At 42.1% G+C, this 93,863-nt stretch carries 87 protein-coding genes, 1 tRNA gene and 1 pseudogene (1 of these 89 only partly in view); 31 read left to right on the forward strand and 58 right to left on the reverse strand.

Features of this window, described 5'->3' with window-relative positions:
* The 9 genes from G563_RS0107150 to G563_RS0107190 all read right to left on the reverse strand — a co-directional run.
* Nucleotides 1–671, reverse strand: partial view of a 3-keto-disaccharide hydrolase gene (locus G563_RS0107150; protein ID WP_028664718.1) — the 5' portion only. 25 nt of this gene lie to the left of the window's left edge; only the first 671 of its 696 coding nucleotides appear in the window; its start codon is at nt 669–671; the stop codon falls past the left edge of the window.
* Between the two features lie 135 nt (nt 672–806).
* A complete protein-coding gene (locus G563_RS0107155; RefSeq protein WP_028664719.1) occupies nt 807–1,367 on the reverse strand; it encodes a YceI family protein in 561 nt (186 codons plus the stop codon).
* 13 nt (nt 1,368–1,380) lie between these two features.
* Entirely contained in the window at nt 1,381–2,295 is a 915-nt protein-coding gene (locus tag G563_RS0107160) for a DUF5777 family beta-barrel protein (protein WP_028664720.1), read from the reverse strand.
* A gap of 58 nt (nt 2,296–2,353) precedes the next feature.
* Nucleotides 2,354–2,854 (reverse strand): QcrA and Rieske domain-containing protein, encoded by a 501-nt coding sequence (locus G563_RS0107165; RefSeq protein WP_028664721.1) that lies wholly within the window; start codon nt 2,852–2,854, stop codon nt 2,354–2,356.
* Nucleotides 2,855–3,028: 174 nt separating this feature from the next.
* Nucleotides 3,029–3,940: a DUF72 domain-containing protein gene (locus tag G563_RS0107170; RefSeq protein ID WP_028664722.1), complete on the reverse strand. Its 912-nt coding sequence runs from the start codon at nt 3,938–3,940 to the stop codon at nt 3,029–3,031.
* A gap of 36 nt (nt 3,941–3,976) precedes the next feature.
* Nucleotides 3,977–5,089: a hypothetical protein gene (locus tag G563_RS0107175; RefSeq protein WP_028664723.1), complete on the reverse strand. Its 1,113-nt coding sequence runs from the start codon at nt 5,087–5,089 to the stop codon at nt 3,977–3,979.
* A gap of 144 nt (nt 5,090–5,233) precedes the next feature.
* Complete coding sequence (locus tag G563_RS0107180) at nt 5,234–5,848, reverse strand: YceI family protein (protein ID WP_028664724.1); 615 nt, start codon at nt 5,846–5,848, stop codon at nt 5,234–5,236.
* Nucleotides 5,849–5,946: 98 nt separating this feature from the next.
* Nucleotides 5,947–6,414, reverse strand: a complete 468-nt coding sequence (locus G563_RS0107185; RefSeq protein WP_028664725.1) for a MarR family winged helix-turn-helix transcriptional regulator — start codon at nt 6,412–6,414, stop codon at nt 5,947–5,949.
* 72 nt (nt 6,415–6,486) lie between these two features.
* The gene (locus tag G563_RS0107190; RefSeq protein WP_169579733.1) at nt 6,487–8,409 is read right to left on the reverse strand and encodes a hypothetical protein; all 1,923 of its coding nucleotides are present in this window, start codon (nt 8,407–8,409) and stop codon (nt 6,487–6,489) included.
* 104 nt (nt 8,410–8,513) lie between these two features.
* Between G563_RS0107190 and G563_RS0107195 the strand changes: the two genes are divergently transcribed.
* From G563_RS0107195 to G563_RS0107205, 3 genes are all read left to right on the forward strand, one after another.
* Nucleotides 8,514–9,302, forward strand: a complete 789-nt coding sequence (locus G563_RS0107195; protein ID WP_169579734.1) for an alpha/beta fold hydrolase — start codon at nt 8,514–8,516, stop codon at nt 9,300–9,302.
* Between the two features lie 70 nt (nt 9,303–9,372).
* Complete coding sequence (gene nuoL, locus G563_RS0107200; protein ID WP_037326095.1) at nt 9,373–11,367, forward strand: NADH-quinone oxidoreductase subunit L; 1,995 nt, start codon at nt 9,373–9,375, stop codon at nt 11,365–11,367.
* Nucleotides 11,368–11,491: 124 nt separating this feature from the next.
* Nucleotides 11,492–13,075, forward strand: coding sequence for a complex I subunit 4 family protein (locus tag G563_RS0107205; protein WP_028664729.1), 1,584 nt, complete (start codon nt 11,492–11,494; stop codon nt 13,073–13,075).
* Between the two features lie 279 nt (nt 13,076–13,354).
* On the opposite strand, the gene G563_RS0107210 is transcribed toward G563_RS0107205, so the two are convergent.
* The 5 genes from G563_RS0107210 to G563_RS0107230 all read right to left on the reverse strand — a co-directional run bounded on the left by G563_RS0107210 (nt 13,355) and on the right by G563_RS0107230 (nt 17,588).
* A complete protein-coding gene (locus tag G563_RS0107210) occupies nt 13,355–14,479 on the reverse strand; it encodes a LysM peptidoglycan-binding domain-containing protein (protein WP_084650789.1) in 1,125 nt (374 codons plus the stop codon).
* Nucleotides 14,476–15,276: a DUF4905 domain-containing protein gene (locus G563_RS0107215; protein WP_028664731.1), complete on the reverse strand. Its 801-nt coding sequence runs from the start codon at nt 15,274–15,276 to the stop codon at nt 14,476–14,478. Before G563_RS0107215 ends, G563_RS0107210 begins: the two co-directional genes overlap by 4 nt.
* A 74-nt stretch (nt 15,277–15,350) precedes the next feature.
* The gene (locus tag G563_RS0107220) at nt 15,351–16,508 is read right to left on the reverse strand and encodes an MFS transporter (protein ID WP_028664732.1); all 1,158 of its coding nucleotides are present in this window, start codon (nt 16,506–16,508) and stop codon (nt 15,351–15,353) included.
* Nucleotides 16,505–16,894, reverse strand: coding sequence for a VOC family protein (locus tag G563_RS0107225; RefSeq protein ID WP_028664733.1), 390 nt, complete (start codon nt 16,892–16,894; stop codon nt 16,505–16,507). The genes G563_RS0107220 and G563_RS0107225 overlap by 4 nt, the downstream gene beginning before the upstream one ends.
* Nucleotides 16,895–16,898: 4 nt before the next feature.
* Entirely contained in the window at nt 16,899–17,588 is a 690-nt protein-coding gene (locus G563_RS0107230) for an HAD family hydrolase (RefSeq protein WP_310586556.1), read from the reverse strand.
* Between the two features lie 126 nt (nt 17,589–17,714).
* On the opposite strand from G563_RS0107230, the gene G563_RS33920 reads away from it, so the two are divergent.
* Entirely contained in the window at nt 17,715–18,584 is an 870-nt protein-coding gene (locus G563_RS33920) for an AraC family transcriptional regulator (RefSeq protein WP_037326098.1), read from the forward strand.
* Between the two features lie 73 nt (nt 18,585–18,657).
* On the forward strand, nt 18,658–20,532 hold the full coding sequence (locus G563_RS0107240) for a glycoside hydrolase family 13 protein (protein WP_028664735.1): 1,875 nt from the start codon (nt 18,658–18,660) through the stop codon (nt 20,530–20,532).
* Nucleotides 20,533–20,577: 45 nt separating this feature from the next.
* Here the strand turns inward: G563_RS0107240 and G563_RS0107245 are convergent, their stop codons facing one another.
* From G563_RS0107245 to G563_RS0107255, 3 genes are all read right to left on the reverse strand, one after another.
* Nucleotides 20,578–21,984, reverse strand: coding sequence for a tetratricopeptide repeat protein (locus G563_RS0107245; protein WP_028664736.1), 1,407 nt, complete (start codon nt 21,982–21,984; stop codon nt 20,578–20,580).
* A gap of 139 nt (nt 21,985–22,123) precedes the next feature.
* Nucleotides 22,124–23,752, reverse strand: a complete 1,629-nt coding sequence (gene pafA / locus G563_RS0107250) for an alkaline phosphatase PafA (RefSeq protein ID WP_028664737.1) — start codon at nt 23,750–23,752, stop codon at nt 22,124–22,126.
* Between the two features lie 86 nt (nt 23,753–23,838).
* A complete protein-coding gene (locus tag G563_RS0107255; protein ID WP_028664738.1) occupies nt 23,839–24,786 on the reverse strand; it encodes a LytTR family DNA-binding domain-containing protein in 948 nt (315 codons plus the stop codon).
* Nucleotides 24,787–24,863: 77 nt separating this feature from the next.
* Between G563_RS0107255 and elbB the strand changes: the two genes are divergently transcribed.
* The 3 genes from elbB to G563_RS0107270 all read left to right on the forward strand — a co-directional run bounded on the left by elbB (nt 24,864) and on the right by G563_RS0107270 (nt 28,166).
* Nucleotides 24,864–25,592 carry an isoprenoid biosynthesis glyoxalase ElbB gene (elbB, locus tag G563_RS0107260; protein ID WP_229598452.1) on the forward strand — a complete coding sequence of 243 codons (729 nt, stop codon included), beginning with the start codon at nt 24,864–24,866 and terminating at the stop codon, nt 25,590–25,592.
* Nucleotides 25,593–25,647: 55 nt separating this feature from the next.
* Nucleotides 25,648–25,731 (forward strand) — tRNA-Leu (locus tag G563_RS0107265).
* Between the two features lie 668 nt (nt 25,732–26,399).
* Nucleotides 26,400–28,166 carry an LIC_10190 family membrane protein gene (locus tag G563_RS0107270; protein ID WP_028664740.1) on the forward strand — a complete coding sequence of 589 codons (1,767 nt, stop codon included), beginning with the start codon at nt 26,400–26,402 and terminating at the stop codon, nt 28,164–28,166.
* Here the strand turns inward: G563_RS0107270 and G563_RS0107275 are convergent.
* Nucleotides 28,163–28,669: a hypothetical protein gene (locus G563_RS0107275; protein ID WP_157585129.1), complete on the reverse strand. Its 507-nt coding sequence runs from the start codon at nt 28,667–28,669 to the stop codon at nt 28,163–28,165. The two genes, G563_RS0107270 and G563_RS0107275, sit on opposite strands and share 4 nt — an antisense overlap.
* Before the next feature lie 35 nt (nt 28,670–28,704).
* Here G563_RS0107275 and G563_RS0107280 point away from each other — a divergent pair, with 35 nt between their 5' ends.
* From G563_RS0107280 to G563_RS0107300, 5 genes are all read left to right on the forward strand, one after another.
* Nucleotides 28,705–29,070: a hypothetical protein gene (locus G563_RS0107280; protein ID WP_028664742.1), complete on the forward strand. Its 366-nt coding sequence runs from the start codon at nt 28,705–28,707 to the stop codon at nt 29,068–29,070.
* A gap of 505 nt (nt 29,071–29,575) precedes the next feature.
* The gene (locus G563_RS0107285) at nt 29,576–31,162 is read left to right on the forward strand and encodes an McrB family protein (RefSeq protein WP_028664743.1); all 1,587 of its coding nucleotides are present in this window, start codon (nt 29,576–29,578) and stop codon (nt 31,160–31,162) included.
* Nucleotides 31,163–31,209: 47 nt separating this feature from the next.
* A complete protein-coding gene (locus tag G563_RS0107290) occupies nt 31,210–32,358 on the forward strand; it encodes a vWA domain-containing protein (protein WP_028664744.1) in 1,149 nt (382 codons plus the stop codon).
* Nucleotides 32,359–32,409: 51 nt separating this feature from the next.
* Nucleotides 32,410–32,652, forward strand: a complete 243-nt coding sequence (locus G563_RS0107295; RefSeq protein WP_028664745.1) for a MoaD/ThiS family protein — start codon at nt 32,410–32,412, stop codon at nt 32,650–32,652.
* 41 nt (nt 32,653–32,693) lie between these two features.
* Nucleotides 32,694–33,539, forward strand: coding sequence for a hydroxymethylglutaryl-CoA lyase-like TIM-barrel protein (locus G563_RS0107300; protein ID WP_028664746.1), 846 nt, complete (start codon nt 32,694–32,696; stop codon nt 33,537–33,539).
* Between the two features lie 76 nt (nt 33,540–33,615).
* Here G563_RS0107300 and G563_RS0107305 read toward each other — a convergent pair whose 3' ends face one another.
* Nucleotides 33,616–34,140, reverse strand: a complete 525-nt coding sequence (locus tag G563_RS0107305) for a DUF2480 family protein (RefSeq protein ID WP_028664747.1) — start codon at nt 34,138–34,140, stop codon at nt 33,616–33,618.
* 218 nt (nt 34,141–34,358) lie between these two features.
* Here G563_RS0107305 and G563_RS0107310 point away from each other — a divergent pair, with 218 nt between their 5' ends.
* Entirely contained in the window at nt 34,359–35,777 is a 1,419-nt protein-coding gene (locus G563_RS0107310) for a CCA tRNA nucleotidyltransferase (RefSeq protein WP_028664748.1), read from the forward strand.
* Between the two features lie 38 nt (nt 35,778–35,815).
* Here the strand turns inward: G563_RS0107310 and G563_RS0107315 are convergent, their stop codons facing one another.
* Complete coding sequence (locus G563_RS0107315) at nt 35,816–36,139, reverse strand: hypothetical protein (RefSeq protein ID WP_028664749.1); 324 nt, start codon at nt 36,137–36,139, stop codon at nt 35,816–35,818.
* Between the two features lie 646 nt (nt 36,140–36,785).
* Here G563_RS0107315 and G563_RS0107320 point away from each other — a divergent pair.
* From G563_RS0107320 to G563_RS0107340, 5 genes are all read left to right on the forward strand, one after another.
* Nucleotides 36,786–37,523 (forward strand): hypothetical protein, encoded by a 738-nt coding sequence (locus tag G563_RS0107320; RefSeq protein WP_028664750.1) that lies wholly within the window; start codon nt 36,786–36,788, stop codon nt 37,521–37,523.
* Between the two features lie 274 nt (nt 37,524–37,797).
* Nucleotides 37,798–38,277 (forward strand): hypothetical protein, encoded by a 480-nt coding sequence (locus G563_RS0107325; RefSeq protein WP_028664751.1) that lies wholly within the window; start codon nt 37,798–37,800, stop codon nt 38,275–38,277.
* Nucleotides 38,278–38,307: 30 nt separating this feature from the next.
* Nucleotides 38,308–39,702 carry a SulP family inorganic anion transporter gene (locus tag G563_RS33925; protein WP_084650790.1) on the forward strand — a complete coding sequence of 465 codons (1,395 nt, stop codon included), beginning with the start codon at nt 38,308–38,310 and terminating at the stop codon, nt 39,700–39,702.
* Between the two features lie 262 nt (nt 39,703–39,964).
* Nucleotides 39,965–40,663: a response regulator transcription factor gene (locus G563_RS0107335; protein ID WP_028664752.1), complete on the forward strand. Its 699-nt coding sequence runs from the start codon at nt 39,965–39,967 to the stop codon at nt 40,661–40,663.
* 30 nt (nt 40,664–40,693) lie between these two features.
* On the forward strand, nt 40,694–42,073 hold the full coding sequence (locus G563_RS0107340; protein ID WP_028664753.1) for a HAMP domain-containing sensor histidine kinase: 1,380 nt from the start codon (nt 40,694–40,696) through the stop codon (nt 42,071–42,073).
* A gap of 9 nt (nt 42,074–42,082) precedes the next feature.
* Here the strand turns inward: G563_RS0107340 and G563_RS0107345 are convergent, their stop codons facing one another.
* From G563_RS0107345 to G563_RS0107435, 20 genes are all read right to left on the reverse strand, one after another.
* Complete coding sequence (locus G563_RS0107345) at nt 42,083–43,171, reverse strand: Kelch repeat-containing protein (protein ID WP_028664754.1); 1,089 nt, start codon at nt 43,169–43,171, stop codon at nt 42,083–42,085.
* Between the two features lie 11 nt (nt 43,172–43,182).
* Nucleotides 43,183–44,115 (reverse strand): dihydrodipicolinate synthase family protein, encoded by a 933-nt coding sequence (locus G563_RS0107350; protein WP_028664755.1) that lies wholly within the window; start codon nt 44,113–44,115, stop codon nt 43,183–43,185.
* A 97-nt stretch (nt 44,116–44,212) separates the two neighbouring features.
* On the reverse strand, nt 44,213–45,313 hold the full coding sequence (locus G563_RS0107355; RefSeq protein WP_211235258.1) for a sialidase family protein: 1,101 nt from the start codon (nt 45,311–45,313) through the stop codon (nt 44,213–44,215).
* Nucleotides 45,310–46,971, reverse strand: a complete 1,662-nt coding sequence (locus G563_RS0107360) for a sialidase family protein (protein ID WP_028664757.1) — start codon at nt 46,969–46,971, stop codon at nt 45,310–45,312. The genes G563_RS0107355 and G563_RS0107360 overlap by 4 nt, the downstream gene beginning before the upstream one ends.
* Nucleotides 46,972–47,054: 83 nt before the next feature.
* Nucleotides 47,055–48,521: a RagB/SusD family nutrient uptake outer membrane protein gene (locus G563_RS0107365; protein WP_028664758.1), complete on the reverse strand. Its 1,467-nt coding sequence runs from the start codon at nt 48,519–48,521 to the stop codon at nt 47,055–47,057.
* 26 nt (nt 48,522–48,547) lie between these two features.
* Nucleotides 48,548–51,898, reverse strand: a complete 3,351-nt coding sequence (locus G563_RS0107370; RefSeq protein ID WP_051210810.1) for a SusC/RagA family TonB-linked outer membrane protein — start codon at nt 51,896–51,898, stop codon at nt 48,548–48,550.
* Nucleotides 51,899–52,033: 135 nt separating this feature from the next.
* Nucleotides 52,034–52,225, reverse strand: a complete 192-nt coding sequence (locus G563_RS0107375) for a hypothetical protein (RefSeq protein WP_028664760.1) — start codon at nt 52,223–52,225, stop codon at nt 52,034–52,036.
* Nucleotides 52,226–52,598: 373 nt separating this feature from the next.
* A complete protein-coding gene (locus G563_RS0107380) occupies nt 52,599–53,021 on the reverse strand; it encodes a hypothetical protein (protein ID WP_157585131.1) in 423 nt (140 codons plus the stop codon).
* A 39-nt stretch (nt 53,022–53,060) separates the two neighbouring features.
* Entirely contained in the window at nt 53,061–53,519 is a 459-nt protein-coding gene (locus tag G563_RS0107385; protein ID WP_028664762.1) for an SMI1/KNR4 family protein, read from the reverse strand.
* Nucleotides 53,520–53,569: 50 nt separating this feature from the next.
* Nucleotides 53,570–55,507: a hypothetical protein gene (locus G563_RS0107390; protein ID WP_028664763.1), complete on the reverse strand. Its 1,938-nt coding sequence runs from the start codon at nt 55,505–55,507 to the stop codon at nt 53,570–53,572.
* Nucleotides 55,508–55,922: 415 nt separating this feature from the next.
* The gene (locus G563_RS0107395) at nt 55,923–56,168 is read right to left on the reverse strand and encodes a hypothetical protein (RefSeq protein ID WP_028664764.1); all 246 of its coding nucleotides are present in this window, start codon (nt 56,166–56,168) and stop codon (nt 55,923–55,925) included.
* A complete protein-coding gene (locus G563_RS37925) occupies nt 56,155–60,024 on the reverse strand; it encodes a deaminase domain-containing protein (RefSeq protein ID WP_028664765.1) in 3,870 nt (1,289 codons plus the stop codon). Before G563_RS37925 ends, G563_RS0107395 begins: the two co-directional genes overlap by 14 nt.
* Nucleotides 60,025–60,176: 152 nt before the next feature.
* Nucleotides 60,177–60,362, reverse strand: coding sequence for a hypothetical protein (locus G563_RS33930; RefSeq protein ID WP_037326104.1), 186 nt, complete (start codon nt 60,360–60,362; stop codon nt 60,177–60,179).
* Between the two features lie 269 nt (nt 60,363–60,631).
* Nucleotides 60,632–60,964: a hypothetical protein gene (locus G563_RS0107405; protein WP_028664766.1), complete on the reverse strand. Its 333-nt coding sequence runs from the start codon at nt 60,962–60,964 to the stop codon at nt 60,632–60,634.
* A 172-nt stretch (nt 60,965–61,136) separates the two neighbouring features.
* Entirely contained in the window at nt 61,137–61,352 is a 216-nt protein-coding gene (locus G563_RS37615) for a DNA/RNA non-specific endonuclease (RefSeq protein ID WP_028664767.1), read from the reverse strand.
* A gap of 78 nt (nt 61,353–61,430) precedes the next feature.
* Nucleotides 61,431–61,850, reverse strand: coding sequence for a hypothetical protein (locus tag G563_RS0107415; RefSeq protein ID WP_028664768.1), 420 nt, complete (start codon nt 61,848–61,850; stop codon nt 61,431–61,433).
* A gap of 250 nt (nt 61,851–62,100) precedes the next feature.
* Complete coding sequence (locus G563_RS0107420) at nt 62,101–62,868, reverse strand: hypothetical protein (protein ID WP_028664769.1); 768 nt, start codon at nt 62,866–62,868, stop codon at nt 62,101–62,103.
* Nucleotides 62,869–62,870: 2 nt separating this feature from the next.
* Nucleotides 62,871–63,308, reverse strand: coding sequence for a hypothetical protein (locus G563_RS0107425; protein WP_028664770.1), 438 nt, complete (start codon nt 63,306–63,308; stop codon nt 62,871–62,873).
* A gap of 342 nt (nt 63,309–63,650) precedes the next feature.
* Nucleotides 63,651–64,352 carry a FadR/GntR family transcriptional regulator gene (locus G563_RS0107430; RefSeq protein WP_028664771.1) on the reverse strand — a complete coding sequence of 234 codons (702 nt, stop codon included), beginning with the start codon at nt 64,350–64,352 and terminating at the stop codon, nt 63,651–63,653.
* Between the two features lie 146 nt (nt 64,353–64,498).
* Nucleotides 64,499–66,043 carry a S8 family serine peptidase gene (locus G563_RS0107435; RefSeq protein ID WP_051210811.1) on the reverse strand — a complete coding sequence of 515 codons (1,545 nt, stop codon included), beginning with the start codon at nt 66,041–66,043 and terminating at the stop codon, nt 64,499–64,501.
* A 123-nt stretch (nt 66,044–66,166) separates the two neighbouring features.
* On the opposite strand from G563_RS0107435, the gene G563_RS0107445 reads away from it, so the two are divergent.
* From G563_RS0107445 to G563_RS0107495, 10 genes are all read left to right on the forward strand, one after another.
* Nucleotides 66,167–68,950 carry a 7TM diverse intracellular signaling domain-containing protein gene (locus tag G563_RS0107445; RefSeq protein WP_028664773.1) on the forward strand — a complete coding sequence of 928 codons (2,784 nt, stop codon included), beginning with the start codon at nt 66,167–66,169 and terminating at the stop codon, nt 68,948–68,950.
* 95 nt (nt 68,951–69,045) lie between these two features.
* Nucleotides 69,046–72,054, forward strand: a complete 3,009-nt coding sequence (locus G563_RS0107450) for a ligand-binding sensor domain-containing protein (protein ID WP_028664774.1) — start codon at nt 69,046–69,048, stop codon at nt 72,052–72,054.
* On the forward strand, nt 72,051–72,692 hold the full coding sequence (locus G563_RS0107455) for a response regulator transcription factor (protein ID WP_028664775.1): 642 nt from the start codon (nt 72,051–72,053) through the stop codon (nt 72,690–72,692). Before G563_RS0107450 ends, G563_RS0107455 begins: the two co-directional genes overlap by 4 nt.
* Before the next feature lie 109 nt (nt 72,693–72,801).
* Nucleotides 72,802–73,305, forward strand: coding sequence for a hypothetical protein (locus G563_RS0107460; RefSeq protein ID WP_157585133.1), 504 nt, complete (start codon nt 72,802–72,804; stop codon nt 73,303–73,305).
* Nucleotides 73,306–73,505: 200 nt separating this feature from the next.
* Nucleotides 73,506–74,630 carry a hypothetical protein gene (locus G563_RS0107465; RefSeq protein ID WP_028664777.1) on the forward strand — a complete coding sequence of 375 codons (1,125 nt, stop codon included), beginning with the start codon at nt 73,506–73,508 and terminating at the stop codon, nt 74,628–74,630.
* A 100-nt stretch (nt 74,631–74,730) separates the two neighbouring features.
* A complete protein-coding gene (locus G563_RS0107470; protein WP_028664778.1) occupies nt 74,731–75,090 on the forward strand; it encodes a hypothetical protein in 360 nt (119 codons plus the stop codon).
* A gap of 54 nt (nt 75,091–75,144) precedes the next feature.
* Nucleotides 75,145–76,068, forward strand: a complete 924-nt coding sequence (locus G563_RS0107475; protein WP_028664779.1) for an HTTM domain-containing protein — start codon at nt 75,145–75,147, stop codon at nt 76,066–76,068.
* 199 nt (nt 76,069–76,267) lie between these two features.
* Nucleotides 76,268–76,573 (forward strand): hypothetical protein, encoded by a 306-nt coding sequence (locus tag G563_RS0107480; protein ID WP_211235259.1) that lies wholly within the window; start codon nt 76,268–76,270, stop codon nt 76,571–76,573.
* 296 nt (nt 76,574–76,869) lie between these two features.
* The gene (locus G563_RS0107490) at nt 76,870–78,042 is read left to right on the forward strand and encodes a hypothetical protein (RefSeq protein ID WP_028664781.1); all 1,173 of its coding nucleotides are present in this window, start codon (nt 76,870–76,872) and stop codon (nt 78,040–78,042) included.
* Nucleotides 78,043–78,155: 113 nt separating this feature from the next.
* The gene (locus G563_RS0107495) at nt 78,156–79,859 is read left to right on the forward strand and encodes a GMC oxidoreductase (protein WP_028664782.1); all 1,704 of its coding nucleotides are present in this window, start codon (nt 78,156–78,158) and stop codon (nt 79,857–79,859) included.
* Between the two features lie 52 nt (nt 79,860–79,911).
* Here the strand turns inward: G563_RS0107495 and G563_RS0107500 are convergent, their stop codons facing one another.
* The 3 genes from G563_RS0107500 to G563_RS0107510 all read right to left on the reverse strand — a co-directional run bounded on the left by G563_RS0107500 (nt 79,912) and on the right by G563_RS0107510 (nt 81,488).
* On the reverse strand, nt 79,912–80,313 hold the full coding sequence (locus G563_RS0107500; protein ID WP_028664783.1) for a DUF983 domain-containing protein: 402 nt from the start codon (nt 80,311–80,313) through the stop codon (nt 79,912–79,914).
* Between the two features lie 70 nt (nt 80,314–80,383).
* Entirely contained in the window at nt 80,384–80,884 is a 501-nt protein-coding gene (locus G563_RS0107505) for a DUF6691 family protein (RefSeq protein WP_028664784.1), read from the reverse strand.
* Nucleotides 80,885–80,915: 31 nt separating this feature from the next.
* Entirely contained in the window at nt 80,916–81,488 is a 573-nt protein-coding gene (locus G563_RS0107510; RefSeq protein ID WP_028664785.1) for a YeeE/YedE family protein, read from the reverse strand.
* A 371-nt stretch (nt 81,489–81,859) separates the two neighbouring features.
* Between G563_RS0107510 and G563_RS0107520 the strand changes: the two genes are divergently transcribed.
* Complete coding sequence (locus tag G563_RS0107520) at nt 81,860–82,594, forward strand: DUF6503 family protein (protein ID WP_028664786.1); 735 nt, start codon at nt 81,860–81,862, stop codon at nt 82,592–82,594.
* A gap of 60 nt (nt 82,595–82,654) precedes the next feature.
* Here G563_RS0107520 and G563_RS37930 read toward each other — a convergent pair whose 3' ends face one another.
* Both G563_RS37930 and G563_RS37935 read right to left on the reverse strand, forming a co-directional pair.
* Nucleotides 82,655–82,882, reverse strand: coding sequence for a hypothetical protein (locus tag G563_RS37930; RefSeq protein WP_157585137.1), 228 nt, complete (start codon nt 82,880–82,882; stop codon nt 82,655–82,657).
* Nucleotides 82,883–82,901: 19 nt separating this feature from the next.
* Nucleotides 82,902–83,132, reverse strand: coding sequence for a hypothetical protein (locus G563_RS37935; RefSeq protein WP_157585139.1), 231 nt, complete (start codon nt 83,130–83,132; stop codon nt 82,902–82,904).
* Between the two features lie 810 nt (nt 83,133–83,942).
* Here G563_RS37935 and G563_RS33935 point away from each other — a divergent pair.
* Nucleotides 83,943–84,809, forward strand: coding sequence for a DUF2911 domain-containing protein (locus tag G563_RS33935; protein ID WP_037326107.1), 867 nt, complete (start codon nt 83,943–83,945; stop codon nt 84,807–84,809).
* Between the two features lie 273 nt (nt 84,810–85,082).
* On the opposite strand, the gene G563_RS0107535 is transcribed toward G563_RS33935, so the two are convergent.
* The 13 genes and pseudogenes from G563_RS0107535 to G563_RS0107600 all read right to left on the reverse strand — a co-directional run.
* Entirely contained in the window at nt 85,083–85,640 is a 558-nt protein-coding gene (locus G563_RS0107535) for a Tll0287-like domain-containing protein (RefSeq protein ID WP_028664788.1), read from the reverse strand.
* A 198-nt stretch (nt 85,641–85,838) separates the two neighbouring features.
* Nucleotides 85,839–86,465, reverse strand: a complete 627-nt coding sequence (locus tag G563_RS0107545) for an arsenate-mycothiol transferase ArsC (protein ID WP_028664789.1) — start codon at nt 86,463–86,465, stop codon at nt 85,839–85,841.
* A complete protein-coding gene (gene arsB, locus G563_RS0107550) occupies nt 86,462–87,496 on the reverse strand; it encodes an ACR3 family arsenite efflux transporter (protein WP_028664790.1) in 1,035 nt (344 codons plus the stop codon). Before arsB ends, G563_RS0107545 begins: the two co-directional genes overlap by 4 nt.
* Before the next feature lie 30 nt (nt 87,497–87,526).
* A complete protein-coding gene (locus tag G563_RS0107555) occupies nt 87,527–87,868 on the reverse strand; it encodes an ArsR/SmtB family transcription factor (protein ID WP_028664791.1) in 342 nt (113 codons plus the stop codon).
* Between the two features lie 121 nt (nt 87,869–87,989).
* The gene (locus G563_RS0107560) at nt 87,990–88,196 is read right to left on the reverse strand and encodes a YgaP family membrane protein (RefSeq protein ID WP_028664792.1); all 207 of its coding nucleotides are present in this window, start codon (nt 88,194–88,196) and stop codon (nt 87,990–87,992) included.
* A gap of 153 nt (nt 88,197–88,349) precedes the next feature.
* Nucleotides 88,350–88,967: a Crp/Fnr family transcriptional regulator gene (locus G563_RS0107565; protein WP_028664793.1), complete on the reverse strand. Its 618-nt coding sequence runs from the start codon at nt 88,965–88,967 to the stop codon at nt 88,350–88,352.
* A 70-nt stretch (nt 88,968–89,037) separates the two neighbouring features.
* Nucleotides 89,038–89,355 carry a thioredoxin gene (trxA, locus tag G563_RS0107570; RefSeq protein ID WP_028664794.1) on the reverse strand — a complete coding sequence of 106 codons (318 nt, stop codon included), beginning with the start codon at nt 89,353–89,355 and terminating at the stop codon, nt 89,038–89,040.
* 29 nt (nt 89,356–89,384) lie between these two features.
* Nucleotides 89,385–89,594, reverse strand: a complete 210-nt coding sequence (locus G563_RS0107575; RefSeq protein WP_028664795.1) for a hypothetical protein — start codon at nt 89,592–89,594, stop codon at nt 89,385–89,387.
* On the reverse strand, nt 89,578–89,814 hold the full coding sequence (locus tag G563_RS0107580) for a hypothetical protein (RefSeq protein WP_028664796.1): 237 nt from the start codon (nt 89,812–89,814) through the stop codon (nt 89,578–89,580). The genes G563_RS0107575 and G563_RS0107580 overlap by 17 nt, the downstream gene beginning before the upstream one ends.
* Before the next feature lie 19 nt (nt 89,815–89,833).
* Complete coding sequence (locus G563_RS0107585) at nt 89,834–90,160, reverse strand: rhodanese-like domain-containing protein (protein ID WP_028664797.1); 327 nt, start codon at nt 90,158–90,160, stop codon at nt 89,834–89,836.
* A gap of 149 nt (nt 90,161–90,309) precedes the next feature.
* Nucleotides 90,310–90,588: a heavy-metal-associated domain-containing protein gene (locus G563_RS0107590; RefSeq protein WP_028664798.1), complete on the reverse strand. Its 279-nt coding sequence runs from the start codon at nt 90,586–90,588 to the stop codon at nt 90,310–90,312.
* Between the two features lie 73 nt (nt 90,589–90,661).
* Nucleotides 90,662–92,086: an MBL fold metallo-hydrolase gene (locus G563_RS0107595; protein WP_028664799.1), complete on the reverse strand. Its 1,425-nt coding sequence runs from the start codon at nt 92,084–92,086 to the stop codon at nt 90,662–90,664.
* A gap of 281 nt (nt 92,087–92,367) precedes the next feature.
* A pseudogene (locus tag G563_RS0107600) lies at nt 92,368–93,759 on the reverse strand (IS4 family transposase); the annotation flags it as partial.
* Nucleotides 93,760–93,863: the final 104 nt, after the last annotated feature.

A 93,863-nucleotide genomic window follows, 5' to 3' on the forward strand; every position in this document is an offset into this window, starting at 1 on the left:
CGATACCATACTTTATCACCGTGGTCTTGGAGGGCGATTTTTCCTTTTGGAAACTTCCCAAAACCTTCCCAAGTTTTGAATTTGCTGTTGGCTACCAATGCATCCCAGCCAGGGCCACTAGTAGGAAAGGTTACCATTTGCTTTCCGTTAAGCCAAAAAGTGCCTTGGCCTTTGTATATTTTCATTTTGGCTTTGTTCCATTCACCCGCAGGTTTAACAGCCGTGAGGTCTGCTGGCGGTATCATATCATAAAGCGAGCCTGCTTTGTGGTTGCCATTTTTTCCCGCAAATGAGTCTGGGTGTTTGGCATCGTCAAGCACTTGCATCTCAGGGCCTGTGCTGTAAGGGCAGCAATATTTTTTGTCTTCTACCACTCCCCACATCACACCGCTATTGCCTTTTTCAGAGATTTTCCATTCAAGTTCAAGCTCAAAATTTTCGAACTCATTGTCGGTGACGAGGTCGCCACCTCCTCTACCTGTTAGTACCATTGCGCCGTCTTCGACTTGCCACTTATCCGAAATCGGCTGTCCTTGCTTGTTGAAAGTATGCCATCCTGTATAGTCTTTGCCGTTAAAAAGCTTTTGCCATTTGCCTTTTTTTTGTACAAAACCACAAGTCAAAATCAAGGTAACAGCCGCCAAAACCAAAGTTAGTTTTACTTTTTGCATAATAAATGTTAATGAAATTGAGAAAAACAAAATGAGTGATAAGACCTTAAAAACGTCTTATCACTCATGAAAGTATTTATATTGTCAACTATACTGTATGAATATTTGTCAAAAAAGTTTCCTTTTTTCTGCTTCTTATTTTTTTGCTACATAAGGCGTAAGGGTATAGTTGTTTTTAACCTTTATCACTTGTGCAATCTTCATAAAAACCACTTTGGGAACCTCTATGTTGTGGTCAGTAAGGGCCACGTCAAATTCAGTAACAAGATTTAATTTGCCTCCCCCCACAGTAAGTTTGCCTTTGAAAGTGCGAGGTTTCGTAACTCCATGAATGGTAAAATCGCCCGTTGCCGAAACTTCGTAAGAGCCATTTTGCGAAAAATCAATTTTCTCGTTGATTTTTCCTTTAAAAATAGCTTTTGGGTATTTATCAGACTCTATATAGTTTTCGTTGAAGTGTTCTTGCATCAATTTGTTAGGAAAGTCAAATTGTTTCATATTCATCTGCACCACGATATCGTTGTTGGTGATGTTGATGATTGCTTGACTCAACTTATTGACTGCTGAAATATTTTCAACGGGAGTTTCAGAGAAAAAATTTGTCTCGCCGTTGTTGGTAGCGTAGAGATTTTGTGCTTTGATACCAATACTCAAACAAGTTGATAATAAGAGGATTAACGCGATTTCTTTTTTCATGGCTATTAAGTTTTTATTTGTCAGAGACTTTGTTGATGCCTTTGGCGCGTTTGTCAAAACTAAAAGTACGAGAGATATTAAAGCCATAACGGATATCTCCATTTCCCCAACTACCTGCAGTATCTCCAATAAACTGCTTTTCTACCATACCGGCGGAGTTGGTAAAGTGAAGCTGGAAGACGTGCCCACCAGTCTCAATATCGAAACCAATAGCCAAAGAATTTCCGTATTTTTCCCCAAGTTGATTTTGTAAATTTTGGTCTCGGAAGGCCCAGTAATATTCAGCATTGAGAGAAAGACGTTTGGTTACTTTCATTCTGCCTCCTACTCCCAATGCCATAAGCATACGGTCTTGGGCAACAGTGGCGACACGATTGCGATACAAGAGCGTAGGCATGAGTTGCAAAGAGAGCCTTTCGTTAAATTTACGAGCAATCAACAATTGCGTAGTGTAAGAAATCTTGTCTTGGAAGGTGAGTTCTTTGTCGATTGTTTCGACTACGGCACTTGCAAAAGCAGTTACGGTAAAAGGCATATTGCGGGCTCCTGATGATTGGCGTAGGAGTTTGCCTTTGGCCAAAAAATCATAGGTTTTTTGGATACTACTGCGCCCGATTCCTACCATGAGGTTGTCGGTGATACCATATTCAAATCCCAATCGAATAGTGGAGTAATCTAACCCAAAAAGATTATAAGCTCCCGAATTGAGACGGTCGAAACGGTGATGAATCAAAAAATCAAGGTGATTTTTTTTCACAGTTTCGACCGAATGCCCATTGATGATACGCGTCCCCTTGAAAGTTGCAGTGGTATAATCGACAGATTTAGTCTCGTTTTCGTCGAGCATTTTTGTTAAATCGTCTTGTGCAATAGCTGCCAACGGGCTTACTAGTAAGCATATCCATAAATACTGGGCAATTTTTCTCATTTTATAAGGGAGTTTTATTTAAAACATCTACGCATTAAATACTAAAAAAGATTGACTATTAAGCTTTGACGGTTAGGGTATTGCCGTCTGTACTCAATTGAGCTTGGTATACCGCCAAGCTCCGGGTGGCGGGTCCTACTTCTACCGCGCCTGTAGTACTAAACTCAGAGCCATGATTACTACAATATAAATCGTTTTGGGAGGAGCGATACGTCAATGTGGTTCCTTCATGGGTACAGGTTTTAGACAGAGCCACGATGGTACCTCTAGCGTTAGCTATAATCAAGCTACCTACTACTACAAATCCTCCTGCGGTTTTAAGTCCTGAGTAGGTAGAATTTGTTAAATCAAGGGTAAAACTAATTGTTCCTTTGCTTGTATCGGCATTGCCGGTAAGACCAGTAGAGCTTCCCGTACCTCCGCTGCTGGGAGTGGGGTCATCGCTGCTAGTTGAACAAGCCGTAAGCGTAGTACCCATGCAATAGAATGCCATTAAGGCACTGCCACTTAGACCTAATTCACGCAAAAATTGACCTCTTTTCATGGTTGTTTCTTTCATGTCAATGGAAGTTTGAGTTGCTAAAAAATATGTTTGTACACACATTTACGAGAATAATGGGGTTTCGGTTGCGTGTACCGGACATTTTTTCCAATGTTTGCGGTGAATCATACAAAAAATGAGGTAAAACTCAGCGGAAAGAGGGAGTAGCTCTAGTCTACTTGAGAATATAATTTAGAAAAGTGACCCTTGAATCACTTTGGGCTGAATACGAGGAGGGGTAAGAGAGAGATTACAATGAAGGTTGAGTTGTTGTATCCAGTATTTAGTAAGCTCCGGGGCTTGATTGTTTTCGCCGCAGTGTACAAAAATGTAAGCTGTTTTTAGACCCTTTAAAAACCATTCTTTGAAGCGTTGGACCCATGCATCTACGCGTGTAAAGTCAGTAGGGTGCAATTCATTACCTACAAAACGTAAGGTCGCTACCGACGAGCTAAGACTCATATGAAGTACATCGCGGCGTCCTGCTACGTCAGAAATTACAGTACCCATGCCTAAGTCATGCAAAAGATGAAGCGTTTTTTGCCAAATGGCAGGATTGGAAAACCAATCAGGATGCCGAAACTCAACGGATATGGGAAAAGAAGAAGGAAGTTGCTTAAGAAAATTTTCTAATGCTCCTAGCTGGCGAGGGTCAAAATGAGGACCGAGCTGTAAAAATGTAGTACCGAGATGCTCTTCTAAACCTAATACTGCGTTTGTAAAAGCGTGGCTAAGTTCTTCACATTCCCTAAGCTGGCGCTCATGACTGATGATTTGAGGCCATTTAGGACAAAATTTAAACCCTTGGGCGGCAGCTTCCTTCCACCGTTTTATGGTGGCTTCGCTGGGGATTTGATAATGAGTAACGTTCAACTCAATAGTATTGAACTGACGAGTATAGTGGTACAAAAAATCTTTTTCTTTGGCCGTAGTTGGATATATTTTGCCTACCCATTCTTTATTAGACCAAATGGGTGGCCCTATATAGCATTGGGGTGAAGCTTGCGGGGTTATGGAAGGAAAAGCAGTTTTGGAAACAAATTCATTGTCAGGTGGAAGGCTAAAGTCTACGCCTGAAATATCTTCAAGTTTTCCAAAATCCATTTTTTATTAGTTGGTTGAGTTTTCTTTATTAAGAAATTACTTGACTCGGCTATCACCCGCATAGATACCTGACTCACGCCGTCCATCTTTGCGGTAAAAAGTACCTTGACCGTTTCGTTTACCATTTTCATAAATCCCCACAAACCTGTCTCCGTCGGCATAATAATAAGTGCCTTTGCCATTGGGGAGGTTGTTGAGAAACAAACCTACGTATTTGTCGCCATTCGGAAAATAATAAGCCCCGTAACCTGTACGCGAATCGGCCCTAAAATCTCCTTTGTATTTCATAGCTCCGCTTGGATAGTATTGAACTCCCGTACCATGACGCTTTCCGTATCGGAAATCGCCTTCGTAGCGTTCGCCGCTCTCGTGCACATAAATACCCAAACCGTTTTCACAATTGCCTGCCATACATCCTACGTTTTCGTTTTCTTCCTCCTCCGTAGTAGGTAGAGGTTTCATCAATGGGGGAGAAGAATTAACGGTAGACTGGGGGCTTTTGTTAGTTGCGGATGATGCTTTAGCGATAGTGTTGTTTTTGTTAAGACCTGCCGCATCTCTCCATCCTTGTGTTATAGCTTCTATACGAGAGGCTTTGGCAGGGTGTGAATAGCTTGGTTTGTCGTCGCCCAGTGTTTTGATGGCAATCAGTGCTTCATCGAGCGAGGCTCCTAAACGCTGCATTACAAAACCCGAAAATCGGTCGGCTTCTAATTCTTTTTTGGGGCGGCTACCGGTGGCATTGATGGTGTGTCCTTGTAGATGATGGCCGATTTCGTGGGCTACAATGCTAATCGCCGACCAGTCGGTATTAGTCATGTTTTCGACTCTTTTCATAAAAGCACCATCATAGACGATATATCGCTGACCGTCGACGACGGTGGCAAAGCAGTTTTCGGTATTGGGGCATTCTACCACCACAAAATTACGAACCAAGCCTACTTGCCTCAGAATTTGGTCTACTACCTCTTCGGCGTGTTGGTTGGAACGGAATCCCAAAAAGTTACAAATATCTTTGGGGGTTTGGAGTTGTTTGTACCCAAAATAGTGGCATACAAATTCTTCTTCTTCTTCCCCCTGAGTGGGGGAAGAAGTTTGGGCAAAACTACAAGTGGAAAGGGCTGTTAATAGGAAGATGAGTCTTTTCATAGTTTGTCCACAAGGTGGGGGTTTTGATGCTATGATTCCAATTGATAACGTAACTTTTTAGAAAAAATTACGTATCCTCTAAAAACAAAAACCTGTTCTGAAAGGAACAGGTTTTTAGACAAAAAGTGAAAAGCAAAGTAGGGCTTATTTGGTAGCCGCTAGTGCTAAATCAATTTCAAAATCATCATTGATCATTTTATCGCCGATATTAGGGAAGAAGGTTTTAGAACCATAGCGAATATCCCATTTTGAGCGGTCAAGTACGATTTTAGCGGTGGCGTTTAGGCCCTTAGCATCGGTTTTGACAGTAGCTGGGAAAGTGATAGAATTGGTGATGCCTTTGATAGTCAAATCACCTGTGATGTTGTAACTATCGCCTTTACCTTCTACTTTTTTAATCACAAACTTAGCTTTTGGATTTTTTTCTACCGAAAAGAAATCATCAGATTTGAGGTGACCTACCAATTTGGCATTATAACCAGCGTCAGTAATGTCAGTACATTTAATACTATTCATATCAATTTCGAAGGTACCACCCGTGATTTTGTTACCATCTACGTTCAAAGAGCCATTTGAAATATTAATAGTACCGAAGTGCTCGCCAGTTACTTTTTTAGCATGCCATTTTGTGTTGCTTTTTGCTAGGTCTACTTTGTAAGCTACGGGTTTCTTCGCCGTGGTTTTTTCGGTAGCACCAGCGATGTTGAAAGTCATTAAAGCAGCTACTAATACGCTAGAGAACATTTTGATTGTTTTCATTGTGATTGTGAGAATTTAAAAGTTAAAAAAGAAAGATTTGTTTTATGGATTTAATAGTTTTTAAAAGTATTATAAATTATAAGCCTTTGAGGCTTGTATTAACAAGAGGTTTCGGAGGTACTCCTAAGTTTGTCGAGCAAATCACTCAGTAGGGTAGCTTCTTCGCTGCTTAGTTGCTGGAGCTTGTTTTCCCAATGATCCTGTAAGTTGTCGAGCTCGGCTAAAAGGTTCAAACCTGCCTCTGATATTACTACATCTACTGCACGGCGGTCATGAAGGCATTCTGTTCGTTGAGCTAGGCCTTTGAGCAATAGCTTATCTACAAGCCGAGAAGCGTTCGACATTCTATCGAGCATTCTTTCGATGATGTCATTGACCCGAATCGGATTGGGGTACTGGCCTCGTAATATCCTAAGTACGTTGTATTGCTGAGGCGTGAGGTCATAAGGCTTCAGAAGGCAAGCTTGACTATTGCTGAGCCAATTGGCAGTAAACAATAAGTTGAGAGCCGCTTTATGGTGCGGGTTTCTGAACTTACTTTGTTTGATGTCAGTTTCAATAGACATGATACATATTAATTTTGATGATGCAAATATAATATGTATTTACATTATATGTCAATACATTTAATAGAAAAATTATCTGAACGGAACAATCTCAGGGGCAGAGATGTCGAAATCTCGGAAGCGTAGGGGGGGGATTCCGTCAAAACCTACCCTTAAAGGGTTGGTTAGCTGAGGGATTCCAGAGTATAGACTTAGACGTATTTGGAATGTATCAAAAGTGAGGTTTTCGTTTCTGAATCTAAACCCAATTCCATATCCTTGAAAAGGGCGCTGATGAAAGAACGATTGCTTGGAGAAGGAAGTCCAGCCTATATTAGAAAACAGAAAAGGGGCCATTCGAAAGCCCAAAAAATTGATAGGACTAAAAAACACCGTCTCTACCCCAAGTACAAGTTTGCGAGTGCCGCGCATTTCGTCGCTGTAAATCCCCTGAATCCCCTCATTGCCGCTAATATTGAAGTATTCATTCTGAAAACGATTGAATCCTAGCCCAAACTTTACATTCAGAAAATGCCGTGCATACCATCGCCTTCCTAACGGATGCAAAGGGGTGAAGTAGTTGTTTTCGGTACTAAATATACCCTGCTCGGTTCGAATATCTTTGAAATAGCTGCCTACATTGACTAAGCTATATAGATAGCCAGCATTGGGGATGTATCGAGCCCTAGAAAATTTTAAGCCAAGGTATTTGCGTTTACCCAATTCGGCAGGGTCATTCCCATAGATAAAGGCGATTAAATCACCCACAGGGACGTCTTCGGTGCGACCAAACCCATAAATCAATAAATCGCGTTTGTAACTTCGATTAGAATAACCTAAACTAAACAATGTAGGGCGAGTATTCTGAAAAAGTTGGTTGGTAGAGTCGGTTACTGTTCGGTCGCGTCCGTAGAATGTTTGTCTGGTATGACGAAGAGCAACTACAAATCTGGCTCGTTCGCGGAGTGTGTTGTCCCCAAAAAAAATGCGGAAGGAGCGTCCAATCCAAGCATCAAACAATGAGTACTGAGACCAAAAGTAATTGCGAACAGAGCGGCCGGTGGTAGGGTCGGTAACGAATTCAAACAACCTGAGATTGTTATAGCTTACTTCAAAAGAGCCAGCATATTTCATTTGAGGAGTCAAAAATGGTCGAAAAACCTTGAGTCCTAATTGTTTTTGGTCACGCTGAACGTTTAGGATACCTTGTCCCGAAATAAATGTTTTACCAAAAGAAGGAATAAAGTATCGGCTTGCGTACTCAAACCGTTGACGTGGATCTTTGCCATTGTAAGCGATGGTATTTTTGAATGTATGTCCTAATCCTTGAAAGTTTCGCTGATCAAAGCCAACCGTAAAATTGTCTAAGCCCGAAGCAGAACCATCGGGCAATAGCGACCACACATCTTGCGTGTACACATGCACATCTACGGCATCTTTAGCATTTGGGTAGGGTACGATTACAATCCGTACATCATGAAAAATACCTTGTTGGCGCAGGTAGCGCTCATTGTCTTTTATTTTTTCGGGATCTATTTCATCCCCTTCTTCAAAAAATAAAAAATTTCGTTGAATTACTCTTTCTCGGGTGCTTCTATGAAATTGGTTACCTACTTTGTCTAGCCAATTTGTAGGTGTACGTAGTGTATCATAAACGCTATATCCAAACACATCCGAGCTGTGGACGAATACTTTCCTAATCCAGCGCCCCTCATATACTTTGTGTGGATTTTGCTCTATTTCGCTGATTTGATCGCCTTGCTTTGTACTGTTGTAGATATCTCTGAAAAGAAAGTTATAAAGGGTCTTAGGAACCACTTTTTTTGCTTTTTTTCCAAAGGCGGTGTCTTTAGCGGTGGGGGCTCCAATGTTGACTTTAAGTACGCTATCAATGGGAGTGTTTTGGCTAAAGCAAACACATACCCCAACTACCAACATGGCGCAAAAAAAAGATAATATGTGTTTTCCTTTACAAACCATCGAAATATCTACGAGGTTTTTGTTACTTTTCTTCAATTTTAAGTAAAAAATCGAAAAAATAACTTATTCATCAGTAGGATTTGGCAATGAAACGGAAAAAAATAGTATTAGTTGTAGGTGTGTTATACATTTTTTTGGTCATGGTTTCTGCATGTTTTAGTTCGCGGATGAGCGATGCTGAGATGAAAAAGTATTTTGCTCAGAGCGCTTATCCTCCCCAGCGTCACTACTACGAAGCACTCGGCCGGCAGCTTCATTATGTTGAGGCGGGGGCGTCTTCAAAGCAGCCAGTACTTTTTGTCCATGGGTCACCAGGTTCGTGGGATAATTTCAAAAGTTTTTTGAAAGATACCTTTTTGTTGGCTCATTACCGATTGATGTCGGTAGATAGGCCTGGCTTTGGCGATTCGAAAGAAGAAGGGGCCGAAGATGAACTCAAAAACCAAGCAGCAGCTTTATTGCCTATTTTGAAGCAGCAAAAGCAGCCGGTGGTGCTAGTAGGGCATTCGTATGGAGGGCCAGTGATTGTACAGGCAGCCATTAACTATCCAGAATATATCAGAGCGCTAGTGATTGTAGCAGGTTCAGTATCACCTACATTGGAGCCAGCCAATTGGTATCGTTATCCTCTTAAATATACACCTTTACGTTGGGCCATTCCTTCATTTTTTAGAAGTAGCAATGACGAATTATTGCCTCTGAAAAAAGAACTTGAGAAGATGTTGCCATATTGGAATAAAGTAAAATGCCCTGTAGTCGTAGTACAAGGAGGAAAAGATGTATTGGTGGCTCCCGAAAATGCCCAGTTTGTAAAACAACAGCTCCCACATGTGAAAGTGACAACCATCTGGAAAAACAACATGAATCATTTTGTGCCTTGGAGTGACCCTGATTTGATTATTGAAGGAATCAAAATGTCGTTAGAGTAAAAGGTTTCACTTCTTTTTTGTAAAAACACCCGATTTGCCTGATATTTGCCGAAAAGGTTTATACCCCCTGATGTCTTCATATCTATTTTTTATTCTTTTATTGCCTTTAATAGGTTTTATTGGTTTGTTTTCTTTTGCCAATAAAGCAAATAAATTGGCTGGTTGGATAGGCACCATTTTCACTCTGATAGGATTATGTGTGTCTATTTTTGTTTTTATGCATTCGCTTCATCAATCTGAAGTTTTTGAATGGGAATGGCTTGTACTTCGGCAAAAATCCATAAACCTATCCATTTTGCTGAACAATCAAACCATCATTATGTTGCTTGTTGTGCATTTTATTGCATTGCTTGTTCAAGTTTTTTCGATTAGTTATCTTCATCATGAGCCTCATTTATGGAGGTATTTTGCCTATTTGCAGTTGTTTGTGTTTTCGATGTTAGGAATTGTGGTAGCGGGCAATTTGCTGTTAATGTATATTTTCTGGGAGTTGGTGGGTTTGTCGTCGTATCTTCTTATTGGGTTTTGGTATCAAAAGCCACGCGCCGTATGGGCAGCAAAAAAAGCTTTTTTGCTCAATAGAATCGGAGATGCTGGTTTTTTGATTGGGATTTTGCTACTTTTTTTTGAAGCCAATTCTACTGATTTTGTGAGTTTAAGTACGGGTCAATTGCCTCACCTCAACGAAGGTCTAATGACTGCGATTGGGTTGTTTTTGTTTTGTGGAGTGATGGGTAAGTCTGCACAGTTTCCATTGTCGGCATGGCTGCCCGATGCTATGGAAGGGCCTACGCCTGTTTCGGCGTTGATACACGCAGCTACAATGGTGGCAGCGGGTATATTTCTTTTAGGGCGAATCCATTTTTTGCTTACTCCAGATGCTCTTTATGTGATTACGATTATTGGTACTATCACGATGGTAATGGGGGCATACCGGGCTATTTCCCAAACCGATATAAAGAAAATGTTGGCGTATTCGACGGTATCGCAGTTGGGGTTGATGGTAATGGGTATGGGTGTAGGAGCAAAAGAAGCGGCCTTGTTTCATCTTTTGACACATGCTTTTTTTAAAGCGGGATTGTTTTTGTGTGCAGGAGCCGTTATTCATTTTTTGACGCCTCATGATGAGAATCATGCTCAAGGCATTGACCCTCAGGATATGCGGCAAATGGGTGGTTTGTATAAGTACATGCCTACCACATTTAGGGCATACACTCTATGCGCCGCTGCTTTGGCGGGGTTGCCGTTGTTTTCGGGGTTTTTGTCAAAAGATGCAATTTTGATTGAAGCGTTTCATTGGGGAAGTCAGCAAGGAGGAGTCGCGTTTTTGGTTCCGATGCTAGGGCTATTTTCGGCAGGGCTTACGGCATTTTATACCATGAAACAATGGAAAATGGTATTTTTGGGTGAATTTAAAGGGGATAAACATACTATATCACAAACCCACGAGGCTGATATATTAATGAAAGCCCCTTTGGTGATTTTGGCTAGTTTATCGGTATTTATTTGGTTTTCGTTCAATCCTTTGGATGCAGGCGATGCTTGGTTTTTTGAGTTATTTAAGACGAAGCCTGCTGAAGGTTCACATTTGGTGATAGCCGTGTTGTCGGTTTTGGTGGCTATGTTAGGGCTTTCAATGAGTTATTTTGATACGTTGTCTCCTTCAAAGGTAGGATTAATCCCTTCTTTATCTTTAGGAATGGAAGACGTAGGAAATCTAATAAAATCATTTTTACAAAGATTAAAATGGCTTAGAGAACATTCGCATGATTCAGATAAGCACCTTTTTTTGATTGCACCTTTACAAAAAATAGCGCAATGGTGTTATTGGCTTGACCAAAAAATTGTTGATAAAATCGTAGACTGGGTTGGTTACTTGACGGTGATTTTGGCACACATCGTAGGGCGTTTTGATCGGATGGTGGTAGATGGAGTGGTGAATGGAATGGCCTGGACGGCGGGCTTTGTGGGCAATCGTACTCGTAGCATACAAAACGGTAAAGCACAATCTTACTTGGTCGCGATGCTCGTAGGGGTATTGATTATTATCTTTTTTGTATTGTAAAAAAAATCAATGGTTTTTGGGGAGGATAAGATCATAAGATTTTGAAATTAAGATTGTTGACTGAAGTAGACAACGAAAAAATAAAAAGCAAATACGATTGATGCTATCATAGAAAAATTCAAACATGGTTCCTTATATACTTTCTTTCTTAACGTTTCATCCGCTAGTTGGTACACTACTTATTGCCTTACTTCCCGAATCTCGCAAAGCTGCCTTTAAGTGGATAGCTCTTTTTTTCTGCGCTTGCCAAATTCCAGTTTCGGGCGTGATTTGGTATTTTTTTTCGGCCAATGCCCCCGGGTTCCAAATGGTCGAAAAATTAGATTGGATTACTTTTTCATTGGGGCGCATTGGGACAGTCTCTATTGATTATGTATTAGGGGTGGATGGTATCAACCTGCCGCTGTTGCTACTGACATCGGTGGTGATGCTAATAGGAGTAGTGTCGTCGTGGGGGATTAAGAAAAAAGAAAAAGCTTACTTCTCTTTATATTTGTTGCTCACTACCAGCATCACAGGCTGTTTTGTGGCTTTAGATTTCTTTTTGTTTTTCTTGTTTTTTGAATTCATGCTGCTACCCATGTATTTCCTAATAGGACTGTGGGGAGGACCACGTCGGGAGTACGCATCTATCAAATTTTTCTTGTATACATTGGTGGGTTCTATTCTGATACTAATAGTGATGATTGGGCTCTATATATCGGTAGTTGACCCGGTAGATTCTCAACTCACGCAGACTTATGTGCATACCTTTGATTTGCGCTACATGGCTGATTTCAAAAATTACCTTTCCAATAGTATACTTTCGCCCGATGGTGGAGTGCTTATTTTTGGGATACCCGCTAGGGCTATTGCATTTTGGCTTTTGTTTATTGGATTTGCTATCAAACTTCCGATTGTGCCTTTACATACGTGGCTTCCTGATGCACACGTAGAAGCGCCTACACCTGTATCGGTGGTGCTGGCAGGAGTTTTGTTGAAAATAGGTGGGTATGGTCTGCTACGCATCGCGTATCCCATTTTTCCAGATGCCGCTCAAGAATATGTTTTTGTATTGGCACTGCTGGGAGTTGTTTCAATCATTTATGGTGGTTTCAACGCACTCGCCCAAAATGATCTCAAAAAGATGATTGCTTATTCTTCGGTATCACACATGGGTTTTGTGGTATTAGGAATCGCCTCCCTTACTGCTGAAGGTATCAATGGGGCTATTTATCAGATGGTGAGTCACGGGGTGCTTTCTGCCATGTTGTTTTTGTTGGTAGGAGTACTTTACGACCGCACGCACAATCGCCTCATCGACAGTTACCGTGGCTTGATAGGGCCTATGCCTTTTTATACAATCATCACCGGTATTGCCTTTTTTGCTTCTTTAGGAATGCCCGGATTTTCGGGATTTGTGGGTGAGTTATTTAGTTTGATGGGAGGATTTCAATCACAATGGTTACCTACTTGGGTAGCTGCCTTAGGAACTTTAGGGATAATTTTAGCCGCTGCTTACTTCTTGTGGACATTACAACGAATGTTTTTAGGAAAACTGTGGGCCAAAAACAAAGCTGATTTGACCCAGCTTACCGATCTAAATTTACAAGAAAAGTTGATGTTGATTCCGTTAGCTATTCTTACCTTTTTGCTGGGTATATTTCCTCATACCTTGTTTAGTATTTCCGATAAAGCCGTTGAAAATTTGTTGAAACTCTTCCCGTAAGTTTAACAGACTAACACATAAGTCTTAGCATAGCATAACGGATTTAGGGGTAAAAGCGCTTGGATTTGACTGATGCGAAGCTACTTCCAAAAAGATATTTGTGTATCAGAAAGGCACAAAGATTGTTGCTAACAATTTTGCAAAAAAACACAGCTTCGAAGAAGTCAAACCACATACTATCTTAATGACCTCTTTCGCAGAACATCAAATCATATAGGTAAAAAAATACCTGCCTATTGTTATGGATAGGAAAGTACTTTTTTGTATGAATGAGGAGTTTTATTGAGACAAGTAGCTGAGTTCGGCAATAAACTGCTTACCGCCTGGCGAAAGTTTTTCTTGAGCGCGGGCTGAGAGCTTGATAATGATACGATTATTGGCGCTGATATCAGGGAGCTTTCCGATTACTTTTACCCATACACTTTGGCTATTGTTCATGTTTTTGACCTGAATCAGCGAACCTACCGGAGCTGTACGGTGCAGAGCCAAATATTTATTGCTGTTTTCTAAGCCTTCTAATACCTCCGCTACGCCAGTTTCGAGGATTCGCTTACCAGTGTTAGCGATTTTTGGTTCGGGCAAGTTCGAATTTGTAGGGTCTTCGCCTCGCACAGGTACTGGTACAGGAGCAACCGGCTTTTCGGTATTGGCTTTTCGGGCATCGGCTAGTTTTACTGAATCTAGCTTATTTTTTTTGAGATACTCTTGATAAGCTTGGTCTGATACAATCAACTCTTGCCCCGAACGTAACTGATCTGAGGTGAGTCCATTCCAGCGACGGATATCGGCCATCAAAACCCCATGTTTGACCGCAATACCGTAAAGAGATTGGCCGCCTTCTACGCGGTGAATCCCCGATTTTGGAGCAACGGGTGGTGTAGTAGGTTTGGTATCGGTTGCTGTCGTGCTGGTAGTCTCAGGCTCTTTGGTAGTAGCGGGCGCCTCTGTTACTTTGGGCGTTTCTTCTACTTTGGTATTTTCGATCTTAAAAGTCTCGCTCTTCTCACCTTCGGTTTTGGGAGGTGTTTCGGATTTTGGTTTGATTTCATAATCCAAAACCAACTTATCTTTTTCTGCCGAAGGGTCGGGTTCTTTGGTGGCTACCTTTTGCGGAGGCGCACTCGTGGCTCGACTTTGGGAAGGCACGCGTACGACTTGGCCTACTATCAAATTATCTTTCATACCCGGATTGGCAGCCTTGAGAGCCTGAATCGAGGTTTTATATTTGCGCATTACGGCATAGAGCGTCTGTCCAGGTTCTACTTTGTGTAAAACGTAAGTTTGCCCATTTTTGGTTTCGGTGCCAGTGGAGTCGGAAGAGAAAGGAGAAAAAGATAGGGCGTGAGCAGTTTTTCCTCCCCATAATCCTACAACAACTATCAGAAATGCAGCTCGCTTCATCATGATCTTGGTAATTTTAATACGACTAATTCGTCTAAATTTTCTAAATAAACAATATGGTGGTCATTATAAATACAATTGTCGAAGGCGATACTTCCCACGTCCGAACGAATCGTCTCGTGCAATAGTATTGTCTTCTTTGAATTCACAACCAAGATAGAGCGGGATAAAGTATCAGCGTTAGGGTGGTAAAAATAGTAAAAAAATAGTACATGTCCAGAGTTTTCTCCATAATTTATCGTTTTTTGAGGGATACGATTGGTAGTTTTTTGGATAAATTGTTTAATAAAACCATAGTATGAACTATCTTCACCGTAGGTGGTAGGTGTTTTCCAAAAAGTTGATATACTTGGTATGTCAAACAATACCTCCGAAAAAAGAGTACCGTCTCTTAAATTCCAACTTTCGTAGGTGGTTTCTAAGGTAGGCGAGAGCTTAGAGGTGCGAATAAGATGACCATTTGTTGCTTCAAATTTACGCCCATCCAAAGTCCACAACAAAGCCCCCGTCGAAGCGTCCAATGCCACGATTTGCTGCGGAGATGGTTGCTCGCTACCGGCGTAATTGTGTAAAAGAATCACACCAGCGTATACGCCTACAGTACTCGTCCACCAATGCGTCAAAGGGGGTGTTTTTTGCCACAAAATTTGTTGATTTTCGAGCTGAAGGGCGCACCATTCTACTTGTGTTTTGTTTCGCAACTCTAGTATTAGAAGCTGTTCGGAAAGCGAAATCGGTAGAGCGTCGTGTAGAATACGCCAAATTGGAAGCGAAAAACGATGTCGATAATAATTTAACAAGAGGTTGAGGTAAGGATGACTTTACAAAATTAGCTAAAGCGATTAGGTTTATCAAACCCTATCGCTTTAGAATTTTAATAAAGACGGGCTCGATTGGATAATAAAGCCCAAATCAGCGCTAAAACCGCTACTGTACCTATGGCAAAAGAAAGATTGACTTCGTGAGAAAGTACCCCTATCAAGGCGGGGCCAGCCAAAAAACCCGCCAAACTGAAGGTGTTCATAGTAGCTAAACCTGCACCTTTGGCCATGCCAGGAACGCGGGCCGCACTACCATACAAGATGGGGGCGCCGCAAGATACACCCGCTCCCACCAAACCAAACCCGATAATAGCCGTAATGGTATAAGGTAAAAAAACGGCTATAAAAATTCCAAACGAAGCTAATAATCCACCTCCTACCAAAATTTTTCGGCTGCCGTACTGAGGAATGAGGGCATCACCAACAAAACGACCAGAAGCCATGAAAAACGCATAACTAGCAAAGGCCCAACCCATAAAAAAATCATTTGATTTGACTACATCGCGCATGTATACAGCGGTCCAATCTGCCATGGTTCCTTCGGTGATATTGGTACAAAGCGAAATAGCAATCATTCCCATAAGAACTTTATTCGGCCATGCAAACTTGGCTCCTCCCTCTGATTGCATTTTTTCTTCATGTATACTCATAATAACTGGGCGAACAAGCATTGCTAACGTCAATACAAATATTGATATGGCGGCAATGTGCAATGTAGGCGGTATTTTAAAGCCCATCAGGATACTTGCTAAAGCCGAACCCACCATTCCGCCCGCACTAAACATGCCGTGAGAGGTCGACATGATATGGATGCCGTCTTGCCGCTCAATCGTGGTAACGCAGGTATTCATGGCTACATTGGTAAAAGCAATACCTATACCCATGAGGCCGAGTGCGACTGAGGTCATCCACAGATAGGGTACATTGACAGGAAGTGAAAAAACGGCCGCCATGCCCATCAGTCCCACTATCGTAGTATTGCGAATTCCGAAACGATTGATAACTAAAGTCGAAAGGGGATTGCTGAGGGTAGAAGCAAAAGGCAGACTCAATAAAAGTAAACCTAGCTGTGCATCGTCTAAATTGTATTTTTCCTTGACATACGGAATCCAAGTGACCCAGTTACCAAACAAAAATCCCACCGAAGCAAATACTGCACCTATGGCGAGGCTTCGGCTATGGGTAAAATAGGTTTTGAGGTGTGTTGTCATGCTGTGATTTCGATTCGGTTTTGTTCAGGATCCAATACCACACTTTCATAATAACCATCGCCCGTGCGGCGAGGTTCTCCGACTATTTCGTAGCCGTCGCTTCGTAGCTGTTCGGTAAGCAGATTGACTTGGGTTTCGTCACCTACCCAAATAGCCATATGAATCAAACCCAAAAACTGTGAATATACGTTGTTTTGATGAGGTGGGATATTGGGCATTTGCATCAGTTCGAGACGTGCACCTTTTTGGAACGATAAAAAGTAAGACTCAAAATTTTTTTGAACATTGGTATATTTTGAGTTTGATGTAGCCCCAAAATATTGCTCATAAAAAGCCCGCATACGTTCCAAATCTTGGCACCATATAGCGATGTGTTCGATGTGCATAGAACTAGGAAGTCATTAGATTTTGGATAAATGCAAAATCAAGCGAGAGATAATCTGCCACATAAGCACTGCAAGGCGGCAATTCGTGTGAGCTATGGGTGGTAGTGACACCGACTACTTTCATTCCAGCCGCCAAACCTGCTTTTACGCCCGAGACCGAATCTTCAAATACGATACATTGTGCTGGATCGATGCCTAGATTTTGGGCACTTTTAAGGTATACTTCTGGGTCGGGTTTGTGCTTGCTAACGTCTTGTTCTGATAACAACGACTCCATGACTTCTTTCAGGTAGGGAACTTGCTCAAGCATCATGTCGAGGTTTTCGACGGGAGCAGAGGTGGCAATTCCCGTTTTGACCCCATTTTTTTTAAGTTCTTCCAAAAATGTCAACAATCCCGGCAAAGGCTGGGCAATAGAAGCGTACAATTCCCTGAAAAGTGCTTCTTTTTCAAATTGCAAACGGGCAATTTCTTCAAAGCTTAGGCTTTTTTTGAGAAAATACGATAGAATATAGCTGTTGTGCTTTCCGTACATGTGGTCATGTAGTTCTTGCTCAGTGGGTTCTATTTGATACTTTTCGAGAAATTTACGCCAAGCGATGTTGTGGGTGGGGTTGGTATCGGCAATGACGCCGTCCATGTCAAAAATTACTGCAAAACCAGACATATCAAAATATTGTGAGAAATCTGCCAAATACTCAGCAGGGGTTATTTATGGTTACAAAATTAGTAGTTAAGAAGGATGTCTTTCTACGATTTTGTTTGCCATTTCTGACACTGTATTGATTTTTATTCGTAAATATGTGTTAAAATATGTAAAATGGCTCGTTTAGAATTTGAAAAAATCCAGCCCAGTCAAGGGAGTTCGTTTCGGTTGTATCATGCTACAGAAGCAGAAAGCTGCCGGGTATATTGGCATCATCACCCTGAATACGAAATAGTATATATTCCGCAGGGAAATGGTCGTCGTCAAGTGGGGCAGCATTTGTCTCGTTATGAAGAAGGAGAGTTGGTATTTATCGGTCCTAATATCCCTCATCTAAATTTTGCCTATGGACAAATGGGCGATTTTGAGGAATATGTAATTCAAATGAGGGGTGATTTTTTGGGGAAAGAGTTTCTAAAAAACGTAGAATTGGAGGCAGTATCCCAGCTTTTCGAAAAATCAAAACGAGGGTTAGCCTTCGGGAAAGCTACGAAGCGATTGGTAGGAGAGAAAATCAAAAATATGGTATATCAGGGCAACTTTGAGCGGATGATGTCGCTGCTTTGGGTGCTGCAAGAAATGGCCTTAGCTGATGATGTCAAACTGCTACACGTCGAAGGACAGCAGCCCGATGTACCCCCCAAAGAGACTGAGCGGCTACGCCAAATCTATGGTTTTGTAGAGCAGCATTTCCAGACCGATATAGACCCTAGTCAGGTAGCAGAAGTGATAAATCTGAGTTTGCCAGCTTTTTGTCGCTATTTTAAGAAAATGACCAATCAAACTTTTACTGAGTTTGTGAATGAGTACCGCATCAATCATGCGAAAGTCAGGTTGTTGGAAAACGTGAGCATCGCACAGATTGCCTATGACTGTGGTTTCAATAATCTTTCTCATTTCAACCGTATGTTTCGCAAAATTACCCAGCAAAACCCCACAGAATACCGCCAACAGTTTTCGACGATGGTATACCCGTTGGCGTAGCCAATTGGGTGACTGAAATAAGACTGTAATAGAAAGATTTTTGTTTATTTTTGGGAATTATTAAACTTTTCCTATGATGAACATATTGAAGAAATTACTACTGAGCTTGTTGGGAGCTTGCTTGACTTGCTACGCGATTGCCCAAAACCCCCAAATTCAATACTTACATCCTACCAATTGGTGGGTAGGTATGAAAAATCCTAACCTCCAATTGCTGGTTTATGGTCAGAATATCAGTAAAGCAAAGGTCTCGCTCAATTATCCAGGAGTAAAAATCAAGAAAACGCAAACGACTTCTAATCCTAATTATCTTTTTGTGGATTTGGAAATTGCAAAAACAGCCAAAGCAGGTAAGATGCAGCTGATTTTTAGTAATGGGAATGCCAAAAATACACAGTCTTTTACTTTATCTCCCAAGCGACATAAGCCTCTGACAATCAATACTTCAGATTTTGTGTATTTGCTTATGCCTGATCGCTTTGCCAATGGTGACGAATCCAACGATAAAATGGACGGAATGCTTGATACTCAAGCAGACAAAAATGTACCGTTTTTAAGACATGGCGGCGATTTTCAGGGGATTATTGAGCATTTAGATTATTTGCAAGAACTGGGTGTGACGGCTCTGTGGAATACACCCGTCATCGAAAACAATACCAGTCTTAAAAAAGAATTACACGGCAATATGCAAGCTGCTTATCACGGCTATCATTTTAGTAATCATTATCAGATTGAACGCCGTTTGGGAGGAAATGAAGGTTATAAAAAGCTGTCGGGGGCACTTCATCAAAGAGGGATGAAACTCATTCAGGATGCGGTCTATAACCATGTTTCGGAAGATCATTGGATGTTTCAGGACCCTCCCACCCAAGACTGGTTTAACAAATGGCCGACTTACACCAACACAAGCCACAAAGAGGTGTCTCTCTTAGATCCAGCGGGGACGGAGACTGATCGTAAGTATTTGACCGACGGGTGGTTTATGCCTTTTTTGCCGGATGTAAATCAGCGTAATCCTCTTTTTGCTACCTATCTTATTCAACATGCCATTTGGTGCACAGAGGAGTTTGGGCTTGATGGCTGGCGCATCGATACCTACAAATACAACGATATGCCTTTTATGAATCGTTGCAATCAGGCATTACTAGAGGAATATCCCAATCTTATTATTTTTGGAGAAACATGGGTTACTAATCCCGCGATTTTGTCTTATTTCGTAAAGAGTAATGTTAAGTTTCCTTTTCAGTGTAACTTACCCGGAACTTGTGACTTCCCAAGTTTTGCCGCCATCAACGAGGGCTTGAAAGAGCAATTTAGTTGGGATGGGGGTATCAACCGAGTTTATCAAGCTTTGGCACAAGATTTTTTGTATGCTGACCCTTACAAGATGGTTACTTTTTTGGAAAACCATGATACTGATCGCTTTTTTTCGGTGATTGGAGAAGACTTTAATAAGTACAAACTAGGCGTGACATGGCTACTCACAACACGCGGCATCCCTCAGTTTTATTACGGCACGGAGGTATTGATGAAAAACATGAAAAACCCTACCGATGCCGAGGTGAGGCGTGATTTTGTGGGTGGCTGGAAAGGCGATCAACAAAGTAAGTTTACCGCCGCAGGCCGTACTCCTCGCGAGAATGAAGCTTTTGAATTAGTAAAAACCTTGGCCAATTATCGAAAAAATACGCCTACTCTGCACAGTGGACAATTTATGCAATACCTGCCCCAAAATGGTGTCTATGTTTATTTTCGTTATGATGTATCTAAGACGATTATGGTAGTGATGAACACCAATACAGATGAAGCGGTGGTAGATACCGAGCGGTTTTTGGAGCGAACAAAAGGATTTAAAGCCGCAAAAAATGTCTTGACGCAGGCATCTATTGTTGATATAAAAAACTTAAAAATACCAGCAATGACTGCTTGGGTACTTGAATTGAAGTGATGAAATAGGTAGGCTTAAGGCGGAGGATATTCCTCTGCCTTAAGCCTATTTTCTATATTGTTCGATGAGTTTAAAAAGGGCTTTTTGTTTTTCGAGCTCTGGAAAAAAAACATAAAGCTGCTCATGTGCGCTATAGTCAAGAGTGAGCGCAATTTCGAGATTGAGTAAAGCTTCTTTGTAGTCACCCCCGTGAAACAAATAAGCCGCAGCTCGATAATACAAAGTAGCATTGTCGGGCAATTCATTCAGCCCGTCTTGGATGATTTCGTAGGCTTTATCAAATTGCCCTTGGTCAAACATAATCAGTGACCATTTAAGCCAAATATCTTCGTATTCAGGGTCCAATTCAACCGCTTTTTCAAATGCTTCAACTGCCGAGAATAGATTACCAATTTTGTATTCCAACTCTCCTAAAGTAAGCCAATAATCAGCCACATGTTCGTTGAGTTTAATGGCTTTCCGAACGCAATTGAGAGATTCAATCCATTTTTCTTCTACTGCTAGACAAACAGCCACTCCATACCACGCTTCGTCCCATTGGTTGTCGAGTTTGAGGGCTTCTCGATAGTACTCAAGAGCCTTTCCAAAGTCTTTCAACTTTTCATAACTACCCGCTAGATGACAGTAAAGATCTGCCGTGGGAGTTTCGTTGCGCATGGTAAGCAGATAACTCTCATTGGCTTCTTTGTATCTTTCGAGGTTCATGTAGGCATTGGCCATGTTGAAATAGGCCGATGCAAAATCTTCCTTGATTACAGTAGCGTAGTCGTAAGCTTGGAGTGCTTCTTGGTATTGGCCTAGTTTGCTGTACACAATCCCTAGATTATACCAAGCATTGTGCGAATAAGGGTCACGGTCAATGAGTTCATTGTAAAAGTCAATGCTAGATTCTAACTGACCAGTGATTTCGAGGCAAAATGCTAGTTCGTAGAGGGCATTTTCGTTGTCTAAATTATACTGAAGGGCTTTTTTGTACTGCTCTATAGCCTCTTCATATTTGCCTCCATTTTGATAAGCTTGCCCCATCTGAAACAAGATGTCATCTTTTTCTTCTTCTTCAATATAAAGAAGCATTTGCTCATATACTTCTACCGATTGGTCATATTCACCCATCATACTATAGACTCCTCCTTGCATAAAAAGTACATCCAAATCGTGAGGATTGAATAAAGCGGCTCGATCTAAGATTTCGAGTGATTCGTCGAAGCGTTGGTTTTGGGCTAATAAGTGGGCTTTGTCGAGCATGAGTTCGAGAGAATAAGGAAAGTGCTCCAGCCCAAAATCGCAGGCTTGTAGAGCACGTTCCCAGTTGCCTTCGCCTATATAATGTTCGACGATGTGTTCATAAGTATCTAAATCAAAAAATTGACGTTCTTGGTTTTTGAGCATTACCTCAAAACGTTGGACTGAATCCCGCCAGTCTGGTTGTCTTTCCTCGAATTCTGGGTGCATATCCTGAATATATGGGGTAAGTGTCTATATCGAAAGATAAAAGAAAAATTTTTGTTATCAAATTTTTAACACAATATCCTTCAACTAAATTCAGTACTAAACTCGATAGGAAAATAATCTTGTTGATAATCAGAAACTTTTATTTTTTCATCACATCTTCAATCACGATGCCGATGTTACCACTTGGTTCCAAGATTTTGAGCAAAGCCGCAACGGTGGGCGCAGTATCCGCTACAGCGGTGCGTTTGAAGGTTTCGCCTGGTTTGATTCCCCATCCCATAAACAACAGCGGAATGTGAGTATCATAATTGTAAGGTGCGCCGTGCGTAGCAGTGCTGCTGCCTGATACCCAGCCGGGCTCAATCACAAACTGAATGTCGCCGCTACGCTTGGCGTGGTTGCCGTTTTTGTATAAAGTGAGCAAATAGTCGTTGATATTTGCTTTGCCCAAATCGTGCAGGTTGAGGACATCCGCGATTCCGTCAAAATCAATACCTATCTTGCGTACTACTTTATAGACGTCTTCAACCTCTATTTTCTTGTCAGCCAAGGTTTTGTGGTTAAGATAGAGCTGATAGTTTTCGGAGGCTGTGATATAGTCTCCTTCTCCAAACTTAGCAATAAGGGCCTCTTTGATGGCAGTATTGATTTTGCCAATGTTGAGTCTACCCGCAGGAAGGCGATTTTGTTTCCAAAGTTCGGCTACATCCATAACAGCGTGGTCGGCAGAAATGAAAAACAGATAGTTGCCTTTGCCCACTTGCTTGTCGAGTGCCGCAAAAATCTCCGCAAAGTCACGGTCGAGGCGTAGATAAATATCCTCTTCTTCTACGGAGTTGGGCCCAAAGGCGTGGCCTACGTAGTCGGGCGTAGAGAAACTAATAGCTAGAAAGTCGGTAGCGGGACCTTTGCCTAGATTTTCGTGTTTAAGAGCTTCAAGAGCAATCTCCTTGGTGAGGGTGTTGCCGTGAGGCGTACTCGCCAAAATACCAAAAGCATCACCCGCAATACCTGCCAAATCATAAGGAAAGGTAGATTTCTTAGCTCCGGCGATTTTAGCTTCGTAGGGTTGGTCGTCGGTAGTACTTTCTGAATATTGCTCAATGGGCAAAAGCGTGTTCCAATTTTGTTTCATCAATTCAGACGGGCGCTTGCGGGCGTTGTAGTCCTTGACCCACTGAGGTAGGTCGTTCATATAAAAAGTACTGGTTATCCAGTTGCCAGTTTTGCTATCAAACCAGTATGCGCCATTGGCAGTATGGCCTGCGGGCAATATCGCCCCTCTATCTTTGATGGCTACTCCGATGGTTTTGCCTTGGTAATTGTTTGCAATACGAAGCTGGTCTGTGATAGTACTAGTAAGCAGATTTTTAGGTGACATTTTACCAGCGGAGTTGGCCGTACCTACCGACTGCACGGTGCTATCTGCCACACAATACATGCCTTTGCCGAGTTTTCGGTCGTACCAATCATTGCCCACAATCCCGTGAATAGCGGGCGCTGAACCCGTATACACAGACGCATGTCCTGCGGCTGTTACGGTGAGGGAATAGTGATAATGATGATTTCGACAATTGAAGCCTTCGCGGAGCATTCTTTTGAAGCCTCCTTCCGAATATTTGTCGTAATAACGGTACCAATAATCGTATCGCATTTGGTCTACTACTACGCCGACTACTAGTTTAGGGCGGGCTAGAGGCCCTGGTTTGGTTTGGGCAAATAGGGCAGTTGTACAAAATAATGCCAAGGCTAGGTGAATGTACTTCATGGATTGGGTGTCTTTGAATACTATAAAATAAACATTGCGAAGTTACATGAACTTTTTAGAACTCTATACGTAATACACTTTACAAATCATTTTGGGCTATTTGAGGTGGTCTTTGAAGAAGAGGTTTCGTCTTTCTGAGCAAGTATTTTTTTTAGCACCTTCACGCGCGTTCGCTGCATCACAAACTCCGCCTTATCTTCTTTAAGACGTACTTTGTATTTATCATTTTCCCAATAAGTAAAGCTTTTTAGAAAGTGAAGATTAAGAATAATGGAGCGATTGATTCTAAAGAAATGTTGGGGATTGAGTTCTGCTTCAAGTTCAGCTAGCTTTTTTCGGATATGGAAAGTCCGTCCTTTGGTGTAGGCAAAATAAGTTTTATGTTGTACTTCAAAGTAAATCACGTCCAATACGGGCAGTATTGTGTGGCGTTGATTATACCAAGCCTCGATTGTATTGGCATACATGAGGGTAGCTTCTTCGGTAGGTGGGGGGAGGGGAGGTTTTGTTTCCATTTCTGTATAACTCAGAAATAGATTGGTGTTTAGATAAGTATATCCCAAAAGCAAAGAAGGTAACAAATAGCTAACGTACATTTTGGATTGGAGAAAATAATGCGGGAAGTACGTATTCCAATCATAATCGGGATAAGCTACTACCAAATACCGTAAGCCATTGGTAATGGGCGCAAACAGGACAATAGAACCTAAAATACAAGGTAGAAAAGTTAGTTCATACAGCAGTATACCTTTGATAGTAGGGGTGATGTGTTTGATTTTTAATAGCTTAGCATAATACCGAGCTGCCCACATAAAAAGCATTATAGAAATAAATTCAAATAAGAAACAGTAAATTAAGATTGTTTTGAGGAAATATTTGGCGTCATTTCTTCCAAGAGCCGAAAATTCATAAAACTGACCTTGGTCTAAAACTAGCCAAGAAACTAAAAGTACGCCTATGAGTATAACGATAAAAATGAACCCCCAATTGCTAGGAATCCGGAGAGTGACAGGGATTAGAGGAGTGTTTTTCATGGGTCAAAGATAGTGACTGACTGATATTCTAATCAATGACAAAGATGTTGATTTTGTAAGTTACAAAATTTCAATTCTTGTCCTATCTTTGGGAAAGAATCAAAGAATCATCATTGGTAGATATGAAAAAAATAGGTGTTTTATTACACGGAAATGGCGTTTTTGACGGTTCCGAAATCCACGAATCAGTATTTACACTCTTGGCGATTGCCGAATCTGGAGCAGAGGCGGTGTGTTTTGCACCCAATGTAGCGCAGTATCATGTCCTCAATCATATCACAGGAGAAGCTATGCCCGAAACCCGAAATGTGTTGGTAGAGTCGGCACGGATTGCGCGAGGAAATATTAAGGATATTGTGGATATAAAAGTGGAAGAACTAGATGGACTTGTAATGCCCGGGGGTTTTGGGACGGCCAAAAACATTACTAAATGGGCATTTGAAGGGCCACAAGGAGAGATTTTGGCTTCAGTCAAAGCTCTCATTATTGATTTAATAAAATCAGGTAAGCCCATAGCGGGTTTGTGCATGAGTCCTACCACGATAGCCAAGGCATTGGAAGGAACGGAGTTTCATGCGAAACTGACAGTAGGAACTACTTCCGAAGACTCTCCTTATGATATAGCAGCGATTTCGGCAGGGATAGAAGCCGTAGGGCAAGTAGCAGAAATGGCTTCAGTAAGGGAAATCGTGACCGACGAAACCCTCAAAATCGTCACGGCACCCTGTTATATGATGGAGGCGAGTATTGTAGAAGTGCGAGAAAATATCAAGCAAGCGGTAGAAAAATTAATTTCTTTAGCTTAAAAGCTTGCGAATATAATTTTAGTCTACTACTTTTGCATCCCCAAACAAGGACAACGGCGAAGTGGTGGAATTGGTAGACACGCTACTTTGAGGGGGTAGTGGGCGTTAGCCTGTAAGAGTTCGAGTCTCTTCTTCGTCACAAAACGCGCTTTACGGCAACGTAAAGCGCGTTTTTGCGTTTACTGACACACCAATTGCCACAAATGACAGTTAGAACTAATCTCCTATTCTGAAGAAATTAAAGTAATGTATTGATAATGAGTTGTTTAAATGGAGGGTATTCTGTGAAATTCTAAGCCAAGTTGATTCCTTAAAACAACTGATGAAGGTCTGCATATGTCGAATATTCTGACAAGAAGCCCAATAGCAAAAATTTTTAAAACTGCGGGGATAAAGATCATTCTTTTGTTGTTTTGAATGGTTTAAAAAATAGGCAGCAACAGAGGCTGCCTCTAAAGAATAAGTAGGCCAAATCACTACTTTAAACGACGGAAATCCATTAAAGTTACATTTTATCTACTATTAATTGTTTATTTTTTTAAAAGCATTATATTTCACTCTATCTTTAGGTCGAATAAGTTTTAGCGTTTTCTTAGGAAATTGCAATTCCTAAGATTGTCTTCAATTTAGTGTATTTTTTTTGTAAATGGCTTATGGTGTGATAATTATTCTGTATTTTTGGATGAAAAATATTTGATTTTATCGAAAAAATATGTCTATTAAGAAGCCTTAATCGGTAGGTGTTTTCTGATAAAAATTTTTATTTTTCTGAGAAAAATTATACCCTACTTCATAAATAATTACTTTATGTTACTCCTTGTCTTGTGGGTGCTGCTTGCGCTTACTTGTTATTATTATGGCCTTTTTTTCTACAAAAAACTCAGCTCTTTAGCTCTTATTACGCCTTCGTTCTCAGTTGATAATACCGAATTAGTATTAGCTGGTTTTGGATTATTGGTTTTAGTCTCACAGCTTCTTTCGCTTTTTTTGCCTATCAACTATTACATTGGGATAGGGTGGCTTCTAGGAGGAGGCGCTATTGCGATGGCCTATCCAAAAGCGGTAGGAGCGTTTTTTAAGTTGTCAGCACTTGATATAAACACCAAAATCATCTGGAGTGTTATGACAACAATCGTGTTTTTTTATTCAACCCTCAGTCCCGACCATACCGACAGCAGTATTTATCATTTGCCGTCTATTCGATGGAGTGAGGAGTATAGTGTGGTGCCGGGGCTTGGCAACCTTCATGGAAGATTGGCATTTAACTCCAGTTTTTTTGTTGTCTCATCGGCTTTAGGTATGACCGCACTGCTAGGGCAAACTTTGTTTCCAATCAATGGTTTTCTATTCTTGTTGGTAAGTTTGATATTGCTCAAACGAATCAAATCTACGCATTTCACTAGCTCAGTATTGGCAGTCGGATGTTTAGTGATTATCCTTTTTTATTTATTACGTTTTGTTTTTTCTCCTACTCCCGATATTGCCGCTACGTTGTTACCATTGGTGATATTTTTTCTGTGGATAGAAAACAAACCTACTTTTTCGTTCCAAACAGTGCTTATCGTGCTGCTTGTTTTTGTGTCGATTACTATCAAACTAGCCAATATTCCACTACTGCTGGGACTGTTGTTTATAGCGTGGCCTATTCGCGCTCAGCTTACGCTTCCAAAGGTAAGCTTGGTATTGGTTATTGGACTATTGCTGATGATTCCTTGGGTGGTTCGTAACATCATTTTGTCGGGCTATTTATTATATCCTTTTCCAGGGATCGATTGGTTTAGTGTGGACTGGAAAGTGCCTTTAGAACGAGTCATTCATGAGCGCGACTATATAGCGTTTTGGGCGAAGTTTCGAGTTCATGAGTCTTTCATGAATACAGCGCTTTTGGAGCAGCCTTTCACCGAATGGTTTCCTGTATGGTGGGAGCGCCAAGGCTATTTCTTCAACAAGCCTATTTGGGTTTTAGCCGTAATTTCACCTTTGGTCGTAGTAAGTCATTGGTTTGATACAGACCGAAGAAAGCGTCTTTCGCCACTGTTGGGGCCCTATTTAGTGGCTTTTGGAGGATTTGTGTTTTGGTTTTTGTCGGCACCAGATTTTCGATTTGGTTATCCTTTTATATGGTTTTCAGCTTTGGCTCCTTGGGCGATTTTTTTGCCCGAATTCCAGAATCGGGTAAGTCTTAACAGGTTGAAAATCGGGGCTGTAGTGAGTGTTATGGTAGCTGCTAGTGGGTATTTTATAGGTTTTCATTTGATTAAAAATGAGTTTCCTATTCACCAGTATTTGCTTATTCCTAAACCCTTAACTTACAAAAGCGTGGGGTCTTATGAGCAAGTCTTCAAACCAAATCGTACGAGTAGTGGATTGACGATTTTTACGCCAGTAGGTGCTCCTATGAATCAAAATTGCTATGAAGTACTGATGTGTTCTCCATTTTTTTATCCAGATCTAAAACTCCGAAATCGTGAAATATCGGAAGGTTTTAGGAGCACACTTACTTCCGAAAAATCGTATTTGTCACAGCAATTACTCAAAACTCACAAAGGAGAAAAAGACCGAGAAAAGCTTTAGTGGGTGATACTGAAAATGCTGATAAATCCCTCGTCTAATGCCTGTATTCGCGCTGGAAATAGGGGGACAAAACTGCCGTCTTTTTGGAGCAGTACATCAGAGAGAGGGATTTGCCGATGTTGTATTTTTTCGATGATGTCGCTTACTGTCACGATATAGCTCTCGTACAGTACATCTATCCGAAAGGCGGCTTTTGTGATGGTCGTATTGGGGGGCGAAATGAGTTTGCCTGTTATTACACCTTGTACCTGAAGACTATCTAATTGTACATATTGTTTGGCTCTTAATACATCGAGGAGCGTTTCGACGATGACGGGCGTATCCATGTCTTTTATCTCCACCGTTTCTGACCAAAGCAAGTTATGATTGTTTGAAATAAAACGGTCTTTAGTAAAAACTTGAGCGTACACAAAGCCGGGAAACAATAAAATAAGCAAAATACGGGAGGCCATTTTACAAATATCCTTTTGGAAAAAAGTAAACCACTTACTACGATTACTCATAAAATATAAATTTATTGAGCCAGACACTGTTCATAATGCGACATATTCTAAATCTTATAGCGCCGCCTTTGGTAGATAAAGCCTTGATTGTTCAGAACCTAAACGAACTACTGCCTCACTATGAGCTATTGGCTATCGAGGAGTTTCGTAAAAAACAAAAGCGAAATGCCGACGAGGTAGAAACAAACGCTTGGCGTGAGCTTTGGCTAGCTGCTTTGCAGACCGAGTACGCCATCATCGTGACCGAGGGGGATTCTGTTCATCTGGAAATGATGCTTGAACGGCTGTGGCGGGCGCCAGGTACTCACATTTTTACGCTCACCTTAGAGCCTTCTTCGCTTGCGCCTCAGCAAGTAGCAGCCAGAATTGTCCAAAACTTGCCAGAAGATTTTAAAGAATAGTTTTTTGGGGGTTTTATAACAGAAAATCCCGCCGGTTAGAAGAACCAGCGGGATAGTAACTAATTGTACATAGAACAAATGTTCGCTTACCTAACGGATTGGGTTTGTCATTTATTTCGAGATTTAAGGATTATAAGTGACAGTCCGTTAATAGTCAATCGTTGTCTGTCAACTGTAAATTTCAGATTATCAGTCGATTAATTCTGTTTTCAGGGTAAAAAATAATATATACTAATTTTGAGAAAGTATATACTATATTTTATGAAGGAATATGAATTGATTAATTGGTGGATAAACGTTTGTTTTAATATATCAAAATGACTCAGGATGAGTGGGGATGCTGTGATAAACTTATGCACTAAGCTTTAAGCTGTAGACATTAGGCAATTTTAATCAAAAGCTTATGGCTTACAGCCTAAAGCGTAACTGGAAGTTTCGTTACAAAATTGAGAGAGTTTTGTAATTTGCGGAGGGAAGGTAGTTTTAAAAGAAGATTTGAAAAGGAATGCAATATACAGAAGTAGAAAGGGATATTTTGGTTAAGCAAGTACGTCGTATCAATCAGCACGATGTGTTGCGGCGTTTTTTGGCACTGTTGAAAGAAATGATTGATAGTTTAGATATTCCGCCAAATTCTGCCCAAATCTCCTTTACAATTAGTGATAAACACCCTCGGATTACAATCAATCTCAACAATCATACCGTCTTACAGATTTCGGGGCGCAAAGAAAATGTGAAAGTGGCAATGTTGTTTAAGAAAGAGGCATTGGCCAAGACTCCCTTAAAAAATATCAAATTTGAAGAAAAAGGAATGTCGGAATATCGATTGGGATGGATTGGATACGCTGACAAACATCTGCTCCAAAACGACAATATCGTGCAGTACTGGATTGATTCTCTTCAAGAACTGAAGCAATTGGCTGCTTCGACCAATCACCGAGAACTACACAATCATGCAGTGTATGTGGCAGCAGAAGAGGATGCTTTTAAAGCAGAGATATTTCGACTGGTAGATAAGCAATATCAAGAGAGAGTTGAAACCACTGCTGAGGTCAAAGAACAAGAAAACAGTTATAAAAAAAATCAGGAACGTCCCGCGATTCCACTCAACTATATCTTGTATGGCCCTCCCGGAACGGGTAAAACCTACGAACTCCAACAACTCTGTCAGGGGTATAACTATAAATTTGTGACATTTCACCAATCCTTTAGTTATGAGGAGTTTGTGGAAGGGATTCGCCCCGAAACCCTCGGCGACAAAATCAGCTATCGAGTCCGTAAAGGAGTTTTTTATGAGGCTTGTTTAGAGGCAATCCGACAGGCGGATTATCATTCTTTTGAGGGGTGTATTGGGGATACAGCCGAAAATCGACAACAAAAAATGGCGCAAGCTGCTCCTGTATTGATTGTGATTGATGAAATCAATCGGGGCAACATCGCCAAAGTATTTGGAGAGTTGATTACGTTGTTGGAGCCTTCTAAGCGGCTTGGCGCCGACCACGAACTGTGGCTTACACTCCCTTACTCGCAGGAGCGTTTTGGGGTTCCTTCAAATTTGTACGTAGTAGGAACCATGAACTCCGCCGACCGCTCCATTGCCTTGTTGGATACGGCACTACGTCGTCGATTTCATTTTGCCGAACGTCCTCCCAAAGAGTCACTTCTTGACGATGTAACCATTGAAAATACCAACTTGGGTAAGCTCCTGAAAACCATCAATGAGCGTATTGAGTTTTTGTACGACCGCGACCACGTCATTGGTCATGCGTACTTTTGGGGAATAGATACTTTCGAAAAACTCTGTAAAGTAATGAGAGACCAAATCTTGCCTTTGCTTCAGGAGTATTTCTACGACGATTGGCGAAAAATTCAGTTGGTACTAGGCGATAATGAGCGCTGGGAAAAGCCGCTGGATTGTCAATTGGTACAGGTGAAAAAGCAATATACTTCATCGCTCGAACGAGAGCTTTTTGGGGAACACCTCGACTACGCCGAAAATCGAATTACCTTTCAGCTCAATGAGGCGCTTGTAGAAGGGCGTTTTGAAGATTTGTCCAAGGATATGTTTAAGTGGGTTTATGAGAAAAAATAGATATTTTGTTAGAAACTTAATCTCCTGAATAAAAGCTCTCCGTATAGTTGTCAAATCTCATCACTCGCCAAACCGAACTTTCGGCTCATGTAGTCGCTTTTAGCCGTTTTTTAAGGGCTAAGGGCATTCCTGTAGGCCCCGATAGAGAAGCCGATGCGCTCAAAGCCTTGGCCGAAATCAATATGGGAGATGAACTTCAATTTTATTTGGCTTTGCGTAGTATCTTTCCACAAAACAGAAAACAGCTTCGGGAGTTTGATGAATTGTATGCAAAATATTGGAAAGAACTTGCCAAAGCCGTGGATGCCAAAATCAAAGACGATGCCCAAGAAACCAAAACTAAAAAGAAAAAAAATAAACAAAATGGCGAGGCCTCTTTTGAAGCACTAAAAAACTGGCTACATGGCAATCGACAACCCGAGGTAGAAGAATTGGCATCTTATAGTTTAGGGGAATCGCTTTCTCAAAAAGATTTTGGCTCGTATACCGACGAAGACTTACACGAAGCGCGCCAAATCATCAGACTGCTGGTGCAACGGATGGCCAAAACCAAGAGTCGTCGCTATACGGCGGCGCGGAGTGGAGGGCATTTGGATTTGCGAAGGGTATTGCGCAACAACTTCCGTAAAGGAGAAGAAATCATAGATTTGTTTTATCGCAAGCCCGCCCGCAACAAAATACGGCTTGTGCTTTTGTGTGACGTGAGCAAGTCAATGGAGCTTTATAGCCGATTTTGGGTGCAGTTTATGTATGCTTTCCAAACCTTATATCAATCTATCGAAACCTTTGTTTTTAGTACGCGTTTGTGTCGAATTACGGAAGATTTGAAAGAAATGGATTATACCAAAGCCCTTGAAAATCTTTCCGAAAAAGTTCCAAACTGGTCGGGTGGGACAGATATAGGAGCGGCTATCAGTGAATTTGTGAAAGAATATGCCATGCGAAAACTTAACACTCGCACTATTGTGCTGATTGTGAGTGATGGCATGGATGTAGGCGAGGGTGATGATTTAGCCCAAAATATGGAGCGGATTCGTCGGAAAGCTCGAAGGGTGATTTGGCTCAATCCGCTGGCAGGCTCACCCAACTATCGTCCCGAAGTAAAAGCCCTAAAGACGGTTTTGCCGTACTTAGATTTACATGCTCCCGCTCATAATCTCGAAAGCCTCAAAAAAGTAGTAGAACAGTTGCGGTGAATGTTTTTGAAATAAGAAATGTTCTAACGACTATAGATATTTTGGTATCGCATGAACTTAAAAATTATCGCTTTTGGCATTGCCAAAGAAATCATCGGACAGCTGGAGCATTCAGTAGAGCTGCCAGATACAGCTACGGTAGCTGATTTGAAATTAGTTTTGATTCAACAATTCCCTGATTTTCAAAAATTAGCTTCTCTTCGCGTAGCGATCAATACCGAATACGCCAACGACGATGCAGTGCTACGCGTCAATGATGAAATTGTGCTGATTCCGCCCGTAAGTGGAGGCTAAAAATGTGTTAATTGTCTAATTCTTCTAAACATAACTATTCCTTGAAACTCATCGAATGCCCACGGGATGCCATGCAAGGTCTTCCTAATTTTGTGCCGACAGATGTCAAAATCAACTATTTGAATAGCCTGCTGCAAGTGGGTTTTGATACGCTTGATTTTGGGAGTTTTGTTTCTCCCAAAGCCATTCCGCAAATGCGTGATACTGCTGAGGTGGTAAGCCAACTTGATATGTCGACTACCAAAACCAAATTGCTTGCAATCATTGCTAATCTCCGAGGCGCAGAAGAAGCCGCTCATTTTGACGAAATTAGTTATTTGGGTTTTCCTTTGTCGGTCTCCGAAACCTTCCAACTCAAAAATACCAATAAGACTATCGAAGCGGCCTTTGGGGAAGTGGGCGAAATTCAGAATGTTTGTGTAAAATCAAACAAACAACTGGTCGTGTATCTGTCAATGGGCTTTGGTAATCCTTACGGCGAAGCCTATAGCCCAGAGCTTGTGGAGCAGTTTGCGGAGCGATTGGTAGGAATGGGGATTCACATTATAGCCCCTTCGGATACCATAGGGAGTAGCACTACCGACGCAATCAAGACTTTGTTTGGGCATCTTATCAAACGTTTTCCTGAGGTAGAGTTTGGAGCTCATTTACATGCTAAGTCAAGCCATGTACCCAAAAAAGTAAAAGCTGCTTTCAAAGCAGGCGTCAAAAGGATGGATTGTGCGGTGAGGGGATTTGGAGGATGTCCACTTGCCGAAAATGAGCTTGTCGGGAATATGGCTACTGAATTGGTAGTGGGGGAGTTGCGTCAGCTGGGGGCTAAGGTCGAGATTGACGAAATAAAATTGGCACAGGCTATGTTGTCTTCTCAATATGTGTTTGGGTAGTAAGCAAAGTGAGACGTTCCAAGTTTTCAAAACTTGGAACGTCTATTTATCTCTAAAGCTAACCCATTGGCATCTTTTAAGTGGTAGTGGCCAATGCTTTGGGTCTTTTGTAAAGTGGAACTGTGCTGCAAGGCTCGCCAAACATCAAAGTCTGAACCACGGGTTGAAGTTTGCGGGTGATTTCTACATAAGCCGCCGTCGGAACGGGATGCTTGCTGCACCCTTTCACTACCACGCGTGCATCTCTGTATTCTTCAGGGTTGATGCTGGTGATGGCATCAAAAAAGAGCTTTTCTTCCAAATCATTGAGGTCTCCAAAAACCACCGTATGGGCATAAGGACTTAGGTGTAAGGTCAATAACATGTAAGCCCAAGTAGGAATAATGGCGTCTTCACTACAGCCCACTGCCACATTTTTGCCTGTGTATTGGGCCCAATCATGATTTTTTAAGAATTCCCTAAAATCCTTCTCTTTCAGAATCATTCCCATAAACAGGTTGTCTTTGAGGTCATAAACCACTCGCTCCCCTTGATGATAATAGTCTTCTAGGTCTAAAGTAATAAGGCCGCTTTTAGCTACGCGATTGATGATTTCTTCCATTTTCTATATCGTTGTGGATGATTGGTCCGCCACAAACCAAATATCCCTATCTGTTTTTTTTAAAAATAAGGCTAAACTATACTTGTATTCTAACAAAGATTGACAATTGAAAGTTTGACCTAAAAAAGATTCCTTCCTTTTTTAGACGCTTTTGTAGGTTTTATCAATACTTACAGCGTGACAAATGCTACCTTTGTAGATTGTAAAGTTAGTTAAAAATGAATTTTCACGAAGTTTTAGAAAAACATCCCATATTTGAAGTAATTGCTCAATGTGCCACTGACCTAGGCGTAGACGCTTATGTGATAGGTGGTTATGTGCGAGATTTGATATTAAAGCGTCCCTCCAAAGACATCGATGTAGTGAGTGTAGGCAGTGGCATCGCCTTAGCCGAAAGCGTGGCCCACAAGCTTGGCGTACAAGTCAATGTCTTTAAAAACTTTGGAACGGCTCAGTTGAAGGTTGAAGATTTAGAAGTGGAGTTTGTAGGGGCGCGTCGTGAATCGTATCGTACCGAATCCCGAAAACCTATTGTAGAAGATGGTACACTCCAAGACGACCAAAATCGCCGTGATTTTACCATCAATGCCATGGGGATAAGCCTGCATTCCAAAACTTTTGGGGAATTGGTCGACCCTTTCAATGGCATGGGGGATTTACGAAAAAAAATAATACGAACCCCCCTCAATCCCGAAATTACCTTCTCCGACGATCCGCTGCGTATGATGCGAGCGGTGCGTTTTGCGTCTCAGTTGAACTTTGACATAGATGCCGATACCTTTGACGGGCTGATTAAAACCGCTGAGCGAATTGATATTATTTCAAAAGAACGTATCAATGACGAACTCAATAAAATCATTCTATCGCCCGTACCATCGTATGGATTCAAGTTGCTACACCAAGCGGGTATCTTGAAAAGAATTTTTCCGGAGTTTGTAGAGCTGCTAGGTGCTCAATATCAAGATGGCAAAGGGCATAAAGATAATTTCTACCATACTTTACAAGTCTTAGACAATATTTCCAAAAATACGGATAACCTTTGGCTTCGATGGGCAGCTATCATGCACGACATAGCCAAGCCTGCTACCAAGCGTTTTGACCCTAAAGTAGGGTGGACTTTTCATGGGCACGAAGACCTTGGCGCGCGCCTTACACCACGGATTTTTCGTCAGATGAAGCTCCCTATGAACGAAAATATGAAATTTGTTCAGAAGCTGGTGCGGTTGCATTTGAGACCTATTGCCCTCACCAAGGAAGAAGTCACTGACTCGGCACTGCGGCGGCTCCTCTTTGATGCGGGAGATGATTTAGAGGCTCTCATGACGCTTTGTAGGGCCGATATTACTTCCAAAAATCCTGACAAAGTCAAGAAGCATTTGACCAATTTTGATAAAGTTGAGCAAAAACTTTATGATTTAGAAGAAAGAGACCAAATCCGAAATTTCCAGCCCGTGATTTCGGGTGAAGTCATCATGAAAACATTTGGTATTTCGCCTTCTGCCGAAGTCGGTATCATCAAAACCGCCGTTCGTGAGGCTATTTTGGACGGTATCATTCCTAATATCTATGAACCTGCCTTCGCTTTTATGGTTGAAGAAGGAAAAAAACTAGGGCTTACTCCCCAAACCGCTTCTTAAACTTGTCAGTAGCATTTAGGGGTGAGTTAAGTAAAATTTTATTTGGGCTTCGGCACGGGCATTTCATCAATGCCTAAAGTACTCAAGGTAGGATTGAGAATTTGGGGGGTAATGGTGATTTTGAATACTTTGTAGCCTGCCACATCAAAATCACAACTATACTTTCCTTTGGCGTGTAGGCTTCGGTACACTGCCGAATAATTGAGCTTAAGAGGCCACCCGTTGAGGGCAAGTTGAGCGGAGATATTTTCGATGGTCTTCTTCAAATTTGAAAAATAACTCACAAACGGCTCTCTCTCTCGAAGGTTGTTGAGGGCACCTATATAGGTGACTTTTACTTCGTATATCGTTTGTTGCAACATCGCTTAGGGGTTGGGATAAGTGTAGTTTAAACTACTTTTTGCAATAATAATCCGTTTTTTTGAAAAATTATTACATTATTTTCTGGCCAATCTTGATTGGCTTAATGTGACGAAAGCCTTTTAGTGCTTTTTATAATGACTGTTTTTCAGCGTCCCAAATGCAAGGAGATAACAGCACGAGGTAGTTTAAACTACATTTTATGAAATTTCTTCATATTTCTGAAAAATTATGATTCTATTTTTCATTCCATAAACTATTTAGTAGCCTTCGGCGTTTTATATACATCTGCGTCACTCCGCAACAAAAGCCGCTTCCTCAAAAGCGGCTTTTGCTATTTTTAATCATCTGCTTTGGGCAATTGTATTCCAACCTAGCGTACTAATGTTACGCTTTTGAAGAGGTTGGTCTGTTTTCTTTCTGCTCGTTTTTGTAGGCTGTCGTAGCTGTAGTGGTGGTAATAGCTGCTCTGAAATCAGACAAACTGCTTATGTTTCTTTTTCGTTGATTTTTATTGGAAAATGGTTTGAAATAAAAAATAATATTTTGGCGAGTTAATTTCTTGTAGAGCTATTAGTTCGTGTGTAAATTGCGTTTGTCAAAAATTACTTTTGCACCCATTCATTTAAAAGTGCCCTTTTTTCATATATGAAGAAACTTTACCTGCTACCTTTGTTTTTTTTTGCTTCTTTTTCAAATTCTTTTGCACTCGAAAAAAACGCTTGGAACGATTTTGAGGGAAAAATTGGCACCTCAGAAATGAGAATTTCTCTTTTTCTTTTTGACGATGGCGTCATCAAAGGAAATTATCTCTATAAAAGGTATCAGACCAAAATTGAAATTACGGGACATCTGAAAGGCGATGAAATCGAACTGACCGAAACCTTCAACGAAAAAGAAACGGGTTTTTTCAAAGGAAAAGTGATTAGCGGTGATTTGGAAATGCTTGAAGGAGATTGGAACAATCCCTCTGGTACCAAAAGAGTAAAGTTCAAAATGACCCTAGCGACTATTTGTAGTGGAAGCTATGAGCGCCGTTACAGTGATTTGTACGGTACAACCGTCGAGGTGGAAGAGTTTGTGAAGCGGCTTAAGTCGGCGATATTGATGAATGATAGAAGATGGGTGTCAAATCATGTTTGTTATCCTATTTCGGTGGTTGTGGGTAAAAAACAACTGGAAATAGTAGACCCCAAAAGTTTTTCGAGGATGTTTAATGTGATATTTCATCCAAAATTTAAAGCTGATTTGCCATTTTATTACTGGGCCAATCTTTTCACCGATGGCCAAGTGGCGGTATTTGGATCAGGGCAAATCTGGATTAACAATAAGCCCGATGACGGCGTCACTCCTTTGGATTATTGTATCGTAGCTATCCACAACTGATTCACTTCAATGCCTTTTTTGGGGCAATCACGCCAGAACTTTTCTTAGCCTTTTTGTTGAAAAAGGCTTTGTTTTGGTATATTCTAATCCGTTTTTAATCTCTCCCTCTATATTCTAATTGCATTCTAATTCAGGTCTTAGGCGTCTTTAATGTGGCTGTTGTAGCTTTGTAGATGTAGAGACAAAGCTTCAAACGATTGGTCAAATTGTATACAGAATTTTGCTTAAAAAAATCTTAAACAAAATTCGCTCAATTAGACTCCCTAAGAAACGTATGAAAAAAACGATACTCATTCCGACCGATTTTTCTATTGAATCTTTGATGTTGTTGAAGCGAGCTATCGTGAATGTGGAAGCGGATGAACTTGATATTATTTTAATGTTTTCGGCTTATTCGCCAGATTCTATTACGGAGTTGCTGTTTTACTCTCCCAAAGAAATGGTGGATAAACTAATAACGGATGATTTTAAGGAAGCATGTAGTATTCTCCAAAACAAATACTCTTCCAAAATAGCGAGTATAACCATAGAAGTATTTCATGGTGAAAGCAGAAGTGTGTTTAATCATTTGGTCGAAAGTCGGCAGATTCAGGAGGCATTTATTCCTAAGAAATATAGTTTTAGACATCATAAAAATAGCTTTGATCCACTGCCTTTTATTCGCCAAAGCTCACTCCAAATCACAGAAATAGAGTGGGAGACTAACAAGAAAAAGCCCGAAAAAGACAGTATTGCGGAGTTGTTTTTGGATTGAGACAGAATCGAATCGTAACCAAATACAACAATGAATCACGCAAAAACCCCTACCACTATCAGTGGACGTCTCAAACTCTTCTTTACTTTTTTTGATAGTAGATGGGAAGATCTACAACCTCACAATTGGAAAACAACGGTATACCGAGATTTTAGTGCGGGGCTGATTGTGGCAATGACGGCTATTCCGATGGCAATGGGCTTTGCAATGGCCATGGGAATGAGACCCGAGCATGGTATCATTGCGGGGGCGTTGGCGTGTGTGATAGGGCGGACTTTCGGAGGGTCTAAATATCAAGTATATGGCCCTACGGCGGCTTTTATTCCGATTGTAGCGGCTTTGATTGCAAAATACCAGACCAATGGCGGAAGTTTTGAACAGGCGCATGGATTCCTTATTTTTTGTTCGATTTTGGCCGGAATTACCTTGGTGATCTTTGGCATTTTTGGGTTGGGAAAATACGCCAAATTGGTCCCTAATTCAATCATCGTAGGATTTACAGTGGGTATTGCTACCGCGATTGCGCTTACCAATTTTGAAGATATTTTGGGAATAGAAAGTTTTAAAGATTTGCTAGGGCAGGACGAAGATATCAAAGGCGGAATTTTTAAGAACCTTGCCACTGCCCTCAACAATCTCGACAAAATCAACTTATGGTCGGTCTTTTTGGGAGTGCTTACCTTTGCATTGACCAAAACCCTGCTTCGGATTTCGATTTTTATTCCTGGGCCAGTGATAGCGATGGGAGTAGCTACTTTGTTGTCTGCTACGGTACTATCCGACAAGGGTATCATTTTAGTGAAAGATATTTATGGCTCTATTCCCAACAACTTCTTTGTGTTTACGGCGCCTTCATTACCTGCCATGACTCCAGCCGTGTTTTTAGACATTATTTATTTTGTGGGAGCGATCGTATTTGTGTCTGGGGTAGAGAGTATTTTGTGCTCATCGATGGCCGATAAACTAGCGGGCAACAAAGGCACCCCTTTCAATCCTGATAAAGAATTTTTTGGGCAAGGTATGGTTCAAATCATCACCCCTTTGGTACAAGGCTTTCCTTGTACAGGTGCCTTAGCTCGAACTGCCACAAGCATCAAAGCTGGTGCACAGACTCCTTTGGCGGGTTATTTCAAAGCTGTTTTGAAGCTTAGTATGGCTTTTTACTTGGCACCCTATCTGGAATTAATTCCTATGGCGTGTATTGGCGGGATTTTGGTATGGGTAGCTAGCAACATGATTAAACCTGCCGAAATCAGAGAAATAAAGGCTTTAGGAAAGTTTGAGTTTGCAATGATGGTATACACTGCTGTAATGGTACCTGTTACGGACTTTCTTACGGGAGTACTCTCAGCGATGGTGCTTTATTTTGTGGTGCACAAATTTTATACAAGAAAAAGAAAACCAAAATTACCAATACCTGCCTAAGAGCTATCATGGGTGTAAAATGCTTTGAATGCCAATGAGCGGTTATGAACTATATGCTTTTGAGGTTTTTTTGACGAATTTAGTTTAGATTATTAGAACAAATGATTCATAACCTGTACCTACGCTTGTGGGTACAGGTTTTTTTTAAGGAATTGAAATGTATAGTTTTGGTTTTTCTTCGAAATCAAGTCAACATTTCGGTGAAAAGTAGTGTTTTCAATGTTTGAAAGCGTTTGTTAAAACCAATTTGTATTGCTATTCCATGAAAAAAATATTGCTGGTAGAAGATGAGGTGCATGTGGTCTCGTTTATTAAAAAAGGACTTACCGAAGAAGGTTTTGAAGTAAGTGTGGTGTTTGATGGTAAAACTGGAGTGCAGATTTTCAACGACCGCTCTTTTGATTTGGTGATTTTGGATATTATGCTGCCCGAAATGAATGGGCTGGAGGTGTGTAAAGAGATTCGGAAAGTAAACACTTCCGTTCCTATTTTATTTTTGACTGCCTTAGGAACCTCCGAAAATATTGTGTTGGGGCTAGAAACAGGGGCCGACGATTATCTAGTCAAGCCTTTTAAATTTATTGAGTTGGTGGCGCGTATCAAAACCCTGCTACGGCGTACTGAGCACGTTAGTGCCCAACAGCCTGATCCACAGGGGGATTTTATTTTTAGAGTGGGTGATTTGGAACTCAACGATTATACCAAAACCGTATCGCGTGCGGATAGGGTGATTTCGCTTACCACTACCGAATATCGTCTACTTTTGTTTTTTATGAAAAACAAAAGTAAAGTAGTGTCAAGGGTTGATATTTTGGAAGAAGTATGGGGCGTCAACTTTGATTTGGGAACCAATGTGGTGGATGTGTACGTAAATTATCTGCGAAAGAAAGTAGATTTTGTTCCTGAAAATAAGTTGATTCATACAGTGATAGGCATGGGCTATGTCTTGAAGGAGCATTGAAATAACAAATGATAAGAAAAGTAAGGATTGATGAAAACCCAAACTAAAACCAGCTTATTGCTACTGAGTGCTTTTTTGGTGATTGTGATGATATTTAGTGGGTTTGTATATTTTTCGGTGGCCAATTATTCCTACAAAGATTTTTATAAACTACTAGAAATTAGGGCGTTTACAACGGCGCGTGTAGAGCTGCATCGGGGTTTTGACACCGAAGTGACCGAAATCAATGCGCTGCACAATGAGTTTTTTGATAAGCTTCCGCAGGAACATGATTACTTTTTTCCGTTGACTCCCGCCAAAACTTTTGAAGAGGAAGCTAAAAAACTTAAACTTCCTATTACTTTTTTTGAGACGATTCAAAAAGAAGGCAAAACCGAATACAGCGACAATGGTCTTTTTTATGTAGGTATCAAATACAATAGCCCCAAAGGAGAGTACATCGTAGTGGCTTCGGCCGAAAATTATTTTGAGCTTCATCATTTTGTGTATTTGCGCAAAACCTTGTTTTTGGCGATAGCAACGGCATTTTTGTTTTCACTTTTTATTTCGGTATATTTTTCAAAATATGTTTTTAATCCTCTCACTAAAATTACCGAACGGGTTAAACAAATTAGTTCCGAAAATCTGCATTTACGCCTCGACTTCGCCAATACCCACGACGAACTCAATGACTTGGCGAAGACGTTCAATGATATGCTCAATCGTATTGAAACTTCTTTTGAGACTCAAAACAATTTTATTAGTAATGCTTCTCACGAATTGCGAACGCCTCTGACGGCGATTATCGGAGAAGCGGATGTAGCCTTGGCAAAAGTCCGAAAACCCGAAGAATATATCGAAACCATCAGGATTATATTAGTAGAAGCCGAAAAATTGGAAAAGAAAACCCAAGCTCTTTTGTTTTTGGCTCAAACGGGCTTTGACGGCAAAATCCAAAAATTTGACAAAGTACGGGTTGACCAGTTGCTGTGGGATGTGAAAGAAACCGTTGAGAAAATAAACCCGAAAAGCTCAATTCGGATAGACATGAGCCTGCTGCCCGAAAACCCCTCTAAACTAAAAGTAAAAGGCAATGAGCAACTTCTTCATTTGGCCCTGAGCAATATCATCAGTAATGCTTGCAAATACTCTGATTATCAGACGGTCAATGTGTCGATTGGGTCGTCTGATAAAAAGGTTTTTATCGTGGTAAAAGATGCGGGTATTGGTATTCCCGAAAACGAGCTTAAATATATTTATGTACCTTTTTTTAGGGCATCCAACACCAAAAATTACGAAGGGTATGGGATAGGTCTGCCTCTTACCAAAAACATTATACGTATGCACGAAGGAGAGATTCTGGTGTCGTCGATTCTCAATAGTGGCACTACTGTACAGATAAATCTGCCGATTGGGAATTATGAACTATAAGGTATATTGCTACTTTGATAAAGAAACTCCTACTTTGATTTGGGGAGAGCGAATGCCGGGGCTAATTTCGCCCGTCGGAATTACCACCTTATGGTGCCATATTACTAATGGAGTAGTAACCGCCGCTTCACTTTTGGGGTTTGAATCAGCAGACGGGATGGTGTCTACGATGCGCCATGTGTTGGTATTGGTGTGGTAAGCAAGCACTTCTTTTCTAAAGCCCGGATGTTTTTCTTTGAGTTCGAGTACGCGATGAGCATTCACACCGTCGTCGCCCCCAAAAATCATTAATTCGGAATTTGGGCCTGAAAAGGCGGGCGAAGGCGCTGCCGCTACAGCATGAGGTAAGGAGGTAAGCGATTTCCATTGGTGGGTCTTAGGCTCAAAACGCCAGGCATCATTTAAGTAAGTGCGGGTGGGCTGTGAAGTAGCTGGATTGTTACTTAATTTGACCCCACTAAACAAAAAAAACGTCCCTTTTTGAGCACCTGCTACGGCAAGCATTCGTCCATGATTAGGGAGAGAAGGAAGCGCATTCCATTGTTTTTTTTGAAGGTCAAATTCCCAAAATTGCTGCGTCGTAATCGTATCCGAAGGCGCGTGTGTACCCCCTGCTACATATACTTTGTTGTCAATAAGTGCCCCAGAAGCATAAGCAAGCGGAGATGGAAGCGGGGGTAACGGAGTAAAGCGTAGTTGGCCGTGCGTCCATTCTATATAAAAAGCCTCTTTAAAATGCTGTTTGGCATTGGCACCCCCTACGCAAAATATCCCGTTTGGGGTAGTGATGGATAGCCCGTATCCCATCGCTTGAGGGAGCTTGCCCGCTTTTTTCCAAGTGCTTGTGGGAGATTCTAATACATAAATATCATCGTACCAAGTTTTGGGAGCTTTCCCCCACGGGCCTGCATTGTGGGGGAAATTGGCTCCCCCCGCTACGATAAGTGCGCCATTGCTGACACCACTGTAAGCCCCCGCAAACCCTACGGCGTCGGGCAAAGGGGGGAGGTATTCCCACTCAAAAGCGCGGGAGGAAGGTTGACTCATCATTTTAAGGCTCACAATGCTCAATAAAAAAAATAGAATCGGGCGAATCATGCAGGTATGCTTTATTTCTGGGGTGCAAGGCTGAGGTTCAGATGATCAAAAAACTGAATAGACGACAGTTGTTCAAACAGTTGATGCGAGTCTTCATCAGACAAAGCTTGAAGCGGCAAACGACAAGGCCCTAAATCAAAACCTATCATTTTCATAATGGCTTTTTGAGCCGGAATGGGCGGATATTTAATAAAAATTCGGACCATTTCTACCAACAGAAGCATGAGTTCTTGGGCTTTGTCGAGCTGCCCGTTTTCAAAATACTGACGTACTTTAAGGTACAAAGGTGCGGCAAAATTGAAGGTACTTCCAATCGCCCCTTTGGCTCCTACAACGAGAGCCGAAAGGTAGTTTTCGTCAAAACCATAGAGTACATCGTATTTTTTTTGTTTGTAATTGAGGCACGATTGGTACTCCCAAATAGTAAAAGCGGTGTATTTGATACCTACAAAATTGGGGATTTGTTGTTCGGCCAACTCCATAAATGCCACCGTATCAATCGAGATACCCGTCAGCATAGGAATATGATAATAATAAAAAGGTAAAGTAGGCGCGGCGGATGCAATCGCCGTCATACAATCGGCTAGGTTTTGGACAGAGGTAGGTTTAAAATAAAAAGCGGCTACCGACGAAATAGCATGGGCGCCTGCTTGCGCTGCGTGACGGGCTAATTTCTGCGCTTCGGCAATGCTGGCGTGTCCTACGTGGCTAATGATGTACAATTGACCTTTGGCAGATTGAATCACCACTTCCAAAATCTGCATCCGCTCTTCGAGGGTAAGATTGGGGCCTTCGCCGTTGCTACCACACACAAAAATACCTTTGACGCCGCTGTCAATCAAGTGTTGTACTAAATCAGGAATCAATTCATAATGGACACTCCCGTCGGGGTGAAGGGGAGTAAAAAGAGCGGCAATGAGGCCATCGAAGTGCTGTGTTGTCATAAATATATTGAGTGCTAAGCACCGTTAATTGTTATCTGTTAATTGTGAATTACCGATACGGTTTTTGGGTTGATAATCAGTGTGTTAATGTGGTTTGCTAAAACATTTTATCAAATTCCTCTACCTTAAACCGAACTGCTACTACCGAATGCTTTTTGGTACCGGGTTGGTATTTGATATAAGTAGTAGCTACAAAAGTACCGTCAGACAGCAATTCCAAACCGGGATAGCCGCAGTCGGGCCCCGCAAAACTGTGAAGAAGTTTGACGCGATACTGTCCCGAAAGACCATTTTTGATGTCGTTGTAAGTACCTACCCAAGCCACAAAATGCCCTTTGGTGGGGCTATTGGGAGCCATGTCTCTAAACACCGAAACGATTCGTCCGTCGGAGGTGTAGCGTATCATGTGGCGGTCGCCGGTGAGTCCCCAAGGGGTTTCGGTAGGCACCGACCATGTTTGCCCTTCATCGGTAGAGACCATCATCAGAGAGTGATTTTTGCGTTGGTTTTCTCGCATGATGCAGAGGAGTTCTTTGCCGTTGGGAGAGCGAAATACCGCCGGCTCGCAAGGAGAGCGGCCTTCCATTTCGCAGACCATCACAGACTCCCCCCAAGTGACACCACCATCTTTGGAGATAGATTGCCAAATTTTGAGAGGAGCTTTGTCTTTGTCGTCAGGGCCACGATGGTAGAGTCCTAGATAGTCGCCGTTGTTGAGTTTGATAATACTCGAAAAGGCCATGATGCAAGGTTTCCCCAAACTTCTGACCGGCGTCCAGGTTTTGCCGCCGTCTTCGCTCCACGTTTGCGACATGGCAGGGCGAGCCGCAAAAACCATGAGTCGTTCTTTTCCCGCAGGGTCTTTGAGCCAATAAATACTGGGACAGTTGAAGGTAGTTCCCCAATCGGCTGGGGTCGGAATCATCTGCCATTGTTTGCCGCCGTCGGTGCTCTTGGCCAAAGGCCCTGCTTTTCCGCCATGATTGTAAGACCAAGCGGCATAGATGGTTTGGCCGTCGGGCATCAAGACAGTGGTGGGATGCCCTTGGTAAATGTCGTCGGTACCTTGAGCAATCACGATTTGGCGATTTTTTTCGGCCGATACGTCCAAAATTGGAAGATTTGCCCCTGATTTTTGCGCCCAAGAAGTGGCACAAGATGCTAATAGTACAAGCGAGAATAAGCGATGTTTCATCATTTTTTCAATATTTCGGAGAGGTCAATTTGTTGAAATACCAAATCGGCTTGACTACTTTCATAGATAATACCAATGGTGTTTTCGTTGAGTGAAGTCAAACAAGAATAGCCGCGTCCTTTCAATTCGTCTAGCAAAAGCCACTTATCCGACGGCCACGTCAGTCCGTCATCCAAGCTGGTTTTGAGCGTAATATGGGTACGGTCTACTTTTGAATTAGGATTTGAGAAAAGCAAAATACTCTTTTTCTTTTTGTTTTGTACAAAATCATGTCGGTGTAGTGAACCCATGCAGGTCGGTTCGGGCAATGCGCCATCAGAAGAAGGATGACGAGTCCAAGTTTTTCCCAAATCGCGGGTAGTAGCTACTTCTCGGCCATTGCGCGCAGAGGTATCGTTACGGTTTTTGTTGGCTCTCATGTTGAGCATGATGCTTCCGTCGGAGAGTTGGGTGGCCATATTTTCGGTGGTGCTTTCGATGCTTGCTTTTGGGCTAGTTTGCCACGTTTTACCTCCGTCTTGGCTGTAAGTGATGTTAGAAAAAGCCTCGCCTGTATGGTCGCGCCCTTGAGTAGGAAAAACCAGCGTGCCATCTTCAAGCGTAATTCCGTGCCCCGGTGCGGGCGCCCACAGCCACCACTCTTCCTTTTTACACATTTTGGTAATATTGACGGGTTCGCTCCAGGTTTTGCCGTCGTCGGTACTTTTTACAATCAAAAACTGGGACGTTTGTTTTACATCAAATCCAGGCTGAGAGCCTTTGGTACGCCATTGATGATTCCACTCTTTGCTATTTTCGTTGAGCCCTTCGAGCCATTTCCCTTGGTCATTGATGACTCCGTACATCCACAAACCAGCCAAGTAAATGGTATTGGAGTTTTTATCGACCAAAATACACGCATCCGATACTCCATTGAATTTTTGGGGCAATCCTCCCCAAGTACCCATATCCATCGCGACGCGCATTGGTTCCCAAGTTTTGCCACCGTCGGTACTGCGGCTAAGTCCAATGTCGATGTCGCCTTGTAAATCGCGAGAGCTATTGCGACGAGCATCGTACACGGCCAAGAGGGTGCCTTGATGGGTAGTCACAAGCCCCGGAATACGAAAGGTATGGACATTGTCATCGCCATGCTGACGTACTGCTACGCCGATGCGTTGTTTTGTAGGAATGGGAGAAGTTTTGGGACTGATGTTTTGTTGATTGACGGTGATATTGGTGCAATTAACATCCACAAAATGCTTTAAGTCAGCCTTTTCGCTGAGTTCTAACGAAAGCCAAAAATAATGATTGCCAGGGCCTAATGTTTGAGTGGCCGAGAGTGAAAAAGTACCTTTTGTAATCTCCTTTTGGGTAACTAGCTTGGCAGGGGCAGCTTTGAAAGCTGAGTCTGTACCGCTAAAGTACAACTTGATATTTTTGAGGTCTTTGAGGGAAGTAGTTCCGGTAGTATTAAAATCAAAACTTGATACCGACACTGAAGATTGAGAAGGTGAAACCCATACTTGAAGGCGAATGACAGGATTGTCGGATTTGCCTTTAAGTACGGGTGTCACAAACTGCTTTTCGGTCACCGTGATATTTTGCGCAAAAGCGGTCTTATGGGCTAGCTGCCATCCTAAAATGGTGTGGATAAAAATTGACAAAAATGAAATTCTCATAAAAATCAAAAGAAATAAGGGATGACAGTAAATAAGTGTTTGTGCACAGTTAATTATGCTTAATAATCAATACAACAACGGCACTAATACCCTTCCGTTTGTTTCAATAAATTATTGTTTCCTAAAACAGTGGTATTGAGTGGCCAAAACAGGGGTGTTTTTTTACCTACTAAGTTAGGCACAAGTGTATAAACATCAATAGTGCCGCCTTTATGAAATCTAACAAGGTCGTACCAACGTTTGTTTTCAAAAAACAATTCGCGTCCGCGTTCGTCCAAAATCTCTTTTTCGAGGGCTTTTCCACTTCCGTTATACTCGCTAAGACCAGCCCGCGCTTTTACTTTGTTAAGATTGGTAAGTGCTTGTGCCGTATTTCCTAAAGCGGCATAGGCTTCGGCTTTCATGAGCAATAAATCGGCCAAACGGAAAATGATGATTTCATTGTCAGAAACGCGGTCGTCGGTATATTTGGTGCCCGAATATTTCGTAATCCACGCTACTTTTGGCCCCGTGCTTTGTCTTTCTACAATCCAAGTAAAGGGGATGCGCTTGTCTTTGGGATTGGCGGCAAACAAAGCCCTTGACAGCGGACTAATCTGGTAAGCTCCTTGACCCGTAGCAGCAGTTTGGGTAAAAGGAATGCTGTCGAGGTTGAGTGCGCCTTGAATGATAGCCAAAAAAGGAAGCGCATTGACGCCGTAATTACCGCCTGTTTCGTCGCGACTAAAAAAGGCCGAAAGAATGATTTCGGGATTGGAAGTAGCCCGAAGCGCCGTTACGTTTTTGAAGTCGGCATTGAGCGATACGCCCGTAGCTTCTACTTCTGTGATAGCCGCAATCGCATCGTTGAAATCCTGTGCGCCACCGCCGAGTACCTTTCCGCTCCAAAGCTTGGCCTCTGCTTTGAGTGCTTGCACTGCTCCGTAAGAAAAACGATACTTGCTTGGGTAAGACGTGGTCGAAAAGCCACTAATACCTTTGTACTGCTGAATTGCCATGTCCAAATCGGCTTGGATTTGTTTCATCACATCAGCTGATGAGGCACGGGGCAGCAAGGGTACATTTTCGTCTACTACGGCTTGGAGCATTAGAGGCGTATCACCAATAATACGGGTCAGGTGAAAATAAAAATAGGCTCTTAGGGCATAGGTTTCGGCCAAAATCCTCTTTTTGAGGTCGGGATTATTGGCAAAAGGAAAACTTTCGATTTTTAGCAAAAGTAAGTTACAATGCCCAATAGCACGGTACCAATCGTTGTAATTGACGGCTCCCGAAGTAGCAGTGATATTTTGTGACCAAGCTACTCCAAAACGAGAGTTGGAGGCGGCAACCAATTCTTCGCCTCTCTCCATGCCATAGGTGACGTTGTTGGAGAAAGTGCGCATAAAGGTATAAATACCCGTGAGATAAGGTTCAAAGTCACCTTCATTCTGGAAATATACTTCTTCGGTAATGCTCGATTGGGGCTTGACATTCAACAAGCTATCACAACTTGTGAGGCTCGATGCCGCTATCAAGAAGGGAACGATGTATAGGATTGTCTTTTTCATTTTTTTGAAATCAAGGTTTTGATTGTCTAAAATCTTATGGTCGTGCCCAAAGAAAATTGTCTTGGGCGCGGATAACCGATGGCGTCAAAACCCGTATAAGTTTCGGGATTGATACCTTTGTACTTGGTCAGGTAGCCAAGATTAAAAACACTAGCAAATACATTTACGCTTTGGAGGTGAATTTTTTGGAGCCAAATCCGTGGAAGATCATAACTGAGCGAAACCTCACGAAAAGCCAAAAAGTCGCCTTTTTCAATCATGGTTGATACGTCCGAGGCATAGCTGTTGTTGTTGCCGAGCGTCGCTGAGCGCAAGTAGTTACGTTGACCAAAATCAAAATCAGCAAATGAAAAACGAGCGTATGTTTTGCCTACGTCACCGGGTTTTTGCCAAATATCAGGGCCAATCGCCTGCATAGGAGCACCTTCGTTGAAAGCCCGACCTTGACCCAACGAACGAGCCAACGCGCCATTGCTGATGATGTGACCCAGGGCATAATCGACCGCGATTTTGAGAGACAAAGATTTGTAAGACAGCATATTTTGCATCCCGCCGATTTTGTCGGGGTTGCGGTAGCCCATGAATACTTGGTCTTTGGTGTCAATCACGCCGTCGTTGTTGATGTCGGCAAAAATGAAATCTCCCGCGTGTTTTTTAGTGGCAATTCCCGAGGGTGAAGCAAGGTTGTCTTTCTTCGTGGCATTCCAAGCATTGGCTTCTTCTTCGGTGGCAAATACCCCCAAGACTTGATACGCGTACAAACCATAGGGGCGTTCGCCTTCGGCCAAGCCACCTGCGTCGATTTCTTGCTGAGTAGCAGGGTCATATACGCGGTCTCCACCTTGGCGGTTTTTGAGGCGGCCATTGTCAGGCAGTTTGATGACGGTGGTGCGGTTGAGAGCAAAAGAAAAATTAGTACGCCACGAGAAGTCACCTTTTTTCAAAATAGTAGCCCCAATTTCGACTTCTACACCTCGGTTTCTTAGAGTTCCGTTGTTGTAAACAATCGACGGGAAAGGCGCTTCTGAAGGTAGGGGTTTGGAAGCAAGTCGGTTTTTGGTCATTTTGTTATAAAAATCGACCGTTAGCGTTACACGGTCGTTAAACAAGCCTGCATCAAGGGCCAAATCGGTGGTTTCGGTCGATTCCCATCTGAGGTTAGGATTGGAGAGATTGCTCCGCAAAATCCCCGAACCCAGCGCGTAGGTTTGGGCCGAATAGCCGCCGTACGTATCGGTAATGCTCAAATCGCTCGAACCTGCTTGCCCCCAGCTTGCCCGTAATTTAAGCATACTAACAGGGCTGAAACGCCAGAAGTTTTCTTTATGGATATTCCAACCTACGGATGCAGAAGGAAATAAAGCGTACTTGTTTTGGGGGGCAAAGTTGGAAAACCCATCATAGCGAAGTGCGCCACTGAGGAGGTATTTGCTATTGTAATCGTAAATAAATTGACCAAAATAACTAGCCGAGCGCGATTCTCCTAGCGTAGTACGGAAGTCGGTGACATTGGTATTCACTACCCCATTGATGACCGTCGTGGTAGGTTCGTTGATGGTATAAATATAATCGTTGGTTGCCCGTTGCGAACCGATATTGATGACATTGTTGGTAGACCTTGTGAAGTTAAAACCTGCCAAAAGGGTGAAGTTGTGCCTATCTTTCACACTAAAGTCATACTGCAAGATTTGGTCAATCATGAGTTGACGAGAATTGTCGATATTTTCGTTTTTCTGGCGTTGGGTAGGGGGCTGAATCTCCGCCGCAGGTGTGCCTTTGCGCATAAACATATACCGATAATCCTGAATCAGGTACGAAAACGAGGGTTTAAAATGCAGTCCTTTGATGAGCTCCCAATCTCCCGCCACGCGCGAGACAATCCGCTCAGTAGATACCCGAAGGTCGTCGTATTGGAGGGTGTGAAAGCGATTACGGGTGGAGTAGTTTTCGCCCGGCATGGGGTTACCATCGTCTTTAAACAAGCGAATCAAAGGCGTGATGCGCGTGGCGCGGGTAAGGTCATTTTGAAAAGCTTCGACGTAGTTGGGCAATACATTTTGATAATTGAGCATGGCGTCGAGTCTAAAACGGTCGCTCACTTTGAAGCCAAAGTTTCCTAAGGCATCGTATCTTTTGTAATTCGTACCCACAAAAGTTCCTGCTTGGTCGGTGTAGCCAAACGATACGTTGTAATTGGCCTTTTCGCTACCGCCGTCGATTGAGGCATTATGGTTTTGGGTTACGCCCGTGTTCCAAAGCAAATCTTGGTAATTGTTGTCGGCATACAGGAGTTTTGTGCCGGGATTGATGGGGTCGTCCATGGTTTTCCAGCCTTTTGCCAATAGATTGTTGACGTACTCTTGGCCTTCCACGGCCACGATGTTGTCGTAAAGGGCTGTTAAGTTGATATTGGTGCCGTATTGACCTTTAGCGGTATAAACGCGCGTCCCTGCCGAAAATCCACCATTGTTCAACAGGTTGTTTTTGTCGAGTGGGTCAAAGGTATTTTTGACCGTTGTACGTGCCAAAGTGAGATACTCGCTGGCACTGAGGTATTTATAATCGCGCGACATGGTTTCCCAAGTAGTGCGGTGATTGATAGTAACATTGGGACGAGAGTTGAATTTGCCGCCTTTGGTTTTGATTACAATCACCCCATTGGCACCCCGCGCGCCGTAGATAGCAGTGGCGGCGGCGTCTTTCATGACTTGAAACGACTCTATGTTGTCGGGATTGATGTCATTCAAAGACCTAAACACGCCATCTACAATCACCAACGGACTGCTACCGTCGGAAGCACCCACAGCGTTGCCGCCGCTATTGCCCAGCCCTGAGCCATATACGTTGAGTTTAGTACCACCCCTGATGATGATGTTGGTGGCACCCGCGCCCGGTTGTCCCGACGAAATAGGAACCGAAACCCCCGCTATTTTGCCTTGCATGGCTTGAACAGGGTTGGGGTTGGTGGTGTTTTTGAGTTCGTCTGGATTGAGTTTCGAAACCGCCGCCGAAGTTTTAGCCCTTGACTGTTGGGTGTAGCCTACTACCACTACTTCCCCCAGCGCTTTTACATCTCCTGAGAGCTTTACATCAATGATACTGCGGTCGTTGACGGGAATTTCTTGGGCTTCAAATCCAACCGAAGAAAAGACAAGGCGACCATTGCGAGGTACACTAAGGCTAAAAGCGCCGTTGACATCGGTCGTAGTTCCGGTGGTAGTACCACGGAGGGCAATGCTCACGCCGGGCAGGTTTTCGCCGGTATCTGCCGACTTGACCGTTCCTTTGACGGTAATGTTGGCTACTTGGGCAAAGAGTGGTGCCGTAATCCATAGGCAACAGCAAGCCCATAACCCAAACAAGTAGTTTAGTTTCATTTTTGGAAAAGGGTTTAGTCGAGTTATAATTAGTATAGTAGTTATGTACTACATAATTGCAAATGTAAACTACCTTTTACTTTATTTCCAAATAATTTTTAAGAAAAAAGTACAAAAACTGTGATTGTGTGGGTATTAGGGGGCTACGGCCAGCACCGCAGGCCAATGGGGAGAGGCGGCTGCGGGCAGCATTTTGGGCAAAGCCACCGCTGCTGCCGCTGGAAGTGTGGCAGGGGTTGGGTGGTCGTTTGGCGTGGTATGGGCAAAGCTCAGCCCGCCCACCCATAGCCCCCAAAACAGGAGCAGGTGCGTAAAATAGCGTTTCATATATACGGCGTTATTCTTTCTTTTCTACAGACTTTATCAAACTTGGAAAGTCTTGTTGACTGCGATTAGTGGACTTTCCAAGTTGAAACCAACCAAACTTGGAAAGTCTTGTTGACTGCGATTAGCGGACTTTCCAAGTTGAAATCAACCAAACTTGGAAAGTCTTGCTGACTGCGATTAATGGACTTTCCAAGTTGAAATCAACCAAACTTGGAAAGTCTTGTTGACTGCGATTAGTGGACTTTCCAAGTTGAAACCAACCAAACTTGGAAAGTCTTGTTGACTGCGATTAGCGGACTTTCCAAGTTGAAATCAACCAAACTTGGAAAGTCTTGATGACTGCGATTAATGGACTTTCCAAGTTTTCAGAAAGCTACAATACACCTCTTACTGCTTTCAAATAGACACCTCGTCCCGTGCGTGTTTGGCCCGGTGCTACCGTCAACGATTGAGGACGACCTTCGGGGAGCGTGCGACCCACGTACAAAAACTCTCCCGAAGCTACATTCACAAACAACGACGGCCGCTGAGGAATACTGTAAGCCCCCAAATACATCAAATTGTAAGGCTGTAACTGCTCTTTTTGTACATCTATCACATACACCGCTGGGGCAAGGTTGGGCAAGTTCCCCTCGGGCGTGCGACGGTCTTTGGGGATTTCTCCCGCCACCAACGCATTGGCGATTTTTGCTAATTTCTTCTCCTGACGCTCCCCGTCGGTGACGGTATTGAACAACACATTTTTCCCACCCTTTTTCCATAGCCCTTTGGTGGTATAGAAAAGGCTATGCTCCAACACTTGCAAAGTATCATAAACCTACTATGGGAGAAACACTTATTCAAGCATATCTAAAAATTCTAAAAATGAATTAGCAATTAATCGAACGGGGATAAAATTCCTTTCCTCATCTTTTTCTTCTGAAATGTAAATCTTCCCAAGGTTCTCGCCAGTATGAGAAATGTATATCTTCCATGGACATGTAGTAAAACCGAAAGGGAATAAATATTCTCCATATTCTAATTGCTCTCCAAAAAAATCATAGTTTCCTTCAATAGATTTAAACTCTACAATTATACTACCATCATCCAAAGGCCTAATATCCATAACATCACAATTAAGAGGGTACTCTAAATTGATTTGAGTTTTAACTAAATCAGCTCCGTTAGCAAATAAATAAAAACTTCTTAATTGAAAAGGTAATTGTACCCCTAACTCCTGTTCGATTTTTGCAATTTCTGCCTCCATCAAAGGCGGATTACAATTTTTGAAATAGGGCTGAAATAAGGTTTCCATAATTAGTTACAAGGTTTGTTTATTAATGGACTTTCCAAGTTTTCAGAAAGCTACAATACTCCTCTTACTGCTTTCAAATAGACACCTCGTCCCGTGCGTGTTTGGCCCGGTGCTACCGTCAACGATTGAGGACGACCTTCGGGGAGCGTACGACCCACGTACAAAAACTCTCCCGAAGCTACATTCACAAACAACGACGGCCGCTGAGGAATACTGTAAGCCCCCAAATACATCAAATTGTAAGGCTGTAACTGCTCTTTTTGTACATCTATCACATACACCGCTGGGGCAAGGTTGGGTAGGTTTCCCTCGGGCGTGCGACGGTCTTTGGGGATTTCTCCCGCCACCAACGCATTGGCGATTTTTGCTAATTTCTTTTCCTGACGCTCCCCGTCGGTGACGGTATTGAACAACACATTGCTTTCTCCCGCTTTCCATAACCCTTTGGTGGTGCTCGGAAACTCTCCCGCTAGTTCATAATCAATCACTTGAAAAGGCCGTAAACCCGCCGTGGGGGTCGGCGTAGGTTCATTGATGACAATCGCCACGCGACCATTGGGCAAGGGGACACATTTGGGTAGGTGCTTGGTGACAGCTGCCCCCGCAAAATGCCGAGTGCGATACACTTTCTTGACGCTGCCGTCGGCTAGTAGGTGCATGGCTGTGTAAGACTTCCATTCGCCACTTAGGGTGGTCTCCCCTACGATGATGTTTTCTTGGTTGGGCAGCGAAAACAAATACCAATCTTGCTCGCAATCATCATTGCCCAGCATTCCACTAAAACCAAACACTACCGGCTTTTTGGTGTCTTCATCGCGGGTCCAGTAGCGTGTGTAGACAATGCCCGTGGCGTTGATTTTGACGTTGGCAATGGTGTATTTGAAGAGACCTTTGCCGAGCATGATACGCACAATGCTCTCTTGCTCGTTGGACGAAATCGTGAGCCGACCCGCAGGAGCATACTCATGCTCCAAATGAAAAGCGTGTTTAAAGATTAGCTGACCGTCGTTGGCTATTCTGACCAGCAGGAAGTTGGCATCTTTGTAGCCTTTCTCGCCCACGGGCAAGCCAAACACATAATCGTTGGCGATGGCCACCCCCGCACTATCGCTACTCGTCCACCCCTTGGCGTAGGACAGGGCGGAAGTGGTAGCCAAAATGAATTTATTAGCAATCTCGGGGAGTTCGACCGTGCGTATCACTTTGCCAGTGGCATCTACGGTGACAAAAGCGGGGGTACCGCTCCAACGCAAAACGGTGTAAGTCCCCGCCGCTGCATTGATGATAGGATCACCAATACGATTGAGGGGCAAGCCGCTATCCGCCAACTTGATGAGTTCTTTGGAACGAGGCTGGGCATATACTTGCTCCCCTGCATAGGGGGCGTAGTAGCCATCGGTGAGGTTGAGGAATGCCCACTGACGACGGTTATCTAGCGACAAATCGCTTTGTTGGAAGCGGTGGCCTCGGAATCCTAAAGTGGTGGCGTGGGGCCGCAGGTAGGCGTTGTAATCGACGGCGGTGGAGGCATCGCTCAGGATGCGATTGCCAGCCGTGGAGACACCTCCCGTGAGGCTAGTGACATCTAGCAAGCGGTAGGGCAACGAGAGGTTAAGGCCGCTGTTGAGGTTGAACATCACGCTGGAGGTAGTTTTAAAGCCCGTGGTGGGGTGGTAAGTGATTTCATCGTGACCGGGTAGGGCGTTTAAGCCTTTGGGTAGCCCTTTGGTCTCGACCCCTGGCTCAAAATAGCCCACGTATTGTTTGAAAACCCCAATCCGCAGCCCTCCTTGGGCATCGGTAGCGAGGTAGGGTATGTGGCCTTTGGTTTTGAGAATCTCCGTTTTGGCGTTGGCATCGGTCTCAGCGTGAAAAAGCAGTATAGAATCTCGACCCGTGACGCGGGGGCTGTATTGGGCTGCTTCTCGCTGGGCGAGGCTGGCAAGGGAAATACTACTAAAAATAAATATGTAAATACTCAGACGCATGGATAGAGGGTTTGAGGTAATTGGTTGTTTAGGTAAATGGATATTTTAAGTGGGGGTGCGTAAAATAGCGTTTCATAAATACGGCGTTATGCTTTCTTTTATACTGACTTTCTAAAACTTGGAAAGTCTCGGTGACTGCGTTTAATGGACTTTCTAAGTTTTTAGATTGCCTTCTCGTTAATTTCTTTTCTTGATGAATGATATTGAACAACACATCACCATGGTCGGTGTCCCATAGCAAAAATTACGAAATATAGCCCTTCCGGATTTTGTATTCTGCGTGCAAATGCCATTGATTTTTACGGTTGCTTAGTTGATATTCTAATTTGGTCGAGCCGTTGCAAACGGCTATTTATTTGGGGTACGCAGTGTTCTTTGAACACTACGCACAACGGGGGGGGCTTATGTATTTAGTTTACCAATCTAGTTCACCTTTTTCTTTCAAACTATATTGTAATGCAGCAAGCCCGTAACCTAAATTAAAAATATCAGAAGGAGAATATTTTGAAACTTTTATTGTACAAAACTCTACTTCATCATCTATGATTTCTACAATTTCAAAATCTGTTTGGTGTTTGGAGTTATAATCTTCTATCTTTCTCCTAAGGTGTTCAGGGAACATAACCATTATGGTAAATTGTAAATAATTATTTGATTCCATCGACTAAAATTAAGTTAACACTAGGGAACATATTATGAAATTGCTGGATTACGCCTTGACAGGATGGACAATATGGAAGTTCAGAAGCTATTTTTAAGGTACCTGTAACATTTGGATAAGTTTTCCCAGCTTGTGCGCCTAAATCGTGTGCTAGTTGATTTAACATTCTATATTCAGAATCTGTAATTCTTAGCCATTCAGTTCCATGAGCCCCTTGGACTGGAATAGCTGTAAAAATATGTATTTCATTCTCAGCAACTTCTATTGGAACACTTCTCCACATCTTATCATCAACATAACTTCCATTTACTGAACCTTCTATATATCCATAGTTTCCTCCACCCCCTACACTAGCCCTATGATCAGCAAATTTATTGACTGAATTTTTAATTTCATTTGGATTTGCTTGTCTTAATTTCGAGGGATTTGTTATTTGGATAGGATCTTTTGCAGCATTTTTTAGCCCTTTAACAAACGCAACTCTCCTTTTTTCAACTAAACTTTCAAAAGAAATTTTAACATCATTTAAATTATTAGGGAACTTTAAAATATAATTTGAAACATATTCAAGATTTTCGACACTGATTCTTAGTGTTTGACTAGAAATCATTGCTTCCCATACCTTAGTAAGCTCTGGTTTCTGCGAAATGGCACTTTCAAAATTAGGATTTTTGAAATCATCATCCAACTTCTTTAAGGCTTCGTCCGTCCACTCATCAAGATTTTTAATCTTAGCTAACTTGGCGGCGTCCAGCTTTTTTGCCCAATCCGATACATTTCTATAAGCTGCTATCAGGGCCGCTTTGGTTGCCGTGGCCTTGGCAATGGTAGAGGTGATTGCCCCTCCTTTGATGATACTTCCAATCGCAAACAAATCACGACCTGCTTGGTAACCTCGGCGGTAAGGATCACTGTATATTTCAAGATGTTCTCCAAAAGCATCCAAAATAGACCCTAAACTCACATTACTTATACTCTCATAAATCTGCTTTCCGATGCTAGGGTCTTCTACTACATCCAAGATGAGAATGCCCAGTTGTACCATGTCGGTAGCCTCTTCGATGGCGGCATCTATGCCCCCCGATGGTGCCCCCAATGGATCATTGATAATAGAACTTTCATAGCCTGCATCTCCCTTGTTCCAAACCCTTTCAGATACTTTGGCCTCGTTTACCAGCTTCTTGGTAAACTCCTTAAACTGAACTACGTACGTAAAAAGGTCTAATTTTCGGTATCGGAATCCATGATTGTCAATACCTGTGGCAGGGGCATATACATTACCAAGTGAGCTTTTTTTCTTGTTAATGCGAGCATCACTGGCCTGTTGCAACTGACTTGCCGTTACAGGTGTGCGTGGTTTTCCAAATTTGTTGGTAGGTTTTGTCCATTTAGGATTAAGCTGAAGTGCGCCGGGTCTAAATTTGTGTTGGAGGCTCCATTGCGTACCGTCCCAGCAGCCCATCACGGCCACATCCTTAGAAGAGGAGTTGTAATTGGCCTGTGCTTGCGCTTGGGTAAGTTGGGTTTTGCCTGCTGAGGTTACTTCATAATACACTCCGCTCTCACAGTCCCCTACATATACTACCGATTGCCCGTCGCCTTTGCTGATGTTTGTTTGGATACTTTGGGCTAAAGATTCTAAGTCCCAACAAGTAAAAGGTTTCAAGAAAGTGGTGCTTCCGTTGGGTTTCAGGGTAATAGCCCCATTGGCCTGTAAAACAGCTTCTTGAACCTTAATTTGGCATTTCCCAGCTTCGTTTTCGATACGTTCGTAAGTCAAATGCGAAAACTCCACGGGGCGAGAAGTAATGCCCGCTTTGGGCAAAACACCTCCCCAACTGCCATTAACTACTTCGGTCAGGGGTAAACGAGTATCTCCACTAAACCCTTTTACCACATAAGATTTACCGTTTTCTTTGAAAGAAAGCACATTACCATCACTCCAATAACTCGAATTAACGGCAGGGAAGGTCAGGGTAGCATTGGCTTCTAAGCGAATTATTTTTTCATCAGGCGTGTAGAAATTGGTAGCTTTTGTAAGTTTCCCAGATTTTTCATCCAAAGAGGGAATTGCTAATGAATCAGAAGCAATATTTAATCCCATATTGGCTACACTATCGACTAAGGCATTGTTGGCATCTATCACGCCTTGAACACTACAAGAAGAAGTGGTAGCGGCTTGGCGAGCAAAAGCAATCGTCTGATTGACAGGCACACTAGAAACTGTATCTAACACTTCACAAGAAGCCAAGTCTTCAGCTTGCTGTTTTACTTGGTTGCATTGAGATTGGCGTTCTTGTAAAGCTAGGCCATTAGAAACAGGCGCAAAACTGAGCGTCAAACATGTTTGCTGGCTGAGAGTACGTAGTTTTTGTTTTTCTTCTGGAGTTCCTTTATAATGTTTCAAGAGATCGGTAAGTTGCTCTTGAACTTCCTTGAAAGTGTCTAAAAACGCATCTACATCCAACAATTGTTTATTAGCATCATACTCCGTCTCCACCGTTCCATTGGTCAACTCATAACAGTCGTTGATGGCAATACCTGAGAAAGTAATCGCCACCGTGGAGGTAACCCCTAAAGGCAACAACACCTCTACGTAGCCTTTGCCACTCCAACCTCCCGCGCCACCGCTCGCTTCCGTCACATGGATGCTATAATCGGCAGCGTAAAATACATCACCTGGGGCAAGGCTGCTGAGTTGGTTGGATGCGGTGGGGTTGTTGATGGTCACCGTCTGGCAAGAGGCAGTGGTGTAGTCTCGTACCACGCAAGGTTTGGCGTTGAGCGTTACGTAGGCTTCGCAGGTTCGGCCTTGCTTGCTTACCAAGAGTTTGTATGCTCCTATTTTGGAGGCCACCAAGGTATCGGTAGTAGTGGTGGTGCTATCGGGGCGAGTCCATAGGTAAGTCACGCCCGTATTCCAAAAGCCTGAGCTATCCAAATCATCGGCTTGGAGTTTGAGGGGTTGCAGTGCCCCACTCAAGCGAGGCAAACTTGTCGTTTCTTGTCCTTGCGCATTGGTGGCTTTGATATACACATAGCAAGCACTGTCACTCACTACCGCTACCGTGTCACACAAGGCTTTTTTCACTACCAAAAGCGCATTGGAGTAGAGAGTGGCGGCACAAGTACCCGCACAAGTAGCGCGGAAAGTAAGCGAGTCAGTCGGAGTCCCGGCGATGGTATTGTAGGCAATAGTTACACTAGCCTCCGTAGCAGCGAGCGTACCCGTACTACCATTGGCGCGGGTATAGTGCCAGTTTACGGTGGTAGCACAACCACTGGCGGTCAAGGTAACACTGCTATCGGGGCAAACAACCCTACGGGAAGCCGCAAAACCAATGGTAGGAGCAGTGGCGGTTTGGTTGATGGTAATCGTAACCGTCTGCGTCCCTACGCAGCTAGCATCCGTGGTGCTGATTGCTACCAATTTGTATTTATACACCCCCGGCGTGGTTGGCAAGGCCGTCAAGATAGGAGTGTTTTGGCCACTGAGGCTATCGGTGGTGGGGTTGGCGGCGCCATTGTCGTTAAACCATTGGAAACGAGCATTTACGCCGTTGGTAATGCTACTACCCACGGGGTCTAAAGTATCCCCTTGGCAGATGGTTTGGGAAGGAATGCCCGCTAGTTGAGGAATCACACAGCCCCCACATATCGAAGCGGGCAATACCGTCGTGGTCGTACAGCCATTGTGGGTGGCCGTCAAGGTCACGGTGGTCCCTTTGATGATGTTGAATACGGCGTGGTTAGGCGCAATGCCCACGATATTGCCGTGGCTAGTGGTCAAGGTAGCCCCCTCGCTGATTACGGTAGCTATGTCGTAGTAAGTAGCAAAGCAGCTCGGGCCACCCAAATTACCGCGCGTTCAGCTGCTAACAGCTTAATTTTTAATGTGTTGTTCAATATGTCAAATAACTGTTTCCAACAAGTGGAGTCTCACGACTTGAATTGGTTAGTATACTTGCTAGTGATTGGTTAGCAAGTACATGTATGCCCCTATAGGTTTCACTGCTTTTCCATTGCCCCCCAAGTAAGGTATGTCCCCTTCACATCTGCTCCGTTGCTGTTTGGATTGATGTGGGTATGAAAATCTCGACCTGTGACGCGGGGGCTGTATTGGGCTGCTTCTCGCTGGGCAAGGCTGGCGAGGGAAATACTACTAAAAATAAATATGTAAATACTCAGACGCATGGATAGAGGGTTTGAGGTAATTGGATTGTTTAGGTAAATGAATATTTTAAGTGGGGGTGCGTAAAATAGCGTTTCATAATATACGGCGTTATGCTTTCTTTTTCTAAACCTTGGAAAGTCTTGTTGACTGCGATTAATGGACTTTCCAAGTTTTCAGATTGCCTTCTCTTTAATTTCTTTTCTTGATAATCACCCTCAATGACGGGATTGAACAACACACTTTTCCGCTTTTAAGAAGAGACAAAGAGTGTTTAGGATGTAAGGAATTATTATCCATTCGGATATAACTGTTTTTGAAAATCCTCATCCCACCATGTTTTTACTTCAAAATGCCCATCGCTATATGTCGTAAAAATGGCTTTATTCCAAGGGGTGTTTAATTGCAATGCATCTGATTGCCATTTTAAAATAGATTCATTAATCAAAAAAGCTTTGCCTTTATAGGATGCATAAGCTAAAAACCTTTCATGACTATCAAAAAAATCACCTTGTAAGCCAAATTCTTGTTCCCTATTGTAGAAAGCTATATCAGTTACTAATTTGTAAATATTTGTATCAAGCATTGCAAAAAAAACTTCATTGATTTGTTCTAAATATTTCATAAAAATTATGCGTTTAGTTATTAAAAAATTTTGTTCTCGGCCTTTCTAATCCAACTTGATAGGTAATATCAAACCCTATGGGGCTTCTATCTACTCCATATTTTATTGTAATCTTAACACTTACCTTTTGAGGAGAAGAATATGGAGCTTCTCCTTTTAAAGCTTTAGCCCATTAAGCTTCCATATTGTACCATCCTCCGTCTGTTGTACGTCTTTGATTCAAATCGTGGCGCATTGGTACAATATTAATAGCTTCATTTGGTCCATAAAACTGATTACCGATTAAATGTCCTCCATCGTCCCTACTACGTTTGTCTTGATATTTAATTTGTTCTACATAGGAACCCTCTCTTTCTCTGCCTTTATTGAGTTGTAAATCAGCAGACACTTTTTTTACTCGGATATCAGCCTCTCTGCAACCTTAATCAGGCCATTAGTAACTTTTGCTATTTTGGTCTCAGCCGAATTAGGCTTCAAGGTTAGGCATAGCAAGTAATGGAGGAACTCTTTGATTATCTGCTAAAACCTTACTGAACTGTGAAATCCAACCATACTCTGTTGCTACTTCAGCACTTAAACCATCACTTATTAATGATAAATCAACGTTTGAATCATCAGTATTATAAATAAGTTTGTATTGAGACTCCTCATCTTGAAATATCGATAATACTCCTATTAGTTGAATCATCAGTATATAGGGTACGAATACCAATAGCTTTTCGTAGTCTTCTTTTGATAAGCTTTGTAAGTATTTAATATGAGGGTCATAATCTAATAATGGGTTTTTTATAGATCTCAAGTTTTCAATTTTCAATAAGCTTGAGTCAAAACTTTCCTTGGTAAGAATTTTTCCAAATTCTTCCAAAATTTTTTCGTGTGTTTTCATCTTTATTTATTTTTGTTTAATCATCACCATAGCCTGATTCCCAAAGACCTATTTACAGAATCTGCTTTTAAAATCGATTTGCAGCATGTGTCAAAAATCTAAATTCGTCTTTTTTACTTTGATAAAGTTCTGCTGATGGCCACGGTATAGGGTTGGTAATTAGAGTTGTATGTACAGTTGCTTCTTTTATTCATAAAAGACACTTATTAAATTAGGTCTGTGTCAAGACACGGGTTTGAGGATTTTAGATTTATTCGAGAAACCTATCTAACCAAGTCCTTTTAACAAAAATGGGTATATCTTCTAAATTATAATTAGAATAAAAATTAAGAGGTGGTTTTATAGTCTCTTTAAGTATTTTATTTTCAAAGACAATGTTTTTATTTTTAAAAAAATATTCAAAAAAATCGCCTTGCAAATTAATTATTTCCATTTTCTTTTGTTCTCTAAGAAGGAAATATCCAAGAATTCCCATTTTTTCCGAAACAAAAAAACCTTCTTTAACTGTCTTTTCCCATCCGTCCTCCAAACCTTCTTGACTTAAAAAATAATATATCGTATCAGAATGTGTAGCTTCGAATTTTTTATCAACTAGTATTTTGTTTAATCTAGAGTCTCTATATTTTAAAGTGTCTTTAACTTGAATTGTAAAATCAAAAATCTTTACTATATTTATTTCATCCTCAAAATCCAAATATTCATTTTTATATTCAATATATCGATAGCTTGTAGGAAAATCTTTCAATTTTTTAATGTTTAATTTTAGACTTCGTTTATAATCTTCAACTTTATGGCGAGGAAGAATAGGCTCAATATCAACGCCATACCACTTTCTGTTTTTTAGAAAATAATTTTTTGGCATAAGTTGCGCATTAAATAGACTATGTTGGAAAACAATATTGCCATATACTCTATACTCTGTCTCAACTGTATCAAAGTAGCCTGTTTTTTTTTCTTTATTACAATGAAATAAAAAAAATACAAAAAAGAAAAAAACAATAATTGAGGACAATTTCATGTTTATTTATTTTTAAAATAATCTTCAATAATATTTTTAAAGTAAAAAGCACGGCTTAATTTTCTAATATTTCCATACTTAACCGAAGTGCCTTGAAGCTCAATTCTCTGGCCATAAAAATCCTCATGTTGTTGATGTGTAGAAACTCCATTGAATTTTTCAATCTTTACATATGGAACAGCATGAACATCTATTTCGTGACAAATTGTAAAACATAGGCGTTTTATGTATTCATCAGAACGTGCTGCTATATCTAACACAGCATCACAAATTCTAATAATTATAGGGTATTTTCTTTTAGAAAGCCTTGGAGAAATAACCTCCCGAAATATAACTAAAGGTTCTACTTGACCTTGATAATTATTTTCAAAGGCTAATAAAAAGTCGCTGGTTTCAAAATAAAATGATTCAAGTTGTTGTATATTTGTCGCTGAATTCATATGAAAAGAAGTAGTAGCTTCTAACAAATACTTTGATAAAATTTACTGATCACCACCCTACATTCTAGTTTCAGGCCCGTGTAGACGCGAGTTGGAAATGCAGGGAAAATAATCAAAAATTGCTTTTTTGAAAAAGTAATCAACGAATTACTGGATTTGGCTAAGCTTTGTAGAGAGGTTATTATCAGTAGTCTGCTGAAAGAAGCCTTAATTTGGGGAGTTTATAACGTCACGAGTGCAGTTTGGACAATTGGCCGTTAGAAGGTTGTGTAAATTTGCAATGCTATCACAAATTTACACAATGTTCAATGTTTCTTCATCTTTCCCAATGCCCCTCACAACTTAGCTCTTGGCAAGTCTTTCGAAGTGTGGGGATAGGTGCTCTTTCATGCCTTGACGAAAATCTTCGGCTTTGCCTGTGCGGAGGATGTGTACCAAGTCGCGGTGGGTGATTTTACCGACTTTGGTGTTGCCGCTTGCTTTGATTTCAAAATCAACGACGTATTCAAAAACCGGCAAGAGCATACTCTGAAACCTCAAAAAGGTTTCATTGCCAGTCATTTGATACAACTTGCCGTGAAACGCAATTTCGTGCTCTACCCGAAAAGGTTTTTGGATTTGGTGTACCTCTTCGTTGACAATCGCCTCAAGCTCTTCGATGTCTTTGTCGGTTTTGCGAACGTAAAGCAGATCGGCTAGTCCCATTTCAAGTACCAATCGGAGCTCAAAAATATCTTGAAGTGTATTTTGGGACAAAATAAGTGGGTCGAGTACGCGCTCAAACGACCCCAAAATATCGGGTTGGGTCAGTATCATGCCCCTTTTTTTCTTTGTATCAATCATGCCGAGCATTCGTAGGCGGCTCAGTGCCTCGCGTACTACATTGCGACTCACGCCGAGGGCGTCGGCAAGTTCTTGTTCTTTGGGGAGTGCATCACCTGGCCGAAAAGATTTTTTCTTTAGATACTCTCTCAGCCGTAGTTCTACGACATCGGCCATGGTCAAAGCAGGGATAGGGGCGATGTCTTGCGTCAAGTCATTCATATAGGATAGCAACTTTAAATCATAAAGCACAAAGCTAATAATTTCTTTTGTACTACATAATAAAGGTGTGCTTTTTTCTCCTGTTCCTATTTTGCGCCCTAGGTTTTACCAAACCCATCAAAAAAGGGCAAAGTTTGGAACCGTGTTTAGTCCCAAATTACCTCAATTACTTCGTTTTTCAAATCGATAGTAGTATGAGTTTCGCCTTCTTTGCGTTGAAGGGTGATTTGTCCTTCTTTGAGACGGAGGAGTTCTTGAGAGATGACGTGTTTGTCATTCTTTTTGTGAAAAACCGAGACCAAATCATTGCCCGTAGCTACTTTGAGTGAATAAGAAGCCCCCGAAGCTTTCACTTCTTTGGCGTAGCTGATAGGCGATTCGTTAGGGTTTTGAATCATCGCCAAGGCACGAGACGCCAAAGGTACCCCATAGCCGATAAAATTGTTGCCATAAGGATACAAATGCGCCGACTTTTCGATGATGCTGATGATTTGCTTGTTGGTCAGGGTGGGGTTTGCTTGCATGAGGCAGGCCGCAAAACCCGTAATCACGGGTGCAGAAAGCGAAGTGCCGTAGAGCGAAAAACAAGATACATTGGGCTTGAGGTAAGGCAAAAATTCAGGGCCGATACTGCTGTAGCCAATGCGATTCCAGAAGCGTTGATTGGTAGCACCCACTGCCAACACCCCTTGGGCGTCGGCGGGGGTAGAGATAATGCGCCAGCTTGGGTCGTCGCCTTCGTTGCCCGCCGATACTACTACCAAGATGCCTTTCTGCTCAGAGGCGATTTGAGCGGCGCGACTGATGACACTCGTTTGGCCGTCCATTTGGGTGATTTGGTAGTTTTCGTTAGGATCCGTAAAACCCTGCGCATAGCCAAGGGAGGTATTGATGAGGCGTACGCCAAGGCTATCCATCCACTCCATAGCCGCTACCCAATTGTCCTCTTCGCCGCGCCACTCGCGGGTGCCGTGGTCGGTGCGGGCTAAATAAAACTTAGCATCGGTTGCCATGCCACTCTGCTGCGTTTCGTTGCGGTTGGTACCCGAAATCGCGCTCATGACTTCTGTGCCATGAAAATCCGAAAAAGTCTCAGGAGTAGTGTAAAATTTATCCGAAATAGCAAGGGGAGGGTTGACGTAGTCGCGCTTGTCGATGATGGCGTTTCGGTCAAAGAGATGTTTGAGGAGGTTGCTAGAAGGGGCTTCCAAAAAGCCCGCATCGATGACGCCGATAGTGACGTTTTTGCCCGTAAAACCCGCCTTTTTAAATTCTTCTGCTTGCACTTGTGTCATCACGGGAGCCATAGTTGAGCGGCGATTGCGGTCGGTCTTGGCGATATAAAACTGCCCGTTGATGGGTTGTATTTTTGTGACAAATGGCAGACGTTTCACTGCCAGAATCTGCTCTTGGGTAAGGTGCGCCGACACGGCATTGAGCCACTTGGACTTCTGAACCACCTTGATATTTTGATTTTGTAGGCTTTGTAAGTAACTTGCTTGCACGGGGCTGTCGCTTTCATCAAACCTTACAAGACCTTGTTTTTCCCTGTTTTCGATGGTTTGTCGCGATACAGCGGGGGCATCGTGTGGATTTTTATCTTTCAGAAATATCCAATATTTTGATTGGGCGAAAGAAACGGTGCTGCATACCCAAAAAAATAGCCAACCGCTATTGCGAAAATTAATCATGGGGTAATAGTCTTAGGATAAGAAAATGTACTTGGGTAATTTGGGGCATTCAAAATGTCCCAAAACTTCGCTAAGTAAATAAAAAAATCTAAATTTTCCTGCTGAAAATCATAAATATTAGCTATGCGTTGGATTTTATTACTTCTTTTTGGCATAATATTCTATCCAATTTTTGGCCAAAATCAGGTATTAGAACTAGAATCGCAAGGCAGCGCCTATCCCGTTTATCCTTTTTTATACCTTTTCAATGATAGCGAAGGAAAGGTTAGTTTTCCAATGATTTTGAAAAGAACCCGGGGAGTCAGTTTTGAAAAATATAAAAGCAACGGTGTGCCTTCTTTTGGGTATTCGACAGAGGTACATTGGCTGCGCTTTAGGGTAATCAATCGGGCCGATGTGGACAAAAAATGGTGGCTCGAAATCAACAATACCCACATCGACGACCTTCAATTGTACGTTCAGCAAGCGGATGGGCGGTTTTTGAGGCGTCAATCGGGCGATTTGATTCCTTTCAGCCAACGAGAGATTCAGCTACGGCCGCTGCTGTTTAAGCTTGATTTGCCACCCAATACACCGGTGGATATTTATTTGAGATTGGCTGGTAGCCAAGACATGAATGTCCCGATTATGATATATGACCAAACGACGCACTGGTCAGTATTAGCTTATAAAAACTTTTTATGGGGGATTTTTTTCGGTATTTTATGCATCATTGTGCTTTATCACCTCACACTTTATTTTATTTTAAAGGATATTACTTATTTATTATACAGTCTATACATTGGGTCGGTGGCTTTGATGGAGCTGGGGTTTGAGGGATTTTCGGCTCAGTATTTATTTTATGATAGCCCTTTACTTCTCAATCATTCCCACGTATTGTGGGTAGGTTTGTCCACGTTTTTGGCGGTTGTGTTATCCTACCAATTTTTGGATGTTTCAAAATATTTGAAAGGGTGGGAAATAGGTTTTTGGGGAGCGATGTTTATTGCGGTTTTTATGATTGTTGTGTCATTTTTTACGCATGATGTATGGCTCAATATCCTAGCCAATGCGGTCGTGACATTGATTGCAATGGGGTTGTTTGGAGCGGGTGTAGTGGCTTGGCGTCGTGGCAATAGAGTTGCTTTGTTTTATGTATTGTCTTGGACGAGTATGCAGTTTGGGGTAATTATATCCACGCTGTTTCGGCTGGGCATCTGGCAAGTGCCTATCCATGATGCTTCTTTTCAGATAGGCACTTTGTTTCAAATACTATTTTTGGCCGTCGGGATTGGGGCGCGGTTCAAACAAGCCTACGATGAGCGAGCGGCTTTACAAGCGCAATTGTTGACTCAACAAAAACAAGTTTCTGAAACTGAACTTCGCTTGCAAAAGGCCGAATATCAGGCGCAATTAAATGAATTTAAAACACGATTTTATACCAATATTACCCACGAATTTCGGACACCTTTGACGGTGATTTTGGGTATGACTGAGCAGCTAAAAAAACAATGGGGTGCAAGCGACACCCTCACTGTTGTCAAAAGGAATGGGGAGCAATTGCTCAATTTGATTAATCAACTCTTGGAATTGGCGCGGATGGATTCGAGTGAGTTGCCTTTGCGAAACAAAAACCTGGATTTGATTTCGTTCTTATCAACTCAGATACAGGCTTTTGAAGGGGTAGCAGCAGCCAAAAAGATAAACATACATTTACGTTCGGACTATCGCACCTTGTGGCTTTCGATAGATGACGAAAAACTACAATCGATGATTACCAATTTGCTCTCCAATGCCCTGAAGTTTTCGGATGTGGGTGGTATGGTGGAGGTCAATGTACATAGCCGTACCAATACGTCGGTACAAGTGGACGTGACTGATTCGGGGGTTGGAATTAAAGAAGAAGATATGCCGTATATATTTGATCGGTTTTATCAGGCCAATCATCAACGGGGCGGGGCAGGTATAGGAATGTCGCTTACCAAAGAGCTTGTGGAGTTTTTGGGAGGAAGTATTCAGGTATGGAGCCAAGCGGAGGTAGGAACTACCTTTCGACTGACTTTGCCTTTCAAAGGGGTGACAACTCCCGAAGGAGAAGAAGCGCTACAGGCGTCGCACTTGCTTCCAATAGACGCTAAAAAAGACGCGGAGGAAGTAGAAATAAAAAATGAAGAACTACCGCAAGTGCTTGTGGTAGAAGACAGCACCGACTTGGCCCATTATTTAGAAACCTGCCTGAGAGGACGCTATGAGGTAAAAGTAGCTTCTGACGGACAGTCAGGAATAAGAGACGCGTATGAAATGATTCCGGATTTGATTATAACGGATGTGATGATGCCAAACGCTGATGGATATGAGCTTTGCCACACTCTCAAAAACGACGAGCGTACGAGTCATGTGCCTATCATCATGCTTACGGCAAAAGTAACCCATGAAGACAAACTCCAAGGACTTCAACAAGGGGCTGACGCCTATCTTACCAAACCATTTTATGAGGATGAATTGCTCGTAGTCATCAAAAATCTCTTGCAAGTACGTCAGACCTTGAAAGCTAAATATTTATCGGAAATCCAAAATGCTACCTCCGAAGCAAAGTTGGAGCTAACGCTTGAAGATGCGTTTTTGTTGAAAATAAAACAAATTGTTGAGGTCAGATTGAACGATGAATCTTTTGATAATCAACAGCTTTGTGAGCAAATGAACCTGAGCCGTACGCAAGTGTATCGCAAACTAAAAGCCTTGACCGACCTTTCACCTTCTGATTATATCCGACAAAAACGATTAGAAAAGGCAGCGGTTTTATTACTAACCACTGATTGGCCTATTGCCGAAATTGGCATGGCGGTGGGCATTGGGGATGCCAATTATTTTGCCAGAATCTTCACCAAACAATACCATTTGACGCCCTCTGTTTATCGCAAAAAGTAAATTGCAACCTCTATGCTATATATTGCAACAACGGTGCTACCACGGTGGGCGATGCTAGGTGTATCTTGCAGCTACGTTGTGCAAAAACACTAGCAATGCAAAAGTGGCTCCTCTTCCTATGGTTGGGTGTTGGGCTGAAGGCTACAGCTCAGTCTTATCGTATAGACCGTATCGGAACCGACCGAGGACTATCGCAGGGGTCTATCTATGCGATGCTCAAAGATTCGCGGGGTTTTATGTGGTTTGGAACACAGGACGGCCTGAATCGATACGACGGACACAGCTTCAAGGTGTATTATTCGGAGCCTTCGCAAGCAGGCGCGCTTCATGGGGGTTTTGTCAATTCTATCATTGAATCCCCCAATGGAGATTTGTGGATAGGTACCGATTATGGTCTCAACTGGTACCGCCGCCACAAAGATAATTTTAGTTTTATTGAAGCCAGTCCTGCCGTTTTATCGCCTTGTACGCCTTTTGCTAGCAACGAGCAATATGTTTGGTATTGGTCTGAAAAAGAGGGGATTGTGCAGTTTGACTATCTTCAACAAACCAAAAAGGTGATTTTGTCATCTCTGACAAATCGCATAGGGCTGCTTACCCCAACCAACGCAACTCATTTTGGGCGGGATGCCAGACTTTGGGTATGCCTGCCAGAAGGCATTATGAGCTATGATACCCTTACGAAGCAATCAGCCTATTATTTTTCAAAACATCCACAAAACAGAATTGGCAAAAGCAAGCGGTTTTATTGTGTATTGCATGCTCGAAACGGATTGATTTATATGGGTCACTCTGAGGGGATTACGGTATTGGATGCTTTGCGCCAGAGCTTCCACGAAATCTCGCATTTTAACAATACGCCTTTGGTAGAAATCTACGATTTGAAGGAAGGAAGCAATGGGGTGGTGTGGGTAGCCACGGGAGGGCAAGGCGTATTGCGATACGAGGCTAATCATACATGGACGCAGTTGGTTCATCAAAACAATGATGCCAATAGCTTGTCCAATAACACGATAACGAGTATTTATGTGGCCGACAATGGGATTGTATGGGCCAACCCCGACCCGTTGGGCGTCAATGCTATCATTGAACAAGGACACAAATTTAATAAAGTACGTTACGTAGCAGAAGCCACGCAATCGCTCAATGACCCTAACGTAAGAAGCTTGTTGTCTTATGACAAAAACCTCCTTTGGGTAGGTACAGAGCAAGGTGGTATCAATGTGTGGGAAAAATCTACCAAACAAATGATTGACTATTGGCTTCCTGATCCCCAAAACGTGTATGCTTTGCCCAGCCAATCTATCAATCAATTTTTGCGGGACAGTGAAGGGCAGATTTGGATAGCTACGTATCATGGACTGGCGCATTATTTGGGTAAGGGGAGGTTTGAAAGTTTTTTTCCCCAGCAAAAACAGGCGCTTGGTAACAACATCATCAGGAGTATCGCCGAATGGAAAGACCAAAAATTGCTCGTAGGAACAGAGTATGGTCTTTATGAATTTGATAAAAAAAAGCGTGTTTTTACGGAAGTAGAGGGGTGGCAAAAACAAAATGTACTTTGGCTAAATACCTCCCAAAAAGACAGTATATGGCTCACTGTTTTCAACGAAGGATGTGTAAAAGGAAGCCTTCAAAATGGCCGCTGGATTACTTACGAAAGAATCACTCACAGTGGCAATGTACTTAGCAGGTGTCAAGATAGGGCCCGCAAGTGTGATTGGTTAGCAACAAGTAATGGGCTGGTGCAATATCAAAACGGAAAAATCAAAGCGACTTACACTTTCAAGGATGGTTTGCCAAATTCGTACGTATATGCTGTATTGATAGATAAGCAAAACAACCTTTGGCTCAGTACCAACCGGGGTTTGGCTAGTTTTAATCCAGAGATGCGGCAATTTCGAAATTATACCCTTGCCGATGGTTTGCAAGGCTATGAGTTCAACAACAAATCATACCTCGTGGATGAAGAAGGGTATTTCTATTTTGGGGGCACTTCTGGTTTTAATTATTTCAAGCCCGAAGAAGTCAGAATCAGTACTTTTCAGCCACAAGTACAGTTTACGAATTTTTGGATAAATGAGCGCCTTTCTCACATAAACCAATACATCGGCGAAATGGACACGGTGCGGCTATCGTTTGAGCAAAACACCTTTTCGTTTCAGTTTACAGCTTTGGATTTTTTTAGCAATGGGCAAAATCTTTACCAATACCGCCTCAAAAACCTAGAAAACAATTGGATTACGACCTCCAATACTTTTATCAGATATGTAAAAGTACCCGCAGGTGAGTATGTGTTGGAAGTAAAGGCGGCCAATAGCGATGGCTTTTGGAGCGACGACATTCGGCAATTATACGTTGTGATTCGACCACCTTTTTGGCAAACGTGGTGGTTTCGGATATTGGTATTGCTGGGGATTGTTATAGGAGGAATTGGAGCGTACCAATGGCGTATTCAATCACTCAAATGGCGGCAACGAGAACGCCTCAATTTAATCATTCAGACCCAAGAAGCTGAGCGCAAACAACTTGCCACGGAGCTGCACGATGACCTCGGAATGCGACTTTCTACTTTACAAATGTATGTGTCAGAACTAGAAAATACGCATAGCGGAAGAGGCCACGCTCTAAAGCCAATGGTGGAAGAAGCGATAGGGGGAATCAGGCAGCAATTGCAGGATTTGAATCCCAAAATGCTTTTTGAACGAGGATTCAGGGAAGCGGTCGAAGATTTGGTCAATAAAATCAATGTCACTGACACCTTGAAATTTGAGTTGTTTTGGCTTGATTTTCCTGATCGCTTGCCGCAGGCGTTTGAAATTAATCTCTTTCGGGTGATTCAAGAATTAGTCAACAATACTCTCAAACACGCTCATGCTTCTGGTATCGAATTACAGCTTTTGGCACGCGAGCAGCAGCTCATCATTGTGTATGAAGACAATGGGCGGGGTTTTGTGCCAAAGCCTTTTTCCTCGGGTTTTGGTCTTGAAAATATTCGCAATCGCATTCAGTTGTTAAAAGGAAACATAGAATTTGACTCACGCCCGCAGCACGGCATGTGCGTGACGATAGCACTCCCTCACCCTAAATACTCAAAGTTATGACTCGGCAAATACTCATAGTGGACGACCACCAATTGTTTTTGGAAGGCCTCAGATTTGTACTTTCTCAAACGCCCGAAGTGAGCATTGTAGGAGATGCTCTCAATGGCTATAAAGCCCTCGAAATGCTGGCAAGCTACCGCGTGGATTGGGTACTTATGGATGTCAATATGCCACACTGCGATGGCGTAGAAGCTACCAAACAAATTAAGAAACTGTACCCCCACGTGAAAGTCATTGCGGTTACGATGCTCGACGACTACGTGAGTATTCAGCAAATGGTAAAAGCTGGTGCCGATGGTTATATTCTCAAAAATACGGGTTCCTCTGAGCTACATCGGGCTTTTGAAACTATCGAAAAAGGGGAGGTGTATTATTCGAATGCTATCTTGAATACCATTTTGAGGAGACCTGTTGCCACACCCCAAAAATCGACCACGAAACTACATCAGTGGCTTACAGCGCGCGAAAAACAAATCATACCTTTGTTGGTAGAAGGATTGACGAGCCTGCAAATAGCTGATAAGCTGTATGTTAGTGAATCGACGGTCATAAGTCATCGTAAAAATATCCTTCATAAGCTCAATTTAAAAAATACCTCTGCTTTGGTCAAGTATGCTTTAGAGCATCAGTTGGTATAAAAAACTTATCCCCCCTAAGGGGGATTTTTTGTATATCCTACACAGGGGTGATTTTTGGTGGCAGATAATGACGGAATTTTGTATCAACAAATTAACCTTACTAAAAAGTATGAAGTGGTGGATAGCGATAATGATCTCAATGAGTGTTGTGGGTCAAGTACGGGGAGGAGCCTCAAGCCGTTCATATCGGGTGACGCTAGAACGAATCTCATTGCTGAAATCAGAGGCGGAAAACCACGAAGAAAATTTGTTTGGGTCGATTTGGGCAGGTGCCTATTGTAATAGCAATGAGGGACAAACCGGAAACTCGTTTGATAGTCGCGAACGAACCCTCAAGTTATTTGAACGCTCACCAACCGATTTTGTAAGGGTAAAAGAAGGGGGAACGATTGTAATTAATAAGTCATTGATTTTCGATATTCCTAATTGTAATGGCAACCAAGCAAACATCACCTTAACTGCCTCGCTTTCGGAGCAGAATGGAAATAGAAAATATACAACAGAGCGCTTGCGAGTGTATCTATCAGAAATAAATGGAATATTGAAGCGTACCATTAATTGCTATAATCGAGGGTCTCACTTTCAGCTGACATTTGTGATTTCTAATGTATAAAACAGAAATAGTTAAAAGCGATACGTATATGCTGGAGCGGTTTTTAATTTGCAAATTCTGCCCCGTAGGGGCTATATATTGGTAAAACATGAAAACGTGTAACGCTGCTAGCCCTGCCCCGTAGGGGCTGTATGTCGGTAGCCCGAAAAATACCTTTCTTCCGTTTCATTGCCCCGTAGGGGCTATATATTGGTAAAATAATGCAAACATTTTATCTCAGCGTATCTATCTTGACCCGAAAGCTCGTAGCTCTACTTTTGCTTTCATGTCCCACATGGGCACAGACCGATACGCTTATACCGTCGCTCAATGCTGTCAAAACGTTGGAGTTTTCGATACCTACTTCGGCGGCATTTGATTTGTTGGGAGTCACACCCGCACAAGTTACCAAACCTGGCAATATCCGCGATTTTAAGGTGGATTGGTCGTTTCAATCTTGGCGTCTAAAACCCAACATTGCCATACAAGCCCAGCCGATTTGGGAGTTGCTTTACAATCGCCCGAGTTTGCAGAAGTACCAAAATGCCTCTAAGTTGATGAAAATGCTCTCGACGCTCGATGTATCAGGAGGTACGATAGAAGACGAAGACTTGACGCGTAGATTGGCAATTGCCGCTAAAATAACGCTTTTCAGGAGTCATGACCCACTCGATGAACCCGACTTAGTGAGAGGTGTTACCGAACAGTTTTTTGAACAGCGACAAGAGATTTTACAAAATCTTAAACTAACAAACGACACCCTACAACAGATACCCAAAACGGCAACCTATTTTGAGGCAAAAATCAAGTTGATTGAGCAAATTCAAGTATTTGAGGGACAATTGGCGGCGTTAGAAAAAGCCCAAAAAGAGCGCTTGGCACAACTGACTACGACCTATTTAAAAGAACATTGGAATGCTTCGTTTTTGGAGGTGGCGGTGGGCCGGTCGTATACCTATCAAAATGAAAGTCTCGACAGCCTTTTGCTGCAACAAGACGGCGTATCGGTATGGCTCAACGGTTGCGTAGGTATGGGGCGTAAATGGCTGTTAACGGCAGTAGCTAGGTACACCGAAATAAACACTCCTTTGCGACGACCCACGCGCGAATATTTTGGAGGTTTAAATCTCCGATATGGAAGTCCAAAATTTAATTTTTTTGTGGAAATACTTAATCGTGACCGTGCCAATGTATTTAGTTTTCAAAATATTACCATTGCCTACGGGGGAGATTGGAGATTTAGTAAAAATGTAATGTTGAGTTACGGAATCAGAACACATTATTCTCGTGATTTTACTTTCAAGCAGCTAGTACCAGTAGCTAGTATTGCGTGTATGATGCGATAAATGAAAACGAATTGTTAATGAAAATAGTAAGAATAAATAAAAAAGGAGAAACCTGAAAATCCTTTAAGAGAGTAGGGGTTTACTTAAATACTTTTTTACAATGAAAAAAAGCATCTTAACAATCGGACTGATGATGTCGATGGCCTTGGTGGCTAATGCTCAGGGAACACCTACATTTAGCGCCGCCGAACAAAAAAAGATTCAGCAGATTTTAGGCTCAGACTTTGAAGCCGTATTTTCACCAAAAGGTGAGTTAGTAATTGCAACTAAATCGTCAGTAGGGCAAGTAAAGACATTACCGGGCGGTGGTTTTACTACTGGCAAGCCTAGCGCAGCTAGCAATATTTTGATTCATAAAGGATGGATTGCAGCTACCTCAGAAGAAGCTTTGAAATCGATGCGTTCTAAATTGGGAGCAGAGCGCATGAAACAACTAGAAGCAGTAATTGCAAAAAAATAATTCTAACAATCTAATCCGGCATCCGGTCGGATTAGATTATAAAATCTTAGAAAGATGAAAAAAAAAGCTTTGTATTTGCTCAAAGAAAATATATTTTGTTATTTGGATTATGGACAATCAAAATATCAATTCGAATATTTTCGAATAGCTATTGCGCTATTTTCACTTTTTAATTTTGGGGCCTTTTTGTATGACTACGAGGTATTTGTAAGTCCAGACGGAATTATCAATTGGGAAGTGACTCAAGCTAGTTCTTTTTGGTTTGATCCACATCCTGCTAGATTAGCCAATTGGCTGAATATGAGCCATGAAACCTTTAATTTTTTCGCTATATCCCTGTATGTGGGAAGTTTGGTGCTGTTGGCACTTGGGATTTTTACACGTGTATCTTCGCTGCTTGCTTTCTTCTTTTTTCTCGTATTTTCACTTTCTCTTTATCCTTTTTTGTACGGAGTAGATTTATACCAAAGCGTTTTTTTGTTGTTTCTGACGATTTTTCCTAGTGGTTATGCTTTGAGCCTAGCCCCCAAAAAATCAGATGATAAAATTCTGAATCAACAAAAAATCGCTGTAAGGGGGATTCAAATTTATTTAGCCCTAACCTATTTTTCGGCAGGGTTTGGAAAATTTAATATGGATTCTTGGTTCAATGGTGAGTTTTTGTATTTGAGTTTGTCCGATCCTACTTACCAATTGCTCCCATTTACGTACAATGTTCACTATGGATTTTACGTGTTTTCTGGGGTTTTGGTGGTTTTTATTGAAATGTTCTATTTTATATTAGTGCTAATTCCTTACGTGCGTACAGTTTTGATTATTGCTATTGTAGGTATGCACTTATTCATTGCGTTGTTTATGGGACTTGTTCCATTTGGGGTGTTGTTGCTGATGGTAAATCTCGTAATTTGGTATCCATTGATATTAACAGATTTGAAAAAAATATTTAAAATTTATAAAAGATATGAACTTGCGATATAGAATGTTTGTGATAGTTTTTTTTGCTTTTCAAGTTTTGACAATTTTTAAATTGTTACCTAGCAGGTGGCCATTAACTTCGTATTATAGTGAGGTGTTTACGCAAGTGATTTTTACGGTTAGTAAAATGAATCATTTGTATAATTTTTTTACTGACCCTCAAAAGGTAGGTGGATATGGGTATGTTTCTAATCATATATATATGCTCAAAAAAGAAGGAGATAGTATTATTAAAAAAGATGTTTCATCACAAGGGTCAATAAAAAAAATGGTGTCTCCTGTCAATTATGCCCGTATCAACAATCTACAAGTATTGGCCGTAAAAGATACCTTACTTTATAGTGCAGTTGTGCGTTCACAAGCGCTTTTTTTTATGCGTAAATACCAGTATCCTCTCATGTATGTGGAGGTCATGAACCATGAATGTAAAGCCAATAGGACTCAAACCCGCCTTACCAAATCTGAGAAAGTGGAGAAAGTATATACCAATTATTTGACTCTGAATTAGTGAAGAAAGCAAATCCCTCGCTAATTGGAGGTTGTTTTGGTTTTTTGTTATGGGTTTTGCGTCGGAGACGCAATGCCTTTTTTGCCCCAAATGATAGTTTGGGTCAAGCTCTTGTTACTTGCTAATTGGAGGCTATTTTGGTTTTTTGTTATGGGTTTTGCGTCGGAGACGCAATGCCTTTTTTGCCCCAAATGATAGTTTGGGTCAAGCTCTTGCTTGTCCCGGCATCATGTTGGGACCAGCATGGGTAAATGGAGGATTTTTTCTATTTTTAGTTTTTACCTTCAAAATGCTTTATGAAAACTCTATTCTTGTTGTGTTTTACCATGATTTCTTATTCACTTTTTGCCCAAAACGATGCCGATTTTACGGGTGTATTTGAAAATACTCAAACGGGAATTGTACTTTCGATGAGTCAAAAAAATGGCCGTTTTGAGGGTTTATTTACCGTTCAAAACCAACGCTTTACCTGTGTTGCGGTGCATGTTGACGGTGGAATAGGAGGAACCTACCGTGACGGAAATCGCAATGTAGAGTTTTCGTTGTTGAGATTATTGGGCGAGTATTTTGTTCATACAGAGGGAGTTAATATTCCCATGAAGCGGGTTTCGCAAGTTACTTCCCCGTCGGCAGGTTCGTCTAGTACTGCCACTACCACAAATGTGCCCCCGCCTTCTGGTAAAAGTACCGGAACTCAGTTACGTGATGCTAATGTGGGGTATGCGTTCAATGCGCCAGCAGGCTGGCAAGTAAAACAAGAAAATGGGAATTATGGATTTACGAGAGCGGGCGAGGATGTGGTCTTGGCAGTAGTACCGCATGGGTACAATTCCGTACAGACCATCATGGCTTCGCACCAAGATGCCAACGACCCCAAAAACAATACTTATCTGAAAGCCTCCAAACAAACCTATGGTAGCCAAGGCGCATGGCTGGGGTGGGATGGTACGGCCAATGGGCAAGCGGTTAGTTTACAGACCATTGCGCTTGTGTCGCCCTACGGTGGAGGAGTGAGCGTATTGCTTATTGCTCCCAAAAATGTTTATCGGGCAGAGCACCGTACTATCCTTCAATCGATTGCCAACAGTGTGACTTTTACCAAGCCGCAGGTATCACCTTTGGCCGAGCAATGGAAAAGTCGAATTGCAGGGCGGCAGCTTTTGTATTTTTATACGGCGAGCGGTTTTTCAGAAAAACAATCTTATGATTTTTGTAGCGATGGCACTTTTGCCATGAATGTTGACAATTCGGCTAGTAGTTCTGATTTTGGAGGGAGTTTTTCGGCGGCTACGCAAGGCGGCAACGCTGGTACTTGGCGTGTAGTGGCGCAAGGCAATCAGGCGGTTTTGATGTTGATGCTACGCGATGGCGGTACGCGGCAATTTACCCTAGCCAATACCTCCAACGGCGTAGGTATGCTACTCAATGGTAAGAAATTTTTGTCGCAAGCGAGTTCGCGGTGTCGATAAAATCGGTGGCCAGGTGTTATAAAAACAATAATTTGTTTTGTTTTTCATAGGGAAACTTGAGACTATGGTTTCTTTTAAAAGACAAAAAGGATTGTTTTGAATCAGCACTACCGATGAACGCAAAAGCCATAAATACCTACGATGCCATTGTGATAGGCTCCGGAGTAAGTGGAGGATGGGCCGCCAAAGAACTTACCGAAAAAGGGCTGAAAACGCTGATGCTCGAACGAGGACGCGACATAAAGCACGTCACCGATTATACCACTGCTATGAAAGCGCCTTGGGAATTTCAGTATCGTGGGCGTACGAGCTTGGCGCAGAGTAGTGCATTTTCCAACAATCCTGCGCGTGGTGCTAGAATAGGGAATGAAGAAGTAAATGGATTTTTTGTGAATGAACTCAAACATCCTTATCTGGAAGACAAGCCCTTTCGCTGGACGCGCGCCTATGGTACAGGTGGGAGGTCGTTGCTTTGGGGAAGACAAGCTTATCGGTGGAATGAAGAAGATTTTCTGGCCAATTCCAAAGAAGGTATAGCAGTAGATTGGCCGATTCGGTATGCAGATTTAGCTCCGTGGTATAGTTATGTGGAAAAATTTGCGGGGATTAGTGGACAAAAAGAAGGCTGGGAGGTATTACCTGATAGTGAATTTTTGCCTCCTCACGATTTTACGTGTGTCGAAAAACATTTTAAACAAAAGGTATCCGAAAAACTTGCCCGACCCGTCACAATTGGGCGGGTGGCTCATCTTACCAAACCTACCGCCGAGCATTTGGCTTTGGGCAGAGCTCAGTGTCAGGCGCGTAATCGCTGTGAAAGAGGCTGCCCTTTTGGAGCCTATTTTAGTACCCAAGCAGCTACCCTTCCAGCAGCCCAAAAGACCAAACGGCTTACTTTTTTGACCAACAAAATAGTGACTGAAATCCTCTACGATTCCCAGAAAAATCGTGCGTCGGGGGTGCGGGTGATGGACCAAAACACCAAAGAAGTGGAGGAGTACTATGCCAAAATCGTGTTTTTAAACGCTGGTTCGGTAGCTTCTACGGCTATTATGCTGCATTCTAAATCTTCGCGTTTTCCTACGGGTTTTGGCAATGACAGTGGCGAATTGGGGCACAATATCATGGATCATCATCTCAATGCAGGAGCCAATGCGTCGGTAGAAGGATTTGAGGATAGTTATTATTTTGGACGGCGTCCCAATGGAATCTACATTCCCCGTTATCGAAATTGGGGTAACGACAAACGCTCCTATCTGCGAGGGTTTGGGTATCAGGGGTGGTCGGGGCGAAGTGGATGGCAGCGAGGAACTGATTCGCTAGGTTTTGGGGCAGACCTAAAAGAGAAAATCACGCAACCTGGCGGCTGGTGGATGGGTATGGGAGGTTTTGGAGAGATATTGCCGAGGCACCAAAATCGGATGTATTTGCATCCTACTGAGCGTGACCAATGGGGCTTGCCGCTGGTTGTGTTTGATGCCGAATTGTCTGACAATGAGATTCAAATGCGGAGAGATATGGCCAACGACGCCGCTGAGATGTTTGAAGCAGCAGGTTTTAAAAATATTGTTTCACACAATAATACCTATGCCATAGGAGGAGGAGTACACGAAATGGGGACAGCGCGCATGGGGCGCGACCCCAAAACATCGGTACTCAACGAATGGAACCAAGTTCACGCTTGCAAAAATGTGTTTGTCACCGATGGGGCTTGCATGACTTCGTCTTCCTGTGTCAACCCCTCCCTTACTTACATGGCACTCACCGCTCGTGCGGCTGATTTTGCGGTGAAGGAGTTGAAAAAGAGAAATTTATAAAGTAGGGTAAAAATTTTTGGTAGTTTTCTATAAATACCGAAAACAATAACAATTAGGCTGTTTTATTGACAAGAGCCGCTTTGTTTTTTTGTGGTTTGTATTTAACAAACAAATTAGCCCAAACCAACCGCCCCAATCTGAAAAAGACAGGCATCACCAAGATAAGAGCAGGAATCAAAAAATAGAGTAGTTTGATGGCATCTATATTCAGAAGGATGACAAATCCCACAAAGCTTGTCACTATCATCGCTACATAAAGTGCATAACTAATGTACATAGCCCCAAAATAAAAACCGGGTTCGCGTTCAAAGTCTTCGCCACAGTGGGGGCAGTGTTTATGCATTTTGTCGAAGTTTTTGAGGTCGTAAGGGTTAGGGGTCTCAAAAAAATCTCCTTCATGGCAGCGGGGGCATTTATTGAATAAAATGCTATATAATTTGGTTCCTTTCAACATGTTAGTAGCTGTTTGAGGTAGAGCAATGAAGCATAGATGACTACTATATCTATGCTGCATTGCTAGAAGATTAGTTAGGAAGTCTATCGCGGAAATAGCCATAAACCCAGGTTCCGGCAATAGCGCTCAAGAGCGTCACTAGTACGGCCACAAAACCACTCCCGATTTGGGCAAACAATGGCCCTGGGCAGGCTCCTGTGATAGCCCAACCTAGCCCAAAGATAAGCCCTCCATAAATTTGTCCTCTTTGGAATTTTTTGGGGTGAAACTGTACCGTTTCGCCAGAAATAGTCTTAATATTAAATTTCTTGATAAGAAATACCGACAGCATACCTACCACTACTGCCGAGCCGATAACACCGTACATATGGAAACTATGCAAACGAAACATCTCCTGAATCCGAAACCAAGAGATAATCTCAGCTTTTACAAAAACGATTCCGAACATAATCCCCACAATGAGGTATTTGAGGTTGCTCAGTACGCTTTCGCTTTTTTTCATATCGTTGGGAGAATCACACACAAACTCCTCAACTGGTGTATAGGTGATGGTATCTTGTGAATTTGTCATTTTTGTAATTATTTGAAGTAGGTGGATGTTTTTAAAAAAGTTTGAAAATGAAAGGCATCAATAAGTGAGTCATCGCAAAACCGCCTACCATAAAGCAGCAAGTGGCAATCAATGAGGGAACTTGTAAGTTAGACAAGCCCATGATAGCGTGCCCCGAAGTACAGCCTCCTGCCCAACGTGTACCAAAACCCACCATAAACCCACCCATAACAAAGAAGATAAGGCCTTTTAAGGAAAGGATATTGGCAGTAGCAAAAATATCAGCCGGCATCAATCCCGAAAAATCTTGAATTCCAAGCGCTTTTAAGTCAGAAATGGTGCTTTCTGAAATGACGATACTGTCGGGATTGGCCAAAAAAGTAGTGGCTAAAAAACCGCCAATCAACACTCCCAACACAAACACGAGGTTCCAGGTTTCTTTTTTCCAGTCGTATTTGAAAAAGGAAATATTGGCAGGCATACAGGCCGCACAGATGTGACGAAGTGAGGAGGAAATACCGAAAGATTTGTTGCCAATCAAGAGTAGGGTGGGTACTGTAAGTCCAATCAACGGCCCTGCTACGTACCACGGCCATGGTTTTTTGATGAGTTCAATGATTTCCATTGCTTTTTGAGAATTGGGATTATGATCAAAATAAAACGATTGATGATGAAATCTAAATGCGACCTAACGTTTTGATTTACTAGCTATTTAGATAAATATATGTAATAACATTTTTTTCTACTAAAGAAGTTTCTATTTAATATATTGATTTTGTATTTTACTATTTTTTTTCTGATAATCCTGAAAATTGAGTTTACAATAACTGTGTTGTGAGCTTTTGCTACTGACTTCATAAAGCCGATTGTTGGCTACAAAATTAGGGTGGACTTTCACCTATCTCCGTGACAATTGTTACATTGAGCTAAAACTTTACTATTTTTCAATCATTGTTTTCAAAAACCTAGTTTGTCTTATCCCAAAAAAACTTTTTTATGCTGAGGTCAATTATCGCTGTTGTTTTATTAGGAGTATGCTGGGCTTGCCAAGAGTCCAAAACGAAAGATGCAAAGGCTGAGAAAATCATTGAAGAATGCATCGAAACGCACGGAGGGGCACATTATCAAGATTTTGATGTGTCGTTTGACTTCCGACAGTTTAAAGTGCGCCTTGTACAATCGCAGGGGAAATTTAGCTATGAACGTCAAACCACCGATACCCTCAACAATACCTACAAAGACGTTCTGACAAATGATTCTTTTGTACGTACTATGAACGGAAAGACGCAAGAACTTTCACCGAAAGATACCGACAAGTATCGGGAAGGTATCAACTCTATCGCTTACTTTGTATTGCTACCTTACAAGCTTTCAGAGCCTGCCGTCAATCTCGTGTATGTGGGAGAAACCACTCTGGAAGGCCAAAAATATGACAAAATCAAAGTGACTTTTGATAAAGAAGGTGGTGGCAAAGACCATGAGGATGAGTTTTGTTATTGGATTCATCAGACCAAGCATACCTTAGATTATTTATCTTATGCCAACGGTGGCCCTCGTTTTCGGAAAGCTACCAAGCGGGAAACCGTAGGAGGGATTGTATTTCAGGATTATGAAAATTATGAAATTTTAGACAAAACCATCCCTACTTCTGAATACGACAAGGCTTTTGTAGAAGGTAAATCGAAGCTTCTATCTAAAATCGAACAAACAAATTACGTTTCTAATAAATAGATAGCTTGGCCCAAATTATGATTTGGGGCGAAATTTGGTCTAGCGTCTCTGACGCTATTGTCATAGTATGCGTCGGAGACGCTGTGCCGTAGCCGTCCCGAAGCAGAGTTCGGGACGAGGCGAGGCTTGCGCCAAATTATGATTTGGGGTGAAATCAGGTCTAGCGTCTCTGACGCTATTGCTAATACTATGCGTCGGAGACGCTATACCGTAGCCGTCCCGAAAGATAGTTCGGGACGAGGCTTGAGCGGCTTGCCCCAAATTGTGATTTGGGGTGAAATTTGGCATAGCGTCTCTGACGCTACTGCTATATTATGCGTCGGAGACGCGGTGCCGTAGCCGTCCCGAAACATAGTTCGGGACGAGGCTTGAGCGGCTTGCCCCAAATTGTGATTTGGGGTGAAATTTGGCATAGCGTCTCTGACGCTACTGCTATATTATGCGTCGGAGACGCCGTGCCGTAGCCGTCCCGAAACATAGTTCGGGACGAGGCTTGAGCGGCTTGCCCCAAATTGTGATTTGGGGTGAAATTTGGCATAGCGTCTCTGACGCTACTGCTATATTATGCGTCGGAGACGCTTTACCGTAGCCGTCCTGAAACATAGTTCGGGACGAGGGGAGGCTTGCCCCAAATTGTGATTTGGGGCAAAATCTGGTATAGCGTCGCTGACGCAAAAGCAAATGAAACAAACAGTTATGAATAGACAATCGTAGTTAGAAAAACAACTTTTACATTTCATTAACATTCTTTTACAAGCCTTTAACAAAGAGTCAACTCAAAAATTAATATGTTTGTGGAAATGCTTGAATGATAAAAAAAAATGAAAAAATACGCACATTTATCGATTGTGTTGTGGGCCTTTATTTTTTATATTTCTTCCATAGTACAAAACAAAACAGCCAGTAATACCCCCGAAGCTGATATTAGTTCTCGCAACTTTTATAGTGTAACTCGTAATATCATACAAGATAAAAAGAGTAACTTATGGATTGCGACTTTTTTAATTTTTTTTGATATGATGACCGTACATTTACCTATTTTATTCAAAATTTTGTGGGTTATATCGTCGAAGATAAAAAAGGAAATATTTGGAATAGTTAGGTCAGTGCTAATGGAACCAATTGGGTACTTTCTCGTTATGATGAAAAGTCATTGCTTAGTCCAACGCCCTCTTAACCGAAATAAAGCCAGAACTAGGAATGCTTTTGGGGCTTTTAGAAGCTAAAGACGGAAGTGTATGGTTTAGGGCCGGGGGCGTGTATAGGTACGACGGAATCACAATCGCTGACTTCAAAAAGTAATTGTACTCTTAGATTAGTAGTAGATTGAAAATTTAAAAAAAATAAAATGAAGATTTGTTTTTCAGTGCTTCTTGTAGCATTAAATTACCCTGCTTTTTCGCAGATTTCTTTTCCTGAATTAAGCCCTAAAGGGTTTGTTTTACAGAAGATTGGATCAACTACCATTTCTATATCTTATGAAAGACCCGCATCTAGAGGCCGAAAAGTATTTGGTGGGTTAGTGCCTTACAATAAATTATGGCGAACAGGTGCAGGAAATTGTACCAAAATTGTTTTTAGTAAACCTGCTATTATTAACAATAAAAAAATTGATAAAGGAACCTATTCTGTTTTCTCTATTCCGAGTAAAAATAAATGGAAAATAATAATAAATAGCGATACATTGTTATATGGAGTTTCTAATTATAATGCTCAAAAAAATGTTATTGTTTTTGAAACGAATCCTCATTTTTCAAATCGATTTTATGAATCACTCACTTTTGATATTGATGTAGTTCCAAATAATGCAAATGTTTATATTTCATGGGAAAATACACAAGTTTCATTTAAAGTAGATACTCAAGTAGATAAAGATTCGAAAGAATTTATTGAGAGAAATTTATTAACCGACAAATCCACCAATTCGGAAGAATATGCTACTGCTGCGGAATACTATTATTATTTGAATAAAGATTTAGATAAGGCTCTTTTGCTAATCGATAAAGCTTTGGCTAAAAGTAATGAGGCGTGGTATTATAGACAAAAAATTGATATTTTGGAGAAACAAAAAAAATATCAGCAAGCCATCGATATTTCTAATCTCGCCATTGAAGCCAATCAAAAACGGACTGATTGGACTGAAAAAGACAAGCTTCAAAGCAATGATGCCTTGAAGAAAAGGATTGAGTCTTTCAAAAAACAGCTTTTAAAGTAAAAAAAGAGGCTTGCGCCAAATTATAATTTGGGGGCGAAATCTGGTCTAGCGTCTGTGACGCTGTTGCTATACTATGCGTCGGAGACGCTGTGCCGTAGCCGTCCCGAAACACAGTTCGGGACGAGGCTTGGCTTGCCCCAAATTGTGCTTTGGGGCAAAATTTGGTCTAGCGTCTCTGACGCTACTGCTATACTATGCGTCGGAGACGCTTTACCGTAGCCGTCCCGAAACAGAGTTCGGGACGAGGCTTGATAGTTCGGGACAAGGGAGTGTTTATTTATCTACCAAAAACGTAAGCTTCCACGCGCCTCTTAGTTGGCCTATTTGGTAGCCGGTAGCTTTGTCGAACCGGTATTTTTTCTGAATGGTTTTAGCAGTAGCTGTTTCAATATCTTTTTTAGGCTGACCGTGGCATTGGAGGCAGGTGGGCATCCCGATGCGGATGGGTTTATAATACACATAGCCTTTTGGGATGGCGACCAAAGTATCTTTTAGTGGGGTATTGCTCTCAAAAGTATCAAGTATTTTTTTGTCAAAAATCGTGGCGGCATTGTCGGGGTTTCGGTTGCGAGTCGATACCCTTTGGATTTTTACCTGAGATGAAACCGAGTTGGTAAGCGGACTTGCGTTTTCGTGGCAAAAATCAACAGCATAAGCAGCGCCGCCTTTTTCAATAGCTCCTAGTAAATTAGATATCAAAGCCTGCTGGGCTTTCAAACTGAGCGAATCCCCTAGATGTCGATAGTTTGTAGATTGAGTAGGCGAGGGTTTTAAGGCCGTGATTAAAATAGCTACCACAAAAAGAGAAGAAGCAGAAAGAAGGCGTTTCATAGATATTAAGTGCTTATACCGAAATAAAACTACAAATTTAAGTGCTAAATCTATTCAGGTTTATTCTTTTGAAATGCGATTTTGTAAAGTACCCATCCAAACCCCGCAACGAGGTGAAGCATAACAAGGGTGAAGAAAAAAGCTGCCATGATTTTGAGTCATTAAATTGATACCCCAAAAGTGCAGCTTGTTTCGGAATTAAACAGTGATATTAGTCACATTCACCTGCCCCAATGCCCATTTCATCTCAGTTGCAATCTGCCGACAACGGGCGTCGTAGGTAGCGACTTCATCGGGGGTGTCGTCTGCCACTTTAGGATCTATGTACATGATAGGGAGGCGTTTTTCGGCGCCGGGAATAAAAGGACAATTGGCCTCGGCCTGGTCGCAGGTCATAATAGCAGCGAAACCACTACTAGGATTGGGAGCTTGGTCATAGACTTTGGAAAAGGCTACGATAGGAGCCGTCAGTTCATCAAATCTGATCTCATAAACAGGATTTTCTTTTTCAGATAGTTTGTTGATTTTCAGACCTGCACGCTCAAAAGCCGCGATAGTACGGTAATTGCAAGCGGTAGCTTCGGTACCTCCCGAAAAAGAAGACACGTTTTTGATTCCAAAATACGCCGCTGCTACCTGTGCCCATACTTGCCCTAAGTGACTACGGCGAGAATTGTGAGTACAGATAAACGTCAGATTGATAGGTTGTTGGGCTTGTATTTTGGTGGAAATATAGTGAGCAAGTGGCTGCAATATAGCTTGGCGCTCCGCCGATACCTCCCGAAGGTCTAGTGCTTCAAAATACTGTGTTACTTCAGAAATCATGGTTGAAATTTATGGGTTTGTTTGAGTGCGTAGTTGACAAATAAAATTAAGACGGGGACTTCAATCAAAGGACCAACTACAGCCGCAAAAGCAGCACCTGAGTTGATGCCAAAAACGGCAATAGCAACCGCAATACCTAATTCGAAATTGTTGCCAGCGGCCGTAAAAGCCAATGAGGTAGACTTGGCATAGTTGGTACCTGTTTTTTTTGAAAGATAAAAAGCAGACATAAACATAATCGCAAAGTAAAAAGTAAGCGGAATGGCAATCCGAATTACATCAAGCGGAATCTGCACAATCAACTGTCCTTTGAGACTAAACATGACAATGATGGTGAGCAGTAATGCTATCAGGGTAAGAGGGCTGATTGTGGGTAGATATACCTTTTCAAACCATTCACGGCCTTTGAGGGCTGTAAGACCATAGCGAGAAATCATGCCTAACAAAAACGGAATACCCAAATAAATAAAAACGCTTTGGGCAACTTCTCTGATTGTAATTTGGACTTCATAGCCTTTGAGACCAAAAAAAGGTGGGAGTATCGTAATAAAAAACCAAGCATAAACGGAATAAAAAAGGACTTGAAAGATACTATTGAAGGCTACCAAACCCGCAGCATAGAGGCGGTCTCCATTGGCGAGGTCGTTCCAGACAAGCACCATCGCAATGCACCGCGCAATACCAATCATAATCAGACCCGTCATGTATTCGGGTTTGTCTGGTAAAAAGATAACGGCTAATCCAAACATCAACAATGGACCGATAATCCAGTTTTGAAGGAGCGATAATAGCAGAATTTTGACATTTGAAAATACCTTGGGAAGTTCGTCATAGCGTACTTTTGCCAAGGGGGGATACATCATCAAGATAAGCCCTATCGCCAATGGGACATTGGTAGTACCTACATTAAAATGGTTGATAAAGGCCTCTGTTTTTGGGAAAAAGTAGCCAATACCTATGCCTAGAATCATCGCAAGAAAAATCCATAATGTAAGATAACTATCTAAAAATGAGAGTTTTTTTTGTTGCATATTATTGTTGTAAATTTTTCAAAAAAAGACTTAACAGCAAGATTGAGATTGACAGTTAGCGTTTTGGGACAAGTCGGCAAAAATTCCAAAGTGAGCCACAAATTGGTTAAACACCTCCCAATCAATACAATAACAGGAGGTTTTACCTTCGATAGTGCCTTTGATAAGGCCGCTCGCTTTTAATTCTTTGAGATGCTGCGAAACAGTAGCTTGGGCAAGTGGCAACCCTTCCACAATTTCGCCACAGATGCAGCTTTTTTGTTGGGCTAGTATTTTCAAAATCGCAATGCGTGCGGGGTGTGAAATAGCCTTTGCAAAATCGGCAAGAGCGATTTCGTCGGCTTGAAAATCCATTCGTCGGTTAATAGCCATGATAATTGATTTTATATCGCAAATATACGATGAATTATTGTTGACATAAAAACAAGGCAGCTTTTCTGTTGAAAGAAAACTACCTTGTTATCAAAAAGAGGCGTTGATGGGTGATGGTCAATTATTGCTTTACGGGGCAAGTATTCAACCCAAAAAGTGCGTAGAGAGGGCAAAAACTAATAATACTTGTAAGCGTAAAAACCCCCGCAACCCCCAGCGCTATGATGCCAAGGGTGCCTGTAAGTGTACCTGTAAAATAGAGTATGACGGCAATAGCTGCCACAATAAGACGAATGCCGCGGTCGATGCCGCCCATGTTAGCTTTCATTTTGGTATGTGTTTATGTAGTAAATCTTTCAATGATGAAATACACAATTCCCATCAGAAGTGCGCAAATGAAGCATACTAGAATGATTTTGGATAATTGGGATTTCATGTAGCAAAGATGCACACAAACACACCTTCAAGTCAGTAACATAGGTTACAGTCGCACCTCTATTCCGTCGGGATATTGGGCGATTTTTTTCTCATTTTCGAGTTTTTTGGTGACTCGGCTTACCACTTCACGCGAGGTACCCATGGCATCAGCAATTTCACGGTGTCGAATTTTGAGAAAAGGGTTGGCTTGCAAACTTGCTTTTTCGCGTAAAAAATGAAGGATACGGTTATCGAGATTATCAAACAGCAAGGCGTTGATGGTCTGCAATAAGTCGGTATAGCGTAGATTGTTGAGAAGGTGAAAAAAAACGTTGAATTCAGGATATTGCCTCGACCACGTCCTGACCCAATCGGAAGGAAGCAATAGCAGCTCAGTCTCGCTTTCGGTGATAGCTACTATTTTGCTAGATTCTTCCTGAATCACCCCAAAAAAAGACATAATGCAGCTTTCGTTGGGATGAATATAATAAAGTAAAAACTCCCGCTCATCGTGCCTCATGATTACTTTCACGAGGCCTTTTAATACAATCGGAACAGCCTGAATGTATTGGCCCTCCCGCAAAATCTCGACACCTTCAGGAATCGTTTTAGAAATCCCTTTTTGGAGCATTTCTTGGCGAAGGTTTTCGGAAAAAAGATGAAACTGAGCGGGGAGTATCATTGATTGAGTAAAAACAAACCGCTATGTCGTCACAGTGCATTTCTCTACCACTGCGGTTTTTCAAAAAAAATTAATAAGCTTTGGTTGTTAATTGATTTACGACTTGTTCGAGCTGTTTTTTCTGAACCACGCCCGACTGCCGCCAAAGAATTTTTCCGTTTTGAAACAAAATCAGTGTCGGAACTCCCTGGATTCGATAGCTTTGGGAAGCGGCGGGGTTTTTGTCAACATCGATTTTGATAACACGCACACGGTCGCCCATTTGAGCCGCAAAATCTTTAATAATAGGTGACATCATTTTGCAAGGCCCGCACCATTCGGCAAAAAAATCGACCAAAACAGGGGTGTCACCTTGAATAATATCATTAAAACTTTCTTTCTTTTCCATGACTTTTGGTTGTGTTTAAAAGGTGTGTATTAAGCGTCGGACTTGGGTGTACTGATATCTTTCAAGATACCTCCACCAAAATACCCTAACAAGGCTCCATACGGAACCATGGTTTGCCATTGGGATTTGATGGGGCAAGTGCCTGTGACACAGCCGATTTCTTTCCAATACAAAAAACCGCCTAGTGCACCCAAAAAAGCACCAATCCAGCCCCAAGGGATATTACTTAACTTCTTCATAATGTGTCTCTTCTATAGTATGTGTAGTAGAACGCCGTACGTTAGGGGTGGCACAGCCGCCTAGTCCGCAACCGACATTGAAAAGGGCTTGTAAGGCAAAAATTCCACCCATAAGCCCAAAAAGAGGTTGACGGTCGGCAAAAGCAGAGTAAATCAACCATAGCCCCATACTCATACGGAGTAGGCGCATAAAATCCCAGTTTTTAAGAACAGTGCTCATCCTCTGATTGTTTTTAAGGTTAGTAAGGCCAGCTCATGATGCCACCCGCTAAATTGTAAAGATGCTCAAAACCAGCATTGCCTAGGATGTTGCAGGCCTGACCGCTGCGATTGCCACTACGACAATAAACAAAATAAGTTTTGTTTTTGTCCAATTTTTCAATTTTTTGTTGAAAATCTACGCTCATTAAGTCGATATTAATAGCCCCTTTGATCGCACCAGAGCGTACTTCGGCGGGAGTCCGTACATCGATTACAACGGCTTGAGGCGTATCGGCGAGGAGTTGTTTAAAGGTCTCGGCGTTGACGTTTTGATAATTTTTCTTGGTTTTGAAAAAGCTAAACATGATGGTATGTGTTTTGATTTGATGAAACAAAGGTCATCAATCCGTTTAGCGTTTACAGTGATATTTGTTACATTAGCTTTGTACCAAACAAAAAATCCACGGTTCTAATTTTGACCGTGGATTTCTATTAATCCTAAACCCTTTAATATTTATTTTTCTTCAGATAGTCTGCCTACGGCACAGCTTACATACGATTTGGCTTGGGTCAACAAGCTATTTTCACTACCTACTTCAGGATAACCCATGTGTGTCAATTCCTTGACGAAAACCTGACGTTTGAGGCTACCAGTATGGTCGATTGTAACGCGTGACTCGTCTTTGTTGATGTTGATAGAAAGCACCCCTGTAAGGCCCAAAAGACGTTGTTTGATGCTATTCATACATCCTCCACATTTGATATTTTCTACTAAAATGGTTTCCGTTTTCATAATTCTAACAGGGAAGGAGTGTTCAGTTTTTGCCAAAGCTGTACCTAAAAAATAACAATTACCCTGACAAAAGTCATTTTTGGTTTTTAAGAGTACTGGGGCACACATAATCGGTGGTTTTGAAACGACCCGATTTCTGAATAGCCCCAAAGCCCCCGTCAATATCTACCAGATTGTCATAGCCCCTAGATTTCAAAATAGAAGCTGCCATCATAGACCGGTATCCACCTGCGCAGTGAATATACATCGTTTGGTCTTTAGGAAACTCGGCCATTAGCTCACTGATATAATCTAAGGGCAAATTTTTGGCTCCGTCCACGTGTTCTGCCGCAAATTCGCTTGGTTTGCGAACATCAATAATGAGTGCATCGGGTTGATTTTCCAATACATCCGCTAGTTCGTTGGCGGGAATAGAGGTGATACTATCTATTTCGTCGTTGGCATTGACCCATGTTTCAAATCCTCCTTCTAAGTACCCAATCACGTTGTCATAACCTACGCGTGCGAGTCGGAGAATCGTCTCTTGTTCTTGGCCTATTTCGGTGACCAACAATAATTCTTGTTTTACATCAGGAATCAAGGCTCCTACCCAAGGGGCAAATTGCCCACCTAAACCAATATTGATAGAATTGGGAATGAATCCTTTGTTGAAAACTTGGGCAGGGCGTGTATCCAACACCACCGCGCCTGTTTCGTTGGCTGCTGCTTCAAACGCCGCAGGGCTTAGAGCCTGAGCCGCTCTTTTCATGACCACATCTATACTTTCATAGCCTTCTTTGTTCATCATTACATTTTGAGGAAAGTACTGAGGCGGCTTGGCGAGGCCGTCGGTTACTTCTTTGATAAATTCCTCCTTGGTCATGTTGGCACGAAGTGCGTAGTTAAATTTCTTTTGATTGCCGAGGGTATCGGTGGTTTCTTTGCTCATGTTTTTACCACAGGCCGAGCCCGCTCCGTGTGCAGGATAAACAATGACCTCGTCGGGCAATGTCATGATTTTTTCGCGCAGTGAATCATACAGATACCCTGCCAAGTCATCGACGGTTAAATCTGACTTTTGGGCCAAATCGGGCCGACCTACATCCCCGATAAAGAGCGTATCGCCACTAAAAAGCGCCTTTTCTTTGCCTTGTTCGTCGAAGAGCAAATAGCAGGTCGATTCCATCGTATGGCCGGGTGTATGTAATACTTTTATGGCAAGATTTCCTACTTGAAAAAGTTCGCCATCGGTAGCGATATGCGCCTCAAATCCCGTTTGGGCATGGGGGCCGTAGACAATGGGTGCTCCTGTTTTTTGGGACAAATCCAAGTGACCAGACACAAAGTCGGCATGGAAGTGCGTCTCAAAGACATATTTGATGTTAGCCCCATTTTTATTGGCTTTTTCGATATAAGGACTTACTTCTCTAAGGGGGTCGATGACCGCCGCTTCGCCTTCACTTTCAATGTAATAGGCACCTTGAGCGAGGCATCCAGTATAAATTTGTTCGATTTTCATGTTTGCAGAGAAAATGAGTGTTTGTCAATACAAATGACGTTTTTTTTGGAAAGTCTGAAAGTGATATTTGTCACGTTCGACAAAAAACAAAAAGACTTTTTGATAAAAAGGCGAGCGAAGAAGAGAAAGTTCCGATTTTGACGGAAAGGTATTCGAAGTAAGTCCGTCATCAATAAGGTTAAATAAAATGGGGCTGTCTCAAAAGTAACAGGTTACAAAATATTCTTTGGTTTCAACCTCATCCCAACCCTTCCGCTCAGGCGGCCCTGTCCTGCCAGTAGCTACGGTTTATACATATCTCTCTGTGCTATCTTAAAGCCTAGATAGATATTATTAAATTGTTTAATTCCGTCGTTGAGGGTGATAATACCTGGAGGTCTTTGGGAAGCATAACCTTTCCAGCCTCCTAATCGGGCAATTATCCAAAATGCCCATCTTAAAGAGTATTTGGGATAGGGGTTTTGCTGTTTTATGGTATTTCCACTTAACTGTGTTTCAAGTACTTGCAGACATTTGATTTCATTTTCACAAAAAAGTTCTTTGGCTTGTTGGTTTTCATTAGGCTCGTTGGCTTTACTTGCCAAGAGTAATGCCATCACTCTGAGTGCTGCTTGTAAGGCAAAAAGCGTCATTTTAATGATTGACTCTCCGTTTTCAAGCTCAATGGATTCAATGGCAAATCCTTGTGTTTTGAGAAGCCTAAATAGGGTTTCAATGTGCCATCTTAAAGAATACCAACGTACTATTTGACAGGCATCAGAAAAGTTGCCAACCAAGTGAGTCGTTAGTATTCTCCAGTGAACAGGCTGCTCTCCCTCAGGAACTGTACTTGAAGATTCTTTACTCTCTATTGCCCAAACTTTAATCGGTAAAACTCCTTTACCCTTTCTGGCAGGAGCAATGATATCGACTGCTACAAATCGTAGCTCCATGAGAGCTTGTCGTTTTATCTTATTCTTGGAAGAATGACGAATATCTCCTCGAATATCAAGCAGATAGCTTCCTTTTAAATCAGATTCTTCAAGGGTTTGATACAAGTCACAAACTTTATCTTCATAAAGAATTTTACGGTTATCCCTCGAACGAACAATGAGATGGTCTTGCCCTGTAGCGGCGGCTAATAGCTCAAAAATATCACCTTCTCTATCTTGTACCGAAGTCCGTAAACTGGCTTTTGATAAGACCTTAGCAGTGTTTTCAACACTTTCTATCCAACGATAAGACTCTTTCTCTTCAATAGGTAAGGTCTTATATTTTCGCTCATGGCGGTCGGCTCTATGCTCAGAATGAATATAGGGTTTGATAAAAGAAAAGCCCACACAGCTTTCGTCACAGGCTTTTACGACCAGACTCGGATGCAAATAAAAAGCCAAACTACGGTTATCCCCGATGAGGCCAAGACCAGAATTAGCTTCAATTTGAGCACGATTCTTCTCCAAGTTTACTTGGGTAGTATCTTGGAAAATCAAATAATGTTCCGCCTCTATTCTCTGAGCAGTATCTTGGGTAATGGTCGATATGATAGAGGTTGTTGTCACTTTTGAGTTATTGAAAAAACGATAGTAGACCATCTGGTCAGCCCAACGATTGGATAACTTATAAATAGTTGTTTGAGATTTCTGAGTCATTAAAGATAATAACTCATCCCCGCGTACATTGAGCCGTTTGTCTCCAAAATCAAAACCAAAAGTGCTTTTTTTAACATAAAAATTTTAAACTTTACACAACAAAGATAAATCATTCTTGTGTATAAACCGTAGCTCCAGAAAGGAGAAGG

This window comes from Runella zeae DSM 19591 (assembly GCF_000423565.1).
GTDB classification, from domain to species: domain Bacteria; phylum Bacteroidota; class Bacteroidia; order Cytophagales; family Spirosomataceae; genus Runella; species Runella zeae.

Excerpts from the sequence above, each read along its gene's own strand:
- G563_RS0107155 (WP_028664719.1), bottom strand. The coding sequence starts at position 1,367 with ATGAAAAAAGAAATCGCGTTAATCCTCTTATTATCAACTTGTTTGAGT.
- G563_RS0107160 (WP_028664720.1), bottom strand. The coding sequence starts at position 2,295 with ATGAGAAAAATTGCCCAGTATTTATGGATATGCTTACTAGTAAGCCCG.
- G563_RS0107165 (WP_028664721.1), bottom strand. The coding sequence starts at position 2,854 with ATGAAAGAAACAACCATGAAAAGAGGTCAATTTTTGCGTGAATTAGGT.
- G563_RS0107170 (WP_028664722.1), bottom strand. The coding sequence starts at position 3,940 with ATGGATTTTGGAAAACTTGAAGATATTTCAGGCGTAGACTTTAGCCTT.
- G563_RS0107175 (WP_028664723.1), bottom strand. The coding sequence starts at position 5,089 with ATGAAAAGACTCATCTTCCTATTAACAGCCCTTTCCACTTGTAGTTTT.
- G563_RS0107180 (WP_028664724.1), bottom strand. The coding sequence starts at position 5,848 with ATGAAAACAATCAAAATGTTCTCTAGCGTATTAGTAGCTGCTTTAATG.
- G563_RS0107185 (WP_028664725.1), bottom strand. The coding sequence starts at position 6,414 with ATGTCTATTGAAACTGACATCAAACAAAGTAAGTTCAGAAACCCGCAC.
- G563_RS0107195 (WP_169579734.1), top strand. The coding sequence starts at position 8,514 with ATGGTTTCTGCATGTTTTAGTTCGCGGATGAGCGATGCTGAGATGAAA.
- nuoL (WP_037326095.1), top strand. The coding sequence starts at position 9,373 with ATGTCTTCATATCTATTTTTTATTCTTTTATTGCCTTTAATAGGTTTT.
- G563_RS0107205 (WP_028664729.1), top strand. The coding sequence starts at position 11,492 with ATGGTTCCTTATATACTTTCTTTCTTAACGTTTCATCCGCTAGTTGGT.
- G563_RS0107210 (WP_084650789.1), bottom strand. The coding sequence starts at position 14,479 with ATGATGAAGCGAGCTGCATTTCTGATAGTTGTTGTAGGATTATGGGGA.
- G563_RS0107220 (WP_028664732.1), bottom strand. The coding sequence starts at position 16,508 with ATGACAACACACCTCAAAACCTATTTTACCCATAGCCGAAGCCTCGCC.
- G563_RS0107225 (WP_028664733.1), bottom strand. The coding sequence starts at position 16,894 with ATGCACATCGAACACATCGCTATATGGTGCCAAGATTTGGAACGTATG.
- G563_RS33920 (WP_037326098.1), top strand. The coding sequence starts at position 17,715 with ATGGCTCGTTTAGAATTTGAAAAAATCCAGCCCAGTCAAGGGAGTTCG.
- G563_RS0107240 (WP_028664735.1), top strand. The coding sequence starts at position 18,658 with ATGATGAACATATTGAAGAAATTACTACTGAGCTTGTTGGGAGCTTGC.
- G563_RS0107245 (WP_028664736.1), bottom strand. The coding sequence starts at position 21,984 with ATGCACCCAGAATTCGAGGAAAGACAACCAGACTGGCGGGATTCAGTC.
- pafA (WP_028664737.1), bottom strand. The coding sequence starts at position 23,752 with ATGAAGTACATTCACCTAGCCTTGGCATTATTTTGTACAACTGCCCTA.
- G563_RS0107255 (WP_028664738.1), bottom strand. The coding sequence starts at position 24,786 with ATGAAAAACACTCCTCTAATCCCTGTCACTCTCCGGATTCCTAGCAAT.
- G563_RS0107270 (WP_028664740.1), top strand. The coding sequence starts at position 26,400 with ATGTTACTCCTTGTCTTGTGGGTGCTGCTTGCGCTTACTTGTTATTAT.
- G563_RS0107275 (WP_157585129.1), bottom strand. The coding sequence starts at position 28,669 with ATGAGTAATCGTAGTAAGTGGTTTACTTTTTTCCAAAAGGATATTTGT.
- G563_RS0107280 (WP_028664742.1), top strand. The coding sequence starts at position 28,705 with ATGCGACATATTCTAAATCTTATAGCGCCGCCTTTGGTAGATAAAGCC.
- G563_RS0107285 (WP_028664743.1), top strand. The coding sequence starts at position 29,576 with ATGCAATATACAGAAGTAGAAAGGGATATTTTGGTTAAGCAAGTACGT.
- G563_RS0107295 (WP_028664745.1), top strand. The coding sequence starts at position 32,410 with ATGAACTTAAAAATTATCGCTTTTGGCATTGCCAAAGAAATCATCGGA.
- G563_RS0107305 (WP_028664747.1), bottom strand. The coding sequence starts at position 34,140 with ATGGAAGAAATCATCAATCGCGTAGCTAAAAGCGGCCTTATTACTTTA.
- G563_RS0107310 (WP_028664748.1), top strand. The coding sequence starts at position 34,359 with ATGAATTTTCACGAAGTTTTAGAAAAACATCCCATATTTGAAGTAATT.
- G563_RS0107315 (WP_028664749.1), bottom strand. The coding sequence starts at position 36,139 with ATGTTGCAACAAACGATATACGAAGTAAAAGTCACCTATATAGGTGCC.
- G563_RS0107320 (WP_028664750.1), top strand. The coding sequence starts at position 36,786 with ATGAAGAAACTTTACCTGCTACCTTTGTTTTTTTTTGCTTCTTTTTCA.
- G563_RS0107325 (WP_028664751.1), top strand. The coding sequence starts at position 37,798 with ATGAAAAAAACGATACTCATTCCGACCGATTTTTCTATTGAATCTTTG.
- G563_RS33925 (WP_084650790.1), top strand. The coding sequence starts at position 38,308 with ATGAATCACGCAAAAACCCCTACCACTATCAGTGGACGTCTCAAACTC.
- G563_RS0107335 (WP_028664752.1), top strand. The coding sequence starts at position 39,965 with ATGAAAAAAATATTGCTGGTAGAAGATGAGGTGCATGTGGTCTCGTTT.
- G563_RS0107340 (WP_028664753.1), top strand. The coding sequence starts at position 40,694 with ATGAAAACCCAAACTAAAACCAGCTTATTGCTACTGAGTGCTTTTTTG.
- G563_RS0107345 (WP_028664754.1), bottom strand. The coding sequence starts at position 43,171 with ATGATTCGCCCGATTCTATTTTTTTTATTGAGCATTGTGAGCCTTAAA.
- G563_RS0107350 (WP_028664755.1), bottom strand. The coding sequence starts at position 44,115 with ATGACAACACAGCACTTCGATGGCCTCATTGCCGCTCTTTTTACTCCC.
- G563_RS0107355 (WP_211235258.1), bottom strand. The coding sequence starts at position 45,313 with ATGATGAAACATCGCTTATTCTCGCTTGTACTATTAGCATCTTGTGCC.
- G563_RS0107360 (WP_028664757.1), bottom strand. The coding sequence starts at position 46,971 with ATGAGAATTTCATTTTTGTCAATTTTTATCCACACCATTTTAGGATGG.
- G563_RS0107365 (WP_028664758.1), bottom strand. The coding sequence starts at position 48,521 with ATGAAAAAGACAATCCTATACATCGTTCCCTTCTTGATAGCGGCATCG.
- G563_RS0107370 (WP_051210810.1), bottom strand. The coding sequence starts at position 51,898 with ATGAAACTAAACTACTTGTTTGGGTTATGGGCTTGCTGTTGCCTATGG.
- G563_RS0107375 (WP_028664760.1), bottom strand. The coding sequence starts at position 52,225 with ATGAAACGCTATTTTACGCACCTGCTCCTGTTTTGGGGGCTATGGGTG.
- G563_RS0107385 (WP_028664762.1), bottom strand. The coding sequence starts at position 53,519 with ATGGAAACCTTATTTCAGCCCTATTTCAAAAATTGTAATCCGCCTTTG.
- G563_RS0107390 (WP_028664763.1), bottom strand. The coding sequence starts at position 55,507 with ATGCGTCTGAGTATTTACATATTTATTTTTAGTAGTATTTCCCTTGCC.
- G563_RS0107395 (WP_028664764.1), bottom strand. The coding sequence starts at position 56,168 with ATGGAATCAAATAATTATTTACAATTTACCATAATGGTTATGTTCCCT.
- G563_RS33930 (WP_037326104.1), bottom strand. The coding sequence starts at position 60,362 with ATGCGTCTGAGTATTTACATATTTATTTTTAGTAGTATTTCCCTCGCC.
- G563_RS0107405 (WP_028664766.1), bottom strand. The coding sequence starts at position 60,964 with ATGAAATATTTAGAACAAATCAATGAAGTTTTTTTTGCAATGCTTGAT.
- G563_RS0107415 (WP_028664768.1), bottom strand. The coding sequence starts at position 61,850 with ATGAAAACACACGAAAAAATTTTGGAAGAATTTGGAAAAATTCTTACC.
- G563_RS0107420 (WP_028664769.1), bottom strand. The coding sequence starts at position 62,868 with ATGAAATTGTCCTCAATTATTGTTTTTTTCTTTTTTGTATTTTTTTTA.
- G563_RS0107425 (WP_028664770.1), bottom strand. The coding sequence starts at position 63,308 with ATGAATTCAGCGACAAATATACAACAACTTGAATCATTTTATTTTGAA.
- G563_RS0107430 (WP_028664771.1), bottom strand. The coding sequence starts at position 64,352 with ATGAATGACTTGACGCAAGACATCGCCCCTATCCCTGCTTTGACCATG.
- G563_RS0107435 (WP_051210811.1), bottom strand. The coding sequence starts at position 66,043 with ATGATTAATTTTCGCAATAGCGGTTGGCTATTTTTTTGGGTATGCAGC.
- G563_RS0107445 (WP_028664773.1), top strand. The coding sequence starts at position 66,167 with ATGCGTTGGATTTTATTACTTCTTTTTGGCATAATATTCTATCCAATT.
- G563_RS0107450 (WP_028664774.1), top strand. The coding sequence starts at position 69,046 with ATGCAAAAGTGGCTCCTCTTCCTATGGTTGGGTGTTGGGCTGAAGGCT.
- G563_RS0107455 (WP_028664775.1), top strand. The coding sequence starts at position 72,051 with ATGACTCGGCAAATACTCATAGTGGACGACCACCAATTGTTTTTGGAA.
- G563_RS0107460 (WP_157585133.1), top strand. The coding sequence starts at position 72,802 with ATGAAGTGGTGGATAGCGATAATGATCTCAATGAGTGTTGTGGGTCAA.
- G563_RS0107465 (WP_028664777.1), top strand. The coding sequence starts at position 73,506 with ATGCAAACATTTTATCTCAGCGTATCTATCTTGACCCGAAAGCTCGTA.
- G563_RS0107470 (WP_028664778.1), top strand. The coding sequence starts at position 74,731 with ATGAAAAAAAGCATCTTAACAATCGGACTGATGATGTCGATGGCCTTG.
- G563_RS0107475 (WP_028664779.1), top strand. The coding sequence starts at position 75,145 with ATGAAAAAAAAAGCTTTGTATTTGCTCAAAGAAAATATATTTTGTTAT.
- G563_RS0107480 (WP_211235259.1), top strand. The coding sequence starts at position 76,268 with ATGCTCAAAAAAGAAGGAGATAGTATTATTAAAAAAGATGTTTCATCA.
- G563_RS0107490 (WP_028664781.1), top strand. The coding sequence starts at position 76,870 with ATGAAAACTCTATTCTTGTTGTGTTTTACCATGATTTCTTATTCACTT.
- G563_RS0107495 (WP_028664782.1), top strand. The coding sequence starts at position 78,156 with ATGAACGCAAAAGCCATAAATACCTACGATGCCATTGTGATAGGCTCC.
- G563_RS0107500 (WP_028664783.1), bottom strand. The coding sequence starts at position 80,313 with ATGTTGAAAGGAACCAAATTATATAGCATTTTATTCAATAAATGCCCC.
- G563_RS0107505 (WP_028664784.1), bottom strand. The coding sequence starts at position 80,884 with ATGACAAATTCACAAGATACCATCACCTATACACCAGTTGAGGAGTTT.
- G563_RS0107510 (WP_028664785.1), bottom strand. The coding sequence starts at position 81,488 with ATGGAAATCATTGAACTCATCAAAAAACCATGGCCGTGGTACGTAGCA.
- G563_RS0107520 (WP_028664786.1), top strand. The coding sequence starts at position 81,860 with ATGCTGAGGTCAATTATCGCTGTTGTTTTATTAGGAGTATGCTGGGCT.
- G563_RS37930 (WP_157585137.1), bottom strand. The coding sequence starts at position 82,882 with ATGCCAAATTTCACCCCAAATCACAATTTGGGGCAAGCCGCTCAAGCC.
- G563_RS37935 (WP_157585139.1), bottom strand. The coding sequence starts at position 83,132 with ATGCCAAATTTCACCCCAAATCACAATTTGGGGCAAGCCGCTCAAGCC.
- G563_RS33935 (WP_037326107.1), top strand. The coding sequence starts at position 83,943 with ATGAAGATTTGTTTTTCAGTGCTTCTTGTAGCATTAAATTACCCTGCT.
- G563_RS0107535 (WP_028664788.1), bottom strand. The coding sequence starts at position 85,640 with ATGAAACGCCTTCTTTCTGCTTCTTCTCTTTTTGTGGTAGCTATTTTA.
- G563_RS0107545 (WP_028664789.1), bottom strand. The coding sequence starts at position 86,465 with ATGATTTCTGAAGTAACACAGTATTTTGAAGCACTAGACCTTCGGGAG.
- arsB (WP_028664790.1), bottom strand. The coding sequence starts at position 87,496 with ATGCAACAAAAAAAACTCTCATTTTTAGATAGTTATCTTACATTATGG.
- G563_RS0107555 (WP_028664791.1), bottom strand. The coding sequence starts at position 87,868 with ATGGCTATTAACCGACGAATGGATTTTCAAGCCGACGAAATCGCTCTT.
- G563_RS0107560 (WP_028664792.1), bottom strand. The coding sequence starts at position 88,196 with ATGAAAGCTAACATGGGCGGCATCGACCGCGGCATTCGTCTTATTGTG.
- G563_RS0107565 (WP_028664793.1), bottom strand. The coding sequence starts at position 88,967 with ATGATACTCCCCGCTCAGTTTCATCTTTTTTCCGAAAACCTTCGCCAA.
- trxA (WP_028664794.1), bottom strand. The coding sequence starts at position 89,355 with ATGGAAAAGAAAGAAAGTTTTAATGATATTATTCAAGGTGACACCCCT.
- G563_RS0107575 (WP_028664795.1), bottom strand. The coding sequence starts at position 89,594 with ATGAAGAAGTTAAGTAATATCCCTTGGGGCTGGATTGGTGCTTTTTTG.
- G563_RS0107580 (WP_028664796.1), bottom strand. The coding sequence starts at position 89,814 with ATGAGCACTGTTCTTAAAAACTGGGATTTTATGCGCCTACTCCGTATG.
- G563_RS0107585 (WP_028664797.1), bottom strand. The coding sequence starts at position 90,160 with ATGTTTAGCTTTTTCAAAACCAAGAAAAATTATCAAAACGTCAACGCC.
- G563_RS0107590 (WP_028664798.1), bottom strand. The coding sequence starts at position 90,588 with ATGAAAACGGAAACCATTTTAGTAGAAAATATCAAATGTGGAGGATGT.
- G563_RS0107595 (WP_028664799.1), bottom strand. The coding sequence starts at position 92,086 with ATGAAAATCGAACAAATTTATACTGGATGCCTCGCTCAAGGTGCCTAT.